113 protein-coding genes and 1 pseudogene (1 of these 114 running past the window's edge) are annotated in these 115,343 nt (G+C 38.6%); 26 read left to right on the top strand and 88 right to left on the bottom strand.

The window, feature by feature from the left end:
- The 3 genes from ACIQXH_RS06470 to ACIQXH_RS06460 all read right to left on the bottom strand — a co-directional run.
- Positions 1–164: the 5' portion of an AAA domain-containing protein gene (locus tag ACIQXH_RS06470; protein WP_403122784.1), read on the bottom strand. The gene continues 2,083 nt to the left of window position 1, outside the view; 164 of the gene's 2,247 nt are visible here — the first part of the coding sequence; the start codon lies at positions 162–164; the stop codon falls past the left edge of the window.
- Positions 165–380: 216 nt separating this feature from the next.
- A complete protein-coding gene (pepF, locus tag ACIQXH_RS06465) occupies positions 381–2,177 on the bottom strand; it encodes an oligoendopeptidase F (RefSeq protein WP_403122781.1) in 1,797 nt (598 codons plus the stop codon).
- A gap of 165 nt (positions 2,178–2,342) precedes the next feature.
- A complete protein-coding gene (locus ACIQXH_RS06460) occupies positions 2,343–3,077 on the bottom strand; it encodes a YqcI/YcgG family protein (protein ID WP_402868614.1) in 735 nt (244 codons plus the stop codon).
- Between the two features lie 240 nt (positions 3,078–3,317).
- Between ACIQXH_RS06460 and ACIQXH_RS06455 the strand changes: the two genes are divergently transcribed.
- Positions 3,318–3,572: an alpha/beta-type small acid-soluble spore protein gene (locus ACIQXH_RS06455; RefSeq protein WP_402868617.1), complete on the top strand. Its 255-nt coding sequence runs from the start codon at positions 3,318–3,320 to the stop codon at positions 3,570–3,572.
- Between the two features lie 196 nt (positions 3,573–3,768).
- Here the strand turns inward: ACIQXH_RS06455 and ACIQXH_RS06450 are convergent, their stop codons facing one another.
- Positions 3,769–4,857 (bottom strand): branched-chain amino acid aminotransferase, encoded by a 1,089-nt coding sequence (locus tag ACIQXH_RS06450; RefSeq protein ID WP_403122778.1) that lies wholly within the window; start codon positions 4,855–4,857, stop codon positions 3,769–3,771.
- Positions 4,858–5,408: 551 nt separating this feature from the next.
- On the opposite strand from ACIQXH_RS06450, the gene ACIQXH_RS06445 reads away from it, so the two are divergent.
- On the top strand, positions 5,409–6,680 hold the full coding sequence (locus ACIQXH_RS06445) for an L-lactate MFS transporter (protein WP_402868621.1): 1,272 nt from the start codon (positions 5,409–5,411) through the stop codon (positions 6,678–6,680).
- A 372-nt stretch (positions 6,681–7,052) separates the two neighbouring features.
- Positions 7,053–7,865, top strand: coding sequence for a formate/nitrite transporter family protein (locus ACIQXH_RS06440; protein ID WP_403122775.1), 813 nt, complete (start codon positions 7,053–7,055; stop codon positions 7,863–7,865).
- 119 nt (positions 7,866–7,984) lie between these two features.
- Here ACIQXH_RS06440 and ACIQXH_RS06435 read toward each other — a convergent pair whose 3' ends face one another.
- Together ACIQXH_RS06435 and ACIQXH_RS06430 are read right to left on the bottom strand one after the other, a co-directional pair.
- Positions 7,985–8,470 (bottom strand): HIT family protein, encoded by a 486-nt coding sequence (locus ACIQXH_RS06435; protein WP_403122772.1) that lies wholly within the window; start codon positions 8,468–8,470, stop codon positions 7,985–7,987.
- Positions 8,471–8,538: 68 nt separating this feature from the next.
- A pseudogene (locus ACIQXH_RS06430) lies at positions 8,539–8,745 on the bottom strand (IS1595 family transposase); the annotation flags it as partial.
- A gap of 277 nt (positions 8,746–9,022) precedes the next feature.
- Between ACIQXH_RS06430 and ACIQXH_RS06425 the strand changes: the two are divergent.
- A complete protein-coding gene (locus ACIQXH_RS06425) occupies positions 9,023–10,099 on the top strand; it encodes an AI-2E family transporter (protein ID WP_403122769.1) in 1,077 nt (358 codons plus the stop codon).
- Between the two features lie 93 nt (positions 10,100–10,192).
- Here ACIQXH_RS06425 and ACIQXH_RS06420 read toward each other — a convergent pair whose 3' ends face one another.
- The 14 genes from ACIQXH_RS06420 to yknW all read right to left on the bottom strand — a co-directional run bounded on the left by ACIQXH_RS06420 (position 10,193) and on the right by yknW (position 21,017).
- Entirely contained in the window at positions 10,193–10,651 is a 459-nt protein-coding gene (locus tag ACIQXH_RS06420) for a YueI family protein (protein ID WP_403122767.1), read from the bottom strand.
- A 563-nt stretch (positions 10,652–11,214) separates the two neighbouring features.
- Positions 11,215–11,337 carry a hypothetical protein gene (locus tag ACIQXH_RS06415; RefSeq protein ID WP_402868629.1) on the bottom strand — a complete coding sequence of 41 codons (123 nt, stop codon included), beginning with the start codon at positions 11,335–11,337 and terminating at the stop codon, positions 11,215–11,217.
- 114 nt (positions 11,338–11,451) lie between these two features.
- Complete coding sequence (locus ACIQXH_RS06410; protein ID WP_402868631.1) at positions 11,452–11,874, bottom strand: nucleoside 2-deoxyribosyltransferase; 423 nt, start codon at positions 11,872–11,874, stop codon at positions 11,452–11,454.
- Positions 11,875–12,346: 472 nt separating this feature from the next.
- A complete protein-coding gene (locus tag ACIQXH_RS06405) occupies positions 12,347–12,697 on the bottom strand; it encodes a hypothetical protein (protein WP_402988520.1) in 351 nt (116 codons plus the stop codon).
- A gap of 123 nt (positions 12,698–12,820) precedes the next feature.
- On the bottom strand, positions 12,821–13,087 hold the full coding sequence (locus ACIQXH_RS06400; RefSeq protein ID WP_402868635.1) for a DUF4190 domain-containing protein: 267 nt from the start codon (positions 13,085–13,087) through the stop codon (positions 12,821–12,823).
- A 141-nt stretch (positions 13,088–13,228) separates the two neighbouring features.
- A complete protein-coding gene (locus ACIQXH_RS06395; protein WP_402868637.1) occupies positions 13,229–13,879 on the bottom strand; it encodes an amino acid ABC transporter permease in 651 nt (216 codons plus the stop codon).
- Positions 13,880–13,893: 14 nt separating this feature from the next.
- The gene (locus ACIQXH_RS06390) at positions 13,894–14,532 is read right to left on the bottom strand and encodes an amino acid ABC transporter permease (protein ID WP_402958753.1); all 639 of its coding nucleotides are present in this window, start codon (positions 14,530–14,532) and stop codon (positions 13,894–13,896) included.
- A gap of 122 nt (positions 14,533–14,654) precedes the next feature.
- On the bottom strand, positions 14,655–15,482 hold the full coding sequence (locus ACIQXH_RS06385; protein WP_402868641.1) for a transporter substrate-binding domain-containing protein: 828 nt from the start codon (positions 15,480–15,482) through the stop codon (positions 14,655–14,657).
- 22 nt (positions 15,483–15,504) lie between these two features.
- Positions 15,505–16,233 (bottom strand): amino acid ABC transporter ATP-binding protein, encoded by a 729-nt coding sequence (locus ACIQXH_RS06380; protein WP_402868643.1) that lies wholly within the window; start codon positions 16,231–16,233, stop codon positions 15,505–15,507.
- A gap of 460 nt (positions 16,234–16,693) precedes the next feature.
- Complete coding sequence (locus ACIQXH_RS06375; RefSeq protein WP_402869851.1) at positions 16,694–17,104, bottom strand: hypothetical protein; 411 nt, start codon at positions 17,102–17,104, stop codon at positions 16,694–16,696.
- Between the two features lie 238 nt (positions 17,105–17,342).
- A complete protein-coding gene (locus tag ACIQXH_RS06370) occupies positions 17,343–18,536 on the bottom strand; it encodes an ABC transporter permease (protein WP_402868645.1) in 1,194 nt (397 codons plus the stop codon).
- Positions 18,536–19,225: an ABC transporter ATP-binding protein gene (locus ACIQXH_RS06365; RefSeq protein ID WP_402868646.1), complete on the bottom strand. Its 690-nt coding sequence runs from the start codon at positions 19,223–19,225 to the stop codon at positions 18,536–18,538. The genes ACIQXH_RS06370 and ACIQXH_RS06365 overlap by 1 nt, the downstream gene beginning before the upstream one ends.
- Entirely contained in the window at positions 19,222–20,343 is a 1,122-nt protein-coding gene (locus ACIQXH_RS06360) for an efflux RND transporter periplasmic adaptor subunit (RefSeq protein WP_403122764.1), read from the bottom strand. Before ACIQXH_RS06360 ends, ACIQXH_RS06365 begins: the two co-directional genes overlap by 4 nt.
- Positions 20,343–21,017: a YknW family membrane protein gene (gene yknW / locus ACIQXH_RS06355; protein ID WP_402868649.1), complete on the bottom strand. Its 675-nt coding sequence runs from the start codon at positions 21,015–21,017 to the stop codon at positions 20,343–20,345. The genes ACIQXH_RS06360 and yknW overlap by 1 nt, the downstream gene beginning before the upstream one ends.
- Positions 21,018–21,356: 339 nt before the next feature.
- On the opposite strand from yknW, the gene ACIQXH_RS06350 reads away from it, so the two are divergent.
- The 3 genes from ACIQXH_RS06350 to ACIQXH_RS06340 all read left to right on the top strand — a co-directional run bounded on the left by ACIQXH_RS06350 (position 21,357) and on the right by ACIQXH_RS06340 (position 24,821).
- Entirely contained in the window at positions 21,357–21,824 is a 468-nt protein-coding gene (locus tag ACIQXH_RS06350) for a nucleoside deaminase (protein ID WP_402958745.1), read from the top strand.
- 35 nt (positions 21,825–21,859) lie between these two features.
- Positions 21,860–23,623 carry an adenine deaminase gene (ade, locus tag ACIQXH_RS06345; protein WP_403122761.1) on the top strand — a complete coding sequence of 588 codons (1,764 nt, stop codon included), beginning with the start codon at positions 21,860–21,862 and terminating at the stop codon, positions 23,621–23,623.
- Positions 23,624–23,759: 136 nt separating this feature from the next.
- Entirely contained in the window at positions 23,760–24,821 is a 1,062-nt protein-coding gene (locus ACIQXH_RS06340) for a lactonase family protein (RefSeq protein ID WP_402869853.1), read from the top strand.
- Between the two features lie 159 nt (positions 24,822–24,980).
- Here the strand turns inward: ACIQXH_RS06340 and ACIQXH_RS06335 are convergent, their stop codons facing one another.
- The 3 genes from ACIQXH_RS06335 to ACIQXH_RS06325 all read right to left on the bottom strand — a co-directional run bounded on the left by ACIQXH_RS06335 (position 24,981) and on the right by ACIQXH_RS06325 (position 28,139).
- Positions 24,981–25,778, bottom strand: coding sequence for an endonuclease I family protein (locus tag ACIQXH_RS06335; protein ID WP_403122760.1), 798 nt, complete (start codon positions 25,776–25,778; stop codon positions 24,981–24,983).
- A gap of 91 nt (positions 25,779–25,869) precedes the next feature.
- Positions 25,870–26,484, bottom strand: a complete 615-nt coding sequence (locus tag ACIQXH_RS06330; protein WP_402868655.1) for an NUDIX hydrolase — start codon at positions 26,482–26,484, stop codon at positions 25,870–25,872.
- Positions 26,485–26,798: 314 nt separating this feature from the next.
- Complete coding sequence (locus ACIQXH_RS06325; RefSeq protein WP_403122756.1) at positions 26,799–28,139, bottom strand: aspartate aminotransferase family protein; 1,341 nt, start codon at positions 28,137–28,139, stop codon at positions 26,799–26,801.
- A gap of 393 nt (positions 28,140–28,532) precedes the next feature.
- Here ACIQXH_RS06325 and ACIQXH_RS06320 point away from each other — a divergent pair, with 393 nt between their 5' ends.
- Entirely contained in the window at positions 28,533–29,498 is a 966-nt protein-coding gene (locus ACIQXH_RS06320; RefSeq protein ID WP_403122754.1) for a D-2-hydroxyacid dehydrogenase, read from the top strand.
- Positions 29,499–29,678: 180 nt separating this feature from the next.
- Complete coding sequence (locus tag ACIQXH_RS06315) at positions 29,679–29,879, top strand: cold-shock protein (protein WP_071349777.1); 201 nt, start codon at positions 29,679–29,681, stop codon at positions 29,877–29,879.
- A gap of 218 nt (positions 29,880–30,097) precedes the next feature.
- Here the strand turns inward: ACIQXH_RS06315 and ACIQXH_RS06310 are convergent, their stop codons facing one another.
- From ACIQXH_RS06310 to ACIQXH_RS06275, 8 genes are all read right to left on the bottom strand, one after another.
- Positions 30,098–30,928 carry an enoyl-CoA hydratase-related protein gene (locus ACIQXH_RS06310; RefSeq protein WP_402868662.1) on the bottom strand — a complete coding sequence of 277 codons (831 nt, stop codon included), beginning with the start codon at positions 30,926–30,928 and terminating at the stop codon, positions 30,098–30,100.
- Positions 30,929–31,127: 199 nt separating this feature from the next.
- Positions 31,128–32,120, bottom strand: coding sequence for an ABC transporter ATP-binding protein (locus ACIQXH_RS06305; RefSeq protein ID WP_402868663.1), 993 nt, complete (start codon positions 32,118–32,120; stop codon positions 31,128–31,130).
- Positions 32,121–32,132: 12 nt separating this feature from the next.
- Positions 32,133–33,143 carry an ABC transporter ATP-binding protein gene (locus ACIQXH_RS06300; RefSeq protein ID WP_402868665.1) on the bottom strand — a complete coding sequence of 337 codons (1,011 nt, stop codon included), beginning with the start codon at positions 33,141–33,143 and terminating at the stop codon, positions 32,133–32,135.
- Between the two features lie 48 nt (positions 33,144–33,191).
- Positions 33,192–34,121, bottom strand: coding sequence for an ABC transporter permease (locus ACIQXH_RS06295; RefSeq protein ID WP_402868667.1), 930 nt, complete (start codon positions 34,119–34,121; stop codon positions 33,192–33,194).
- Positions 34,121–35,050 carry an ABC transporter permease gene (locus ACIQXH_RS06290; RefSeq protein ID WP_402869855.1) on the bottom strand — a complete coding sequence of 310 codons (930 nt, stop codon included), beginning with the start codon at positions 35,048–35,050 and terminating at the stop codon, positions 34,121–34,123. Before ACIQXH_RS06290 ends, ACIQXH_RS06295 begins: the two co-directional genes overlap by 1 nt.
- Positions 35,051–35,169: 119 nt before the next feature.
- Positions 35,170–36,804 carry a peptide ABC transporter substrate-binding protein gene (locus ACIQXH_RS06285; RefSeq protein WP_402868668.1) on the bottom strand — a complete coding sequence of 545 codons (1,635 nt, stop codon included), beginning with the start codon at positions 36,802–36,804 and terminating at the stop codon, positions 35,170–35,172.
- Between the two features lie 531 nt (positions 36,805–37,335).
- Complete coding sequence (locus ACIQXH_RS06280; RefSeq protein ID WP_402868670.1) at positions 37,336–37,917, bottom strand: GNAT family N-acetyltransferase; 582 nt, start codon at positions 37,915–37,917, stop codon at positions 37,336–37,338.
- Positions 37,918–37,980: 63 nt separating this feature from the next.
- Entirely contained in the window at positions 37,981–39,216 is a 1,236-nt protein-coding gene (locus tag ACIQXH_RS06275; RefSeq protein ID WP_403122751.1) for an NAD(P)/FAD-dependent oxidoreductase, read from the bottom strand.
- 344 nt (positions 39,217–39,560) lie between these two features.
- On the opposite strand from ACIQXH_RS06275, the gene ACIQXH_RS06270 reads away from it, so the two are divergent.
- Positions 39,561–40,187: a CAP domain-containing protein gene (locus ACIQXH_RS06270; protein ID WP_402958731.1), complete on the top strand. Its 627-nt coding sequence runs from the start codon at positions 39,561–39,563 to the stop codon at positions 40,185–40,187.
- Positions 40,188–40,388: 201 nt separating this feature from the next.
- A complete protein-coding gene (locus ACIQXH_RS06265; RefSeq protein ID WP_402868676.1) occupies positions 40,389–40,988 on the top strand; it encodes an exonuclease domain-containing protein in 600 nt (199 codons plus the stop codon).
- A gap of 176 nt (positions 40,989–41,164) precedes the next feature.
- Here ACIQXH_RS06265 and ACIQXH_RS06260 read toward each other — a convergent pair whose 3' ends face one another.
- The 11 genes from ACIQXH_RS06260 to ACIQXH_RS06210 form a co-directional block, all read right to left on the bottom strand.
- Positions 41,165–43,555 (bottom strand): YhgE/Pip family protein, encoded by a 2,391-nt coding sequence (locus ACIQXH_RS06260; protein WP_402868678.1) that lies wholly within the window; start codon positions 43,553–43,555, stop codon positions 41,165–41,167.
- 319 nt (positions 43,556–43,874) lie between these two features.
- Positions 43,875–44,873 (bottom strand): NAD(P)H-dependent flavin oxidoreductase, encoded by a 999-nt coding sequence (locus ACIQXH_RS06255; RefSeq protein ID WP_403122749.1) that lies wholly within the window; start codon positions 44,871–44,873, stop codon positions 43,875–43,877.
- Between the two features lie 158 nt (positions 44,874–45,031).
- Positions 45,032–45,772 (bottom strand): Cof-type HAD-IIB family hydrolase, encoded by a 741-nt coding sequence (locus ACIQXH_RS06250; RefSeq protein WP_402868682.1) that lies wholly within the window; start codon positions 45,770–45,772, stop codon positions 45,032–45,034.
- Between the two features lie 119 nt (positions 45,773–45,891).
- Positions 45,892–46,887, bottom strand: coding sequence for a cation diffusion facilitator family transporter (locus tag ACIQXH_RS06245; RefSeq protein WP_403122746.1), 996 nt, complete (start codon positions 46,885–46,887; stop codon positions 45,892–45,894).
- A 200-nt stretch (positions 46,888–47,087) separates the two neighbouring features.
- The gene (locus tag ACIQXH_RS06240; protein WP_403122743.1) at positions 47,088–47,858 is read right to left on the bottom strand and encodes a hypothetical protein; all 771 of its coding nucleotides are present in this window, start codon (positions 47,856–47,858) and stop codon (positions 47,088–47,090) included.
- 178 nt (positions 47,859–48,036) lie between these two features.
- On the bottom strand, positions 48,037–49,296 hold the full coding sequence (locus tag ACIQXH_RS06235) for a glycoside hydrolase family 18 protein (protein ID WP_403122741.1): 1,260 nt from the start codon (positions 49,294–49,296) through the stop codon (positions 48,037–48,039).
- 327 nt (positions 49,297–49,623) lie between these two features.
- Complete coding sequence (locus ACIQXH_RS06230; protein WP_402958719.1) at positions 49,624–50,373, bottom strand: (S)-benzoin forming benzil reductase; 750 nt, start codon at positions 50,371–50,373, stop codon at positions 49,624–49,626.
- A gap of 46 nt (positions 50,374–50,419) precedes the next feature.
- The gene (gene cls / locus ACIQXH_RS06225) at positions 50,420–51,877 is read right to left on the bottom strand and encodes a cardiolipin synthase (RefSeq protein WP_402868691.1); all 1,458 of its coding nucleotides are present in this window, start codon (positions 51,875–51,877) and stop codon (positions 50,420–50,422) included.
- A gap of 248 nt (positions 51,878–52,125) precedes the next feature.
- A complete protein-coding gene (locus ACIQXH_RS06220) occupies positions 52,126–52,389 on the bottom strand; it encodes a metal-sensitive transcriptional regulator (RefSeq protein ID WP_402868692.1) in 264 nt (87 codons plus the stop codon).
- A 136-nt stretch (positions 52,390–52,525) separates the two neighbouring features.
- Positions 52,526–52,972 carry an SRPBCC family protein gene (locus tag ACIQXH_RS06215; RefSeq protein WP_402868694.1) on the bottom strand — a complete coding sequence of 149 codons (447 nt, stop codon included), beginning with the start codon at positions 52,970–52,972 and terminating at the stop codon, positions 52,526–52,528.
- Between the two features lie 207 nt (positions 52,973–53,179).
- On the bottom strand, positions 53,180–53,788 hold the full coding sequence (locus ACIQXH_RS06210; RefSeq protein ID WP_402868696.1) for a flavin reductase family protein: 609 nt from the start codon (positions 53,786–53,788) through the stop codon (positions 53,180–53,182).
- A 576-nt stretch (positions 53,789–54,364) separates the two neighbouring features.
- On the opposite strand from ACIQXH_RS06210, the gene ACIQXH_RS06205 reads away from it, so the two are divergent.
- On the top strand, positions 54,365–54,964 hold the full coding sequence (locus ACIQXH_RS06205) for a nitroreductase family protein (RefSeq protein ID WP_402958717.1): 600 nt from the start codon (positions 54,365–54,367) through the stop codon (positions 54,962–54,964).
- A gap of 162 nt (positions 54,965–55,126) precedes the next feature.
- Here the strand turns inward: ACIQXH_RS06205 and ACIQXH_RS06200 are convergent, their stop codons facing one another.
- Genes ACIQXH_RS06200 through ACIQXH_RS06190 form a run of 3 tightly spaced genes read right to left on the bottom strand, consistent with a single transcriptional unit; the run spans position 55,127 to position 57,424 of the window.
- Complete coding sequence (locus ACIQXH_RS06200) at positions 55,127–56,188, bottom strand: alpha/beta fold hydrolase (RefSeq protein ID WP_402958715.1); 1,062 nt, start codon at positions 56,186–56,188, stop codon at positions 55,127–55,129.
- 2 nt (positions 56,189–56,190) lie between these two features.
- Complete coding sequence (locus tag ACIQXH_RS06195; RefSeq protein WP_402868701.1) at positions 56,191–56,625, bottom strand: hypothetical protein; 435 nt, start codon at positions 56,623–56,625, stop codon at positions 56,191–56,193.
- Between the two features lie 22 nt (positions 56,626–56,647).
- A complete protein-coding gene (locus ACIQXH_RS06190) occupies positions 56,648–57,424 on the bottom strand; it encodes an SDR family oxidoreductase (RefSeq protein WP_402868703.1) in 777 nt (258 codons plus the stop codon).
- 203 nt (positions 57,425–57,627) lie between these two features.
- Between ACIQXH_RS06190 and ACIQXH_RS06185 the strand changes: the two genes are divergently transcribed.
- Positions 57,628–58,080, top strand: coding sequence for an OsmC family protein (locus ACIQXH_RS06185; protein WP_402868705.1), 453 nt, complete (start codon positions 57,628–57,630; stop codon positions 58,078–58,080).
- 46 nt (positions 58,081–58,126) lie between these two features.
- Here the strand turns inward: ACIQXH_RS06185 and ACIQXH_RS06180 are convergent, their stop codons facing one another.
- The 6 genes from ACIQXH_RS06180 to ACIQXH_RS06155 all read right to left on the bottom strand — a co-directional run bounded on the left by ACIQXH_RS06180 (position 58,127) and on the right by ACIQXH_RS06155 (position 61,433).
- The gene (locus ACIQXH_RS06180; protein ID WP_403122736.1) at positions 58,127–58,378 is read right to left on the bottom strand and encodes a YkuS family protein; all 252 of its coding nucleotides are present in this window, start codon (positions 58,376–58,378) and stop codon (positions 58,127–58,129) included.
- 108 nt (positions 58,379–58,486) lie between these two features.
- Positions 58,487–58,648, bottom strand: coding sequence for a hypothetical protein (locus ACIQXH_RS06175; RefSeq protein ID WP_402868711.1), 162 nt, complete (start codon positions 58,646–58,648; stop codon positions 58,487–58,489).
- A 99-nt stretch (positions 58,649–58,747) separates the two neighbouring features.
- Complete coding sequence (locus ACIQXH_RS06170; protein ID WP_402868713.1) at positions 58,748–59,686, bottom strand: magnesium transporter CorA family protein; 939 nt, start codon at positions 59,684–59,686, stop codon at positions 58,748–58,750.
- Between the two features lie 19 nt (positions 59,687–59,705).
- On the bottom strand, positions 59,706–59,831 hold the full coding sequence (locus ACIQXH_RS06165; RefSeq protein ID WP_402868715.1) for a hypothetical protein: 126 nt from the start codon (positions 59,829–59,831) through the stop codon (positions 59,706–59,708).
- Positions 59,832–60,023: 192 nt separating this feature from the next.
- Positions 60,024–60,290, bottom strand: a complete 267-nt coding sequence (locus tag ACIQXH_RS06160) for a hypothetical protein (protein WP_402988456.1) — start codon at positions 60,288–60,290, stop codon at positions 60,024–60,026.
- Between the two features lie 60 nt (positions 60,291–60,350).
- Positions 60,351–61,433 (bottom strand): nitric oxide synthase oxygenase, encoded by a 1,083-nt coding sequence (locus tag ACIQXH_RS06155; RefSeq protein ID WP_402958711.1) that lies wholly within the window; start codon positions 61,431–61,433, stop codon positions 60,351–60,353.
- 266 nt (positions 61,434–61,699) lie between these two features.
- On the opposite strand from ACIQXH_RS06155, the gene catR reads away from it, so the two are divergent.
- Positions 61,700–62,023, top strand: coding sequence for a catDE operon transcriptional regulator CatR (gene catR, locus ACIQXH_RS06150; protein WP_402868720.1), 324 nt, complete (start codon positions 61,700–61,702; stop codon positions 62,021–62,023).
- 132 nt (positions 62,024–62,155) lie between these two features.
- On the top strand, positions 62,156–63,070 hold the full coding sequence (locus ACIQXH_RS06145; protein ID WP_403122732.1) for an NAD(P)/FAD-dependent oxidoreductase: 915 nt from the start codon (positions 62,156–62,158) through the stop codon (positions 63,068–63,070).
- Between the two features lie 90 nt (positions 63,071–63,160).
- Here ACIQXH_RS06145 and ACIQXH_RS06140 read toward each other — a convergent pair whose 3' ends face one another.
- Positions 63,161–63,307 (bottom strand): lmo0937 family membrane protein, encoded by a 147-nt coding sequence (locus ACIQXH_RS06140; RefSeq protein ID WP_402868724.1) that lies wholly within the window; start codon positions 63,305–63,307, stop codon positions 63,161–63,163.
- A 258-nt stretch (positions 63,308–63,565) separates the two neighbouring features.
- On the opposite strand from ACIQXH_RS06140, the gene ACIQXH_RS06135 reads away from it, so the two are divergent.
- Both ACIQXH_RS06135 and ACIQXH_RS06130 read left to right on the top strand, forming a co-directional pair.
- Positions 63,566–63,892, top strand: coding sequence for a DUF2680 domain-containing protein (locus ACIQXH_RS06135; RefSeq protein ID WP_402958705.1), 327 nt, complete (start codon positions 63,566–63,568; stop codon positions 63,890–63,892).
- Positions 63,893–64,079: 187 nt separating this feature from the next.
- Positions 64,080–66,056, top strand: coding sequence for a S9 family peptidase (locus ACIQXH_RS06130; RefSeq protein WP_403122729.1), 1,977 nt, complete (start codon positions 64,080–64,082; stop codon positions 66,054–66,056).
- Positions 66,057–66,104: 48 nt separating this feature from the next.
- Here the strand turns inward: ACIQXH_RS06130 and ACIQXH_RS06125 are convergent, their stop codons facing one another.
- The 7 genes from ACIQXH_RS06125 to ACIQXH_RS06095 form a co-directional block, all read right to left on the bottom strand.
- Positions 66,105–66,536 carry a CBS domain-containing protein gene (locus ACIQXH_RS06125; RefSeq protein ID WP_402988437.1) on the bottom strand — a complete coding sequence of 144 codons (432 nt, stop codon included), beginning with the start codon at positions 66,534–66,536 and terminating at the stop codon, positions 66,105–66,107.
- Positions 66,537–66,591: 55 nt separating this feature from the next.
- Positions 66,592–67,428, bottom strand: coding sequence for an MBL fold metallo-hydrolase (locus tag ACIQXH_RS06120; protein ID WP_403122726.1), 837 nt, complete (start codon positions 67,426–67,428; stop codon positions 66,592–66,594).
- Between the two features lie 101 nt (positions 67,429–67,529).
- Positions 67,530–68,510: an ABC transporter permease gene (locus ACIQXH_RS06115; protein ID WP_403122723.1), complete on the bottom strand. Its 981-nt coding sequence runs from the start codon at positions 68,508–68,510 to the stop codon at positions 67,530–67,532.
- Complete coding sequence (locus tag ACIQXH_RS06110; protein ID WP_403122721.1) at positions 68,503–69,417, bottom strand: ABC transporter ATP-binding protein; 915 nt, start codon at positions 69,415–69,417, stop codon at positions 68,503–68,505. Before ACIQXH_RS06110 ends, ACIQXH_RS06115 begins: the two co-directional genes overlap by 8 nt.
- Positions 69,414–70,211: an SGNH/GDSL hydrolase family protein gene (locus ACIQXH_RS06105; RefSeq protein WP_403122718.1), complete on the bottom strand. Its 798-nt coding sequence runs from the start codon at positions 70,209–70,211 to the stop codon at positions 69,414–69,416. The genes ACIQXH_RS06110 and ACIQXH_RS06105 overlap by 4 nt, the downstream gene beginning before the upstream one ends.
- Before the next feature lie 261 nt (positions 70,212–70,472).
- Complete coding sequence (locus ACIQXH_RS06100) at positions 70,473–71,648, bottom strand: MFS transporter (RefSeq protein WP_402868739.1); 1,176 nt, start codon at positions 71,646–71,648, stop codon at positions 70,473–70,475.
- A 42-nt stretch (positions 71,649–71,690) separates the two neighbouring features.
- Positions 71,691–73,877, bottom strand: a complete 2,187-nt coding sequence (locus ACIQXH_RS06095; protein ID WP_403122715.1) for a PAS domain S-box protein — start codon at positions 73,875–73,877, stop codon at positions 71,691–71,693.
- A gap of 357 nt (positions 73,878–74,234) precedes the next feature.
- Here ACIQXH_RS06095 and ACIQXH_RS06090 point away from each other — a divergent pair, with 357 nt between their 5' ends.
- On the top strand, positions 74,235–75,143 hold the full coding sequence (locus tag ACIQXH_RS06090; protein ID WP_402868742.1) for a YitT family protein: 909 nt from the start codon (positions 74,235–74,237) through the stop codon (positions 75,141–75,143).
- A gap of 90 nt (positions 75,144–75,233) precedes the next feature.
- Here ACIQXH_RS06090 and ACIQXH_RS06085 read toward each other — a convergent pair whose 3' ends face one another.
- From ACIQXH_RS06085 to ACIQXH_RS06070, 4 genes are all read right to left on the bottom strand, one after another.
- Positions 75,234–75,428: a cold-shock protein gene (locus tag ACIQXH_RS06085; RefSeq protein ID WP_402868744.1), complete on the bottom strand. Its 195-nt coding sequence runs from the start codon at positions 75,426–75,428 to the stop codon at positions 75,234–75,236.
- Between the two features lie 819 nt (positions 75,429–76,247).
- Positions 76,248–76,454: a cold-inducible protein YdjO-related protein gene (locus ACIQXH_RS06080; RefSeq protein WP_402868746.1), complete on the bottom strand. Its 207-nt coding sequence runs from the start codon at positions 76,452–76,454 to the stop codon at positions 76,248–76,250.
- A 133-nt stretch (positions 76,455–76,587) separates the two neighbouring features.
- Positions 76,588–78,708: a DNA helicase RecQ gene (gene recQ / locus ACIQXH_RS06075; RefSeq protein ID WP_403122712.1), complete on the bottom strand. Its 2,121-nt coding sequence runs from the start codon at positions 78,706–78,708 to the stop codon at positions 76,588–76,590.
- A 134-nt stretch (positions 78,709–78,842) separates the two neighbouring features.
- Positions 78,843–79,649 (bottom strand): LysM peptidoglycan-binding and 3D domain-containing protein, encoded by an 807-nt coding sequence (locus ACIQXH_RS06070; protein ID WP_402868749.1) that lies wholly within the window; start codon positions 79,647–79,649, stop codon positions 78,843–78,845.
- Between the two features lie 257 nt (positions 79,650–79,906).
- Here ACIQXH_RS06070 and ACIQXH_RS06065 point away from each other — a divergent pair, with 257 nt between their 5' ends.
- Genes ACIQXH_RS06065 through cotJC form a run of 3 tightly spaced genes read left to right on the top strand, consistent with a single transcriptional unit; the run spans position 79,907 to position 80,991 of the window.
- Positions 79,907–80,140 carry a spore coat associated protein CotJA gene (locus ACIQXH_RS06065; RefSeq protein WP_402868751.1) on the top strand — a complete coding sequence of 78 codons (234 nt, stop codon included), beginning with the start codon at positions 79,907–79,909 and terminating at the stop codon, positions 80,138–80,140.
- 2 nt (positions 80,141–80,142) lie between these two features.
- Positions 80,143–80,409, top strand: a complete 267-nt coding sequence (locus ACIQXH_RS06060; RefSeq protein WP_402868753.1) for a spore coat protein CotJB — start codon at positions 80,143–80,145, stop codon at positions 80,407–80,409.
- A gap of 12 nt (positions 80,410–80,421) precedes the next feature.
- Positions 80,422–80,991: a spore coat protein CotJC gene (cotJC, locus tag ACIQXH_RS06055; protein WP_402868755.1), complete on the top strand. Its 570-nt coding sequence runs from the start codon at positions 80,422–80,424 to the stop codon at positions 80,989–80,991.
- A 48-nt stretch (positions 80,992–81,039) separates the two neighbouring features.
- On the opposite strand, the gene ACIQXH_RS06050 is transcribed toward cotJC, so the two are convergent.
- From ACIQXH_RS06050 to ACIQXH_RS06035, 4 genes are all read right to left on the bottom strand, one after another.
- A complete protein-coding gene (locus ACIQXH_RS06050; protein WP_402958689.1) occupies positions 81,040–81,912 on the bottom strand; it encodes a CvfB family protein in 873 nt (290 codons plus the stop codon).
- 123 nt (positions 81,913–82,035) lie between these two features.
- Positions 82,036–84,930, bottom strand: coding sequence for an ATP-binding protein (locus ACIQXH_RS06045; RefSeq protein WP_403122709.1), 2,895 nt, complete (start codon positions 84,928–84,930; stop codon positions 82,036–82,038).
- The gene (locus ACIQXH_RS06040) at positions 84,905–85,288 is read right to left on the bottom strand and encodes a response regulator transcription factor (protein ID WP_402868760.1); all 384 of its coding nucleotides are present in this window, start codon (positions 85,286–85,288) and stop codon (positions 84,905–84,907) included. The genes ACIQXH_RS06045 and ACIQXH_RS06040 overlap by 26 nt, the downstream gene beginning before the upstream one ends.
- 129 nt (positions 85,289–85,417) lie before the next feature.
- On the bottom strand, positions 85,418–86,869 hold the full coding sequence (locus ACIQXH_RS06035) for a GGDEF domain-containing response regulator (RefSeq protein ID WP_403122706.1): 1,452 nt from the start codon (positions 86,867–86,869) through the stop codon (positions 85,418–85,420).
- A gap of 495 nt (positions 86,870–87,364) precedes the next feature.
- On the opposite strand from ACIQXH_RS06035, the gene ACIQXH_RS06030 reads away from it, so the two are divergent.
- Positions 87,365–88,558 (top strand): alanyl-tRNA editing protein, encoded by a 1,194-nt coding sequence (locus ACIQXH_RS06030; RefSeq protein ID WP_403122703.1) that lies wholly within the window; start codon positions 87,365–87,367, stop codon positions 88,556–88,558.
- An 80-nt stretch (positions 88,559–88,638) separates the two neighbouring features.
- On the opposite strand, the gene ACIQXH_RS06025 is transcribed toward ACIQXH_RS06030, so the two are convergent.
- Together ACIQXH_RS06025 and ACIQXH_RS06020 are read right to left on the bottom strand one after the other, a co-directional pair.
- The gene (locus ACIQXH_RS06025) at positions 88,639–89,052 is read right to left on the bottom strand and encodes a hypothetical protein (protein WP_403122700.1); all 414 of its coding nucleotides are present in this window, start codon (positions 89,050–89,052) and stop codon (positions 88,639–88,641) included.
- Positions 89,053–89,130: 78 nt separating this feature from the next.
- Positions 89,131–89,322 carry a hypothetical protein gene (locus tag ACIQXH_RS06020; protein WP_402958677.1) on the bottom strand — a complete coding sequence of 64 codons (192 nt, stop codon included), beginning with the start codon at positions 89,320–89,322 and terminating at the stop codon, positions 89,131–89,133.
- Between the two features lie 141 nt (positions 89,323–89,463).
- On the opposite strand from ACIQXH_RS06020, the gene ACIQXH_RS06015 reads away from it, so the two are divergent.
- A complete protein-coding gene (locus ACIQXH_RS06015; protein ID WP_403122698.1) occupies positions 89,464–89,985 on the top strand; it encodes a GNAT family N-acetyltransferase in 522 nt (173 codons plus the stop codon).
- Between the two features lie 53 nt (positions 89,986–90,038).
- Here ACIQXH_RS06015 and ACIQXH_RS06010 read toward each other — a convergent pair whose 3' ends face one another.
- Positions 90,039–92,282 carry a HelD family protein gene (locus ACIQXH_RS06010; RefSeq protein ID WP_403122696.1) on the bottom strand — a complete coding sequence of 748 codons (2,244 nt, stop codon included), beginning with the start codon at positions 92,280–92,282 and terminating at the stop codon, positions 90,039–90,041.
- Positions 92,283–92,795: 513 nt separating this feature from the next.
- Here ACIQXH_RS06010 and ACIQXH_RS06005 point away from each other — a divergent pair.
- Positions 92,796–94,415: an ABC-F family ATP-binding cassette domain-containing protein gene (locus ACIQXH_RS06005; RefSeq protein ID WP_402958671.1), complete on the top strand. Its 1,620-nt coding sequence runs from the start codon at positions 92,796–92,798 to the stop codon at positions 94,413–94,415.
- A gap of 121 nt (positions 94,416–94,536) precedes the next feature.
- Here the strand turns inward: ACIQXH_RS06005 and mnmH are convergent, their stop codons facing one another.
- Together mnmH and selD are read right to left on the bottom strand one after the other, a co-directional pair.
- The gene (gene mnmH / locus ACIQXH_RS06000) at positions 94,537–95,574 is read right to left on the bottom strand and encodes a tRNA 2-selenouridine(34) synthase MnmH (protein WP_403122693.1); all 1,038 of its coding nucleotides are present in this window, start codon (positions 95,572–95,574) and stop codon (positions 94,537–94,539) included.
- 114 nt (positions 95,575–95,688) lie between these two features.
- On the bottom strand, positions 95,689–96,738 hold the full coding sequence (selD, locus tag ACIQXH_RS05995; protein ID WP_403122690.1) for a selenide, water dikinase SelD: 1,050 nt from the start codon (positions 96,736–96,738) through the stop codon (positions 95,689–95,691).
- 167 nt (positions 96,739–96,905) lie between these two features.
- Here selD and ACIQXH_RS05990 point away from each other — a divergent pair, with 167 nt between their 5' ends.
- Positions 96,906–97,964 carry a permease gene (locus tag ACIQXH_RS05990; protein WP_402868779.1) on the top strand — a complete coding sequence of 353 codons (1,059 nt, stop codon included), beginning with the start codon at positions 96,906–96,908 and terminating at the stop codon, positions 97,962–97,964.
- 282 nt (positions 97,965–98,246) lie between these two features.
- Here ACIQXH_RS05990 and ACIQXH_RS05985 read toward each other — a convergent pair whose 3' ends face one another.
- Complete coding sequence (locus tag ACIQXH_RS05985; RefSeq protein ID WP_402868781.1) at positions 98,247–98,828, bottom strand: hypothetical protein; 582 nt, start codon at positions 98,826–98,828, stop codon at positions 98,247–98,249.
- 193 nt (positions 98,829–99,021) lie between these two features.
- Between ACIQXH_RS05985 and ACIQXH_RS05980 the strand changes: the two genes are divergently transcribed.
- Positions 99,022–99,282, top strand: a complete 261-nt coding sequence (locus tag ACIQXH_RS05980) for a hypothetical protein (RefSeq protein WP_403122687.1) — start codon at positions 99,022–99,024, stop codon at positions 99,280–99,282.
- Positions 99,283–99,722: 440 nt separating this feature from the next.
- Here the strand turns inward: ACIQXH_RS05980 and ACIQXH_RS05975 are convergent, their stop codons facing one another.
- The 15 genes from ACIQXH_RS05975 to ACIQXH_RS05905 all read right to left on the bottom strand — a co-directional run.
- Positions 99,723–100,586, bottom strand: coding sequence for a 3-hydroxyacyl-CoA dehydrogenase family protein (locus ACIQXH_RS05975; protein ID WP_403122685.1), 864 nt, complete (start codon positions 100,584–100,586; stop codon positions 99,723–99,725).
- Between the two features lie 176 nt (positions 100,587–100,762).
- The gene (locus ACIQXH_RS05970; RefSeq protein ID WP_403122682.1) at positions 100,763–101,914 is read right to left on the bottom strand and encodes a thiolase family protein; all 1,152 of its coding nucleotides are present in this window, start codon (positions 101,912–101,914) and stop codon (positions 100,763–100,765) included.
- Positions 101,915–101,979: 65 nt separating this feature from the next.
- Entirely contained in the window at positions 101,980–103,128 is a 1,149-nt protein-coding gene (locus ACIQXH_RS05965; RefSeq protein WP_403122679.1) for an acyl-CoA dehydrogenase family protein, read from the bottom strand.
- Positions 103,129–103,188: 60 nt separating this feature from the next.
- Positions 103,189–104,229 (bottom strand): phosphotransferase family protein, encoded by a 1,041-nt coding sequence (locus tag ACIQXH_RS05960; protein ID WP_403122677.1) that lies wholly within the window; start codon positions 104,227–104,229, stop codon positions 103,189–103,191.
- On the bottom strand, positions 104,207–105,418 hold the full coding sequence (locus ACIQXH_RS05955; protein WP_402868792.1) for an acyl-CoA dehydrogenase family protein: 1,212 nt from the start codon (positions 105,416–105,418) through the stop codon (positions 104,207–104,209). The genes ACIQXH_RS05960 and ACIQXH_RS05955 overlap by 23 nt, the downstream gene beginning before the upstream one ends.
- Before the next feature lie 83 nt (positions 105,419–105,501).
- Positions 105,502–106,260: an SDR family NAD(P)-dependent oxidoreductase gene (locus ACIQXH_RS05950; protein ID WP_402868793.1), complete on the bottom strand. Its 759-nt coding sequence runs from the start codon at positions 106,258–106,260 to the stop codon at positions 105,502–105,504.
- A gap of 104 nt (positions 106,261–106,364) precedes the next feature.
- Entirely contained in the window at positions 106,365–107,153 is a 789-nt protein-coding gene (locus tag ACIQXH_RS05945; RefSeq protein WP_402868794.1) for an enoyl-CoA hydratase/isomerase family protein, read from the bottom strand.
- 199 nt (positions 107,154–107,352) lie between these two features.
- Positions 107,353–108,546, bottom strand: coding sequence for an acyl-CoA dehydrogenase family protein (locus ACIQXH_RS05940; RefSeq protein ID WP_402868796.1), 1,194 nt, complete (start codon positions 108,544–108,546; stop codon positions 107,353–107,355).
- A 14-nt stretch (positions 108,547–108,560) separates the two neighbouring features.
- Entirely contained in the window at positions 108,561–109,700 is a 1,140-nt protein-coding gene (locus tag ACIQXH_RS05935; RefSeq protein ID WP_402868797.1) for a thiolase family protein, read from the bottom strand.
- 16 nt (positions 109,701–109,716) lie between these two features.
- The gene (locus tag ACIQXH_RS05930) at positions 109,717–110,127 is read right to left on the bottom strand and encodes a Zn-ribbon domain-containing OB-fold protein (RefSeq protein WP_402868798.1); all 411 of its coding nucleotides are present in this window, start codon (positions 110,125–110,127) and stop codon (positions 109,717–109,719) included.
- A gap of 279 nt (positions 110,128–110,406) precedes the next feature.
- A complete protein-coding gene (locus tag ACIQXH_RS05925) occupies positions 110,407–111,117 on the bottom strand; it encodes a hypothetical protein (RefSeq protein ID WP_403122674.1) in 711 nt (236 codons plus the stop codon).
- A 24-nt stretch (positions 111,118–111,141) separates the two neighbouring features.
- Positions 111,142–111,933 carry an alpha/beta fold hydrolase gene (locus ACIQXH_RS05920; RefSeq protein ID WP_403122671.1) on the bottom strand — a complete coding sequence of 264 codons (792 nt, stop codon included), beginning with the start codon at positions 111,931–111,933 and terminating at the stop codon, positions 111,142–111,144.
- A 378-nt stretch (positions 111,934–112,311) separates the two neighbouring features.
- Positions 112,312–113,829 carry a class I adenylate-forming enzyme family protein gene (locus ACIQXH_RS05915; RefSeq protein ID WP_403122669.1) on the bottom strand — a complete coding sequence of 506 codons (1,518 nt, stop codon included), beginning with the start codon at positions 113,827–113,829 and terminating at the stop codon, positions 112,312–112,314.
- 11 nt (positions 113,830–113,840) lie between these two features.
- A complete protein-coding gene (locus ACIQXH_RS05910; RefSeq protein ID WP_402868805.1) occupies positions 113,841–114,989 on the bottom strand; it encodes an SDR family oxidoreductase in 1,149 nt (382 codons plus the stop codon).
- 17 nt (positions 114,990–115,006) lie between these two features.
- The coding region (locus ACIQXH_RS05905; protein ID WP_403122666.1) for an enoyl-CoA hydratase/isomerase family protein at positions 115,007–115,343 on the bottom strand (337 nt) is incomplete at its 5' end.

The raw sequence follows: 115,343 nt of genomic DNA, 5'->3' as shown, positions 1-115,343 counted from the left end.
TTCACTGAAGAGCCCGTTTCGAAGAAATAGGTGAATGAGCCATCACTTGAAAGGAGATGGCCATTTGAAACTAAATATTTTGTACTTCCGTATTTCTTTAGATGCAGAATTTCAAGTTGAAGGGCCTGTTGCCATTCTTTTATATAATTTACCGTTGAATTCATTGTTCACGTTCCCTCACAATTTATGCTAATGAATGAAAAAGAAAGCTATACTAAAATACTTTTGTGAGTAAAATTCGACCACAAAAAAGTGTATACTCTCTCAACATACGGAATAAGACCCAATCAATGAAGATTGGGCCTCTCTTTTGCCAATAATCTTACTATAGCATCTTTTCATTCATCGTACCATGGGCTGTTTTGGAAGAAATGGGTACATTAGCCCTCGTTCAGCTCGGCAAATTGTTCAACCAAATCACTGAAAATTTTCATCGCATTTTCAATCGGTTCCGGTTTGGTTAAATCCACTCCGGTTTTCTTAAGCAATTCTAAAGGAAAATCCGAGCTGCCGCTTTTCAAGAACGTTAAATAGCTTTCAAGGGTCTCTTTGTCTCCAGAAAGGATTTTATCCGCAATGGTGATGGCAGATACATAGCCCGTAGCATACTTGTAGACGTAAAATGGACGATAGAAATGAGGGATGCGTGACCAACCATATTTCACTTCCTCATTGAAGATGATCTCCGGACCATTATACGTGCGAAAAATCTCTTCATAAGCTGTATTCAAAACCTCTACATTAAGAGGTTCATCATTTTCCGCCTTTTCATGGACGATCTTTTCAAATTCAGCAAACATGACTTGCGTGAAGAAGGTTCCTTTAAAGCTATCAATAAAATGATTGAGCAAATGCTTCTTCTTTTGAAGGTCCTCGGTCGTTTTAAGTAAATGACGTATCAGTAAAATCTCATTTACGGTTGAAGCTACCTCCGCAACAAAAATGGAATAACCAGCTGTGATTTTTGGTTGATATTTTGAGCTGAAGTACGAATGCATGCCATGCCCGGACTCATGAGCTAGTGTAAACACACTGTCAAGATCGTCACGGTGATTCAGCAGTATGAAGGGATGCACACCGTAAAGTCCCAAGTTATAGGCTCCAGACCGTTTTCCCGGTGTTTCCCTTACATCATAATAGCGGTTTTCCTTAAAGCTTTTTAGGATTTCCACATATTCCTCACCTAATGGCTTCAACGCATCGATCATTAATGCAAATCCATCATCATAGGTAATGTCTTCTTTAGTGCCTTCAACAAGTGGCACGCTTAAGTCATATGCACGCAATTCATCCACACCCAATACCTTTTTGCGCAAAGCGATATATTTATGCATGGGTTCGATATTTTCTTTTGTGGACGTGATCAGATTATCGTACACTTCTTTTGGCACTTTGTCCCCGAATAGGGATTTCTCTAAAGCGGATGGATAGTTCCGAAGCTTCGATAAGTTGACATTATTTCTTATTGCCGTTGAAAGAGTGGAAGCTATTGTATTTTTTAATTGTAGATAAGGTTGGTAATAAGCCAAATAGGCCTCTTTCCGCTTTTCCCTGTCATCATCTTCTATTAATTTTGAATACATTCCGCGGGTCAACTCTACTTTTTGACCTTTTTCATCTGTCACTTCACCGAATTTAATATCCGCATTGTTAATCATCCCGAAAGTTTTTTGCGGAGCTGAAAATGCTTCACCTATTTGGGAAAGTACTTCTTCCTGTTCCTTCGATAACACATGGGCTTTATAACGGAATGAATCAAGTAAATCTTCCTCAAAGTATTTTAATCCCTCTACTTCTGCTATGTATCTTTTAAGTGTTTTTTCATCTAAGCTTAGTAAGAATGGCATAAAGAAGGCAGATGCACTGCTAATCTTTCTGCCTAACTGACCTGCTCGGTCAAGTAGTGCCTGAGATGAGGTGACACGGGTATCCAAATCCGCTTGGAGCATGGCAAACACATAGAGTTTATTATAGGTATATCCGATTTCTTCACTTAAATGTAAGTAATCAAACAACTCTTGAGCTGTATGAATATGACCATCAAAAGCCTTTAATGTATCAGTTACAGTAAGGACTTCTTGAAAATCCTTCTCCCAATCATCCTGGTTTTTATAAATATCAGTAAGATTCCACGTTTCTTCCTGTTTTACTTCTTCACGTGTCTTGAATGTTTTCATGATAACACTCCCTTTCATATCCCTTATCCTCTTATTATAAGCGACTTTCCGGAAAACCTGCACAGAAATGCATGGTTGAGGATTTTTTTTATTGTTATTTGGATTAAATCTCACTATCCATTTCAAGAAGCAGATAATGAAAAAACGAGAGCATCTTGCCCTCGTTTACTTGGAATCTTTATGATGAAACGGACATTTCCCAAGGATTGGTTCGCTATCATCACCTATGAAGAATTGTTTCCATTCATTGTGGTTGACATCTCCATAATGACTGATGTCTGGATGCGTGGGCAGGTTATCCCACTTTTCGACTCGTTCCCTTACCTTTTCACGTGACATGATTCCTCCCTTTTCCGTTCCTTCTAACCCTTCAAATATCATTCGAGGTTGAAATCCTAAGACGAGGCTATTACCTAAATCACGCGTTTTACGCTGTTTATATGCCGGTGCATTTCCAAAAATAAAGATGGGTTCCCCTGCAAAATGAAAGTCCCACAGATAATGTTCAGGATCCTTTGGCTTCTCTATCGGCCAAGGTGTATGATCATGGGCATGTAAATATTGAAGGATATCCCAAAATCGCTTACGATATAATTCCAAGTCACCTTCTTCTTTTTCCGGCTCCATGAAAACAAAAAGACCATGCCTAATATATGGAGGCTCCTGAAATAATTGCAGAAATTTTTCTACAGCCTTTGGGAGATTGGACCAATCTTCCTGAGTGATATATGCATAACGCAGTTCACCTTTATTTTCTGCCTTCATGCCAAAATAACAAGGAAAAGTCTTGTCTGTTACCGTATCATGGAAAGTTTGATATTCTTTAATCACCCATTGTGGTACTCTTTTTGGGTTCGTCATGTCTTCTTTCGTTAATAAACAAGAATTCGCAGTCAGCATTTCACTACTCCTCACAAATATTATTTATATTTATGTACCCGTTGCCTAAAAAGTAAAACGTCCGAGGTGACTGCAATTATTGACATTCCACGTTAAAATTTCCCTTTACCTTTCCTTTTGTTCGTTATTTGAAATGACAAATAGAAGAGTTCATATGAAAATTTTTCAATCGATCATTAGCATGAGCATATGATGTTTTTTTTACCTTTTGGACAGGCTAAAATAAAGGGGTGATAATCGGTGTCAAGAAGAAATAAAATCCTAGTAGAAGAAGCCCGAGCAGACCTTAATCAACTAAAAGCCAAAGTTGCTGGATCAAGAACCCATGAGGAGGCGAAATTTGAAGCTGCCAATGAAGTCGGCATTCCTTTAAAAAAAGGGTATAATGGCCAAATGACAGCAAAGCAAGCTGGTAAAATTGGCGGTCATTTGGGAGGTAATATGGTTAAGTCACTTGTTGAAATGGCCAAAGAAAACCTAAAAGTCCAAAAGTAATGTTATATAAAGTGGGGCTCCTCATTCCAGAATAAACATATCTTCCCCATTCTTAACTAAACTATATTGAACATGGTATCCTGTTATTCCAAAATTTTAAAAAGGGGTCTGGAAATAAATCATTCCAAACCCCTTTTGATGAAGGCAAAATGTTTTTTCCTAACATTCCGACTCATTTCTGTATAACTTCAAAATCTTAGAGAGTAACTTTTTCTTCAACTTTCGTAGTCCAACCCAATTCATCTTGAATTTTACCTGTTTGAATTCCAGTTAGCGTTTCATATAGTTTTTTGGATAGTTCACCCGTTTCACCATTTTGAACGACCATTTCTTCACCATTCCATAGGAATTCACCTATAGGAGAAATGACGGCTGCAGTTCCAGTACCGAATGCTTCTTCTAATTGACCTGATTTATAGGCATCATAGACATCCTGCATGGAAATTCGCTTTTCACTCACTGGAAGGTTCCAATGTTTTAACAATTCAATGATGGAATCGCGAGTGATGCCCGGAAGAATGCTACCATTTAAAGCTGGAGTAATAATTTCTCCATTGATTTTAAAGAAAACATTCATGCTTCCCACTTCTTCGATATATTTCTTCTCCACTCCATCAAGCCATAGAACTTGAGAATAACCAAGCTTTTCGGAAACCTCCTGAGCTTTAAGGCTCGAAGCATAGTTTCCTCCGGTTTTAGCTTCTCCAGTACCTCCATTCACTGCACGCGTAAAGGATGACTCAACCGCTATTTTCACTGGGTGAATACCTTCTTTATAATAAGAACCTACCGGCGACATAATGATGATGAATTTGTAACGGTCTGATGGAGAAACTCCTAAATAAGGTTCCGTCGCAATAATGAAAGGACGTATATATAATGATGTACCCTCTACTCTAGGAATCCAGTCGTTATCAATACTAATTAACGTTTTTAACGCCTTCAATGCATAGTCGACATCTACATGAGGGATACATAAACGATCATTTGAATTATTTAAGCGTTGGAAATTCTTTTCCGGACGGAATAAGATAACTTCGTCTTCATCTGTTACATATGCTTTTAATCCTTCGAATACAGATTGTCCATAATGAAATATCATTGATGAAGGCTCTAATTCGAGCGGTTGATAAGGAACAATTCTTGGATCATGCCACCCTTGCCCTTGTGTATAGTCCATAATAAACATATGATCGGTAAATGTTTTACCGAACTCCAGCTGTTCAGCCTTTGGCTTTTCTTTCTTCGTTGTACTAAGCGTGATTTGCATGTCTTGTTCCTTCATTACCAAAACCCCTTGTTGAATATTTTTACAAGATTTCACTTCCATAAAACCTATCTTAATTAGTTTACTCCTATAAGGTTTCATAGTTCAAGCCCTTATAACTAAATTTTCCGAATTTTTTAAATAAAATTTCGTTTTCATCTAATTTTTTCGTCATTTAGAGGAAAATCCATTCTATTATGTAAGTTATTTGGTCATATCATTCCCTCCCATGCTATCGTTTATTGAATATTTATATGTTTTCAGCTAGCAAATTATCCAGTTTAATTGATTATTATCTCCTATCCCTACATATTAATTAAAAAAATTCTTTTCTCTCAAAATTTAATGGTGTGTATGTTTCTTCTATAAACTCTTTTACAAAAACACTCCCTTAATTAAGGCTTACTGTCATTTAATCTCATTTTTATTAAAAAAATTTAATTTAGTAGTTTACTAGTAAATAATAATCTTATATACTAAGGCAACGAGATAGATAAAATGCATATAACTTAACGAACCATAGATAAAACGCATGAATCTTTCTCATAACTGTGAAAAGGGGTACCAACATGACAAAAAACAGATGGTTAATCGCTTTATCAGCTATCGCTATCCACCTTTCTATAGGAGGGGCATATGCTTATAGTGTTTACAAAAAGCCCATAGTAGAAGCAATGGGCTGGTCAGAGACTGAAGTTACTTTAGCGTTTACTATAATGATGGCACTTGCAGGGACCTCTGCAGCTTTCTTTGGAAAGTTCGTAGAAAAAAATGGGCCAAGGAAGTCAGCCATGGTTGCCGCGGTACTATTTGGTTTAGGTCAAGCCGGATCTGGCGTGGCGATTATGATTGATTCGCTTCCACTTTACCTCCTTACCTATGGGTTTTTAAGCGGACTAGGAATGGGTATCGGTTACATATCACCAGTTTCGACCCTTGTTAAATGGTTCCCTGACAGAAGAGGACTTGCAACTGGGATGGCAGTGCTCGGTTTCGGTGCAGGTGCACTTATTACGGCGCCTGTTGCAGCTAGCCTTATGCAGTCTGTAGGAATATCTACTACCTATTATATTTTAGGCGCTGGATACTTCATCCTAATGTTTTTAGGTGCTTCTTATATTGCACCGCCCAAAGCAGGTTGGATTCCAGAAGGCATGAAACAAGACATCGAATCAGGAAAAAAGGAATTGAAAAAAGATTTAAGACAATCTACCGCGAAGGAAGCGGTTAGAACAAAACACTTTTGGATGTTATGGTTCATGAAATTGATCAACACTAGTGCAGGAATCATGATGATATCAGTAGCTTCTCCCATGGCTCAGGATGTAGTCGGGCTTTCAGTTGCTGGGGCGGCTACCCTAGTTGGTATCATGGGGATTTTCAATGGTGGTGGAAGACTTGGCTGGGCAGCCGCTTCCGATTATATCGGTCGTCCTAATGTTTTCGTCATTTTCTTCATCATCCAAATTGCGGCATTCCTATTACTTCCGACCACTACCAACTCCTTATTATTCCAAGGTCTGATTTTACTCGTTGTTAGTTGTTATGGAGGAGGGTTCTCTAACCTCCCTGCATTTGCCGGTGATTTATTCGGAACGAAAGAAATCGGTGCAATCCATGGTTACCTTTTAACAACTTGGTCTCTTGGTGGAGTTTGTGGACCTATGTTGGTAACTTATATCAGAGAAAGTACAAATAGCTACATTCCTGTGTTTTACGTTTTCGCAGTCTTGATTACGATTGCATTCGTCATCTCCATATGGCTTCGTTTAGATATCAAGAAAATGAGAAACGCACAGGAACAACAAGGATTCAAGGCTACAGTGGAAAAGATCTCCTGACATGAGCCTTGATTCATCAACTGAATAAGCTAAAAAAGGCATTATCGAAGCAGGCCCTTTGGGTAACATGCTTCTGATAATGCCTTTTTATCTGCCTGAGGATTACATCCTTTACCAAGGCACACTATGCATCTGGTTATTTTTTCATTATTTTATTTTTTCAATATATTTATTAATTTTTCTCAAAACCCCAAAAAGCCCATTAAAATCTATCTTTTTTTTAAAAAAAATAAAAAAATGTTATTTTGTTATAGAAAAATCTAAATAGAAGTGTATAATAACTGATGGTATTGTTTATATGGTAAGTAAGTCCTTGCCTCTTAACTACTAAAAAATAAAAAATAGAGAAAGTATTTTTCAAGGGGGAGCAAAATGAGTTATAACAACCCGCAACAAATGGCGCAAATTGCAATCAATGCAGGGAAAAAGAAAGCCACGTTGCCACTAAGAAGCATTTTAATTTTAGGATTCCTTGGAGGCGCGTTTATTGCCTTAGGTTTTCTATTTTACATCCGCGTTACGGCCGGATTACCGCCAGAATGGGGTACACTGAATAATCTTATAGGCGGATTAGTTTTCCCGCTAGGATTAATCCTTACGGTCGTTGCAGGCGCAGAATTGCTAACAGGAAACATGATGGCAGTCTCCATGGCAGCACTAGCTAAAAAGGTCACTGTTAAACAATTGACGATTAACTGGATTTTAATTGCCGTTACAAACCTAATAGGCTCCGTCTTTGTAGCATACGTATTCGGACACCTTCTTGGTTTGACCGAAACAGGGGTTTTCCTGGATAAAACCATTGCAGCTGCCAACTCAAAGGTTGATGCAAGTTTTATTGAATCTTTCATTTCTGCAATAGGATGTAACTGGCTTGTAGCATTGGCTATTTGGATGAGCTATAGCGCAGAAGACACTACTGGTAAAATTGTTGGTTTGTTCTTACCAATTACAGCCTTCATCGCTATTGGATTCCAACACGTTGTAGCCAATATGTTCATCATTCCAGCTGGTATTTTCGCAGGTGCACTTACTTGGGGAGATTATATCATGAATTTCATTCCGGTATTTCTAGGTAACGCTGTCGGTGGGGGAATATTGGTAGGATGTCTTTACTTCGGTGCTTTTGGACGTTCTGAAAAACAACCCGCAAAAGAAGTACAAAATTTGAAAAAGTCATCATAAGGTTCGGATTAGATCTCCATTTTACATGGAGGTCTTTTTTTATATAGGCTTTGTTAAAGTTTAAGTTAAATTTTGATTTTAAAGAAGTAGAACTTCTTAAAAACGGAAGTTCTATTAAATTATTTATTTAGTTCTTCGGTAAGAAAGTTGATGGCTTCCATAACTTCTTCAACATTTTCCTTGTCATTCATTTCATTTCTAGCGTGAAGTAATACTGGTCGAACTGACTCAACTGAACGCCCGAATTCATACATCCATTCATATCTCGGAACCATCCAAGTATGAAAATGATGGGTGGTGTCCTCATTGTAAAAATAATAGACATATTCAATTCCTAAAACGTCTCTTTGTGCTTTTCTTATCCTTGCTAAAATGTTTATATAGTCTAATCTTTCAGACTCGGTTAAATCATCTAGACATTCGATGTGTCTTTTAGAAGCTAAAATTATTAGCCCTCTAATTGGATATGCGACATCTTGATGGGCGTGAAAGAGCTCTGTTTCAATGATCACGCCGCCATCTGGTTCAACTACTCCACTTGTTAATGCACAACTAAGACACTCAACTTCTACCGTTCCTCCATTAGATAAGGTGATTTTTCTCAAGTGTTTTCCCCCGAGCAAAAAATATTTTACTTATTCCAGATATAACTCCATTTGGTTAAATATATAGTTTATATCTCGAACTCAGATAACCCAATTGTACTATATATATTTCTTTATTTGGAATTAAATTCCCCTTAACTAGTATATCTTTCATTGTGACTTCTTCTTTGAGGATGGATACTTTCTAATAAGTGTAACCAAGCGAGGTAATTATTTAGACATTTGGTTGCTACACCGTTAAATCGCTGTATCCATCCTTTAAGGCTGCGGTGGTAGGCACAACCGATGCTTTTCTGCTGGATTACGTTTTTGGATGAATTTAAGGATTTCAGTTGCTCTCATAGTTGTCTCCATTCATATTTGATAATTCCATCATAGAACATTTAAAGTGAATATCAGACCTTTAACAGAGCCTTTATATAAAATATTGAAGAATTTGTCCATTCATTTCTACTCTATCGAAAACCACTGAAAATGGCATAAAAGTTTAGTATAGCGTCATTCAAGGGAAATAGTGATAGTAAAAGTAGATGTAGAAGGGGGAATTCAATTGTGTGGATAAACAAACCTTTTTTTAAATATGCAACAGGGATTATTTTAACCATACTTATCATTGTATTACTTGGTAAGATAGAATATGTTTTTAGACCCATTCAAAATATCATTGCGGCCGTATTTTTCCCCATCCTATTAGCTGGATTGTTATATTACATAATAAGGCCGGTTGTTCAGTTTCTAAGCAAATTCATTCCTAAAACTTTGAGTATTTCCTTAGTTTTTCTGATAATATTTAGTGCAATTGGTTATGGCAGTTACTTTGGAAGCCCAGTTCTCGTTGATCAATTCCAAAAATTATCGGATCAATTCCCAGGTAAAGTCAAGGAACTTTCTGAACAATCCGAAGATGTCGAACATGTGATAGAGAAAAATGATTTTGGCATGGTAAATATAAAAACCCTTAAAGAGAACTCCGTAACCTATTTTAAGAATTTTTCAGATAAGATCATGGTAAATATCAACACCATTTTCACTACAGTAACAAGTGTTCTAACTGTTATAGTCATAACCCCGTTCATTTTATTTTATTTTCTGAAAGATGGCGAAAAATTAAGGCCGTTCTTATTAAAGTTTATTCCAAAAGAAGTGGAGGCAGAGGGAAACACTATATTAAAAGACGTCGATAAGACTCTATCGACCTATATTATCGGCCAATTCATCGTATCAATCGTAATTGGGGTCTTATTATATATCGGATACCTCATCATTGGACTCGATTATGCATTAGTATTTGCCCTTATAGCTATGGTATTTACGATTGTACCCTTCCTAGGCCCACTGATAAGTGTACTTCCAGCTATTTTCATCGCTTTGCAAACAGATGTTGGTTTGGCGATAAAAGTCACCGTTGTCTTTATAGTGGTTCAGCAAATCGAAGGTCACCTGATTACTCCAAACATTATGGGAAAGAGACTTAACATTCACCCATTAACGATTATCTTGCTGCTCCTCGTTGCCAGTTCAATATATGGATTCATCGGTATGTTAATTGCAATTCCTGTTTACTCAGTCCTAAAAACGACCATCGGTAACTTTAGGAAGTTTTATAGATTGAGAAAGAAACGAACATAAATATATATGTTCTAAGAAGTGAGGGCCCATTATTGGTCCCTCTTTCTGAGGTTTTTTTCCATACACTATTCCCATACCTTCGCTAGATTGCTCTTATCGTGATTTCTTTAGTACTTTTTTTACATATCTCTTAATCCTTGCTTTCAAACTATTCTTCTTAACAGTTTTAGGTTTACTCTTTTCTTTCTCTTTCTCAATATAAATATTCCCTTTATCAATAGCATTTTTTTCGGCCAATACCAGACCTAAATCGGAATTGTATTCCTTATTTAAAACAATCTTGTACGGAATCTTATATTGATTAGATAATTTAATGTATTTCCCTAAGTACTGATAATCCATTTGACCATTCAGAAGTAAATTAGCCCGTGGATATTGTTTCATCCTATTTTCTATTTCTGGATATATATTGTTTTCAAAGACTTGTGATTTTGTTAATACGATAATGACTCTTTCCCGTAACGTCCCAAGAAACTCCCTGCGTTCACCCGGCTTGATTTCTTTTGTTCCATAAATTCCTTGTTCGAGGTAATCCTCCACTTTGCGAGACAAGCACTTTTCACCTCCTACATTCCTTCTTCATTATATGTCATTTGCCCTCTTACGGTGCCCAATTTCCTGTATGCTTCTAAATAAGTATGTATAAAAAACATGAAATTTAACCTCCATTCTTAAAGAGGCGTTAGAACTATGTAGAACTTTAAGAACAAAGAACTGTGAGGGATAAAAACTCTTAGCAGTGATAAACTAAAAATCCAATGACTAGTAGAATGATACATTTTTATACATTTAGACACTTTTCCCCAACTAAATTTATGAATTTCATGTTATAATTTACAAATAAACAGATGTTGATTTAAGCATGATCACACACTACATATAAGGAGGAAATACAGATGTATGATGGACTTCTCTTAACGATTATTGAATCAGTTTTTGTTGTCGGAACTATCTCCATGTTTGTTATTTTAGGATTTGTAAAGGGCCGCGTTTTTTAATTTCCACTACTATTCATTCTATTCTCACATGCCTGATTACTTACTCTTGTAATATTGGTAATCAGGTTAAACTTATTTACAAAAGAAAAAAGCATATCCATTGCGGCATGCTTTTCTTTACCAATTATCCGTCTTATCTAATAACTTATCAATGTCAAATGTATAGAGATGAACTGGAATTGATTCTTCGGCCATTTCTTCAGTAGCTAGTAATAACTTATCAATGTCTATAGTAGCCAAATAAACTTCCTCCCTTTTTTAGTAACCTATACCCGATATTTTTATATACTAAACATTACGTTTTGATTTTTATTTTTTTGGGGGTATATTCAACTGTTTATACAAAAGACATTATTAAGAATTCATAGGACTTGGATCATCTTGTTCTGCTGGGGCAAGTGATTGAATTAATTTCACCAACTTATATAAAGTCCCGCTGCAGATGATGGCACCAGGGATATTATGGAATATTGATTTTTTGTTAATATGATAATTCTCTTTTTCAGGCGAATACACAACTATTTTTTTATTTAAAGAAAGGGCATATCCTAGTTCATAAAGGTTTCCCTTTCCCGCAGTAAGAAAGATTAACATAAAATCCGCTTCATCTATTCCTTCCTTTTCATAATCCCCTAAACTATTAGTGGTTTCTTTATTACCATTCTTGTCAAAAAGATTCCACTCATTTACACATGAGAACCCCTTTGCATTCAATTTCTTTATTAATGATTTAACTTGCTTTATATTTTTTTCATCCGATGCTATATAATACTTCACTAATACACCTCCATATTATTGATACTTTTTACCTATATTATCTACACTATACATATTCGTTATAAAGAACTCAATATCCTTTCAAAAATAAAAATAATTGTTTCTATTCTCTATATAAATCGGCTAGTATCAATAACACCATTGATGCATCAAGTTAATATGACAAAACTAAGCTATAATTTCTTGGTCTCCCAGTGGAAATGAATACTTTTCTACCTAAGAATGATTAAACGAAGTAATTACCATTTTTCAATAAATTCGAAGAAAGACAGGCATGATAGCCTATTTAAATAACCCCTCATACATCTTATTCCTAAATGCTCGCCATTTGAAACCGTTAAAGTGCGAAGCTCTACTACCCTTTCGGAGGTACGTTCAAAAAGAACCTCTGCCATTCAAAATGAATTGTCATTATACTTTCCATAACCGTAGATTAAATACAGAAATCCCTTTTTCACACAGAAAAAAAGCCTTATCCTCTTCGTAGGGTAAGACTTTGTCTTTCTTTTTCATAAGTAATATGTTCAATTTCAATGCGAAATGGGTCAGCCTCGCAAATATTAATTCCTCGATCTACATTCACTTTTTCCATTTTAGTTGCATCAGGGATTAGTTTCTTTGAATGGATAAAATGTTCGACCATCGAACACAATAGTTCTTGAGCACAAGCTAGAGCGTCGCCCCTATCTCTTCCGCTAACGGAAGATGTGAAACCCTTTCTCTTAAAATCAGGAAAACACACTTGAATTGAAAATGAATCCATGATTAAAGGGTGCTTTTCATAATAAAAAACAGCAGGATACTTAAATATCTGATTGGACAAAAACAACATCCCCCCTTAATATTTAGTTCATGTCAATCATAACATATTTTCCCAAAATAATCCTTATGAAGTATTTCCTTTATCTTCATATTTTCAAATTAGATAAGTAGAATTATCGCTATTTTATGAAGGAATAGAAAATAAGAGGATAATAAGGACTATGATCATATTAAAAATGATCCCCATAATACTGCATACTTTTCCTGCTGTCGCCAAATTGATACCAGGCTCTCCCGAATGTACAATTTCTTTTGTACCATTTGAAGCAAAAATCAGACCTATTATCCCTAATATAACTCCGATAAAGGGAATGAGAAGGGATAGAATTCCTAGGATTAAAGAGGCTAGTGCTTTGCTATTGGTACGCTTAATTTCAGACAGCTTTTTCACCTTCTTTCCTCTTCATATATATACGATTTTGAAATGCATATGATTCAAATTATCGCTCATTACGAGTCCCCTCCTATGGAATAGAAAGAAAAAATAGCTGAGATATGATAAAAACTCCGACTCAAATATGAGTCGGAGGATTTAAGTACGTTTTAATTCTAGTCTCCTGGCCACTAAAGATAAGCTAAAATTAACGGCAAAATACATTAGGGCTACTAAAATTAAAATTGGAATCAAGAAATTTTGACCTTGCCCATAGATGATTTGCCCTTGATGGGTCAATTCTGGCAAAGAAATCACTACCGCTAATGAGGTGTCTTTCAATAGAGAGATGAATTGGCTCACTAGAGGTGGGACCATTCGGCGTAGTGCCTGTGGAAGTATGATATGTATCAAAGCTTGCACATAACTTAAACCAGATGAACGAGCTGCCTCCATTTGTCCTTTATCAACTGATTTCAACCCACTTCGTATTACTTCGGATATCATGGCTGATTCAAAAACGGTCAAAGCAACAATCGCAGCTGGAATAATTTCCAACTTAATTCCTACTTCAGGCAACGCTAAATATGTAAAAAGAATGATTAACAACAATGGTAAATTACGGATGGTTTCAACGCCGACAGCTAAAATTTGTGATACAACTGGTATCTTTGCATAACGTAAAATGCCGACTAGTCCCCCGATGATAAAACTTAAAATGATAGATACAAAAGCCACCTGAATCGTTACCCAAAAACCTTCTAATAAAAACTTTAAATGATCTGGTGTGTATGCTCCTAAAAAATCCATGTCTTATACCTCCCTTAATTACTCTTAGCTAGACGTTTTTCTAAATAACCAACGCCAAGGCTTAAAGGAATGGTAAGAATTAAATAAAACGCTGCTACGAAAATGTAAACATCGAACACTACAAAGGTTCTTGAGGATATTAAATCACCGTGATACATAAGATCTAATCCAGCAACGACTGCTAAAATGGAAGAATTTTTAACGAGATTGATGAATTGGTTCCCAAGAGGGGGAATGACAATTTTCACGGCTTGTGGCAAGATGATGAATCTCATCGCCTGTCCATATGTCAGTCCTGAAGAACGGGCTGCTTCCATTTGTCCTTTCGATACCGAAAGAATGCCGGCTCTAATGGCTTCCGCAATAAATGATGATGTGTATATAGTCAAGGCTAACGTACCTGCATATAACCCACTTAATTTCAGGCCAAGGAAAAAGAAAAATGTGATGATCAATAAGGGTATATTCCGTATGAACTCCACATATGCGGTCCCAAGCCAATTCAGAGGCTTAATCGGAGCGATTCTCATGATAGCAATAAGCACACCAAGGATTAAGCTTGATACTAAAGCAATTAAACTAGATATGATTGTATTTTTAAAACCCATTAAATACATATCTAAATTCTCTGTCAAAATGGAGAAATCAAGCAAGACATCCACTCTCCTCTAACTAATCAGGATGAGCAAATTGCTCATCCTGACAGATCCAAATATTATTCTTTTAGTAGATAAGTAAAAATCCAATTTCTTCTTACCACATGTAAATGAATACGTTATTGCTTAATCCACTTATCATGAATTTCATCATATTTCCCGGAGTCTTTAATTGATTTAAGAGCTTTGTTCAATTCATCTACAAATTTTTCATTTCCTTTTTTAACTGCAATTCCATATGGCTCATCCGTAAATGTGCCGCCAACAAGTTCGTAATTTGGATCTTCATCAGCCATACCATAAAGTATGGAATCATCTGTCGTCAATGCATCACCTTGACCTGATTTAAGTGCTGCGAATGCTTCCGAATAATTTTCGAATTCCAAAACATTTGCTTCGGGAGCTTTTTCGCGGATATTTATGGCTGAGGTAGAGCCTTTTACAGCCAATACCTTTTTACCTTTTAAATTATCAATACCTTTGATGTCACTTCCTTTTTTAACAAGTAATGATTGTCCAGCATCGAAATAGACATCAGTAAAGTCAACTTCTTTTTTACGTTCTTCCGTAATGGTCATAGTCGCAACAATCGCATCGATATCCCCATTGTTCAATAAAGGCATTCTTGTTTTAGACGTTACTTCTTTGAATAATACTTTTTCTTCATCACCAAGGATCTCCGCTGCAAGTGCTTTCGCAATGTCGATGTCAAATCCTTCTACCTCTTTTGTATTTGGGTTTTTCAATCCAAACAGACGCGTATCATTCTTTACCCCGAATACGATTTTATCGTTATCCTTAATTTGAGTTAGAATATCTTTATCTTTGTTCCCGCTTCCACCATCTTTACCTTCATCAGAATCCTTTTCCCCGCCACAACCTGCTAATAGTATGACAGCCAGTACTGAAAGCAATGATAATTGTAACCATCTCTTTTTCTTCAACATGTAAATCCCCCCTATTTTTTATTTAATGATTTAATATACGGCTGAGAAATAGACGCGCCCTCTCTTCGTGAGGGTTTTCGTAAAAATCAGCCGGTATTGCCTCCTCCAAAATCCTGCCCTCATCCATGAATACGATTCGGTCCGCCACTTCACGGGCAAATCCCATTTCGTGTGTGACCACGACCATCGTCATTCCTTCTAGAGCAAGCTTTTTCATCACATCAAGTACCTCGCCGATCATTTCTGGATCCAAGGCTGAGGTAGGTTCATCAAACAACATGATTTCTGGTCCCATTGCCAGTCCTCTGGCAATGGCAACACGTTGCTGCTGTCCACCGGAAAGCTGTGAAGGATAAGAATTCGCCTTATCCGAGATCCCGACTTTTTCCAAATACTTTTGGGCAATTTTTTCCGCTTGCGCATTCGTTTGTCCTAAAACCTTCTTAGGTGCCAACATAATATTTTCCAATACGGTTTTATGAGGGTAAAGATGAAAATGTTGGAAAACCATACCGATGTTTTGGCGCAACTTATTAATGTCTGTTTTTTTATCCGCAACATTCATCTCATTGATGGACAGCGAACCTTCCGATATGGTTTCTAAGCGATTAATACAACGAAGAAGCGTACTTTTTCCTGATCCAGATGGACCGATTACTACGACCACTTCTCCCTTATTAATTGTTAGATTAATATCTTTCAATACATGAAAATCACCAAAATACTTATTAACCTGATCAAAAACTATCATAACTAATCCTCCCTAGCCTGCAACATTTTTCAAAAAAAAACAAAAATAGTCCAAATAATCTGAATTAAAATGCGAAAAATGCAATAATTTTGATACCGGCCATCTTAGTTTACTTCATTCTATACCTATGTATAATTTTCTTAAGAGAGAACTCTTCTGAAAGTTATATCAAACTATTAATTCTAAAAAAATTCATTTACTATAACACTTTTTATTATATCCAATTCTTCATATAATTTCCATAAAAACTTATATTTGTTATTTTTTCTACCTTATTCATTTTTAATAAAGTCGAATTTTATCATATTTCGTACAGAACAACACGTTATTAGACTAAATGAAGGAGTGCTGCTCTAAATAGATCTTTTTCTAGTAAAGTAATGGAAAAAGAAGAGGCAGAAATAATAAATCGTTTCTGCCTCTCCTTTTTATACCCCTTCAGACTCCTTGTTCTCACCATTTATTCCTTTATAATAGAATCCTCAAATGGTGCTGAAAATAAACCCTTTGGACCTAGCATATCTGTTTCTGACTCTCGCTCATCACCTTTAACTTCATAAGAACCCGCAGGAAAGAAATCAAATAATTCACTATCCTTATGTAATTCCAGAAAGTACTCAGAAAGCTCATCCATAAGTTGCTGATATTCTTCGTGTTCGATGATTTCACCGGACTCATCAATTCGAAAATTCATATTAATCGCATCCTGTAGCCGTGCATGGTTCGAAGCTGCAATATATAAATCTACGTCTCCACATTCCATACATAACAATTCTCCTTCTTCCCTTGCCTCTTCATAAGAATTTCGAACCATTTGCTTAAGAATACTATCTATTTCATTAAGGTTATCTAGTTGTCGTATAGTCTTCATCACACAATCTCCCCCAAAATCTTAAAAATATTTTCGATTTATTACGTTTTATCTACTGCAAGGAAAATAGAACTAAAACTATGTTACTACCTTCAATTACAAAATGTTTTGTTGTTTTTTCAATTCATGTGCAACACGGAGATTAGCCTACCGGTATAATTGTATACCATAATAATAGCATGATAGGAGAAAAGAAGAAAAAAAACCTGTACTCAAGTACGTACAAGTTTCGAGATGCTTATTCATATCGCAAGGATTCAATCGGATTCATTTTGGAAGCCTTATTCGCCGGTAAAATTCCGAAAACAATGCCTATTGTCATGGAAAAGGCTACACCGCCAAGGACAACCTGCCAAGAAATAAGAGAGGGAAGCCCCGCAAAAAGAGAAATTAGCGTGACAACGATCCACCCTAAAACGATGCCCAACAATCCACCAATCAGTGTTAAGATGATCGATTCAATTAAAAATTGAGTTAGTATCTGTCTCCTTGTGGCTCCTAGCGCCAAACGAATGCCAATCTCTCTAGTCCGTTCCGTAACGGATACAAGCATGATATTCATTACACCAATCCCCCCCACGACGAGCGAAATGCCTGCAACAGAACCGATTATCAAAGTCATGATCCTGGTAATTTGACCAATTGCCGAAGCGATTTCTTCCATATTTATAACTTGATATGATTCCCCTGCATTGTGAATAGAATTAAGTTTGGCAGAGGCTTTTTTACCGATAGTGTTCAATTGATCAGTATTTTCTGCCTGCAACAGAATAGAGGTCACATCATTTTTACTGAAGACCGTTTTCCATGTATTAGATGGCATATACAATTGCACTGTATCAAAAGCAAGGAGCCCTGTTGATTTTTCCATTACTCCAATAATTTCAACGGGTTGCGTTCCAATCCGAATGACTTGTCCAATTGGTGATTTCCCATCAAATAAATCCTCTTGCATCGTATGGCTTGCAATGGCAACTCGCGCTCCACCCAAAAAGTCAGCAGAAGTGAAATTTCTTCCACTGGCCACATTAAGTCTATTTAAATCCAGAAAGGCATCATTTATGCCTACCACAGAACTATCGATGGATTCCTGTTTGTGGCTAACTTTTGTAAACTCTGAACTTGAAGCAACCACCCGTTTAACACCGTTAAGATTTTCAAGTATTCGGATATCTTCCTGATTAAAAGCAGCTTCATAGATAATATTCGGATTCGACTGCATTTCTTCCTCTGAGGGCTGATAAAATAATTCAACCGTATTACCCGGACCTACAATTTCCGATTTCAGCATCGCTTCCCCACCTTGCCCTATTGCAACTACGATAATGACAGCGGCTACTCCAATTATGATGCCCAACATCGTTAACATAGAACGCAATTTATGAGCTTTTAGAGAACTCAAAGCCATCGTGACATTTTCGAATACACTCATTAATCCTCCCCTCTTTCTATGAGGGTAGCAGGAAGAATTTCACCGTCGCGTACAAATATGGTCCTAGAAGCGTATTCGGCAATTTCGGCTTCATGTGTTACCACAACAATTGTGACTCCCTCTTCATTCAACTTCCTGAATTGTTCCATTATCGCCACACTTGTGATTGAATCTAGTGCACCAGTTGGTTCATCCGCTAAAATTAATTGGGGTTGTGTGACAATGGAGCGTGCAATAGCAACACGCTGTTTTTGCCCTCCAGAAAGAGCATTCGGTAGATGACTCATTCGGTCTTCAAGTCCCACCTTCTTTAATGCTTCTTCTGAACGGAATTGACGTTCTTTTTTTGAAACGCCGGCATAAATCATCGGTAACTCAACATTCTTCCAAGCAACTAGTCTTGGTAATAATTGAAATTGTTGAAAAACGAATCCTATGGAAGTATTTCGGACCCTAGCCAATTCGTCTTCTGAATAACCAGAGATATTTTGACCCGAAAGCCAATACTCTCCAGTTGTTGCTTGATCTAAACATCCGATTATATTCATCAATGTGGACTTTCCCGAGCCTGAAGGTCCCATAATCGCAACGAACTCTCCATTTTCAATGTAGACATTCACGTTTTTCAACACATGGACATCCTCTTTACCTAATTGATACGTTTTTGTTATTCCTTTTAACTCGATCATTCAACCGTCACTTCCATTCCTTCTTCAATCTTTTCCGAAGGATTGATAACAACTCGGTCATTTTTGTTTATGCCTTTGATTACTTCGATTTTTTCTCTGGAAATGATACCAGGCTTTATTTCCTTCCTTTTTACGAATTTCCCGTCCACCATATAGACGAACATACGGTCACCCTCATCGATAATCGCATCCATTGGGAGTACAAGTGCCTTCTTTTTATCTGTTTCAATTTCCATGAAAAGCTGAAAACCAGGCTTTAAAACATCCGTTTCACTTATTAGTTTAGCCGTTACAGGATATTGGACAGCCTGGGAATTCCCTTGACTGAGATCTGTTTTCTGAGGAAGGGAATGTATATTCACAATTTCTCCTTTCCACTTCTCATCCTCAACGGCATCAGAACTAAAACTCACACTTTGCCCTTTCTTTATTTTCAATGTGTCGTATTCAGAAAGAACTCCTGAAACTAGCAAGTTACCAAGATTGCCGATTTGGATAAGAGGTTCAGCCGTACCTGTTACAGCTAAGGACTCTACCTGTTTACTTACGGTGAGCACGACACCATCCACCTTACTCTCCACTTTCAGATCCCGTATCTGTTCATTCAACTGTTTTTCCTTCAAAAGCACCTGTTTCAACTCAATATCTGCTAATTTTGTATCCGTATCAATTTGATCGAATTCTGGTTTTAATTGTTCTTCTGCTCTATCATCCCCAACTTGTTTACTTAGTTGTTTTTCCTTTTCTTCAAGTTGTTCCTTCTGCCTTTTTAACTGATTGATTTTCAAATAAGCAGATTCTTTTGATAGGTTGTTTTGTTCTAATTCAGATTCTAACTGAGGATTTTCATAAGTCAGCAGAAGATCACCTTTTTTCACTTTCTGACCTTCTTTGACTTCAACCTTTTTAAGTTCTCCCTTTTCTGTGGAGAAATAAACCGTCTGTTGATTTTCCATCGCTACACTACCTGGAATCATGATGGTGGAAGAAATATCCTCCATTTTGGGAACTATCACCGAGACCGATGGTCCTTTAGCCAAAACCTGCCGGTAAACGCTAACAGTGACCATTATTACAATGAGTAGACTGACTCCTATAATGATCCATATCTTTTTCATTACATGCCACTAATTCCCGAGAATAAACTACCGATGAACGCCATACCTATTTGAAATAGGAAAAAAATAATAGCTATCGTCACAGCTACTCCCTTAGAGAGGTTCGCCACTTTATTTAGACCAATGGCCATCAAAACAGTGGCCCAGATGGTAAAGACCTCAAAGACTCCCAAAATCTTAGAATCCGAGTTCAGTAAACCTGCCAAACTCGTAACATACACTTCAGGATTTCCACCAATCAGCAAACGTATAAGTCCGTTTAAAAAAAGTCCTATAGCTGTGATTAAATAAATAAACGTCTTCATTGAAAATATTTGTTTAAAACTCACTTCTGAATTTGCGATTTTAGCCACTGCTAGCAAAACAGCACTGGAAATTAGAACCGATATCACTGGTGAAAGAACACCGGTAATAACCATGGTAACCAAAGTAACCATCTTAACAATTTCAACTTGCCCTGAAGGAACTTCTTCCCCAATTAATTCATTGATGTCTAATGATAGACTTAAAAAATATGTACCAATTAAAAAAAGTAAAGTGATCAATAGCATTGGAACCCAAATCTTTGGCTTGCTTTTGATTCTTTCGAATTGTTCCACAGGACTTGTAATCATTCCAAACAAAGAAGGACCCTTTATCTGCTCCTGATTTAAATCTCCCAACCTTTTTTCCATATAAAAACACCTCTTCCTTAAATTCACTTACACTTATTCTACGAACAAATTTTCATTAAGTTTCAAAAAAGTATAAATGTAAACGGGGATGGACAACTTTTTAAAAAACTACAATGGAGAAGTTGATGAATTCACGATTTTACCGAGATGACTCGCAATACATAATCCTTTTTACCTCCCTTATTATTTCTTCCATAATAAATTTCTCAAGAATGAATCATTTAAAAAATTATTTTCAAAAATGCGTTCAACGATTTCCTAAATATGTTATATTATATATAAATTTCATGTTATGTAATATAACACAGCTTTTAAATATAAGTCGAAGGGGTGTTTTAGATGAATATAAAATTCATGGAAATGGCAGTGCAACTGGCTACTGAAAATGTGAAGAAACAAAACGGTGGTCCTTTCGGAGCCGTGATCGTAAAAGATGGGGTCATTATAGGAAGAGGCTGCAATAATGTCACTACGGCGCTTGACCCCACTGCACATGCTGAAATCCAAGCTATTCGCGATGCTTGTAAAAACCTGAACAGCTTTCAGCTTACAGATTGTGAAATCTATACTAGTTGTGAGCCGTGCCCGATGTGTATTGGTGCTCTTTATTGGGCACGACCTAAAGCAATCTATTATTCTTGTACAAAACAAGATGCAGCTCAAATCGGGTTTGATGACGATTTTATTTATCAAGAGCTTGCGATCCCAATGGAAAACCGCTCCATCGCCATGCATCGTATAGATTTCACCGACCATGATTTACCATTCCGGACATGGGAATCTCAAGCAGTTAAAGTGGAATACTGACAATAAGCCTAAGTCCAGATGAGGAGGAGGTCTCTTTGAAATCACACTTAATGAAAAAGAGAATGGACGTTGCAGCAGGTAGAATACCTGCTGATTACGTCATTAAAAATGGGAAAATCATTGATGTATTCAATGGGGAAATTTATACTGGCGACGTTGCTATAGTAGATGGTTATATTGCAGGTATTGGGAATTACGAGGGAATCTCTGAAATAAATGCCGCAGGTAAATACGTATCACCTACATTTATAGACGGACATGTTCATATTGAATCATCCATGGTACGGCCTTCTGAACTGGCCAAAGTTCTACTTTTACATGGAGTAACTTGCGTCGTGGCGGACCCACACGAGATCGCCAATGTATCAGGAAGGAAAGGGATACAATATATGATTGAACAATCGGATCACCTCCCTTTCGACTTTTACTTTATGATGCCATCTTGTGTTCCGGCAACTGACTTCGAGGATGCGGGCGCTGTTTTAAAAAGTGAAGACTTATATTCTTTTTACAAAAATCCGCGGGTGCTTGGTTTAGCTGAAGTGATGAACTTCCCAGCCGTATCCAATGCAGATGATGATATGATTCAAAAAATCATCGATGTATACAAGAATGAAAAAAAGATTGATGGTCACGCTGCCGGACTTACTGAACAGCAACTCAATGTATATATGGCTGCCGGTATCCAAACCGATCACGAATGCACCACCGCAAAGGAAGCCAGAGACCGACTACGGAAAGGAATGTATCTTATGCTTCGGGAGGGAACTGTAGCAAAAGACTTACGAAATCTGCTCCCTGCCGTTACTGAACAAAATTCCCGCCGTTGTTTATTCGTCACCGATGACCGCCACCTAGATGATCTTGTAACTGAAGGTAGCATTGACCACAATGTCAGAATTGCCATAGAAGAAGGAATCCCCGCTCTGACCGCGATTCAGATGGCAACAATAAATGCCGCCGAATGCTTCGGGTTAAGAGAACATGGTGCCATTGCACCTGGATATAAAGCCGACTTTCTATTATTCGAAGATCTCCAATCCATCCAAATTCAATCCGTTTTTAAAGATGGCAAACTAGTTTCTAAAGATGGCCAGTTAGTGAACTTCCCTGAAGCCCCGAAAAACAAGTTGGAGGAAGAATTAACACAGACGGTACACCTTCAAGATTTGTCAGATATAGATTTTCATATAACGTTACACAATGCCCTTGCCAACCTTATTGAAATCATACCGAACAGTCTAGTTACAAAACATATAATCGAACCGGTCGCTCTCAATCAAAATGGCCTATTTCAATTTTCCCCCTCCATGGATCACGTAAAGCTTGCTGTTATAGAACGGCATCAAAAGACAAAAAAAATCGGCCTTGGAATCGTCAAGGGTCTTGGCCTACAATCAGGTGCAATCGCCACAACGGTTTCCCATGACTCGCACAACTTAATTATCGCTGGTACGAATGACCAGGATATGCTGGTAGCTGCTGAGGAAATAAAAAGAATGCAGGGAGGATTAGTCATTATTCAAGATGGTAAAACTCTTGCCTCCCTACCTCTTCCGATTGCTGGACTAATGAGTACAGGGACGTATGCGGAAGTTTTACACAACTTAAAGGAAATGAATCACGCGTTATTGAAGATTGGTGCCAACAGACACTTTAATCCATTCCTGACGCTTGCTTTTTTAGCGCTTCCCGTTATACCTGAAATTAAATTAACAACACAAGGCTTATTTTTAGTTTCATCATTTCAACATATATCAAACCAAGCCAGTACATTTAAAAAAATCGAAACCATATAAAATCTTCAGTAAACGAGTACCTTTTTCTGTTTCAGCAAAATTTTATTGTTAATTAAGATTCAACTCCATTAAATTCGGGGAAAGATATATGAGTTCATCGTATGTTAAAATAAACTCATTATCTTTCTAGGAGGGAATCAATATGGAAAATCCGAAACAAACCTTTACCGGATACATCGGTACTTATACGAAAGGAGACAGTAAAGGCATTTATCGTTTCACACTTGATAGTAACGAAGGGAAGATTACAACGCCCGTCCTTGCTGCTGAATTAAAGGATCCTACTTATGTAACGATTAGTGAAGACAAACAACATTTGTACGCCATCTTAAAAGAGGCCGGTAGCGGCGGTGTTGCTGCATACTCTATTGATGAAGGATCAGGTGATCTTACTTACTTAGGTAAGGAGCTAACTCCTAATGGATCCTATTGCCACATTAGTATCGATAGCAAAAAAAATGTTTTGGTCACAGCCAATTACGGAGATGGGATTATCGAAGCTTACAAACTTAACCCCGACGCAACACCTGCTTCAGTATCATCCACGATACGCCATACCGGAATGGGACCTAACAAAGAGCGTCAGGAAAAGGCACATGCACATTATGCAGGCTTTTCACCTGATGAAAAATACATTGCCGTCGTTGATCTTGGAATCGATCAAATAAACACATATGGAATACATAATGGAGTATTGGAAAAAGTTAATAGTTTGGCAGTCACCCCTGGAAGCGGGCCAAGACACCTAACCTTCCACCCTAATGGAAAAATCGCTTATGTTATGACAGAACTTGCACCTGAAGTCATTGTATTGGCGTACGATTCCCAAAATGGAAGTTTTTCAGAATTGCAAACCATCCGGACAGTCCCAGAAAATTTCCGTGAAAACAATCAAGGAAGTGCGATCCACATATCTGCGGATGGGGAGTTCGTTTATGCAGCAAATCGTGGGCATGATAGCATCGCTGTCTTCCAAACCGATAAAAAAACCGGAAAACTAACCTTGGTTGAATTAGTTTCAACAGAAGGACACTGGCCACGTGACTTCGCCCTTGATCCTAGTGGGAAGTTCCTTGTTGCCTCTAATGAGGAATCAGGGACCTTGACGTTGTTTTCTCGAAATGATATAAATGGTAAATTAACGTTACTTCAAAAAGATATCCAAGTTCCATTCCCAGTTTGCGTGAAGTTTCTTTAAACCCTTTTCATACCATATAAAAAATAAAAGGATTGAGGCAGTGGAAGCTGCTCAATCCTTTTTGAGTTCATTGTCCTGTAGGCTTCTTTCAATATAACATTCAAGAGAGACCCTAACATCAAGTCCATACATATTTTAGTTCGTAAAACAAACGTCTTTTTAAGTCCACTCACCTGCCATTTCGGGGAAATCGATAAATGGGTTGCGATTCCCTTGTACTTCGAATATGGCCTGATTACGATGTTTTTCATATAAGTTAACCGGAAAACGATGATGCCAGTCCAATAATAGATTGATATCGATATTCTCTTGATCAATAATCCCTTCATATCGCAGTAAAAAATACAAAGTGGCCCTCGCTACGATTCCTTTTCCATATTCAGGCTCAAATTTTCCTTTTTCAGCTTTGCCACATCCGGCTTTTATCCCTCGTACTTGAGGTTCTGGGGAATAGTCCACAAAGTCATGATAAGGGGAATTCCCGCGGCTACTATTACAAGTTGGCTCACAGGCAAATAAATGATGTAAGTCCCCTTTCATCGGTTCTTTTTTACTAAACCATGATTGTGGAACGACATGTTCACAATTAAGAGACATACTATTAACCTCAAAGGATTGACTTCCTTTCGTTAACAGTTCAAGAACTCGAATATCTGCTTCTATGACTTCGACAGGATCCATACCTTTACCGGAATACAAGCTTTTCAGCTTTCCATCTTCCTGAAGATCAACCCATGGATATAAAAAACGATGGGGTGAGTAACTCGGCTGGTTTACATGAGAACTTCTTAACAAGGAGTTTAAGTGTTCCCTAGTCCAGGGACCGCAAAGATAATAAATTTCCCGACTTTTCAAATCTTTTATTTCATCATAGTACTCATGGCTCACTTTATATTTTTTAAGCTCTGCTATAGATTGTTCTCGTTCAATTTCCAATCGTCTCATCGTGTATCTCATCCCTCATCCCCCTCTTCATCAAAAACCGTTTTTTTACCATATATATAGTTTATTTGGATTTACTGACAAAGAAAAGGTGCTTTAGAAGGGTCTAACGTAGAATTTTAATAAAGTGGGTAAGTATGGTTGCCGTCATTCCCCAAATGACACGGCCTTCATATTGGTAGAAATATTCTTTCGTCTGTCTTGGTTGCCATTTATAATTCTCTCCACCAACAACTAAATCGTGTGGAAAGTTTTCTAATGGCTCGACTTTAAAATTCACATGATATATCTCTGGGGGCTTTTCCATGAAAAACGAAAGTGGAACAGTAAAGACCGTTTCGACTTCAGATGGGTTGGGTGCCAATGGTTGATCACCTCGGATAAATCCCACATATGGGTACACAATCATCCCAAAAGGGGATACAAGATAATCGATTGGAAATACATTATATATATCCTCTTTTGCCACACCTAGTTCTTCGTACGTTTCACGAAGGGCAGCCGTCTGCTCATCCATATCAAGATGATCAATTCTTCCACCAGGAAAACAAATATCCCCCGGTTGCCTTCTCAATTGATGTGAGCGCTCTTCAAACAGGACGTGTATGCCATCCTCCTTTTCGATAAGCGGTACTAAAACTGCATATTTTGCAAAGTCCCCACTGCCTAAAATAACAGGCGTATGTAAAGTTAATTTTTTCGTTATTTCTTCATTGTTCATGAACCACACCTCTTCTGAGAGTTAATCATTTTTCTAGTTCTTGTCTACATACTTTTATTATGTACCAAAAAGACCATTTTTTTAAACCAAAAAAGTTGATAGCCCCTTCCATTCAAATGAAGTGCTATCAAACTATCAATTTAATAAAGAAAAATGGCCTGTATCTCTTTACTTTACAAGAGAGCTAACTTAACGCTAAGCACCCTTAAACAAAATATTTTTTATAGTATATCATTTCCAATGGCTAATAAACAAAAAGAAAGAACAGAATGAGATATCTTCTGTTCCGCCTTAATACATTTCCGTTTCTATCTTTAAAACTCAGCTAAAGTTCGCTTTAAGGTTGTTACGATGAAAGAATAATCCTCTTCGGTGATACTTAACGGGGGTGCTAGTGTCAATACATTATTAAAACCTGCTACCGTATCGCCATTTTTTCCGATGATCAATCCATTTTCCTTGCAAGAAGCAATAATTTTATTGATTTTGGATAATTCAATCGGTTTTTTCGTTTGCTTATCTTCTACAAGTTCAATTCCGACTAACAAGCCTTTACCACGTACGTCACCAACATTAGGGTGGGATTTCATTTCATCTAAATCCTGCAAAAGGCGAAGGCCTAGTTCTTTCGAGCGTTCAATCAAATTTTCTTTTTCATAGATTTCCATATTTTTTAAGGCGAGTGCGCAAGAAGCAGGATTACCACCGAATGTATTTACATGCCGAAAACGGTCATAATCTTCTGTACCTACATATGCCTCATATATTTCCCGTTTGACAGCCGTTGCGGATAAAGGAAGATAGGCACTTGTAATCCCTTTTGCCATCGTAATGATATCCGGCTGTACATCATAATTCATAAAACCGAACTTCTTACCCGTACGACCAAAACCACAAATCACCTCATCTGAAATCAGCAAAACGCCATTTTTATCGCAAATATCTTTAACCTTCTTCATATACCCCTCTGGAGGCATAAGAATACCTCCACCTGTAATGATTGGTTCCATAATAACTGCAGCAACAGTTTCACTCAATTCCCATGTGATGGCACGTTCAATTTCAGAGGCGCTTTTCTCTCCACTTTCGTCCTCTGGATTTCGATATGAATCAGGAGGCGCCACATGAAGAAAACCTGGAGCAAGCGGTTCGTATTTATATTTTCTCTGTGCCTGACCTGTTGCTGCCAACGCCCCCATTGTATTCCCATGATAGGACCTGTAACGAGAAATGAATTTATAACGGCCATGTTCCCCTTTTTGCTGATGATACTGCCTTGCAATCTTAAATGCTGCTTCATTCGCTTCTGAACCACTGTTGGAAAAGAAAATTACATAATCACCGCCGAGCCAATCATTCAATTTTTCTGCCAGTTTAATAGCTGGAATATGACTATTCGTTAAAGGAGAATAGGGAAGTTCCTTTAACTGTTCATAAGCTGCTTCAGCAAGTTCTTCCCTTCCATATCCTACATTGACACACCATAAACCAGACATTCCATCCAGATAACGATTTCCATCAATATCAGTAATCCAAGCCCCTTTACCTTTTTCAACTACCATCGTTCCTGGATTTGGTCCAGCACCTTTCATATTATGCCAAATATACTTTTCGTCCATTTGTTGTATATCCTTCAATTCTTTTTTAACTTGCATAATCCTCTGCACCCCTTTCTATTCTATAAAGAAAGGTCGAACCTGATATGTTTCGACCCCTATTTCGTATGAGTATTTAGCCATAAATCGCTTTTTTCTTTACGGTTGCTGGATCCCACTTTTTCATTCTTGACCTCTGATTCCATCCGAAAGATATTTCTTGTTTTCATTATATTTTTTAAACGGATTTTTTACATTAGACGTTTTGTATAGTAAACGATTGAATATTTAAACATTTTGTTCGCCGTGATAAACCATCATGGTGAATATCAAAGTTTTTATCTCCTCTTCAAATTTCCCTCACATATAAATAGCCTATAAAAGGCACTATCATTGTATTCCCAAAGAAGTTTACGTATAATTCAGAAAAGTGAATTAGATGGGAGGATTTAAATGAATAAGCGGAAAATCATTATAAGCCAGGACTTGAATGAACAGTTGCTGAATCAAATTAAAGAGTTGATTCCGGAGTGGAATATTATAATAGGGAGAAATCCAGCGATATGGAAGAATCATATTCATGAAGCTGAAATAATTGCAGGTTGGAAAGCAGAAATGAAGCAACCCATTATACAAGGGGAAGGAAAAAATTTAAAATGGGTACAGACATGGAGTGCAGGAGTAAATGCTTTGCCACTGGATATCCTTGAAAAAGATCATGTTCAGATTACGACGGCAAATGGAGTTCATGCCTACCCTATTTCTGAAACTATTTTCGGCTTACTCCTTGCTTTCACTAGAAAAATTGATACGTATGTTAAACAACAACAGAAAAAAAACTGGCATCACGCTCATATGAAACAGGAAATTCACAATAAGACTATCGGAATCATAGGGGTTGGGAAAATTGGTAAAGAAACGGCGAAGATTGCCAAAGCCTTCGGGATGACGGTCATCGGAGTTCGCCAGTCAGGTAGGCCAGAAGAATTCGTGGATGAAATGTTCAAACAGGACCAATTACAAGATGTTCTTCCTAAATGTGATTACGTAATCGTCACTTTACCTCTAACCTCTAAAACAAGGAATATGTTCGGCACAGATGAGTTCAACTCGATGAAGTCCTCTGCTTTCTTCATTAATGTTGGTCGTGGCCCAATCGTAATTGAAACCGAATTGATACAAGCCCTTGACGCTCATCAGATTGCCGGTGCGGGGCTTGATGTATTTGAAACTGAACCACTTCCAGAAACTAGCCGATTATGGGAGATGGATAATGTCATCATGACTCCACACACTTCAGGAAATACTGAATTTTGCGATCAACGTCTAATTGAAGAAATCTTTATACCGAATTTAAAGAACTTCCTTTCTGGTGAAAGCCCTGAAATCAATTTATTAAATTATAAAAAAGGTTATTGACGGGATTTACCATGTAAATAAAAGGATCAATACTATATCCATTGCAAAATCCGACAGTATCTGTTATTCTTAAAAAGAATTATTTTTGTTCTTGAAGATTGATAAGTGAAACACTTTCCTTCTGAAAATTGAGCAAGGGTAGTAACACAATGTGTGGATTCACACTAGGAGGCAACAAAAATGGAACAAGGTAAAGTAAAATGGTTTAACGCAGAAAAAGGATTCGGCTTCATCGAACGCGAAAACGGAGACGATGTATTCGTACATTTCTCAGCTATTCAAAGCGAAGGCTTCAAATCATTAGACGAAGGTCAATCAGTTACTTTTGAAGTTGAGCAAGGTCAACGTGGACCCCAAGCTACTAACGTTCAAAAAGCATAATAATATCCATCATATATAATGGACTCTACTCGTAGAGTCCATTTTTGTTGTTGTTTTTTATAGAAATCAAAAAAACCCCATCAAATTGATGGGGTACACGAAACAAGTTTAGTAAATGGTAACCAAAGTATAACACACTAAGAACGGAAACCCTAATTATTCCGAAAAGTACAATAACAAGCCTGTTTACTTCATTATATTATCGAAATTGCTCCTATTCATTCGACACCCCATGGATAGAACGGTGGCATATCCGTACTGCTCTTCATCGTAAATTTTGCTTTCCGATTTTCCAGATAAGCTCCAATCCCTTCTTGTGCATCCGCTTGCTTCCCAGTCCAATGGAGCATCTTAGATTCAATTTTATGTGATTCATGTGGATGATTGGCCCCCAGCATCGTCCACATTAGTTGCCTAGATAATGTAACAGAAATAGAAGAGGTATTTACCGCTATCTCATTGGCAATTTTCATGGCTGTAGCCATCAACTGATCAGGCTCGACAACTTCGTTTACTAATCTTGCTTCATACGCTTCTCGTGCGGAAATCATTCTACCGGTAAACACCCATTCAGTTGCCTTACCCATGCCCACGAGTCTTGGCAGGAACCATCCACTACAGGCCTCCATTGTAATTCCCCGCTTTGCAAAATCAAAGCTCATTTCCGCATCAGATGAAGCAAGCCGGATATCCATCGGTAAAGTCATAGTGATTCCAATCCCGATAGCAGAACCATTAATTGCGGCAATAATTGGTTTTTTCATATCAAATATTCGTAATGACAAGACCCCACCAGCATCTCGATATTCCACTAAAGGAGTATGGTCCATAAATGTTTCCACGCCTTTTTCCAAATCCATACCAGAACAATACCCTTTTCCGGCACCGGTCATTATAATCGCCCGTACTTCATCATTTTCATCCGCTTTATCAAAGACTTGAATCAGCTCTTGACACATTTTTTCATTAAAAGCATTCATTCTTTCAGGGCGATTGAGTGTAATTATCATAACATGATCAACAATTTCAGCTTTTATTGTAGAATACACTTTTATTCCTCCTTATCTCACAGAGCATAAAGACACCGAATAATATTTTTACATATAATAACATTTTATATGTTTGATTTCCCAAAAGATAGAATTAAGTATAAGAGTCCTTAATCTTTTCTGTCTATTTAGTTGAGATTCATCCCTTGGATGTAAAAAAGACCAGTTGCACAAAGGCCAACCGGTCTTGCTATTTGATTCACCAGTATAAATGGCAAGCAACGAAGTGCCCTGGCTTTTGTTCTTTCCATTCTGGTATGGCACTGGAACACACTTCCATGGCTTTTGGGCAACGTGTACGGAATACACACCCACTCGGTGGATTGATTGGACTAGGTACATCACCTTTCAAAACAATCCGCTCCCTTTTAACTGTAGGATCCGGAATAGGTACAGCAGATAGTAGCGCTTGAGTATAAGGATGTAGCGGGTCTTTAGTAAGAGAATCACTATCCGAAAGTTCCATCATCCTACCTAAGTACATAACTAAAATACGGTCTGAGATATACTTTACCATTGATAAATCGTGTGCGATGAATAAATAGGTCAACCCCATCTCCTTCTGCAATTCTTTGAGTAAATTTACTACTTGGGCTTGGATGGATACATCAAGAGCTGATATGGGTTCATCACACACAATGAATTTTGGATTTAGCGCTAACGCCCTTGCAATCCCGATTCGCTGACGTTGTCCGCCACTGAATTCATGTGGGAACCGACTGATATGTTCAGGATTTAGTCCAACCAGCTTTAGCAAGTCTTCTACTCTCTTCTTTTTTTCTTTACCTTTTAAAATCCCATGAATGGCAAGAGGTTCTCCTATTAGTTCCTCTACTTTCATACGAGGGTTTAGCGATGCATACGGATCTTGGAAAATCATTTGGATTTCTCGACGGACTTTCGACATTTCCCCCTGTTTATAATCAAAAATATTTTTCCCTTGAAAAAGGACTTCTCCATCTGTCGGCTCATATAGTCTTGTGATTGTACGTCCTGCCGTGGATTTACCACAGCCGCTCTCCCCAACAAGACCAACAGTCTCCCCCTCAAATATCGTAAGGTCCAGTCCATCAACAGCTTTCAACGAATCGGAACCGATAGGAAAATACTTCTTCAAATTTTTTATTTCAACAAGACGAGATCTTTTGCTGAGATCTTTTTCTTTTAATGACTCATTTTTCAGTGAAACCATGACTCTCCTCCTTTATACCGTAGTCGTAGATTGATCTCTTGTTGCTTTTGCCATCGGATGATGAAGCCAGCATGCTGCCGTCTGTCCCACTTCCACCTCTTCAAGTTCCGGGTTATGGTCTTTGCATACTTTCATTGCATATTCACATCTTGGATAAAAGGGGCAGCCCTTTGGTGGATCTAATAAATCGGGAGGAGACCCAATGATTGGAATCAACGGATCCGTTTTTTCCATATCTAGCCTTGGCACGGTTTTGAGAAGACCCTTTGTATAGGGATGCTGTGGATTTGCAAATATCGCTTCTACCGTTCCAGTCTCCACAACCGTGCCCGCATACATTACAATTACGCGATCGCAGGTTTCTGCAACAACACCTAAATCATGTGTTATAAGGATAATAGAAGTATCCATCCTTCGCTGAATATCTTTCATAAGTTCTAAGATTTGTGCTTGAATCGTTACATCCAATGCAGTTGTTGGCTCGTCAGCAATTAATAATTGTGGATCACAGGCCAGGGCTATCGCAATCATTGCCCGCTGACGCATCCCCCCCGAAAACTCATGCGGATATTGTTGCATCCTTTTTTCCGGTTGTGGGATGCCCACCAACTTTAAAGTATCTAAGGCCCTTTCATATGCATCTTTACGAGAGATTTCTTTATGTTTTAAAATAGACTCCATGATTTGAGTGCCTATCTTGGTTGTCGGGTTAAGCGAAGTCATCGGATCTTGAAATATCATACTGATATCATTGCCTCGAATTTTCTGCATTTCCTTTTCATTGGCTTTAACGAGATCTTTTCCATTAAATAGTATCGATCCTTTTTCATACTGCGCCGGTGGTGTTTCCAATAATTTCATTATGGACTTCGCCGTTACGCTTTTTCCGCACCCAGACTCTCCTACAATCCCAATGGCTTCCCCTTTTTCCACCTGGAAGTCCACACCTCGGACAGCCTGCACTTTACCCGCATACGTATGGAAGGTGATGTGCAGATCATTGACCTCTAACAATTTCCCCATTAACGTCCCTCCTATTCTAGTTTCAATATCTTTATGATTAGGACTCTATTATTTTCTAAGCTTTGGATCCAGTGCATCCTGAAGCCCATCACCCACTACATTGAAGGCAAACATCGTCACCGAAATAAGGATGGCTGGGATTAAAAGCTGATAGAAATTACCGACTAAAATACTTCCCAAAGCATCACTTGTAAGGGTACCCCAACTAGCTTGAGGAGCTGGCACACCTAGACCTAAAAAGCTCAACGTCGCCTCGGCAAAAATTGCAGTAGGAACGGTCAATGTTAAATTTACTAAAATAGGTCCCATTGTATTGGGAATCATATGTTTCCTTAATGTCCAATTCGTATTGGCACCAGAGATAGTGGCTGCATGGACATATTCATTTTCCTTTAGCTGTAATACCTGGCCCCGGACCAATCGAGCCATTGGGATCCAGCCTGTGATCGTCATTGCGATGATAATTGGTAATATACCAGGATCTAAAACTACCATCATTAGAATGACCATCAGTAAATATGGAATGGCATAGATGACTTCGGCAAACCGCATCATTAAATTATCCGTGCGCCCACCACGTATAGCTGAAATCCCACCATAAATGACACCGATTATAAAATCGATAAGAGCAGCCATCAATCCTATAAATAAGGATATCCTCGCCCCATACCAGGCTCTCGTAAATAAATCTCTTCCGGCTGTATCCGTACCGAACCAATGTTCAGCGTTTGGTCTAAGATTCTTTTTTGCAAAATCTTGTTCGTAATATGAATATCCATTCATGTAGGGCCCGAAAATAGCCATAAACACTAATAGGACAATAAGAACAAAACCTGCCATGGCCAGCTTATTTTGCTTAAACCTTCGCCATACATCAGACCAAAATGATATGGTTGGCCTTGATATTTTTTCCGCTTCCTTAAAATTATCTTCTGCGGGCGAGAACATTTCTTCGGTTAAATGCACTTTTTCTGCCATTATTTACTCTCCCCCGTCACTTTAATTCTCGGGTCAATCAACGTATAGGCTACATCCACTATGAAAATCAATATGACAAGCACTGCACTATACACTATTGTGGAACCAAGAATAACCGGGTAATCCCGATTGAAGATTCCTTTTACAAACATCTCTCCCATCCCCGGAATTCCAAAAATGCGCTCAATAATGAAACTTCCCGTTACAATGTTGGCCGTCAAAATGCCAAGAATCGTAATGACAGGTAAGATGGCATTTCGAATCGCATGTTTGATAATAATGCTACTTCTTTTCAAGCCTTTGGCCTTAGCGGTCAATATGTAGTCCTGACCCATGACTTCCAGCATGCTCGTCCGCATTAACCTTGCAATAAAGGCCAGTGGCATCATGGACAGGGCGATAGAAGGTAAAATCGTATGTTTCCAAGTCGCCCATGTAGCAACTGGAAACACTTTGAATTCTATAGCGAGATAATTAATCAGCACTGTAGCTAAGATAAAGTTCGGCACTGATATACCAACAATCGCAATGATCATTGATAGATAATCAGGTATTTTATTTCGATATAAGGAAGCCACTACACCTAGAATCAGACCAAAGAAAACGGCAATGGCCAACGCTTGCGCACCTAAATGTAAAGATACTGGGAACCCGTTCACAATATAGTCATTCACGGAAATGGATGAAGATTTTAAGGAAGGACCAAAATCAAACCGAAGCACTTCCAATAAATAATTTCCATATTGGGCTAATAGTGGTTTGTCTAATCCATAATGGGCTTGTAGATTTTCATATACTGCAGGAGGCATTGTCCCTTCTTTAGCAAAAGGATTTCCTGGTATGGAATGCATAATGATAAAAGTGATTGTAATGACCGCCCATAAAGTTATAATTGCCCATTTTAATCGATTCATCGTATATCTCAACATGGTAATCACCTCAATTCTCGTTTTCATAGAAGTTTAAAGCAGAAATGAATTCATGAAATTTTCAACTGAAAAATGGGGTATGTCCGAATAAGGACATACCTCCCATCACTATCGTGCCTTTATTTTTTGTCTGCGTAAATAAAGTTTGGATATTCGTTGATTGGTGCATAAATTCCTGTAACATTCGATTTAACCATGTATGGTTTAGTATAGAAGTAAATCGGGATAATCGGCATTTCATCAATTAATACTTTTTCAGCCTTGTGTAGAATAGGCATGCGATCTTCCGGTTTCAATGCAGTTTTTGATTCCTTAAGATACTTGTCGTATTCCTTGTTAGACCAATCGGCATCATTATAAGCGCCATCAGTCTCCCAAAGCATGAATGTCATTGGATCGACATAATCACCAACCCAGCCAGCACGTGAAATTTGGAAATCTCCCGCTTTTTCACGGTCTAATTTAACCTGGAATTCAGCATTTTCCAATTTGACTTCAACACCTAAATTTTTACGCCACATTTCTTGTACAGCTTCGGCAATTTTCTTATGGGCATCTAATGTGTTAAATAAAATGGAGAAATCAGGCATTTTTTTCATACCCTCTTCTGCAAGGCCCTCTTTTAATAACTTTTTAGCTTCATCTACATTTTCTTCAAAAAGGTTTCCTGTATTTTCCTGGAAATCACCAGTGGCATCAGGAATACCAGGAGGAACGATACCATAGGCTGGCTGTTGGCCACCTTGAGTAACATTATCCGTGATCATTTTACGGTCAATGGCCATGGATAAAGCTTTTCTGACTTTAATATTATTGAATGGTTTCACTTTAGTATTTAAGTTGTAATAGTAAACGGCAAGTTCTGGACCATTTTGGAATTCTTTATCTCCAGAGTTAACCAGCTGGCCTTGTTTGTCCACTGGTAATGGATATGCCAGGTCAAGTTCACCATTCTCATACATTTGCCATGCTGTATTTTCGTCTTCAATTAGAGCGAAATTTACAGCATCCAATTTAACTTGATCTTTATCATAATAATTTTCGTTCTTCTCGATTTTAATGCTCTCTTTATGTTTCCATTCTGTTAATTTGAATGGTCCGTTCGAAACATGCGTCTCTCCCTCTTGAGCCCATTCAGGATTTTCTTCTTGGACTTTTTTATTGATTGGGAAAAATGCATAGAATGATGTTAAGTCCAAGAAATATGGAGTAGGCTCTTCTAATGTAACTTCTAATGTAAGATCATCCGTAGCCTTTACACCAACATCCTCTTCCTTGCCTTTTTTCGCGTTGTACGCTTCTCCCCCTTTAAGATAATAAAGTTGGTAAGCATAGTCAGCCGCAGTGTCAGGATTCAAAGCATATTTCCATGCATATTCAAAGTCATTGGCGGTAATGGGATCTCCATTCGACCACTTTAAACCATCTTTTAATTTAAATGTCAAAGTTTTACCATCTTCACTAGTCTCCCATGATTCTGCAACCGCTGGAACGATTTCGCCTTCCTCGGTCTTCTTAGTCAACCCCTCGAAAGTATGATTCAGAATCCAAGAATCATGAGTTCCTTGTGCTTTAGCAGGATGTAGTGAACCAGGTTCGGATGAGTTATTCAGATTTAACACCTTTGGTTCAGTGGATTTATTTGTGCCTTCCTCTTTTTCATTCGAAGTTTCCTTCGATCCTCCATTACACGCGGCCAGTACCAGTATCATGGCTAAAAACAATGATAGTACTGAAAATTTAGACTTTTTCAAATAATTTCCCCCTCTGTAAGATTTAATTGTGGAGTCACCCAAGCTCAGGCCCCTCCCATTTCTACTCTATCAACTGCCGGCTTATTTCATTCCGGAAATTTTCTGCGAGGATTAGTTAGAAGTTTAGCGTTCATCATTACACTTAGTCAGCAAACCGATTACACTCGTTTTGCCCTTTTCCTCGGAAAACCCAAAAAACAGCAGTTTAATAGCTTAAAACCACCTTCCTTTCAAACCTCGCAAAAGGATAATATTATTATATTCGACCATAATTTGCTAAACCCTTCAAAATATTACAAAATTAAATAATCTATTTTGTACCCCTTATACTACATTTTTAAATATATACGGCTTTAAAAATGGACTAAGTTCCCGGATAATCTGGATTCAAATGGCTGGATGGTTTATGATTCTAACAAAATGATGAATGGATGGAACTTTGGACGTTCATCTATAAATGTTCACATATCAGGCACAAAAAAAGCCCATGATTGGGCATTTTCTCTGATGCACTAAACAAAACTCTCTGTTTTAGTCCCTATAGAAAGCGGGGGGCAATGAGCCAGAATTCAATGCACTATATTCACTATTCAATAACGAAAAGATCCGGACATCTTGAGATTCTTTATTAAAATATAGATAATTTCTAAGCGTTCCTTCTTCCTGAAATCCAACTTTTTTCAATAAGTTAGTCGAAGGCATGTTATGCGGAAAAGCCATCGCGGCAATGCGATGCAACTCAAGTTCATGAAAAGAGAATCTCAATACTTCTCTGACCGCTTCCCACGTATAGTACTTTCGCCGATAATCAGGGTGAACTTCGTAACCTATTTCTGCCCTTTTATTAGACTTATTCAAATGATTTAAACCTACCGTCCCAATGAACCTTCCTGTATCTTTTAAGACCATTCCCCATTGGATTCCTCTTTCATTAATGTATGAGCTTCTAAAAGAATGAATAATCCTCTGTGACTCTTCTAAGCGAAGCAATGTTTCAATGCCCCCATACCGGGTTACCTCTTCCCTTGAAAGGATATCAAACAGACTTTCTGCATGCTGCTTACCTATTTCTATCAAATACAGCCTATCCGTCTCTAATTCAGGAAACTTCATTCCTTTTACCCCCAGTAATCATCCTTTCCTCTATTATTCTATACTCTAGGGCGTGTTTCCTGTTTAACCGACAGTTCCTTTCATAAGAGACCTTTCCTTTAAGTATAGGTTTGAATCGGGATGGCAATTCTTTGTTATCAAATCTCTAATGATTTGTGAGAGAATGACACTATAAACTGTACCATTTCCACCATACCCCATTAAGAAATAGCAGTTAGGGTAATTCGGATAGATCCCAATGGTTGGTAAACCATCATGTGACTCACCAAAGAATGCACCCCAATAATAATCTGCTTGGACCACGCCCTCCAATTCTGGGAATAAACAGACAAGTTGACTCAACAATTCATCCCGCTTATGTATGATTTTTGAATCTCTCTTCTCGGAATAGGTTGTTCTTTCGTCTAATCCACCTATGATGATCCGGTTATCAACCGTTTTCCTTGCATATAAATAAGGCCTTGCCGTTTCCCAAATCATCATTCCTTCATCCCATTTGGCAAGATTCGCAATCTGATTCGTTGCAATGGCATAGGAACTGAGAATCATAGCATTCGGATCATTCACTTCTTCTTGGGCTTCATAGCCTGTGGCAAAAATAACATGATGTGCACGGATAGAATGACCTGTATCGGTGATTAACTCCGTATGATCATCTTTTAAGATTTTTCCATTGATTTTCGTATTGGAAAATATACGCACACCTTGTTGATAAGCCTTTTTCAGTAATAAATGAGCATGCTTATAGGGATTTATTTCGGCGTCATTCCCTGTGACAAGCGCCCCTGCTTTAAAAAAGGAAAAATGTTTTCCTATTTCGTTTTCCGAATAATATTCTACTGGAAAGTTGCGGTTTTGAAGGTTCTGATACTCTTCTTTCAACATAGAAACATCCTCTGGATTAGAAGCATAATACAAACTCTTTCTAATCTTAAAGTCTGAGTCATCAGCTAAGCTTGGGACAACCTTTTTTTCAAGCGTACATATGGCTTCCAAGCAGAGCTGGACATGTCGAGTACCAGCTTCTTCTCCAAAACTATGAATCAGAGAAGTTAAGGATTTATCATTTGAATATTGTAAAAGACCCGTGTTAGCCACCGTACTGCCTGTACTTAAGTCCCTCTTATCTACAAGAACCACATTAAGTCCCGTCTCAGCGAAAAAATAAGCACAATGTGCTCCGGACGAACCAGATCCCACTATGCAAACGTCACACATAATGTCTTCTTCCAATATTGGATATTTCATTTCTTCATGGTAAGTCTCATTCCAATATAACTTTCCGGATTTCAAATCCATCCTTACCTTCACCTTCCTATTAATGTACGATTTGTACTTGTTTTAGTTCTATATCTATACAATAGAGTCTTATAAACTAATCCTTCTTTACCCTTATCATGGTAAAATGCAAACAAAAAAATAATTCTTTCCGAACAAATATTGATGGATATCATACGGAGACAATGGACTAGCTATACCATTACGCCATCCAAATCAAGATAGTATGTACCTACTTTCTTTTTAGATAGAGCTAATTCTTTCATCCTGGTTTTCCCCTTTTCAAAAATTAACCAGTTTGCGTTATCCTAATTTTATAGCATACTAGATTTTCATTACTGAATTTTGTAAAAGGAGGAAGTTCAATGAAGATAATAATTTTACCGTCTGTACTAACTTTATCGCTACTTTTCCCAACTGTGGCTTTAGGGTCCAATTCCTATACAGTGAATAATGGAGATACTTTAACGAAGATTGCTACTGAACATAGTATCAGCCTTTCCGATTTGCTTATGGCGAATCCTATTTTAGATGATCCTAATCAAATTAAAATTGGCCAGGCTATCTCCATACCCACCACCAAAAATGAAACAACCCACGAAAGTAACTCTTCAGTTGAACAACAAGTTCTTGACCTAGTAAATTCTGAACGTTCAAAAGCTGGACTGAAAGACTTGGAATTGGATCAAGAGCTCTCAAATGTTGCAAAAACAAAATCAGGGGATATGCGTGACAATCATTACTTCAGCCATACAAGTCCTACCTATGGTTCCCCTTTCGACATGATGAAGTCCTTTGGTATTGGTTATACATATGCAGGGGAAAATATTGCAGCTGGCCAAACAAGTGCATCTGCAGTGATGAAATCATGGATGAATAGTCCCGGACATAAAGCCAACATTTTGAATGGGAATTATACGCATATTGGAGTTGGATATGTTCAAGGCGGAACCTACAGCCGTTATTGGACGCAGCAATTCATCGGAAAATAAGAAAAAATGCAGCTTATTCGCTGCATTTTTTTCTTTACCCTTTGGCTTTAATAAAAATCCCCCTGAATGTATAGATGGCTCCTTTCATTGTTTGCATCTTTTTTTAAACTTTTATATTATACTAGTCTTTAACGGCTGATATTATACTCCGTTCGCTAAATAAAAAATTTCAGATAGTAGTATACATTGGAGGAAAAGTAATTGTCTAATAGAGTAGGTTTAGTTCTGGATGTTGAGACGACAGGATTGCGACCGGGATCGGATGAAATTATCGAACTCGCTTTAATCCTTTTCACCTATAACAGCGAGACTGGAAATATTTTAAGTCTAATTGAACAAGATTCATTTTTAAGAGAACCACTCTCATATCAAGCAAAACGGAATTACGGTCAAGCATACAGAGTTCATGGAATATCCTATAGTTCTGTAGAGGGGAAAAGTTTTCATGATGAAAAAATCAAATCATATATAAACCGTGCCGATTCCATTTTCGCCCATAACGCCTCCTTTGACCGCAGTTTTCTCTACCAGATGTATCCGGAAATCAATGATCATAAGTGGTTTTGTACAATGCGAAATGTCCCTTGGAAACAATATGGTTTCCTAAATAGTAAACTATTAACCCTGCTTCAAGCCCATGACATCACTAACTTTCAAACACATCGAGCCATGGATGACATTTCATACTTAATGCAATTGTTGCAAAAATCAAATCCATTAGGCCTTCCTTATTTAAAGGATGTTATCGCTAAAAAACCAATGAGAAAATATTCGCCTTCTTCTCAAAAATCTCATGTATAAAAAAAGCAGGAAAATCCCCAGTGAATTTTCCTGCTTTTCCACGTGTATTCCGTTCTGCAAAAAAAGCCAACACTCTTTAAAACGATATAACGAATGAGACTGGCTCACCATATTGTCGTTGTTATCACCTACACCCATTCAAAAAAATAGCGGACTCAGATTGAGTCCGCCTTCCCTTATACCGCTAACTCTTCTTCTTTAGCTAATGCATTTTTTTGCTTTTTGAACCTTAAGCTGTAGTAAACGATAGATAGAATCAAAGCCACTACCAAGAAAATCGCCAAAGTGCCAAGATTATGCCACATGAAACCATAATCGCCTGTGGAGATAACCGCTCTAAAAGCATTAATTGAATAAGTCATCGGTAAGAATGGTGTAAAGTGTTGCAAGAAATTAGGCACCAATTCATTCGGGAAAGTCCCCCCGCTACTAGTCAGCTGAAGAATCAAAATAAGCAAGGCTATAAAACGCCCCGGGTTATCGAAAGCTGCACCTAGGAACTGGATGATCGCCATAAAAGTGAAGCTGGCCATAATGCTAATCATGAAGAATAGCGGGATGCTTGTAACTTCAATTTCTAAGCCTAATATCAATATCGTATCCACCAAAATGGCTTGACCTAGCCCGACTAGAGCCATGACACTATATTTACTGATAAACCAACCGAACCCATTTTTAGGAATGACGGCTGGATCCCTCAACGGGAAAATAATCGTCAATACGATTGCTCCAATAAACAAGCTCAATGAAACCAAATATGGTGCAAAACTTGTACCATAATTCGGTACATTATTTATTGGCATTTTATCGACTTTAACCGGACTTGCAAACATATCATAGACATCATCATCCGCTTTGATGTCACTTGCATCCTCCGCTCCATCTTTCAACTCATCATGTAATTCTTTTGATCCATCCGAGAGTTTGGCAACGCCATCTTCAAGCTTAATGGCTCCATTGGCCAATTCTCCCATTCCATTGGTCAGGCTCGATGATCCGTCTTTCAATTTATCTGTTCCAGCAACCAGACTTTTCGATCCTTCTGAAAGTTGGGAAGTTCCACTAGATAATTGCTTGGAACCATCTTCTAATTGGTCAAGTCCCGTGACCAAATTATTGCTGCCTTCCGTTAATTGACCAAGTCCATTCTGAGCCGTATCTATGCTTTCACCGAATGTCGTTAAACCGGCTACCAATTGTCCCTGTCCACTTTCTAGTTCACTTGCTCCACTAGCCAGTTTTCCTTGTGCTTCGGACAATTGGCTGAAACCATCACTAAGCGCGTCCGTTCCTTTTCCAACTTGACTGGCACCATCGCTAAGACTTGTACTGCCTTTGGAAATTTCAGAAGCACTAGCTGAAAGTTTACCTACTCCCTCGGAAACTCCCTTGCTTCCCTCATTAATTTTAGTCAATGATGTAATAAGACCTTCCAAACGCGCTTTTTCAGCTGGGTCTTCCGAAGCCTGAGATTGTTGTTTCAATCCGGAAATAACTTCATCGAGCCCCGCAGAAACTTGAGCCGCACCTGTTTTTGCTTCACTGGCAGCAGCACTCCAATCGTTCAATGAAGATGAAAGTTGACTTGCACCCGCCGCTACACCATTAGCTCCTTCAGACAGAGTTGGAAGTTTTCCTTCAATCTGATTGAAACCTTCCAAGGATTGTTGCAACCCTGTTGCTAACGTACCCGTTCCTGCTTCAGATTTCTTTGCTCCCTCTAAAAGTTCCGTTTGTCCTGCTTTCATTTGCCCGAAACCAGAACTGAATTGCTGTAATCCTTGGTTTAGCTCTTTTGAGCCACTCGCTGCTGAACCGACACCATTCGAGAAGGTCACCGATTTTTCGGCCAACTTTTCAAGGTTATTTTGGATTTCAACCGATCCTGACTGAACAGAACTAATTCCTTCATCCACTTTCTCTGCGCCTTCTTTGGCAGAGTTAATTCCGGTACCTAGTTCTTTTGTTCCGTCTTTCACACTATCCGTACCATCCTTCAGCTCACCTGCTCCATCGCTAGCATCTTTAAGGCCGCTGGCAACATCTTGCAAACTATCGAACATCGACTCCGCATAAGTTTTCGTAACTGCTGAAGAAACCTCAGCCTTAATTTTTTCGGATGCGGCATCACCAATCTTAGTGGAAATGTAGTTATAGCCTTCATTAGATGTGTAAATCAAATCCAATTTTTCCGGTTCATCATCTTGCAAAGTGGTTGCATTCTTAGAGAAATCCTCTGGAATTTCTATTTTCATATAATAGTCCAGATTTTTCAGTCCTTGATCCGCTTCTTTTTGACTAACAAAATGCCAATCAAAGTCTTTCTTTTCCTTCAACTCTCCCACTAAATCTTTTCCAATGGTGAGTTCCTCTTCATTAAATTCAGCCCCAACGTCATTATTGACAATGGCGACCGGCAGTTGGTCAACCTTTCCGTATGGATCCCAAAATGCCCACAAAAACGTTCCGCTATAAAGAAGGGGAATACTGATGATCCCTATGATTGAGATTAGTATTATAGGATTCTTTATAATCGCCAAAAATTCACCCTTTAACGATTTAAACATGATTTTCAAATCCTCCTCCAAGAAGTACTGACCAATTCATTCATTCGGTCATTATCTGCGAGTAATATACCATTTCTTATGTTATTTTTCAACCTTTTAATCGTTAGAATTCAAAATGATAACGATTTTCCTGAATGTGGTCATGGATAGGATTTTGGGCTTTGCGTTATTCAGCTATCATCAGAATTGTATATAATGCTCGGAAATTATCCATTCCAAATCACTACCAAATTCATGCAATAGGATCATGTCCAATTAAAATAGAGGGCCCAGTATGGACCCTCTACAACTTTCACAAATCAGCTAAAGCGCTTTCAATTCATCTAGATATGATTCCTTTTATTTTTCCGGCCTGTTCGGTTAATCTTCCAAGGGAATCACGATACTCATTTTCGAGTTGCTTGATAATACCAGCTGTTGTATCAATCTGCTTTATGGCGCCGACACCATGACCTGCAGACCAGATATCACGCCATGCTTTAGATTCCGATGATTTTGACATGCTATCAAAATCGACTTTTTCTTTTTTGGCTAATTGCTCTGGATCCAATCCTTCTTTTCTAATACTTGGTTTAAGCATATTGCAGTTAACACCTGAAAATGCATCAGTCAAAATAATATCATCTTGATTAGACTCTACAAGCATTTGACGGTATTGGTCATTCGCCATGCTCTCTTTTGCCACGATAAAACGGGTGCCCATGTAAGCCAAGTCAGCTCCTGCAGCCTGGGCGGCCAATATACTATGACCCGTACTAATTGATCCGGCGAGTAGAATGATTCCATCCCAGAATGTCCTGACACTGTCCACAAAAGCAAAGCTATTTATTTCACCTGTATGTCCTCCTGCACCTGATGCTACAAGGATTAAACCATCCACGCCGGATTCAGCGGCTTTTTTTGCAAAATCCACACTGCTGACATCAGAAAAAACCAGGCCTCCATAGCTATGTACAACATCCACAACATGTCTTGGCGATCCGAGTGAAGTTATGATGATGGGAGGCTGATGCTTTTTGACCAATTCCAATTCTTCCTCTAGGCGACTATAGGATTTATGGACTATCATGTTCATCGCCCACGGCGCGATTTTGCTGTTTGGATCCTTGTCCCTTGCCGAAATGAGTGTATCATTAATATCACCCATCCATTGGTCCAAGACTTCGATAGGCCTTGCATTCGGAGCTGGAAACGAGCCTATTACCCCATTCAAACAACACTCTTTTACTAAATCCGGACCAGAAATTAAAAACATGGGTGCAGATATGACCGGTAAAGAAAGTTGACTCCACCAGTGCTCAGGAATAGATTTGCTCATCATTATAACCTCCCAATGTTAATATATTACCAAAATATTACACTACAAGAGTATCATACTTCTAAAATACAAAATTTTCAAGAAATAATTGTCCATTTTAACGTGTAGAAAAAAACTGCATATGGAAGGCGATTCCACATACAGCATCGTTTTCATTATTAAGAAAGTACCCATTTACGTATCGCTTTTGCCACTCCATCTTCCTGATTGGTCGAGGTCACCCAATCGGATTCTTCCTTAACGATTTGTTGGGCATTCCCCATAGCTACTCCTATTTTTGCTTCTCGAATCATGGCAAGGTCATTTAGACTATCCCCTACTGCCATGACTTGGTCCATAGTAAGATCGAGCATTGAACAAACACGTTCAATTGCCTTTGCCTTATTTACGCCATGAGCATTCACTTCAATATTCGTTGGGCTGGAATTACTGATTTCAAGATTCTCTTTTGTCCTAAGCTCTTCCATAATCAGTTGACGGATGGCATCGTCCTTGGTATCGAATCCAAATTTAAGCCATTGTGATTCATTAATTTTTTCGGGCATCTCAGCCCGGTAGACACGATCACAGCTGGTTGCCCAGAAATGGGTTCCATGCTTTTGGCTTAATTCCCACATCCATTGTACATATTCGCTATCGACAATATGCCTTTCCACCAATTCACCATCGTTATTGTATATTTCACTGCCATTGACCGTTATTAAGTATGATTGAAGTTCCATGGACTTGGCAAAGTCATTACATGTAGCAAAGGATCTTCCCGTACTCAAAATTACATGAACTCCCCGCTGTTCTGCTTCTTTAATCGTACGTCGATTTTCTTCTGAAATCTCCCCTTTTTCATTTAAAAGCGTCCCATCCATATCGAGTGCAACTAATCGTATGTCTATGTTATCCATGAATAAACACCCTTTCTCTTTTCTATGTAGATACCTATAGCATACTGTATCTTGCTGTTCCAAGGAAGAAATCTGATTGTATAGGTAAAAGATCTCATCTTACTTACTCAAAAATTTGCTCATCTCTTCTTTTTCTCTTCCTTCACTTTGGAATGAATCTTTTCCTGCCAATTTGCAACACCGTCATTTTCATCGAACTCTATAATGACATCCGTGACTCCTCTTTCTTTGAAGATTTCTGCAATCAATCTGTCCTTTATCATATCTGCTTCAGCAATCGTTATATGCGCATCCAGCTCAACCTCAAGTTCCACATGAAAGTTTTCCCCTTCTTTAATAACGGCAAGTTTCTGAATATCACGAACTTCTGGATCTTTCATGACCATCGTTCCGATTTTCAGGCGCATATCAACGTCAGCTTCACCTAGTGCACCTGCTGCATTTTCAAGGAATACCCGACCCACTACGTAAAACATTCCGAGTCCAATGAATACAGAAGCTATCCCTTCTGCTTGCCTAAAAGGAGTGAAGTTCGCCAGTAAAATCGCTATGATTGCGAGTAGACCACCACCTGTCGCTACCATATCTTCCATAAACACCAGTTTTGTGGCTGGTTTTGCACGCCTTAAACCCGAAAAGCTTTTAACTATAACCGCAGCAGCCCCCTTTGCTTCGATATTCACTTCTTTAACCACTTCTTTCATTGCTTTAAACAGGACATAGGATTCAAGGACAACCGCTGCGAATAAAACGGTTAAGTTAATGACAATCCCAGTTGATTCAGTAGGATGCAAAATATGATTGAAGCCTTCCTTTATCGTTTCATAAGACATGATCCCAACAATCAATACAGCTCCTAAAAGCACCAGGTTCACCAAACGGCCAAAGCCTTCCGGGAAGCGCTCTGTCGGTGCCTTTTTACTTAAGGCAGAACCAATGAAAACGAAAAACTGATTGGCAGCATCCCCCAAAGAATGGAGTGTTTCGGCGAACATCGCGACATTTCCGGTCATAAAATAGGCAATTCCCTTTAAAATGGCGATGATACTATTAACACAGGCTGCAATAAAAGCTGATTTATTGCCCTGCTTAAGCAATAACATTAATTTTTTCATATCAGGCATACCCTCTTCACTTTTTATGATTTCATAAGTTGTATTATCTCCAAAGCCATTTAAATGAATCATAATAAAAGCAAAACGGGATTGTACTTACAAAGGGCCATCCGACGCCGTATTTTGAATCTTTTATAACACAAAAAATGGTAGTAGACCAAGGGCCTATTACCACTTTTTTAAAAAATATGATTATAGAATCAAGCTTCCGTGCTTTTAACCAGTTTGGATGGGTTGTTCACTTTATAACGAATTTCCTTATTGTATTTCTTCTCTACGACTTTTCCGTCAAATTCTAGAGCGTCGCCTTCTATAAGTTCAGCTTTTTTTAAAGTTTTGCTATAACCACACCATGCATCCCCAATGAGAAGTTCTGGATCCGAGGTAACTTTTACGTTTTCTAATAAGATGACTTCATCCTCTTCACCCGTAAAATGATTCATTTTGACTGTAAACTCTTTGACTGTTGCCGTAAAATGAACTTTTTCAGCAGGTAAGTCCAATTTCGGTTTAGCCGGTTCCTTTTTACTCTTTGACTTTTCCTTTTTTGGTGTAGCTTTCGACGCTTCAGTGCTGCTCTTTCCAGGGTCCTCTGTTCCCTTACCTTTCGCATCCTGTACAACTTCGGTCAAAGACCCTGGAGCAGCAGGACCGCTCAATAATTCTTTCCCAAAATTCGAACTTTGCATTTCCTTTAAATAAGCGGGATGAATACAGCTAAGCCTGCCATTATCAAATTCGACAACAATAGTATCCAGACCATTTCCATATTGTTCATAACCGGCCAACTTTACTTTTGTTTGAAAGCTTCCACTTTTATATAGTAATTCTTTTTTTACTGATCGAGCAGTGAACAGTTTCCACTCTACCCCTTTTGCAATATAATCCTCTTCATCTGAAAAAGAGATATAATCTCCTTTTGGTTCAATATAGTGAACCAGTTCCTTAGTTTCTGCTGGAGTTTCAGCCACAGTCAACACTCCTATTTTTTCTGTATGCTTATATATTAGCAAAGGAATGGCAAGTTGCAAATGAATGGGCATGATTTACTAAAAACTTCTGTCATTACTCTGTATGCTTTGAGTGGTATTACATAAATTATTTCTGTCTCTCATCGTTTCCCTATTCGTATCGAAAAAAACTGTATAACTATTTTATTATCAAAATATTCTCCTGTATATATGCCCAATTTTGTGGAAAACGCAAACCAATATGCCAATAGGTGGTACCAGCCAGTTCATATGCATCAATCACTTGATATTTTGCAGTTATTGAGCGAATATCTTCAAACCAAACGATATGTTCTGATTTTTCTTGTGTATATGAGTAAGTAGGAGAGGCGGCTTTCCTATCAAAGCGAATTTCTGAATTTGTTGCGATTGCTAAGTTTTGGGCATTTTGTGCTGACATCGCGCTCGTCTCATTGCTAGGGACGAGCCAACCATATCCGTACATAGGAATGGCTACCTGTAATTTATTCGTAGGCATCGTAGATATAGCATACTGGATGACCTCAGTCATCCACCAAATAGGGGAAATTGGTTCTGGGGGGCCGGTCGGGTAACCATAATCGATGGTCATTACGGCGACTAAATCGGCAACCTTTCCAATGCCCTTATAATCATGTCCGCCAACAATTCGATTTTCTGGATTATCTTCCGTTTTCGCATGTACATTAACTTGTAAAGTCAGTCCGTTCAATTCCGCTTTTAGCTCTTGTAAAAAAGTCACATATTCCTCCCGTTTACCTGGAGGGACGAATTCCAGGTCCATACTCACTCCGCCATACCCTTTTTCCTTCACGAAATTCATCATACTTGTGATGAGATTTCTACGATAAATGGAACTGGTGAGGACATCACCCGCCAAGTCCGCATCAAAATTCCCGTTCTGAAAATTCCGAATCATCAATAAAGGTGTCACTCCATTTTGTTCACATTTCTCTATAAGGGGTAAATCGTCACCTTCTATATAGGCAAAGCCTGCCTGCGTAAATGAATAGGCTACAATAGCCAGATAGGCTAGCTTATCCCCGTTCTCCTCAAGCATTTCAAACACTGTACCGCTTGAAACTGGAAAAGAAAAGCCCATCGTAATCAATCTTTTCTTATAGGGGGAAGGAACGAGTATTCTTTCCCCTATCTTAAGTATGGCTGATAGACCCGGATTAGCTTTTTTAATGGCTGATACGCTCGTCATATATCTCTTTGCAATCCCTGAAAGCGTGTCATTCTGTTTGATTAGATATGTACGGTTTCTAACTCCTGTCTCGGGGATATATAGGGCTAAACCAGGAACCAGTGCTGTCGTTTCCAGACCATTCAATTCCACTATCCTTGCAGAATCAACCTTGTACTTTTTAGCTATGGCCTCTAAGGTATCTCCTCTTTTGACGACCTGGATTGTCATCTCACCCTCCACTCCTCACAAAAGTAAATGTAAAGTTATACTAGTGTCACTACACTTTTCATTTTGACCTTTATCATTAATGTATTCTATTGATATGGCCTAAATGTGTAATTTCATCTAATTAGTTTTAACAGGGGTATAGCAGGGATGTAGCTTGTACCCATTAGAACGCTGTTATGTAAATAGGAGCTTAGTTTCACACATAGAGGAGAGGCTTTGATTTTTCAACAATTCCATGGATAATCAGGTTCTAAGGAAGGCAAAAGGGACCTTCTATATGGAGGTCCCCCTTTTACCTAGAGCTTATTTGCTACCTATTCATAAAGATCAAAGTAATTGATTGAGTTCGTAAAACTTCCCATTTTCCAACTTATTGACCTCTAACAATTGCAACAGTTTTTCTGCCACGAATTCTGGGCTCCTCAACAGCCCCTTTTCCTTATAGTCATGAAATTTAGTTCTGTCTGAAAAGTCCTTTTCATCAGCAGAACGGATGGTTTCTTGCATTCCTGTATCCATCACCCCTGGTGAAAAAGATATGAGCGTCGTCGGATAAGTTTCTTTCTCCTGTTCTAGTCCAGCTACACGGGTGAACATTTCAAGACCCGCTTTTGTACTACAATAGGCTGCCCAGCCATGATAAGGATTCTTGGCTGCTCCTGATGAAATATTGACCATCACCTTTTTTTGTTTCCATTCCTTTGTACGTTTGATGAATGCATCCGCCAACACAACAGGTGCCATGAAGTTCACACGTAGGCTGAGTTCTATATTTTCTTGTGCTAAATTCCCAACTGTCTTGATTGGATCAATAACACCTGCGTTATTGATAAAATAAACATCACTATCTTCATCCAATTCTGTAAAAATCTTATCGATTAATGGAGCAAGTTGTGAACCGTCGAATAGATCCATATAGATGAAACTAAGCTTCGCTCCGGCCATAACTGCTTTTTCAGCCATTTCAGGATGAGGGGTACGAGAAATTAAGATACAATGATTCCCGTCGCTCAAGCACTGCTCTGCTAGAGCTGCTCCTAGACCTCTTGAGGCCCCTGTAATTATAAAAGTTTTCACCGCAATATCCCGCCTTTTCTAAATGTATTTTATCCGATACACCACATTATAAAATCGGTGATACCAGTCTCGCGATGGACTCCTTAAATCGAATCCACTTAGAACGTTTTTCAAATTCTTCTATGGTTAACGGTTTGGAAACCTCTATATCCCTATAAAAAATCTTCGTCAATTTTTCGGCAATTCCTTCGTCATAAATGAAAGCATTCACTTCAAAATTCAGTTTAAAACTTCGGACATCGATGTTTGCCGTCCCGACCGAAGAAACTTCTTCATCCACGACAATCATTTTTGCATGGATAAAGCCCTTATCATAGATATATACTTTAGCCCCTGCCTTTAATAACTCTCCAACATTATAGAGGGTTGCCCAATATACGAAAAGATGGTCAGGTTTATTGGGAATCATGATATTTACATCAATACCCGATAAACTTGCAATTCGGAGCGCATCCAATAAGCTTGCGTCCGGAATGAAGTAAGGTGTTTGAATAAGAATTGAATGTCTCGCTGAAGAAATTAATTTAATATAGCCATTCTTTATTTGTTCCCATTCCGAATCGGGTCCGCTGGTTACAATTTGCAAATCGGTAGTACCTTGATAAACAGGGGTCGGAAAATAATGCGGTTGATAGGTTATGTCATGATGCTTCGATGCTTGATTCCAATCCAGAATGAAACGGGTTTGGATGGCTTTAACTGCAGGGCCCTTGATTCGAAGGTGTGTATCACGCCAATATCCAAATTTGGGATTCAACCCTAAATATTCATCTCCTACATTAAAGCCGCCAACATAACCGACTTCCCCATCAATAATGACGAGTTTACGATGATTTCGAAAATTCAAGCGTAAATTTATGAATTTCAACTTAGATGGAAAGAACGCTTCCACTCGCCCACCTGCTTGTCTAAACTCCTTAAAAAAGCCTTTTGTCAATTTCCTCGATCCCAATTCATCATATAATAAGCGGACCTTCACTCCTTCATTGGCTTTTCTGGTCAAAGCCTCGATGAACCGCTTGCCCAGAACATCTCTTTGGATAATGTAATATTGAATATGTATATGATTTTCAGCCGCTTCAATATCCTTAAAAAGTTGTTCGAACTTTTCTCTTCCGTCCGTAAAAATATCAACCTGATTATCTTCCGTTAATACGGCATCATTATATCGAAGGTGCATATAGATCAAATCACGATAATGGCTCGATGAATTATTACGATATGGAAAATCGTCTGTGCTAAGGTCAATCATTTGTTTTTTTAGGATTTCCTCAATCCCGATCTTCTTTTTGTCCTCCCACTGAAACAAGTGGGCATGTCTCAAACTCGTCCCGAAAAGGAGATATAAAATAAAACCAACAACGGGAAGGAAATACAAGACTAACAGCCAGGCCCATGTGTTGCTTGCTTCTTTTCTTTCAAAAAATATTACGACCGTGGCAAATAATATATTTAAAATAAGAATGAGACCGAATAATACGGATGTAATTTGCGTTATTTCCATGGCAATTCCCTCACATAATTTTTATCCCTTTAAGAATAACACGCAAATCCTTTTATAACAAAGCGATATCGTGCTCTAACTGGCCAAGATGTAGTTGCATTTCCCGAGATTTCAAATAAAAAATCCAGCTTCCCTATATAAGCGGTGCTGGATCCAATCCATTAATGAAAATTGATGATACCTACGTAATCCTCTACCCATATTATGATTTGCCTCTACCATGTAAAAGTAAGAAGAATCTTTAATCATCAGCGACTTTTCACCAACAAATTAACTGCTTCTTTAACAAGATCATCAGGGTTCTTGTCTCCAGACTCGTTTGCTTCGCGTACACACTCTACAAGATTGGAGCTTACAATTACACCTATCGTCCGATCTATGGCAGATCTTGTAGCAGACAATTGGGTAATTACCTCCCTACAATCCTTATTATCTTCCATCATTTTCAAGATACCCCGTAGTTGACCCTCTATCCGTTTAACACGGTTCTTCATTTGCTTTTCATATTCCATGTGAGGTTTACCTCCTATTTCACTTTACATCCTTTATCTTACCACGTGCTTATTACTATGTTCATCCCTTTTCCCAGAGTTTAAACGTATTTTACATCTTATACCCCATGAGAGATGTTTTAGCCAATGTACCAAATCACCTTTTTTGCAATTGAACCCTTTGAGCAATGGTTTCAGCAAATTCAACCGTCATTTGTGGGACATGGGATTTCATTAATGCGTTGATAATAGGGGCCTTTGCTCCTTTTGCTGTAATATCTAAGCATCCAGTCATCTTTGTTCGCTTCATTTCTACACTTTCAGCCAAAAAGTAACCATATCCATCAAACTTCTCGTTTATTCCCTGAAGATTGAACGTGATCTTATTTGGTACTTGCCATTCCATTATCTCAACTGCCAACTTGATTTTCTTTTTCATTAAACCGAGATCACTCTTAAACTCCCAAATAAGGGTGCGTTCATTTAATAGTTCGTGCTTGATATAGCCTGGCACTAGCGGTGCCCATTGTTCAATATCACTGACAAATGCCCAAACTTTCTCAATAGGTACGGATAAGTCAATACTATGTAATCCTTCTGTCACTGGGGGTCCCCCTTACATATTTTACTACATCATCAAACCCTATGCCTTCCATACATTATTAGAACCACTTTAAATCCAGAATGTCCTTGAAAAAATGAGCCATGCCACCTGAAATGGTTACCTAATTCATAAGAAATCTTCTCTATGAAAAAGGACGATATCTATTGATAGATATCGCCATTTGTCAAATTAAGGGTCGAGGGGGAATCAAGGACGTTGTAGTTCAAATAACTCCCCAAGTTTCGTATAAGTTTGTCCAGCCAAACGAGCTACCGGCTTAAGGCCATTCTGGTCGATTCTTCCTTCATGATAGATGCCTTGGTTGATATGATAGCAGACTACTCTACCTATTAATAAATCACAGCCTGGATCGTCCACTGAACCCGCTAAAGGAATAGCTCGTTCCAATTTACATTCAAAACGCACTTTTGCTTCTTTCAAGCCAGGCACTGCCACTTTATCACTAGCAACAGTGGTAAATTTAGTGAGAGTTAATTCACTCTCTTCAGGTCGGAGCTCTGCCGCCGTTTGGTTAACATCTTCAACAATGTCCTCATCTGTGATATGAACGATGAATTCCCCACTTTTAATCGCATTTCGGGCGGTATCCTTTTGGACTCCTTTTTTTCTTTGAACAGAAACAGAAAGCATGGGAGGATTGGAACTGACTATATTGAAAAAACTAAAAGGTGCTGCATTTATTATGCCAGTTTCTGATTGTGTCGTAATAAGAGCAATGGGTCTTGGAATTATACTCCCCGTCAGAAATTTATAATTTTCCCGCTCACTTAAGCTTTCAGGATTTATTGAAATCATTTTTTATCCCCTCTCAATTATCATTAGTGCTCAGATCAAAGAATAGCCATGATCACTTCCACAAAGAGTGTGAATGGACCACCTCATTGCCAAAGCCTGACTGAATTCCTCTTATATTTTCATACGCTTACTCAGAAATACTTATTTTTATGATTCGTCATCTCTTCTTCGCGAAAGAACATCTCCTATGTACTAGGACCATAGCAAAAGTTGCACCGCAAACTCACCAAATGCCTAGGCGAGCGATTCCGTGTCTCAATTGTAAACACCCCTAGGCTTAATGAATCCCTACGACCATGAAAACTACGCCGAACCTGTAGAATTCGTTGAAACACCGGGCGGTCTCTATGAGGATCGAGTGAAAGCTATCTATAATTCTATTATATAGAAGAAAAACAAAAAGTCAGCCTGCAATTGCAGAATAAGACGGATTTTACTCGCCGCTTATACCCCACTTACCTACCCTCACCAATGCCAAAAGTAAACACCATTGGCCTGAATCCATTAATTTCTTAACATATTCCTACCATTACGAGGCACCATAATTATGTAGTAGATTTAATGGAGGTTAGTAGCATGAAGAAAGATTTTTGGCAGGCAATTGAAGATAGACGGTCCTATTATGGAATCAGCAAAGAAGCGGTTGTCCCAAATAGCAGAATTAAGGAAGTGATCGATCATGCTGTTCAATATTCCCCAACAGCGTTCAATTCTCAAAGTGCAAGAGTAGTCGTTCTAACAGGTGAAAGCCACGATCAGTTTTGGGATATCACCAAAGCAACCCTCCGCAAAATCGTTGATGAAAAAGACTTTAAACAAACAGAAGACAAAATGCTTTCCTTTAAAAATGGATATGGAACTGTACTATTTTATGAAGATCAATCAATAGTGGAACATCTTCAGGAACAATTTAAATCATATGCGGATAAATTCCCTATATGGTCCAATCAATCCTCAGGCATGTTACAATTTGTGGTTTGGACCGCCTTGGAGGGTGAAGGATTTGGAGCCAACCTCCAGCATTACAATCCATTAATTGATGAGGAAGTTACAAAAACATGGGATTTGCCGAGGAAGTGGAAACTAATTGCGCAAATGCCATTCGGAAAACCAACTGCTGAACCAGGGGATAAAGAAATCGTTCCGCTTGATGAGAGAGTGAAATATTTTCCATAAAGAAAGGCTGGTTCATGAGTGAGCCAGCCTCATTTGTTCTAAATTAAAGTTCCGCAAAAAACCTTGAGAATATGACCGATGCAAATCCTAAATATCCCAACACTGACGTAACTTTATATTCGTTATTTTCCTTTATCATGGTATATAACCCCTTCCTCCGTACTATTTTACTTTCTTGATGGGTGATGATCGCGCAGGAAGCCACTCTTTAAGATACTGGGGTAGCTTACCGGCATAGTTGTTGGAAGCATGTCCACTTTGAAGGAGTTTGTAGGTTTTGTCCTTGCTTTTTAGAAGCCTCATTATGGGGGAAATCATTTCCTGTGGTACTAAACGGTCGTTTTCACTTGCAACAACTAGAACGTTTGCATCAATATTCGTGATTTTGGCTTTTTTACCGTTCACTTTCAATTGTCCTTTAACCAGACGGTTATTGATAATAAGGTCATCTGTTAGTTGTTTTGCAACTGCACCAGATAAAGGGACATGACCATTCGTCCACGCGTTGAACCTACGCCAGTTTTGAACATATTGTTCATTATCCGCTTGATTTAGCAAAGATAAATATGGAGAAAAGTAAATAGGTGAAGTGATTAATCGAATGCCATCTTTCACCCCACTGGCAGGTATGACTTTCATGATGTCAAGCACTTCATCAAAATTGGCACTTCCATCCCTCATCGAGGCCTGCCATTGATCGAATACTTGCGAATCACTAAAATCGATGGGTGTCACCGAAAGAATCAGGTTTCTAATTGGCTCATTTGCAATAGCAGCATACATCGTAGCTATCGTCCCACCCAAGCAAAAGCCCATTATGGAAATTTCCGATGCACCTGAGTGAAGAAGCGCACGTCGTACCCCACTCCGGATATATTTTATAATATAATCATCTATCGTCGTATCTCCGTCTTCATAGCCTGGACTACCAAAATCAATCAAATACACTTCGAAGCCTTCGTTAACAAAAGCTTCTATCAAACTATTTCCTGGTCCTAGATCAAGAATTACAGGTGTATTAATCAATGAATAGATGAGAAATACTGGTACTTTATATTTTTTTTTGATCGGCGGATAATACCATAATGTTGATTTGTTCTTGTTCCAAACCCGTACCCTCGGTGTAGTGCCCATTTCCGGCATCGGCTGATTTGGAATATCCAAGAAGTGTTTCCATTTAGGCGTCGCCATAGTTTTACGACCTGATTTATTCATTTCCTTCATGTTCATAAACCTTTTACTTGTACCTTGGCGTTGGATAATAAGGAATCAAAAAGAAAGTCACTGATCTTCTTTTTATCACGTACCTGCCCTGTACTTTCCCTTTTTTTATTTCGTGAACTTCTTCTACTGGATCGTTTTTCCCCTTCAGTGAGATGTAAAAGTAGCTCTTCAACCTTGTCTACTTTTTCCTCAAGTTGAATGACTAATTTGGCTACATTAGCAACATCCTGTTTGGTTGGGTAATTCATGATGATGGACATTCTCTCCGAAGCTTCCTGAAACTTATTTATACGCGGAACCTGTTGCTTTGAATTGTTGCTGATGGATTCAATAAATCTCCTATTATTAATGAACTCACGAATTTTATCATTTAACTCTTGTTCTTTTTGAGTGCCCAAGAGTTTTAACCCTTTATAAAAATCTGTTTTTTTTGGCATTAATGTTTCCCCTCTTCTTTGTTTAGATTGTAGCGGCGATGCCTCCATCAACGATCAGAACATGCCCCACTATATAGTCTGAAGCTTTCGACGCTAAAAGTATTGCCGCTCCTTTTAAATCCTCACCATTACCAAATCGATGTGCCGGAGTTTTTCCAAGAATGTCATAATCGGATTCTTCAAGGATTTTCTTTGTAATCTTAGTTGGAAAAAAGCCTGGTGCTATCGCATTCACCTGAATACCATGTTTAGCTAATTTGACACCAAGATCTTTTGTCAAGGTAATGATAGCTCCCTTGCTAGTGTTATAAGGAATGGTCACCATCAACTCAGGGTGAGTGCCTCCAAGCCCTGATACCGATGCGATATTAATAATTTTCCCAGATTTTTGTGCCATCATGATTTTTGCTACGGCCTGTGAAAACAAGAATGTACCTGTAACATTAACGTTCATTACCTTTTCCCATTTATCCTCGGGAATATCTTCTAACGGACCAGACCATGAGGTCCCGCTATTATTGACAAGAATGTCAATGCTACCGAAATGATCCATTGTTTCTTTTACAACTGAATCAATATCGCTTTTGTTCGTAATATCACATTCAATGGCCAACGCCTTCGTACCCATTGAATGTAAGTATTTACAAGTTTCTTCACATACAGAAAGTTTCCGTGAAGCAATTACAATATTTGCACCTGCCATAGCCAGTGCCAACGCTATTTGTTTTCCGAGACCTCTCCCGCCTCCTGTTACAATAGCCGTTTTATTCGTCAAGTCGAATAGATCCAATGTAGTCAACTCCCCAGCCCCTTCATTATAAAATCATTTCTTTTACAATCTATATTATTATAGAAAAGCCTATACGATATTGTGCTTAAAATAGTCTCATGCCCCAGCCTGTTTGGAATTATCATTTTCAACAGCTTATGGATGGTGCATACTCTACACGAGCAAAATCCTCCAATAAGGTTTAAACTAAAGAAATGTAAGGGGGGAGACTTATGACATTACATCATTTTCATTTACGCGCGAATTGGCCTGGTGGAAGAAATGGCAGTGGTACGATACAGGCAGGTAATCTACAAACGGAAATTAGTGTGCCTCCGGAAATGGATGGTCCGGGGATTGGGACCAACCCAGATGAAATGCTGCTCGGTGCAGCATCTACTTGCTATATTATTACGCTTGCGGCCATGCTTGAAAGAAGCCATATTGAAAAGGCCAGTTTGACGATGGAATCCGAAGCCTTTGTGGATGTTACGAATGGGGTATTCACATACAAGAAAATCATTCATCGACCATCTCTTGTTTTAACTGATGAAGCTACGGATAAGGACTTGGAAAAAGCCCGAAAACTTGTGGATAAATCGGAGGCCTCTTGTATGATATCGCGTGCCATCAAAGGCAACGTGGAAGTAGAGGTAGAACCGGACATTTCCATCGCTCCACGTTAATGTAAAAAGAGTGCCTAACCACGATTCAAGGATAGGCACTCTTTACTTATTGGATGGAGTTCATTTTGTTTTCTACCTGACGGCATACTTCATCAGCCGTTAAACCGTCTGCATCTATAATGGAAGCTTTGATGGAAGTATCGCTGATTCCCATTATGTTCGTTTCCAAACCTGTTACAACACAACAATCCAAGTTCTTCGCATCTGCTTCTTGCTTGATTTCAACTACATCAAAACCTTTATCGCGGAGTGCTTCTTGGATATTCGTTAATGATTCTTCAACACCGATTTTTGACATCTTCACACACCTCCTCTACGTTTAATGATTTCCTTTCCTTGGGCAATTTATGTATGGTCCTTATTTTCCTTAAAGACAGGAAGAGACCTAATATCGGTCTCTCATTCTTCATAAATTTTGTTTAAGGATTTCTTCTTGTATTTGCTCATTTTTTAATGGTTCATCACCATTTGTCCCTGCCTTTGATTTTCCTCCCACAGCTCGCTTCGGTTTCATATCACTAGTCTTTAGATTATTATTGGGAGCTGCCTGTTCATTCCATTCAGTCATCGCATTCACCTCTCTTACGTTTAAAGTTCCCCTTGTTTCGCGAAATCATGAATGCTTTTTCTTCATAACAAAACCGGCTTCACTAGAAAGCCGGTTGTTTTAAAAATATTTCTTTTTCCAAAATATAAAGGCTGTTGTGCCTGCCAGACTGATAGCAATTAATAAAGTGAAGATAAAAGCATATGGGTTATGCTCAAATGGTAGATTCACATTCATTCCATAGAAACTTGCCACCATAGTCGGGAGCGTTAGTATAATCGTAACCGATGTAAGGAACTTCATGGCATTATTGACGTTATTGGATATAATGGATGCGAATGCATCCATCATCCCGCTCAAAATTGATAGGTACACTTCTGCCATTTCAATCGCCTGGCCATTTTCAATGATTACATCCTCTAATAATTCTTTATCTTCTTCATACATTTTCAAGTAATTAAAACGGAGGATTTTGTCGAGAACAACCTTGTTTGACTTCAAGGATGTCGTGAAGTAAACCAGACTTTTTTCCAATGCCAAGAAGGTGTACAGTTCTTTATTTTTCATGGACTGATGCAGTTCTCGTTCGGCTTCATTAGTCATCTTGTTGATTTGCTTAAGATAACGTAAATAATAGGACGAGATTTCAAATAATATCTGCAGGGCAAATCTTGTTTTCTTATTAGAGTAAAAACCTTTGATTTTATTATTTTTAAAATTGGTTAAAATGGGTGAATCTTTGAGAGATACCGTAATGAAACAATCATTCGTAAAAATCATGCCGATTGGTATCGTTTCAAAAATGGGCAAGTCCGCTTCATCCTTTGTCAAATAAGGGAAATCGACGATAATCAGTAAATGATCATCCTCTTTCTCTATACGAGGCCGTTCCTCATCATCTAATGGATCTTTCATGAAGTTAATCGGTACTTGCAAAGTGGAGCAAATATATTGTATTTCATCTTCTGTCGGTGCCACTATGTTCACCCATGAACCTTTCGTCATTTCATCGGTTACGTTCAGCATGCGGCTTTCATTCGTCTTGTATATCTCAATCATTCAAACGACCTCCTCTTTCTTAGAGAAAGCTCAATTTACCATCTTCGAGTAGATACTCATGGAGAATAACAGTCTCGACGTCTAGCATCATATCGGCTTCCTCTTGCTTACTGGGTTCAGGGTCGTCATAAGAACTGATGCCCACTCGTATCACATCCTTTCAATTCCTTTATCTTAATCCTAAATCTTCTAAAGCACAATAAATAATTCCCCAAGCTCTTTTCACAACATATGAAAATGCTGACTAGTTTCTTAAGCGCTATAATTGGTTAACTTTCTAAAAAAATCATTTCATAAAAAAATCGCTTGGGATATTTCCCAAGCGATGGTGTTTCATTTAAGTGTGCTTCACAGTATTATAGTAATTTACGCTATACATAGCGCCTTCATCCACCATTTTATTGTCTTCGTGATCATATGGGTCAGGATGTCCTGCCTTTTCAATTAAGGGATCTACCGATTGTCGTTTATTCCAAAAACTCATTGCCTTCGTTTTTGCACTGGACCATACATTTTTCGCTTTCCCTCGGTTCGTTTTAGATAAAAACGAGACTCCGGCAACTCCGACTCCGAGCAGTACTACATTCTTTGCTAATGCCATCATTACCTTCCTCCTTAACGTTGGATTAATATATATGTACCCTCACCCATTAAATGTAAACATTCATTTAACGTAAGGGGCCTTTTTATAAAAGAAGTTGGGCTTAACGATTTCATTTTGATACGATTTATGAAAAACATGCGTCGTTGCTGGAGAGACAGGTGGAATTAGCCATGTCCAGTCCCCCGTTACATTCCGTTTACATGATGCCTCCCTTTCTTCGAAAAGCTTAAATTGCTTGGCGGCTGTATGATGGTCAACCATACTCACACCAGCTTTTTTAAACGAATATAGAACCGCTTCATTCAGTTCAATCAGTGCCCGATCCTTCCATAATGTGGAATCTCTTCGAATGTCCAATCCCATTCTCTCTCCGATGCTGGGAAGCATATTGTAGCGATCCTCATCCGCAAGGTTTCTAGCCCCAACTTCAGTCCCCATATACCATCCATTAAATGGAGCCGCCGAGTACGAAATACCGCCAATCTCCAGTTTCATTCCGGAAATAATGGGCACAGCATACCACTTAAGGCCCAAGTCCTGGAACCAGGAAAACTCAGGATGGCCAATTGGTACTTCTTTAATGATTTCTTTCGGGATTTCATATACTCTTGGAACTTTTCCGCCTACTTGAATCACGAGTGGCAAGATATCAAACGATCCATACTTCCCCTCCCATCCCAAGGCCTGACACTGTTTGGTGAAAGCTATCGAACTAGAATCCCCAACTATGCCCGTTTCCGTCTCATATCCGGCATATCGTATAAGCTGATGATTCCATATCTCTATCTTATTTTCAATGTCCTGCTGTTTAAAAACGGTGATGATTGGCCTGATATTTCCATCATTCGTTGCCCATTCAATATGCTCAATCAAGGCAGACACAATATCATCCTCACTTTGGAGAGCCCTTTTATCTAGCACCCGCAATGAATCCCAAAACAATCTACCAATACAGCGATTACTATTTCGCCAGGCCAATTTAGCCCCATATTCCAATTCTTCCGGCGTATGTTCATACCTACCCGTATCTTGGATTTCCTTTTTGATTTGACTAATTCTATCCATCGCTTCTTCATCTGTTTTACCCATTTCATCATGATATATCTTGATGAAGGAGATGGCTTCATGTAGTAATTCACTCATCTATCCCACTAATCCTTCCATCTATACTGACCTGAGATACTAATAACGTATCATAGATCTTATCTCTATCTCTAAAAGAATACCTTAAAGAAATAGTATTTCTTTAAAAGATGTGACAATTTCTGGTCAACACGACCCATCAATCTTACTATATGTAAGTAGCTATACTTTTTTATATAACAACCTATACAGTAACTAAATAATATTCAGTAAAGTTGTTACATACGAGGTAAATGCTTTATAATGAATACCAACGGGGTGATATGATGAATAATGTGACACTTTGTCCTCGATTTGAAAAAGGCATGCAAATCTTGAGTAAACGTTGGACAGGATTGATCGTCAATCAATTACTTAATGGACCTCAACGGTTTTGCAATATTGAATCTGCCTTCCCAATCAGTGGCCGAATTCTTTCTGAACGGTTAAAAGACTTGGAATCTGAAGGAATCGTAAAAAGAGATGTTTACCCAGAGACACCTGTCAGGATTGAATATTCTTTAACAGAAAAAGGCGAAGCGCTAGCACCGGTGATTCACGAGATACAGAACTGGGCACAAGAATGGATCAAACCCATAGAGGACCAATAGGCTATCCTATAAAAGAGAGGAACCATATATAGAGGTTTCTCTCTTTTTTATGTCTTACCTTTGTTTATTCGTATATGTTCAGTGGTATATTTTTCTCATAAAGGGTAACTCCTAAAAGCAGGCGGTGAATTTATGAAAAAAGTGGACTGCATCATTATTGGAGGAGGCATCGCCGGTTTACAGGCTGCCATCCAACTCGGAAGATACAATCACAATATAGCGGTGATAGACGCTCAGAAAGGCCGTTCATTGATAGCTAAAGACTATCAAAACATTCTAGGTTGGCCTGAAGGAGTGAGCGGAAAACGGTTAAGGAGCCTAGGGAGACAGCATGCAGAAAAGTTCGGAGTCGAGTTCTTCGACGGTACCGTGACTTCACTCGAGAAAAAAGAGGATCTTTTTATAATGTGCACAGATGATGATATCCATTACGAAGCGAAAACGATTTTTCTTGGGACAGGCGTTACCGATAACATTCCAGCTATAAGGAACCTCTATCCTACTCTTGGTATCTCCACTTATATTTGTCCAGACTGTGATGGGTATGAAATTAAGCATAAACAAACAGTGGTCATTGGCGGGGGAAATACGGGGGCTAACATGGCGCTCACCCTTTTATATTGGTCAAAAGCTATCATCTATGTAAACCATTCAAAAACCAAGATCAATGAAACGTTCAGAAAAAAGCTAGAGGAAAACCAAATACCTGTATTCGAAGAAGAAGTAGAGGAAGTTAAAGTCGATGAATCTCAAAATCTTCAAGCTATCCAATTGGTAAATGGGAAAAGGATAGAAGCAGAAAAAGCTTTTGTAGCATTTAAAGGGAACAAAATAAATAATGCACTTGCCAAACAACTTGGTGTTGATGTAAATGAGACAAATCATATTCATGTGAACCCACGTACGAAAGAAACAAATATTCCGGGAGTATGGGCTGGAGGAGATCTTGCCGCCCATTCCGAGCAAGTAACCATTTCAATGGGGGACGGAACTCAGGCTGCCATTTGGATTCATAAACGCCTGATGGGTGAGCTGCCTCCTGATTAGGGGACAGAAAAAAGTATCGGTACCCTCATTCAAGGAAACCGATACTTTTTTTATAAACTGTGTATTACTATTTAGCGCTACGCTCGACGTCTACCTTCGGCGTATACCTTGAAATACTTTTACCAGGATCAATATGACTGCAATGATAAGCAGGATGTGGATAAAACCCGCCGCAATTTTAAATACCAAACCGAGAATCCATAATAAGATGATGGCACCAATTATCGTCCAAAGCATTGTACTCTCTTCCTTCCTTCATTGCAAACACTTACAGATATCCTTCTAAGCCATTGCCGTAAGCGTGTGCAAATTTAATCTTACATATAAAATACCCCAATCTTCCACTAACAAACCTACTCTTCCGCCAACAAAAATATACATAAATCTGTTAATACTGTAAAAGATAATCATGTAAAGTTCTTGATCAGGATAATTTCCAGATTATATTCATGGGTGGTACCCTTATGGTGAAAAAATTTAAAAGGAGTGTTTTAAATGAAAAAAATAGGTGTAATGGTTGCAATCTTTTCCCTATTACTTTGCATGCCGATCCTTCCTGCTTCAGCTGAGGAAAACCAACAATCCGTTAAGCAGGATAACGTACAATTCACAGAGTCCCAAAAAACAGAATTAGCCACTATCCAAAAAAGGATACTAGCGGACAAAAAGGAGTTAATTGAAAAATATGTGGAATATGGTGCACTTTCTAAAGAAGAGGCAGACAAAATGTACGCACATTTTGAACGACACTACAAAATGATGGAGCAACATGATTTTCAAATCCCTTCCCACCGCCCACATACAAAACACATGCCAAAGTAATGAAATGACTGATTTTTCTTCTATTCCGGCCTATACATAGGACGGAATTTTTTCATCCTAGGCACTTATTCATTCTCGTGCCTGAAAATTCGCTGTGTACTTGTTTCCAAAGTGTAAAATATTTACTAAAGGATTTGGAATTCCCTGTAGCGAATACATAGAGACGAGAAATGAAAGGATGAAGAATATGCACAAAAAAGGAATATCAGCAGAAGACCTATTTCAGATGAAATCTGTAACCGATCCAAAACTTTCACCCGATGGCAGCATGGTCATTTATGTACAAACCACCATCGATGAACGAACGGAAAAATACATCTCCAACTTATATATGTATAGCCTGATCACCACTGAAACAAAACAATGGACATTCGGGAATCACCGTGATACCTCACCAGGCTGGTCACCAGACGGAAAGTACATTAGCTTCTTATCAGACCGTTCTGGAAAAAAACAAGTTCATATCATTCATTCAATCGGTGGGGAGTGCCGACAGCTGACGCATTTCCTCGATGGAGCAACCAATCCCATCTGGTCCCCTTGTTCGAGAAAACTGCTACTATCCACTATGGTACCTGAAAATAAGGCGGTGTTATCCGAAAAAGAAGAAGAAACCTCATGCAAAGATGTACAGCGTTATGATCAGATAAAATACAAATGGGATGACAGAGGATATTTCAATCATCACTATAGTCAACTCGTCTTGGTAGATATAGTAAATGGTGAATTCATATTACTAACGGAAAATCTGACGAACAGTCACCCAAATGCCTGGTCTCCAGATGGATCTCAAATCGCTTATATTAGCGGTGAACCGGGGAAAAGTGATTTGGACCTATTCACAGATATCTACATTATGGATGTCAAGACGAAAATTTCCCGAAAAGTAACTGGCAGCTCTGGATATTACCGTGATCCAAAATGGTCCCCTAATGGTGAATTCCTTTCCTACATTGGCCACAACAAAGAATTTGCCGGTGCAACCTCTTCAAAAATCTGGTTGTACTCTGTTTTGGATGAAACCATACAATGTTTGACGGAAGGTTGGGACGTTGAAATAGGAAGCTCCGCCATCGGTGATTTCCAAATGGGCGCAGTGGATCCTGGCATTCTGTGGACGAATGACAGCCAAGGCTTTTACTTCTTAATAAGTGATTATGGAAATACCGGTGTTTATTATGGATCGATTGAAGGGGCCATGTACCCTTCCCTCCTCGAGCCTCAACATGTATATGGGTTAACAATCAACCCGGATAGCCATCATGCCATCGTAGCCATAAGTACACCTGTTCATCCCGGTGATTTATTTGTTTATAACCTCATGACTGGCGATAAAGAACAGATCAGCTTTGTAAACGATGAATACTTACAGGATAAAACTATAGCTATTGCCGAGCCCATTTCCTTCCGTTCAACAGATGATACCCTCATCCACGGCTGGATCATGAAGCCATGTGAATTTGTGGATAATAAAAAGTATCCCCTCATTTTAGAGATTCATGGTGGGCCTCATGCAATGTATGCGAATAACTATGTTCACGAATTTCAGACTTTGGCGAATGAAGGCTATGTTGTATTGTTCATCAATCCACGCGGAAGTGTTGGATATGGACAGGAGTTCGCTAATGCCAACCGTGGTGATTATGGTGGAATGGATTATGAGGACTTAATGGCTGCTGTAGACTATGTTCTAGATTCCTACTCCTTTATTGACGCTGAAAAGTTAGGTGTAACGGGTGGCTCCTATGGAGGGTTCATGACCAATTGGATTATCGGTCATACAAACCGCTTCAAGGCGGCTGTGACCCAGCGTTGCATTAGCAATTGGATAAGTTTCTATGGAGTCAGTGACATCGGATATTATTTCACCGAATGGGAAATTTCAGGAGATGTCATTAACTCACCAGAAAAATTATGGGAACACTCCCCATTAAAGTATGTAGCAAATGTGCAAACTCCTTTGCTATTACTTCACGGGGAAAAAGACTATCGTTGTCCTATTGAACAGAGTGAACAATTTTTTGTAGCATTGAAAAGGCAAAAAAAAGAAGCGGTGCTTGTTTCCTTCCTAAATGAAAACCATGAAGTATCCCGAAGCGGGTCACCCAAAATGCGTCTTCGTCATATAGTGGAAATCAAGGAATGGTTTAATAAGTACCTTTAAAAACAAAAGAACTCTGCTAGCGTTCCCGCTAGCAGAGTTCTTTTGTTTTTAATGTTGGATCTGATCTCGGTTCTCAGAAATAGAATGTAAAGCGATACCCGCTTCGGAAATTGTCTGGTGGTGAACGGCAAGGTCGCCCAAAGCGATAATACCAACCAATTTTTCCTTTTCTACAATCGGCAGTCTTCTTACTTGTTCACTCGCCATCAAATCCTCTGCTTCTTCCACTGACATATCCGGCGAACCCGTAACAAGGTCTGTGGAGATAATATCGGTGATTTTTGTTGAATTTGGTTTTTTCTCTGCGACAGAACGGGTAACAATGTCCCTATCTGTAATAACACCAATTAAACGATTGTTTTCTAAAACGGGAATAACTCCGACATTACCATCCTTCATTTTTAAAGCTGCTTCGTATACATTATCTTCAGCCGTACAAAAATCCACATCGGATGTCATAATATCTCTTATTTTCGTCATATAATTCCTCCATCTAAATGAGATCTTAATTTATTCGAAAAATAGTGTTTCTTATTTATTCTACGTATTCCCCGTAATCTGGCCTTGCAATAGAATCAAAGTTCCTTGCTAGGTTTGCTAAACCTTTCGTAAGTTCCTCTCCTTCAATCGGATAACCATGACCCGTTATCGCAAGCCTCGGCTTTAAATCAGCTAGGGTTAATACCGATTGTTTGGCTGCATCCCAATCAGTTGTCAAATAGCGTGGAGGACCAGTCAATTCTTTTTCCTGAGTGATGACTTTATAAAGGGAATCTTGTCTGACGTTAACAAAAGCATCACCCGCAATCAAGCTTCGATCGCCTTCTCTAAAAAGGGAAACATGCCCAGCTGAGTGTCCAGGAGTATGGATCCATTTCCAGTCGGGAAGTCCGGGAACACTATGTTCATCCGGCAGGGGCTGAACTTGCTCAGCCAAATCAATTCCCTCGTTTGGAAACAGCCAAGATATCTTCGCGACCAAACCACCTTCCACCGTGGGATCAGGTTCTGGATAATTCTCTTTGCCGGTTAAATAAGGCATTTCATTTATATGTCCATAGACCGGAACCTTCCACACTTTCAATAAATCTACTAGTGCTCCGATATGGTCGAAGTGTCCATGAGTGAGGATAATGGCCTCTGGAGGATGATTCTCACCATAAATCTCTTCAGCTTCTTTCTTGATCATATCTGCTGAACCGGCCATACCCGCATCAATCAGGACCCACTTCTTTTCATCTGGTGACCCTATGAACACGACATTCACAATTTGAATAGGAAAGCAATATAAATCCTTATTCACAAACTGACCTTTCCCACTGGATACTGATGTCATTGGAATGATTTTTTTGTTCAAATTATTATTATCCATAAGCCCCTCCACTTATTTATTTATTAAACGTTGCTTTCATTTAAAAGGATACCCGCCTTTGAATAATAAAAACCGGCCTTGGTGCAACACGCCTTCCTCGATTAAAAAACATCCTTCCGTGTAAATACCGAAAAAGATACAAGCAGGGCAATGGCCCACCAAGCAAGTAGAGTAATCATAGATGATGATAAGGTCATACCCTCGATAGGAGGTGCTGTCCCACTAACATATGAGGTCAACTTTAAATTCACCATAAAGAAATATTTAGCCGATTCCCAAGAAGAAACCATGTTGCTTAAAATGGCTCCGGATATTAGGGAGGCGAGCATGATACCCATCCCTGCAGGTGTACTTCTAACTAGTACTGACAACATGAATGAAAGGGTTCCTACCACTACGGCCACCAGCCAGACTAGGCCCATATCCATCAAAAGGAATTTCCATTGTTGGACCATTCTTACCTGGCTTATATCCACTTCTCCGCCATTTATGCCAAAACCGGTAATGGTCGGCGCATTCCAGCCATGATACCCAAAAACAAGACCTGATAAAAAATAAGCGAGAAGAGCGGTCATCGCCACTATCAAGGAAACAGCCAATAACAAAGTAATATATTTACTCAAAAGTATTTGCCATCGTTTCACAGGCCTAGTGAGCAAGAGTTTAATCGTTCCCTGACTACTTTCCGAGGATACGAGGTCACTGGCTACAATCATGATTAAAAGGGGAATGAATAGGTCTATTGAATTCTCCAAAAACATACGTGTAAAAGTTGCAGCCCCAGGTTCTGAAGGGTTAATGTCGTGGTCTAGATAATATTGCTGCTGTTTTAGGGTGACCTGAAGCTGCTCGCTCCATTCATCCAACATCCTGCTTGAGCTCAATCTGTTCTGAGTATCGATGATTTGCTGTTGAACTGCAGTACGCCAATCATCAGTACCTAACTTCTCTCTTTGCTCCTCCACTTGTTTATATTGTGCGTATGTAAACATCAACACTAGTATACCTACGATAATTCCAATGATGAGCAGCCGTTTCTTTGCCAATAACTTCATCATTTCATTTTGAATCAGGTTACTCAATTCCAGCACCCCCACTTCCGGTTATTTGTAAAAATAACTCCTCCAAGGCTGGAAGTCTACGATTCATTTCAAGTACCTTCACACCCGCAACATTGAGGGCGGCATTCCATTCGGGAGTCCTATGTTCATCAAATTTTGTGACGATATAATCGTGTTCCATCTTTATGTCCGTAAACGCACTAAGGATTTCGCTTCCCTTTTGCAATGGCTCAACACGCCAAATCATCTTTTCCTGAGTCTTTAATAAATGTTCTACCGTATCAGTTTGGATGATTTCACCTTTTGTAATAATGGCCACCCGATCACAAAGAAGTTGTATTTCCCCCAGTAAATGGGAAGATACCAAAACACTCATGCCTTCTTCTTCTGCAAGTTTCCTAATGAACTGGCGCATTTCACGGATTCCTGCGGGATCAAGTCCATTTGTCGGTTCATCCAGGACCAATATTTTAGGTCTGTTTAGCATAGCTTGTGCTATACCAAGCCGCTGCCTCATACCTAACGAGTATGTCTTCACCTTTTCATGAATCCGAGCCTTAAGACCAACTAACTCAATGACTTCATTCATTCTTGATTCATCAACACCCGGTAGCATTCGTGCAAAATGGAGCAGATTGTCCCAACCACTTAAATATGGGTAAAGTTCTGGATTTTCTACTATACAGCCTAAATTCTTCATGGCTTCCGTAAAGTTTTTACGTACATCGTACCCACATATTTCAATGGAACCTGATGTTGGCTTAATTAGGCCAACCAACATTCTGATTGTCGTCGTTTTCCCGGCCCCATTCGGACCTAAAAAGCCGAATACTTCACCCTCTCTTAGCTCAAACTCTATTCCCTTTATGATTTCCCGCTTGCCAATCGTTTTTTTTAGATTCTTCACACTCAGTGTCACATTCCTCATTTTGCTTCCCCTTCCCATTGAATTAAAGGAGAGACCCTATCCGCGATCAAACGATACCCCTCCTTATTGGGGTGAAATCTATCCGAATACAAATACTCATTCACTGATAACTGAAATAAATCAAAAGTCGGTACGAATACGGCATTTTCATAGGTCGCAATCACCTCAGCTGTTTCGTTATTCCAATCCCGAACAATTTTATTTGTATCAAAGTCTTCATCCAATTCGATGAAGGGGTTGTACAAACCGACCATGAATATGGTGGCTGAATCATTTAATTTAGTGATTTCCTTTAAAGTCTCATTCAAATTTTTCAAATAGTCCTTTTGCAATTCACTGGTAACCTCAAGATCATAATCAAATAAGGTCTGACCTTGCTGAAAAAGATCATTCCCGCCGATTGTAATCATGATGACATCCGCTGACTGTATTTGGCGACCTATCTCCGATTGTTTCACCTGTTCAGCCAATTCTTTGGATACTTGCCCCTTTACTCCAAGGTTATGAACAAGGGGTTTGCTATTAAAGCGACTTTTCAAGTCTTCGACCACAAGGCCCACATAGCCTTTCCCTGTCTCATCGCCAGTTCCCCGAGTCAGAGAATCTCCTAAGGCCACTAAGGTGAAATCATCTGGAACATTTTTTTCTATTGATTTTGAATTTGCTTCTTTCAATTCCACTTCAGAGGATTTTTCTCCATAGTAATCGTAAAGTGTCCACCCTACACAAAACAGAAAAAACAGTCCGATAAGCGCTGCGATAATAGTTGTTGCAATAACCCTGACTTGGCTCAATCACATTCATCCTTCCGATGGTTTACTTAATTCCATTAAAACACATTATTTCCAATAATAAAAAGATGTCGACCCCGTTAACTAAACTGTCCGTTCTTTTTTGCATAAACGCATGACAACCATGAGCCGATTCCAGTAGGCTTCCACGGTAAAAACAAGATAACCTACCAACTAGCACCGTATTAAACTCAATGGATTAGCAAACAAAAAAAGACTTATTCACAAATGTGAGCAAGTCCTTTAAAAATTATAAATTCTTTACTATATGGGCTGACCTCCCGTCTTTCCCTCCATTATCATAAGCCATACCGTAAGTATGATACCAAGCACCGAAAGACTTCCAAAAAAGAGATAAACCATGTAAATACCTGATGTATCCATGATCATGCCACCGAAAAATGTACTGAACCAATTACCGAACCCGTTCCCTATCGCAGAATAAAGTGTGACTGCCGTAACGGTTATATGAACTGGTACAACCTCTTTAATATATTGCAGACCTGCTGGAATAAATAATCCAAGTGAAAAACCTTGCATGATAGATGAAATATAAACAATGGCTAAACCAGGTTCCATAAAATAGAGAACCCATCGGACCAGCGAGGCACCCCCTGCCAATAACGTGATTGGCAGCAACCCCCATTTATGAATCCAACTTCCTGCGAGACGTAAGAATGGAATTTCGGACAGCACCGCGAGCAGAAATGCAATGCCGATTCCTGTATAGGTTCCACCCCTAGCCTCCACGAATAGGCCATAATAGACGTTATTCGCCAGGTTGGGACCAAAAATCAGGAATGTTACGGCAAGAAAGACGACAAAACGTTTCATAATAAAAAGTTCCTTTATTCCACTGAAAAGCTTTGCTTTTTTTTGCGGTGACTCCTCGGGTAAATGCAGAGCTAGAAAAGCAGCAAAAAGAAGGCTGATAAAAAATACGTAGAAAATAACGGATGGGCCTATGAAAGTTTCCGATAACCTCCCCATCACAAAAACGGCAACTCCAAAACCAAGCGAACCATATAAACGGATTTTCCCATAATTCGCGTTGATACTCGTCGTATATTGCAAGGTGATGCTATCAGACACAGGGATAAGGGCACTTTGAAAAACTGCCAGTCCCACTGAGATGCATACTAAAAATAGAAAAGGTTCAAATAAAACATATCCTAACCCAAAAATTCCAGCAAATAAGGTAGTCAACGCCAGTATCCTAGTGGGTTTTCCAGTCCAGTCACAAATCAGTCCCCATATAGGTTGAAAAAAAATCATCACCAGTGGTCCAACAGACATGATGAACCCTATTTCAAATCCATTCAGTCCGACCTCATTAGCTAAATAGACACTTAAAAGTGGTGTCAAGCTACCTACCGCAAAAAAAGAAAGAAGATAAAACCCTTTTAATCGTGTTATATGAACCTTTTCAAGTTTATTCACTAAAATATCCCCCATGAAGTCATCTAAATACTATTACAAACACTAGACAGTTAGTCCCAGTTCCCTTTCTTGTCTCTTTCTTTCTTGCAACAACTCCAGAGGGAGGACAATGTTAAATACAGTCCCTTTATCAACTTCACTTTCTACAAACACTCGTCCTTGATGACTTTCAATGATTTTAAAGCTAACCATAAGACCCAGCCCATTCCCGGATTTTTTTGTAGTGAAAAAAGGTTCACCCAATTTTCTTAATTGATGGGGAGGGATTCCTACTCCTGTATCTGTTATAGAAATATGAACCTTCCTTTCCCTTAATTCCATAGTGACCCTGATTTCTCCTCCTTGCGGCATCGCTTCCATTCCATTCTTAATGAAATTCAGAAAAACTTGTTTCAAACGATTTTCATCGCACTGAACATGGATTTCTTCTTGGAAACTAGTAAAGAAGAGTATAATATTTTTCTTCTTCGCATCATACTCAGTTAGCGAGATAACATTCTGTAAAATCGGGACGATATTCTTTGTTTTCAGATTCAAGGACTGTGGTTTTGCCAGATCCAAAAATTCTTCAATAATCTCATTTACCCGGTTGATTTCATCTAAAATGATATCCAAATATTCTTGTCGCTCACTATCCGTTTCATCTAATTGTAAGAATTCCGTATACCCTTTAATCGATGTAAGAGGATTTCTTACTTCATGGGCCACTCCTGCAGCCAGTTGTCCGACAGCTGCCAATTTATCCTGGCGATAAAGCATTTCTTCTGTTTGTTTTCGCTCTGTGATATCATAGCGAATCGCGAGAAATTGATAGGGTCTGCCTTCAACTGTATAAAAAGGGACAATCGTGGTATCCACCCAATAATAACTACCATCTTTCGCTCTGTTTCTAATTTCCCCTTTCCATACTTTGCCCTTATGTATGGTCTTCCACATATTCTCGAAAAACTGACTTGAATGATATCCGGAATTCACCATTTTATGCGTTTGTCCAATTAACTCGTTTCTCGTGTACCCAGAAATTTCAGAGAATTTTTCATTAACCTCGACGATGATTCCTTTATCATCAGTTACGGCCACGATAGACGATTGATTAATGGCATAGTACATATCACCCAATTCTTTAATAGAAACCTTTAAATCCTTCTCAGCCTTTTTCCGACTGGAAATATCAGATCGTATGGATATATATTGATATGGTTTTCCTTTCTTCATAAAGGGCACAATCGTGGTATCCACCCAATAGAGCTCCCCGTTCTTTGCCCGATTACATATCTCACCATGCCATGTCTGTCCATTACTGATCGTTTTCCATAGATTGAAAAAAAACTCTTTAGAATGATAACCCGAGTTAATGATTGAATGATTTCTTCCAATCAGTTCATGCTCTTCATATTGGGATATTTCAATGAATTTTTCGTTAACATAGGTTATGATGCCTTTTGCATCCGTAATAGCCACAATCGAGGATTGATCTAAAGCATAACGGATATCACTCACTTGGTTGTCACTCTTCACCAACCGTCTTGCAACAATTGTGCTCGAGCCAATTAAATTCGCTAGTATGAAAAGCGAAACAAAGCATACGAGATAAAGCATAAAGGGTGTTAATTGAGCGAGTCCTTTCATATTCACCATTTCTGGAGTAAGTGGAAGCCCTCTCAAAAAAAGAAAATGTCCTCCAATAATTGCTCCGCTCATAATGATCGTACTGACTGGTTTTAGGAAGGGTTGACTCCCTTTTGCATTATAAAATAATAGTGAAAATCCGCTTACAAACAACAAAAAAATTATAACTAGCGTACTACCTAACAACCATGGATTAAGTTCCAAGGACTTACTCAATGGATACAGGCCAATTAAATAATTTGATAAAAGAGCCATCGTAAACATAAAGCTACAGAAAACCATTTGCAACATGGAAGGGTTATGGGCAATGGCCAAAAGGCCAATCCCTACAAATATGGCTCCTAATATTAATGAAAGCATGATTAAGGAAAAGCTATAAGCCGTAGTCCTGTCACTCTCATAAGTAAAAACATATACAAAATTCATCGTCCACATAGTCACTCCCATGGAGCAAGTACTTCCCAAATACAAAAGACGTTTATATTTTTCTGCCGAAATATATGTTGTCAGCAAATCCAAGGCGGTATAGCAAGCCATGAATGTCAGGAGTGCTGCAATTATAAATAGGATTGGATTGGATGATACAATTGATTGTTCCATTAACCTTCTCACCTCTATCGTTCTATTATCCTATATTGTAATGTAAATTTCGAATTGCTTAAAGACTTTTATTTCTATTTACCTGTCTTCCTGAGTTATTTAAAGTTATTTTCTGTATATTCAATAAATAAATCTTCGACAACTATGTAAAAAAATAATAGAATGACAAATATTTTTCCTATGTATCGAGTAAAATAAAAAGTGTTTATCAATCGTTCTCCTCCTGAGAACAATGATTACAATTCATGAGTACGTGCAAAACAAACTACGTTCGGAGAGCTTATTTCTTTTTTTAATCCCTTTTATACGTTTATAATTAAATAGAGAATATATATAAAAAGGAGTGGGGGCATGATAATGTCGGACCTAGCAAGCGCAAATACAGCCGAAATTATACAAAAGAAGACGCAGCATAAAAAACTGACGCGTAGGCAAGTTTTACAAAGAGGTCTACTCATAACGATTGGTGCCGTATTAATGGCTGTCGGCCTTGAGATTTTTCTTGTTCCGAATAACGTTATCGATGGAGGCATTACCGGTATTTCCATTATGTTATCTTATATCACCGGCATGAAACTTGGTATCTTTCTTTTTGTTTTAAACCTTCCTTTCTTTTTTATTGGATATAAACAAATCGGAAAAACCTTCGCTTTATCTACCCTATATGGAATATTAATCCTTTCCTTAACTACCACATTGCTTCATCATGTACCAGCTTTCACTCAGGATATTCTCCTTGCTTCAGCTTTTGGAGGCATGATACTTGGAATTGGGGTTGGAATGGTAATTCGGTATGGTGGTTCGTTAGATGGAACTGAAATCCTTGCCATTCTAGCTAGTAAGAAACTTCCTTTCTCTGTTGGTGAGATTGTCATGTTCTTCAATTTATTCATCCTTGGCAGTGCAGGATTTGTTTTTTCCTGGGATCGTGCCATGTATTCGATTCTGGCTTATTTTGTAGCGTATAAAACGATGGATATCGTTATAGCCGGTTTGGATGAATCTAAATTTGTTTGGATTATCAGCGATGAATTTTTGGATATAGGGGATGCAATCATGCATCGCTTAGGACGAGGCGTAACTTATCTAGCTGGAGAAGGCGCCTATTCAGGGGACGATAAAAAAGTTATATTCTGCGTAATAAACCGTCTTGAAGAAGCAAAACTTAAAGATATCGTAAAAAGTTTCGATCCTTCTGCTTTCCTTGCCGTCGGTGATATTGCCGAGGTTCGTGGTGGACGGTTCAAGAAGAAGGACATCCATTAAAAATATCCTTCTTACATTTGCAATATTCAGTTATGGTTATGCAGCAAAAAAAAGCTGAAGGGAAGAATCCCTTCAGCTTTTTTAATGGTATTAATAATTTCTCGGATTATTAATTGCTTGTAGCATTCTTGTACCTTGTTTCATTTTACTACCGCATAATGGGCAAAGGTGCTCATCATTGCTCGTAAAGTTATCCCGAATCCACCCTTTACAATCTTCTGATGTGCATTCCCAAACCTTAGTTTCTTCAGGAATGATTTCTTCCGTATTATTTCTTCTATACATGTATCTCACTCCTTAGATTTAAATTGACTTAGCACAGATTTTTTGTGCCGGTGCCATAAAGATAAAGAAGAATAGCTAGCGATTAATCTAAATAAATGTGAGTATAGCCCATTTACTTATCTAAGATTAGTTACTATACACTCAAGATAAATGAGAACCAATTTTAAATATCTCATTATACATTATAACATATTTCTTCATAAAATATTTAAGTAAAGCTTAGGATACCTACAATTCCAAATCCAAGTATTCACAATCCAGCCTTTGACTACCTCAGAGCTTATAAAGACTGGACTGTATTCAAGAATCATAATCATGATTCTTCCAGCTTGTTCGCTTAGTATAAAGTCGAATCAAGCATGAGAGTAATTTTAGTGCCATAACCTAAAACAATGAAAGCCCTGCCTCTCTCTCATCCATACGGCTCCTAGACCGTGCCTGTGAGAATCAGGTGAAAGCTGATAAGTACATGTTTATTAATTAAACCGTCCGTAATTCCAATTGGGAAAATTAAATCCAAAAGATAAATGGCTACATAGAAGTAAGTTAATGAAGAACAAAATGAATCGAGGAAAATACCTGGTGATTAAAACGTATTTCTTTCTAGTTGTTTTAACTTGTTTCTACTTCATCATAAAAACGATGAAAATTATTATATTAATAAAAATGTATCTTTTAAATTACCCTCTTAGTGTTTTCTAATAACAACACTGAAATTTAATTATAGCACACGTTTCTTATGATGTAAAGAGTAGTTATTATATCTTCATGAAGCCTAATTACATTCCCAAAATAAAAAGAGGTAAGTACTTACCCCTTTTATTTATACGCATTATATTCATTTTCAATTTTCGGAAGTTCTCTAACTTCTTCAATTAATTGACTTCCACACATTGGACAATCATAGTTTACTGAGGCAAAGTCCTTCCTCATCCAGCCATTACAATCCGCTGATCCGCACGCATATACAATAGTATCTTCCATTATGATTTCTGGTTCCTCTGAATTCTTTTTGCCAAAATACATGAGCAACCTCCTTTTTCAAATTACACACCAAGTTTTAAGCCAATGAACTTTTCGGCTGTTTTACTTCTATAGTATACGTATCAAATCAACTTCTTATTTATCCAGCGCTAAAAAATAACCATTATTTGATCAATTAGTTAGCTAATGTGGCTTTTACCATGATCGCTTTTATCTGAAAGTATGAAAAATGATCGGGAAGGGCCTCTTTAAGAGATTTTAGCTTTCCGGAATCAAGTTGTTTAGCAGTTTCCAGTACCAAATCGTACTCTTCTTGATTGAAGAAACCCTCCCATTTGATATCCATTTGTTCTTCCGCACACTTTAATAAATGATTTTCGATGGAAATTGTAGACAGGCCTCTTATCGTTGCAATTTCTTTGATTGACTTTCCTTCTTGATATAAACGATAACTTTCGATATGTGAAGGTCCTGTACTGCTTTTCGTCGTTTCTTTTTTATATATTCTATTCGACTCAATGTCAGGATGTGCTTGTAAATAATTCGAAACTACCTCTAAAAATGTCCTACCAAAACGATCGTATTTTTGTGAGCCCACGCCTTTGACCTCAAGGAAATCTTGTTCTGTCACAGGTAACCTTGTTGCCATATCCTTTAAAGTGGCATCCGAAAAAATAATGAATGGCGGCACATTTTCCGTACTTGCGATGTCTTTTCTTACACGTCGTAATTCTTCAAACAAACCATGATCCACATTAATGCTGGTGACTTGTTTCACTTCTTTGCGTAGCACTTGCTTCTGATTTAGCAGCACTTCCCTACCAGCATTTGTTACTTTAAGAACAGGAAATTGCCCACCTGTCATTTCGATAAATTGCTTGGCGGTCAAAAAATCTATGAAATCGGCAACATCTTTAGCTGACTGATTATTGATAATTCCATATGTCGAGAGCTTATGGAATCCAAATTGTTCTATCTTTTTGTTTTTTGAACCTGTAAGCACTTGACTGATCATCGTCTTGCCGAACCTTTCCCCCATGCGCAACATGCAAGAAAGGACCATTTGCGCCTGAGTTGTCACATCTACGGCATCACGTTTATCCGTACAGTTTTCACAATGTCCGCAATCTTCCGGATTCTCTTCACCAAAGTATCGAAGGATAAATGCCTGTAAACACCCTTCTGTAAAACAATAATCCTTCATCCTATTCAGCTTCTTCAGTTCTTGGGCTTGCCATTCTTGAGAGGGATTGGATTGGTCGATTAAGAAACGCTGAATCTGCATGTCTTGAGGTGAATAAAGCAGAATACATTCACTATCCAATCCATCACGTCCTGCACGACCTGCTTCTTGATAATAACTTTCCATATTCTTCGGCGTTTGGTAATGGATGACATAACGAACGTTTGATTTGTCAATGCCCATACCGAAAGCTGAGGTTGCGATCATTAAAGAAATATCGTCACGAATGAATAGCTCCTGTTGTTCAGATCGATCATGTTCATTCATTCCAGCATGATAACGTCCTGTTTTAATACCCGCTTTGTTGAGCTTGGCATGTAATGAATCGACTTCTTTTCTTGTTGCAGCATATATTATACCGGACTCATTTTTATTCTTCTCAATATAACGCATTAAATATCGACCGCGGTTCTCTTCCTTGACGACGGAAAAAAATAAATTTTCCCTAGCGAATCCTGTGGATACCGTATGGTTTGCAGTAATCCCCAATGACTGACAGATATCTTCTGTTACATGCGGGGTTGCTGTCGCTGTTAAGGCAAGAATGGTTGGAGCTGTCGGCATTTCTTTCAAAAAGGTTTTTATTTTTAAATAACTTGGTCTAAAATCATGACCCCATTGAGAGATGCAGTGAGCTTCGTCTATCGCGACCATCGATATATCCATACTAGCCAGATCCCTCTGAAAAATATGGTTTTCCAATCGTTCCGGTGCAAGGTATACCAGCTTGTACCTTCCCTGCTTAATATCTCTCATCCTATTGGAAGCTTCCGTACCAGATATGGAGCTGTTGAGAAAAGTGGCATCGATGCCGTTTTGTTCGAGGGCATCAACCTGATCTTTCATCAAGGAGATTAACGGGGATATAACGAGTGTGACGCCTGGCAAAAGTAGGGCTGGAATCTGGTAGCAAATTGACTTTCCTCCTCCAGTCGGCATAATTCCAGCTGTGTTTATTCCATCTAAGACTTGCTCGATAATCTTTTCTTGGCCTGTCCTGAATGATTCATAACCAAAATACTGCTGTAAATATTCGCGTGCTTTTTCTATCAAAGTGTGACTCCCCCAATTGACTATTGTTTTAATATCTCTATTGTACTCGTTTTTTTCATACACCAAAAGAATAAAAAATAGACACAGATATTATCTGTGTCCATTCCTTCTTTCATATAGGCAATTGTCAGTTCTTAATTAAGGATTTTTAGATTAACGTTTTTGACGCCCCAGTTTAGAGCATCTTCTTTATTTGGAATGAAAATATCGACCTTATTTCCTTTAATCGCACTACCTGTATCAGCTGCCGTTGCATAACCGTAGCCTTCTACATATACTTTTGTTCCTAGCGGTATGACAGATGGATCAACGGAAATGACTTTTTGATTTGGATTTGCTTTCAAATCCACCCCTGTCGCTGTGACGCCGCTACATCCTTGGCAATCTGCTGTATAGGCTGTTGCCCTTACAGTCATTTCTTTTGCTACATTGTCTTGATTTGATTCATTTTGCGATACATTATTCTCTTTTTCTGTTTTTTCAGGTTGTGTAGGTGCAGTTTTTTGTACTGGTGCAGTCTCTTGTGCTGGTGCAGCTTGCTCTGCCTTATTATCTGGACCTGTACTTGCTGCCTCCACCTTATTTGCCGCTGGTTTAATAACTAGGGCCTGTTTTGGATGAATTGTATCTGTATTTAAATTATTCCATGATTTAAGGTCCTTAATCGAAACATGATATTTATTCGCTATTTTCGATAATGTGTCTCCAGCCTTTACGGTATATTGCTCTTCTTGAGAAATATGTAAAGAGTCTCCCACATATATATAATCTGACGTTAATTGATTCCATGATTTAATATCTTCTACTGAAACTTTATGTGATTGAGATAATCCCCATAGTGTGTCACCATTTTTGACTGTAACTTCCTCAGCTTGAACCGGTATTGTAAATGCTCCTGATATGGCCACCACGGCCGTTAACGATAAAATTGATTTTTTCATATATCGTACCTCCTTGTGAACTCTTTCAAAAGCTATGTTCTAAATACTATCACAGATTGTCCCTATACAAAGAACAAACAGATGAAGAATAGATGTCAAACATCACAGAAAGATAACAAGAGGATAACAAGCCCAAAAATACAAAAATGATTCCAAGTAGAATCTGTCCTACCTTTTGGCCGTTTTTCATTAGGCATATTTTATTAACAACAGCATAATTATTAATGGCTGACCTTATATTGAAAGGAGGAGTTTCCTTGGCAAGTGAAAAGACTTTTACCTTAATCAAGTCCTATAAGCCTTTTCATAGCAAATTCGATCCATGTCCACCAATCGGAAGAAAGTATTACCGTACGCCTCCGAATTTGTATATTAATTTTCAGCCGCCTAACCTAGAACAATTTTCTCCAGAAGAAGCTTTGAGGTATGGTACGCTTTGGAAATTTTTCTACGATTTTTATGATAATCCATATCGTGAAAGGGAGAAATAGTAATGAATAGGAAACTGGATGATGAATATTACCAGTTACTCGGCCAAATACAAGCTGCCGATTTCGTGTTAGTCGAGCTGACTCTGTATTTGGATACACATCCCCATGATCAGCAAGCTTTACAACAATTCAACCAATTTCAACAATACTCAACCAAATTGAAGGCAGCATTTGAACCTAAATACGGCCCATTGTTTCAATTTGGAAACAGTCCAGATGGTGAAAATAAATGGGAATGGGGCCAAGGACCCTGGCCATGGCAGGTTTAAGGAGAGATATCTATGTGGATATATGAGAAAAAGCTACAATATCCAGTAAAGGTTGGTACTTGTAATCCCACACTGGCTAAATATTTAAGAGAACAATATGGAGGCGCTGATGGTGAATTGGCTGCCGCACTACGATACTTAAATCAACGCTATACAATTCCGGAAAAAGTGATCGGATTGCTCACCGACATTGGAACGGAAGAATTTGCCCATTTAGAAATGATTGCAACGATGATTTATAAGCTTACAAAAGACGCCACACCGGAACAAATGCTAGAGGCCGGTCTTGGTGACCACTATGTTAATCACGACAGCGCCCTCTTCTATGAAAATGCAGCAGGAAATCCATGGACGGCTACGTATATTCAAGCAAAGGGCGATCCCATAGCAGATTTATATGAAGATATTGCAGCAGAAGAAAAGGCCAGAGCAACCTATCAATGGTTGATTGACATTTCGGATGATCCGGACATCAACGATTCATTAAGGTTTTTAAGAGAAAGGGAAATTGTTCATTCCATGAGATTTCGTGAAGCGGTGGAGATTTTAAAAGAAGAAAAGGGGAAAAAGAAAATCTTTTAATAAGAACCATAAAAAAGCAGCGGAGAAGTTCATTCCGCTGCTTTTTTATCATTTACGATCAGAAGAGTATGTCCATCCTTCTTCTTGATAAATCTTTCCTTCTTTCATCAATTTACCAAGAGCACGTTTGAAGGCTCCCTTACTTAAACCGAAATGGAACTGGATATCACTAGGCGGAGTCTTATCACCATATGGCATGGCTCCACCGCGATTCATTAAATAAGTATAGATGATATCAGCATCTTCTTCCATTAGATCTTGCTTGAATGGAAATAGAGAAACGTTAAGTGTGCCATCTTCCTTACTGTCGATTACACGCCCCTCAACAAATTCTCCTAGGCGCGGCTCTTCTTTTCTCTCACTTTCATGAATAAAGCAACGATACCCTTCCTCAGAAACAAAGAAGGAACCGACCATCAGCAATCGATATACATTCCCTTTTACGGTAGTATTGCGGACTCCTTTTAATGGAGCTGGAACAGTGATTTCTTGAATGATATCTTCCGTTGTAAGTCTGCCGAATAAACGATCATTCCGATCTGTTTTCAGGCAAATATAGAGACGATCCCCCACTTCCGGCCATAAACGATCGATGTTCGGAAGGTCGTCCAAAGATACAAGAATATCTTTAGAAAGCCCAATATTCACAAAGACGCCTAGCTTCTTTTGTACATTGACGACTTCTGCCCAGCCATATTTGTCAATCTGTATTTCCGGAATATTCATGGTAGCCGTTAACCGTGCCTGTTTATCATGATAGATAAATACTGTAACTTCATCACCAATTTCAAGTTCAGTACCTTCATTCGCTTCATTATGGTGTAGCAAGACATCTTCCGAACCATCAGTCAAGAACCATCCGAAATCAGCCTTACGTTCTACTTGTAACTCTACAGCCAAACCGGCCTGAATTTTTTGCATGTATAAAAATCCTCCTGTAACTTACCTTTACCTACAATTGTACCCAAATATTTATTTTTCCATCATATTTGAATCTATCATTTTTTTATCTTTCTGTACACCTATTCTAACATTTTTATTTTTTCAAAGGCTTCTTTCGGCTTCCCAGGATGGACGTGGGACCATAATCTGGCCTTTTTTTCCATTGCTTAATAACGTATGCATGATCACCTTTGATAATTGACTTGGTTTGTAAGGTTTAACCAAGTATTCCTTTGCCCCAAGCGAAAAACCTTTTTCTTTTTCATCAAGCGCAGTCGATACAAAAATGGGGATGTCCTTTAACTCCGGTCTTCCTTTCAACTCTTTCATGATTGACCACCCATCCATTTCCCCCTCTTCAAGGAGAATGTCAAGGACGATGGCATCCGGAGGCGATTGCTTCAATTTCTGAAGCGCCTTCTTTCCGCTTTTGAAATAACTGACTTGAAAACCGCTGTCAACCAGTTCGTATCTTAATAACTCCGCTAAATTGAAATCGTCTTCAATGACCATGATATCATAGCTCAATTTTTTTGAATGTCCATCATTCGGGGTACGTTCTTCCTTAAGGGTTATCTTAGGGAATGAAAGAGTGAATGTACTTCCACGACCGTACTCTGATTTTACGGATATATGCCCACCATGCGATTTGACGATTTCCTCCACGATGGATAACCCTAAACCCGTTCCTCCTATCCGCCTGCGGTCCGAATTGTCCACACGGTAAAATTTCTGGAACAAATGTTTAAGGGATTCCTGTGGGATTCCCAACCCCTCATCCACGATATCGATGGATAACGTTTCTTTCTTGCTGTACACCCGAATAAGAACTTTCCCTCCATCTGGAGAGTATTTAATTGCATTACTCAATAGATTCATGATAGCTTGTTCGATTTTTGCGCGGTCACCTATAATCACGAGATCATCAGTTTCCGCAAGAAGACGAATATCATGGAGTGATGTGCTAATTTCAAGGTTCTCTATGACCTTTTGCAACAACGGTAGAATCTCAACATATTTCTTCTCATATGTTTGTTTACCCGATTCCATTCGTTGCACATCCAGAAAGTCATTGATTAAAGCGGTGAGCCTCTTCGCCTCATTATAAATAGTCTGTAAATACTTTGTTTGTCTTTCCGGTTTTAACGGTTTATTTAACATTAATTCAGTAAAGCCTAGAACACTCGCAAGCGGGGTACGCAATTCATGACTGACGGTACTGACAAACTCGGACTTCATTTGGTCCACTTCATATTCTTTCGTAATATCACGAAAAACCAAAATGGTACCATAAGCTTCTTCACCATACTTTATGATTTCAAAGTATACCTTGAGAACTTGGTTGTTTTCTTTCTTGTGAAAAGTGAACGTGCGCTCTTCAGAGTCCGCCTCTTCATCCGCTCTTTTTAATGCTTTTTCCAAGGTATCCAAGAAATCTTCTTGGGCAATCCGGCTATCCATTTCACTACTCCATCTTTCCCATGGAGATCCGATGATATGTACTGGTTCCGACCCCGGTTTGAATAGGTCACAAAATTGTTGATTCACTTGAACAATCTTTCTATCTTGGTCTATTAATTGAATGCCTTCCTGTATCGTGCTCAGGATATCCTGATTTAACCGGCGATTATCTTCCGTTTGCTCGTACAGCTTGATTTTATCAAGTGAAGTTGAAATCTGCTTAGCCAATGTTTCACATTCACTCATTTCTTCTTCTGTATAAGCGGACCCATAACGGCTGAAAACCATGATTGCGTCGACCTCTTGCAAAGCCGATAGAACGGGAAGAAATAAATCATAACTGTAATTCGTATTTTCATGGTATCCCTTTTCACTGACATGTTGCTCTCTTTTAACAGTGAATGGCTTTTTTCCTTCTATTAAGCGTTCATTTAACCCAGTATTGATATTCTTTCGGTATTGCTGTACTCCATATTCCGATATGCCGAAAGAAGAATATGCATCTTCATTAATTAGAGTGATCATAGCACGGTCAGCTCCAATCAAACTGCTCATATTACAGACAATACTTTTAAGAACGTCATTTTTATCCAAAGAAGTGGAAATACCATTTATTAGTTCATTTCTTCTAGTCAGTTGTTTCTCATTCTTCGTTATAAGCCCCAACGTTTCTTGTAATTCATTCTGCTGGGCCTGAAGTTCATCTTGCTGAGCAAGCAATTCTTCATTATGAGCCATCAATTCCTGCTCTTTATCCTGAATGCTTGCAATCATCTTTCTAAAGGCAATGGCCAAAACCCCTAATTCATCTCCCCGGCCTTCATCTACTGAAATGATGGCGTCCCTACCAGCTGCAATCTCATTAGCTGCAAATGAGAAATCAGCCAAAGGCTTTCCGATATTCCTAATAATGCTTCTCACGACTTTCTGAAAGACCAATAAGAAAACAAGTACGAATCCGATAAAGGTCCCTTGTAAAATGGACTGTTCTTTTGCCAATGCATTCACATTCTCATCAAGCTTTTCTGAAAGCGCAGACGAATACGACCTTACACTGTCGCGAAAATCCGCAACTTGGGCAGTGATCTCATTTTCTATTTGCTTACCCTTATCCCTACTCCCGTCCATTTCCATATTCGAAAAAACAGGCTTAATGGCATTAAAATAATAATCAGTAAAATTCACGAGATCGGCGTGGACTTTTTCATCGGCTTTTGAACTTGATAGGTCCTTGAAAGTGGAAATATCATGTCGTATCTTATCTTCCCTGCTCCAAACTTTGTCTTTATATGTCTCATTTCCAAATGCAATATAACCTCTAGCATCCAAAAAGACATTATTATATTGCTCGTAAATTTCATCCAACAACAATTCTTTCTCAACAATTCCATTTCTTTTCTGGATATATTCTGCATTCACAGTCTGCAACACATAAAATAAAATCCCTGTACCAACTATGAATAAAATGATACAAGCAGTCATTAGACTCACTACTTGACGAGAAAGACTCTTATTTGAATAACGTTTCAGCTTCATGTAAAATGGCCTCTATTTTCTCTAAAAGCTTCATTGGACTAAAAGGCTTGGCCATGAAATAGTCCGCTCCCGCTTCTAAAATTCTCTCTTGTTCAAATTGCTGGCTTTTCGCTGATAGCATCAGGATTTTCCCTTTATTTTCAATTTCAGTTGATTCGATTTTTTCAATGATTTCTAAACCGGTATAGCCTGGCATCATATAATCCAAGATGATGAGATCATAGCTATTCTTTTCAAGTAATTGAACCGCTTCAATACCATCAGAAGCTTCATCGACTTCGTAATCTTCATCCTCTAATGTATCCACAACAAGCATACGCAAAATTTCTTCGTCTTCAGCTAATAAAATCCGTTTCACTTTTTCATTCTCCTTACGATCAGTACTGCAATAGAAGGATCAATTCGTTTCAAATGCATGTGACTCTTTGAAACCGCAACCCTACTTTCTCTTTTATTTTCCTATCGAATAGAAAAAATGGTCTACTGCTTACATTATTTTTTTTATCAGACGTTCCATTCTTGCCTGAAGATCAGTAATATTAAAAGGTTTTGTGACATAATCATCCGCTCCCAATTTTAATGCTGTAGCAATGTCCCCCGAACTTTTTCTACCGGTTAACATCAAAACGGTAAAAGAATCGGCATTGCTACCCTTTTTCACTTTCTTCAGTACGTCAATGCCATCCATAGTTGGCATTACTCCATCAAGTATCAAAAAATGGGAGATGTTTTCGTTTGCCCTGTTTGAATTCAAAAAAGAATCCCCATCTTCATATACGGCTATATGTAAATCATAAAGAGGAAAATCCATCGACTGCAATATTTTCGTTAAGATCGTTCTAATAATGATATCGTCATCTATCACTGATACATTAAGGTATTTCTTTTTAATGCTAGTTTTTTGAATGCTCTCCACCCGCGCTCGCCCTAAACGCTTTGCTTCATACAAGGAACTATCCGCTTCCTCAAAAGCCTCTTTAGGAGTAATGCTCTCATCATGTACCGTATAAACACCAGCAGAAAAAGAGACAGAAAAATGTCGTTGTTCATAAGTGAAACTTTTGGTAGAGAAAATCTTTATTAATTCTGTTAGTTTATTCCTGGCTTCCTCATTTGCTGTCTGAGGAAATATAATGACAAATTCTTCACCGCCATACCGGCAAATCAAATCGGAACTACGGATATTGTTTTTAATAAATTGGGCAAACTCCAACAAAACGACGTCACCCATCGCATGTCCATATGTATCATTTACTCTTTTAAAGTGATCCAGATCTATGATACTAATCGAAAACAGATTTCCGTTTCGTTTGAAATCCTGAAAATAACGCGGTAGCATATCTTCAAAGAACCTACGATTATATACTTGAGTAAGTTCATCAATTAGGACGGATTGATCGAAAATTTTCTTGCGCTGAATATGTCTTTCTATTTTCACAACAAATTCTTCAATATCTATAGGCTTACTAATGAAATCATCCGCCCCCATTTTATATGCTTTAATTCGTGATTGTTTGTCATTTTGAATGCTAATCATGATTTTAGGGATGAAATATTTTTCATTATGAAAGTGGATATCCTGCAGAACTTGATAACCATCTTTCGTAGGTAATTGAATATCTAGAATTAAGCAATCTGGCTGCATCTCAAAATATTGTTTTGTAGCTTTAACCGGATCAGAACTCGTTATGACCATCCACCCTTTTTCTTCAAGGATGTCCTTTAATAAAATCAGCATCGATATATCGTCATCAATGATTTGAATGAGTGGGGCCTGTGTATCATGGGCTGGCTTCTCTTTTATCTCCACTTCTGCAAAATGCTCATATTCATAGGTATGTTCAATTAAAGCAAATAGTAGATTTTCAAGGTCATCTTGTTTCCATACTCCATCACTGTCTTCATCGAGCTTTCCTAACAGATTTTCGGATATTAACATGAGACCACCTAACTCTATGGTGCCTGCAGTCCCTTTAATAGAATGAAGAAAACGGTGTACCTCATTTGTAGTAACCATCTTCGTTTTATCTAATTCCAACCAATCAGAAAGCTGTTTTTTAATATTTCGATAGAGAGTATTTTTGTATTTTTCCATATTGACTATGTGCAATTCTAATCACTTGACCCTTTCTAACCTACGTAAATAAACATATTGCATAGAAAAAAAGATAGTCGACTTTCACACAAAGCCTGTAAATAGTCGAGCCCCAATTCCATATTTTTATTTTAATTAGGTCTAAAGTATATTCTTTAAGGAATATTTTACATCAAAAGGTTTTTTCTATAAATAGCATAATGACGGTCTCATGAATTTTTTTGAATCTTTGTCATAAAGACTACATATTTTACTGTAACATCCGATAAAGGTTCCTTATTCCATTAATATGGTTGGGGGTGATATAATTTACTGAATAAAGATGGGATAGGGGTTATTATGACAAAGAAACTATATTATGAATCATCCAAGGTATCTGAATGGGACACGAAGGTCCTCGACATTTTTGAAGAAGAAGGCTTTTATTATATTCTGCTCGATGCAACAGCTTTTTACCCTGAGGGTGGAGGTCAACCTGGGGATATTGGTAGCATAGATGGTATACCAGTTCTTGAAATTTCAAAAAATGAAAATGAAGATATCCTTCATAAGGTTGGAAACAGCCCCGCTTCCCTTTTCGTACATTGCAAGCTTGATTGGGAACGCCGTTTCGACCATATGCAGCAGCATAGCGGACAGCATTTACTTTCAGCCGTCTGTAGGGACCTTTTCAACGCGAATACCGTCAGTTTCCATCTTGGCCAAGACATTGTCTCCATTGATATTGATACACCTTCCTGGACTGATGTCCAAACAGTTGAAACGGAACGGATCGCCAATCAGTATATCTATGAGAATCGTAAGTTACATACATACTTTGTATCTGAAGATCAATTGAAGACCATACCCGTAGTCAAAATGCCTACGGTGACAGAAAACATTCGAATTGTAGAAATCGAGGGGATTGAATTTAATCCTTGTGGTGGAACGCACGTGGAACAAACCGGAGAAATAGGAATTATTAAAATCCTCAAAACGGAAAAACAGAAAGAAAGTACACGTCTCTATTTTAAATGTGGCTTAAGGGCGTTAAACGACTATACCGACAGCTTGACCTTACTTTCTACGTTATCATACAAATTTAATATAGGTCGTATAGATATCCTTAATAGGGTGGAAAGATTGGAAAACGAGCACGACAAGCTATCAATGGCTTATGAAAAGCTCAAACTGAAAAACATGGAGTTTCTCGCTTCATCGTTGTTGGCAAATATAGAAGATGGGTCGTTGATCGCTCATGTTTTTGAAGACCATACATTGAAGGATCTACAACTGCTCTCTTCAGCTATACATCGGAAAGAAAGCTCACTTCTCCTATTTATAACGTTACAGGAACAAAAGGCTCTGCTTTCACACGATGGCACCATCTCCATTCATTGTGGACAATTCTTTAGGGAATGGCTTTCTTCACACAATGGTAAAGGTGGGGGCAAAGAAAAATCGGCTCAAGCGGGGTTTTCTTCGCGGGAAGATATGATGGCATTTTATACATTTGCCGTTAATAAGCTAGGTAACACTCATGGAAATACCTGATAACAAATTATTTAAATGGAGAATTTGAGTTAATGAAAGGGAGAGGAATAAATGAGGTTCCTCTCCCTTTCATGTTTTCTTCATTTATCAATTTTCAAATGTTCCAGACCATTCTCTTCTATATACAGATGGTATTTCTCTTCAAGTTCAAGTACTCGTAAAAACGCTTCCTCTTGGCTGAAATTTTTGAGCTTCGATTCCTTCACAAACTCGTTTCTTGCCATGTGATAGGCAAGCTTATCCAGGAAAACGCCATCTTCATACTCATTAATTACTTCTTGGATTTTTTCTTCAAGCTCACGACTCACATCGTAAATCCCATACTCTTCTATATATTCAATTCCTTTCACGCCAAAATCCTTCGCATAGGAATTCAAATACTGCTCTAGCTCACTGAATTCTTCATTTTTTTCCATATCAGATGCTATCCAATATCCATACTGCACCAATTTAATTAATGTATTATATTGGTTGTTCGTAAAATTAATTTTCATCACTGACTCCTTTAAAGTATTTCTATCTCCAAAAAAAGAATAAACCGTATCGGATCAAATGTCCAATACGGTTAAAAATCAATCAGCTATTTCTGTCACCGAGAAGTATGCAGCCTTTTCAGTGTCTACCACATAATGTGTATCGCCTTTAACTAAATTATAAAAGCGGTGCTTCTGGATATTTGAAATGATTTGTGTACTGTCATCCCCATCGACCTCATGCTCAATCTCTTTACCACCTGGAAAATAAAAACCAACTTTCAATTTCATCTTTCTCAACCTTCCCTTCATCTCGTTGAATGACTCTTTTATTTCTTTTCCTTTATAAGAAACTTTTAAACATAAATCTGAAGTTTAATCTCATCTGTCATGATATTCTATGGGAAACTACTAAATGGAAGGTGATTTCACATGCAAATCAGAAAGGCTACAGAAAACGATATAACTGGGATAGCACACGTTCATATAAAAAGTTGGCAATCCACTTACAAAGGAATTCTCCCAGAGTCATATCTGAACTCTTTAAATTTAGAAGCCAGGAAAAAAAATTGGTCAAGAAATCTAAAGATGCTTCATAGTGCAACATATATAGCTGAAAATGGTGATGGAAAGATCGTAGGCTTTGCAGCAGGTGGCCCAGAACAAACGAATCATCTTCATATCCAAGGTGAGGTATACGCCATTTATCTGTTAAAAGAGTACCAACGGCAAGAAATCGGAAGAAAACTAATGAAAGCAGTGGTAGATGAACTTGTACAAAAGCAACATGGTAATTTAATTATATGGGCGTTAAGGGACAATCCTTCGAGGGGTTTTTACGAAGCACTTGGCGGCCGCATAATCAGCGAAAAAACGGTTAAAATGGCCGGAATCGAGTTAGCCGAAGTTGGTTACGGCTGGGAGAATATTCAAGATATCCTAGTGAAATTATAATAGGCATGACAAAATAGGAGGCAAAGACGTCTATCGGCCTCCTATCTTATCCATCAAGCTAAAAGAAAATCTTCTTTTTCATTCCCAAAAAAGTAAAGGCGATGTAAAGGTCTTGTCATGGTGACATAAAGCAATTTCAAATCAAGTTCATTCTCCCGAAGAAATGTCTCTTCCAGAGATAAGGCCACGACAACATCGAATTCAAGACCTTTGGATTGATAGGATGGGATTATCATCGTTTTATGCTTCGGAATCATACCCTCTTCATTAATTAAATGAAAATCATTGGACAGCTTACTCAATTTTTCATTCGCGAGCACGCAATCTTTCATCGTTTTGGCGATGATGGCAAATGTATGATACCCTTCCTCCTTTAACTTTTCGATAAGATCAATCAATTGCCCCTCCCAATTGCTTTTGATGGATATGAATTCAGGTTCGTTTCCATGACGGACCACAGGCTCGACCTCAGGGAAATCATAAGGTAACATTTTTAGAATCCGATTGGCCTGCCCCATGATTTCAATGGTCGTCCGGTAGCTTTTTTGCAGTTCTGTATAAGTCGCTCTAGGAAAAATGGAACGATGAACATCTTCCCATGTTTGAAGTCCCCTATACGAATGAATGCCCTGGGCAAGGTCTCCAACAAGTGTGAACATATCCGTGTCAAAGGCTGTCTTCAATGCTTGCAATTGCATAAAACTATAATCCTGGGCTTCATCTATGACAACGTTTTTGGCTTTATGGTCTTTATTAACACCAAAAATTAATTCCTGTAAATATAACAAGGCACCTAAATCCTCGATTTCGTAGCTTTTTTCATGAAACAATTTTTGGTTATATTCACATAACGTACGTGCATCCTCGAAGCTTAGTTTACCGTTGCTGTAGAAGGCAAGACGTTCAGGATCCTGATATAACTCCTGATAATACTGTAGCAAGCCTTTGTTTGTGAATGGCTTAAAATAAGCTTTAACTGACGTACGAATCGCTTTTTTCATCCGTTCGGTCCGTTCTATCATTTTGTCATGGCACTTTGTGACAAATTCCTTCCGCTTTACCGGATCAATGTTCCTGGCGAAGGCTTTATCAATTTTCGTTTGATAAAAATCAGCAACTCGATCCAACATTTTTTTCTTTTTCAATTTCACTTCATTTTGTAAGATGTCCTTTAACTTATCAAGGCGTCCATAAAGTGGCAGGTACCAATAATCTTCTTCTAATAATCTAATAAACTTCTTGGCAGAATATAACCGGTAATTATCACAATAAAAATCTTCCACTGGGTGAAAGCTCCGGAAGATATCTTTTATATATCCGTCCAAAATCAATTTAAATAAAGGAGATCCTTTTAAACCCGATATCCAGATTGCCACTTTCGTTTCGTCATTATTTTCCTCCAATATACGCATCAACTTATCATCATGTATTAGATTTAAAGGCCGCCCAATTGCCACCTGGACGTATTCAGCAAATGTGAACTGTTTGACTTTATCGACTCCCAGTTCCGGCAAAGCTTCGGATATGTAGTCGATGAATACTCGGCTTGGGGCAAGGATCATTAACTGCCGTGGATCAAATAAATCTTTGTAATGGTAAATGAAATAAGAAATCCGGTGTAAGGCAATAGTCGTTTTACCACTACCAGCCGCCCCTTGTACGATAATGGGTTTATTTAAATCGGCACGAATGATTTTATTTTGTTCTTCCTGAATCGTCGTGATGATGTCTGTCAAGCGATTGCTTGAGCTTTTTGAAAGGGATTCCTGCAACAATTCATCGGTCGTAGTCAAATCAATGTCTCTGACCTCTTCCAACTCGCCATCCTCAATCATCAGTTGCCGCTTTAACGTGATATTCCCGCTGAATGTTTCTCCCTCCGCTTGATAATTCACTTCTCCAATTCGACCCTCATAATATAGATTGGCAATGGGCGAACGCCAATCGACGATAATCTGTTCTTGGCTTTCACGTTGATACAAAGATGTTTTACCGAAATATAGAATTTCTCCTTGAGTATTGTCATGCCGGACAAAGTCTACTCTTGCAAAGTATGGTTTGTTCTTTGCTATTTTCAAACTATCCAATTCAGACTGAGACATTTCAAAGAAATTGGCGGTAGTCAGTAACTGGGAGTATAAACCTGACTCCGACCAATCCGCATCACCAAAAGCCTCTTGCATATTCTTCTGGAATTGATCCTTATTGCTCTCTGAAGTTTTGATCACTACATCAATGTACCTTTTTGTAAAATCCAACCGCTCACGTTCTTTTTCGAAATCGGGATGTCGTATCATTCTGATCCTTCCCCTCTACATGTTAGAACATGTGAAATTAAACCATGCCCTCGGAAATGGACATACATATTATCAAAGAAAAAGGCAATTGACAATTACATTCAACCTTTTTATTTATCTCAGACGGGTTTTTTTAAAATCTTTTTTAATGCAGTGAATCCAGTTTACGTTATATTTCGAATGAAAAACTATATATTCCAGAAAAGAATCTATTAGAATTAAATATTAGGAAATATCTTGTTATATTTATATCGGAGATATGATAGTTACGGCTATCTAGATGGGCTGACGGGAGCAAATATTTCTTTATTAAGCTAAAAGAACTAGTACCAAGTCTCCACATCACTCACATAAAGGATTAGAGTAGTTTTCTTATAAGAACGGTGTATAGAGCAAATTGCCAAATTATCATGCATATATCACTTTTCCCTTATGTTAACCTAAAATGTTTTTTATTGACCCCTCTTTCATGTTATAATTTTAAAGATATTGTCATTGGAGGAATGTAAATAAATGATTACAGTAAATAACGTTGGTTTGCGCTACGGCGATCGTAAACTGTTTGAAGATGTTAATATAAAATTCACGCCTGGTAACTGTTATGGATTGATTGGGGCAAATGGTGCCGGTAAATCCACATTCTTAAAAATTCTTTCCGGAGAAATTGAAGCACAATCCGGTGATGTGCATATGGGACCTGGCGAACGCCTGGCCGTTTTGAAACAAGATCATTTTGCTTTTGAAGAAGAAGAGGTCCTTAAAGTTGTCATCATGGGCCATGAAAGACTATATGAAGTCATGCAAGAAAAAGATGCAATCTATATGAAAGAAAACTTCACTGATGAAGACGGTATGAAAGCCGCCGAACTTGAAGGTGAATTCGCAGAACTTAACGGATGGGAAGCTGAACCTGAAGCATCCATCCTTTTAAAAGGTCTTGGCATCTCTGAAGACCTTCATACAAAGAAAATGGCTGAATTAACTGGTGGCGACAAAGTGAAAGTATTGCTTGCACAAGCCCTGTTTGGCAAGCCTGACGTTCTTTTACTTGATGAGCCTACCAACCACTTGGACATAAAAGCAATTAGATGGCTGGAAGAATTCTTGATTGGTTTTGAAAATACCGTTATCGTCGTTTCCCATGACCGTTACTTCCTTAATAAGGTATGTACACATATTGCGGATTTGGATTTCGGTAAGATCAAAATTTACATCGGTAACTATGACTTCTGGTATGAATCAAGCCAACTAGCTCTTAAATTGACACAAGATGCCAATAAGAAAAAAGAAGAAAAAATTAAAGAACTTCAAAATTTCATTGCACGATTCAGTGCCAATGCTTCTAAATCCAGTCAAGCCACTTCACGTAAAAAATTATTGGATAAAATAAGTCTAGATGATATTCAACCATCATCCCGCCGTTATCCTTATGTAGGTTTTTCACCAGAGCGTGAAATTGGGAACGACCTCCTACGTGTAGATGGAATCACAAAGACCATTGATGGTGTGACCGTGTTGAATAACGTAAGCTTCATCATGAACAAAGAAGATAAAATTGCATTTGTCGGTAGAGATGAAATTGCTAAAACGACCATGTTCAAAATCCTTGCTGGAGAAATGGAACCAGATAGCGGTACTTACAAATGGGGTGTTACCACTTCACAAGCGTATTTCCCGAAAGACAACTCTGAATTCTTCGAAGGTGTCGATTTGACACTTGTTGATTGGTTGCGTCAGTACTCTCCTAATGATCAAAGTGAAAGCTTCCTGCGCGGTTTCCTAGGCAGAATGCTATTCTCCGGTGATGAAGTGACGAAAAAAGCCAGCGTACTATCAGGTGGAGAAAAAGTCCGCTGCATGCTTTCTAAAATGATGCTAAGTGGTTCAAATGTATTAATGCTTGATGAACCGACCAACCATCTTGATTTAGAATCTATCACAGCCTTGAATAATGGATTGATCAATTTCAAAGGAGCTATGATTTTCTCTTCTCATGATCACCAGTTCATTGAAACAGTTGCAAACCGTATAATCGAACTTACACCTAAAGGAACTATCGATAAGCAAATTAGCTATGATGAGTACCTTGAAGATAGCAAATTACAAAAGCAAATCGCTGACATGTATAAATAATAGAATATCAAAAAAAGCACACCTTTTTTAGGGTGTGCTTTTTTGCATTATAAAACGAATTAGGATTCAGGTAACCGATTAATTATTGATGGGAAAAGGAAAACCCAAACAGCACTACTGCTTATCCATGCTTTACACGTAACCGTTCACGAATGATCTCAATTGCTTCATCCACATTTTTAGCCTGGATTGTGATTTTTCGATCATCGGGAAAATGGTCGGCAGTATGTTGATACATAGGGTCATAGTAGTATTCAAGTAATAGTGCGACTGCCGACGAATAGTTACCGGATTTCAAATCATTTTCTATTTGAGCAGCAATGGGAGTATGAATTCGTCTTTTAATCCTTAAAAAGGCTTCTAGACACTCCTGTTCGTGTTCCCAAGGTTGATAGTCCTCTAAAATATGAAGAACTCTTTCTTCTATGGGTAAATCGATGAATACCTGTATTCCTTGTTCCTTTTTTGCTAAAACGGAATCGGGAATTATGACTTTACCAATCCTTTTACTTTCTCCTTCAATAAGAACAAAAGGTGATTGCTGAACTTTTTGGATGCTCTCGAAAAGTAATGAATCGAACTTTTTTTGATTATTCGGTTCCAGACCAATCTGGCCAAAAACAGACCCTCTATGATTTGCCATACCTTCAAAATCTAAAATAGGGTATCCATCTTCCCTAAGTCGATGCAGAATTGTCGTTTTTCCTGTTCCGGTAAATCCGTTCAATACATAGGCTTCGGGTTTCATGTCCAGTGTTTCTAAGTGATCTACCACCCAGTTACGATAGTTACGATACCCTCCATCCAATCGAAGGGCTTTAATTCCCATTAAGGATAGGACAGTGGCAGTGGTCCTGCTTCGCATACCCCCACGCCAACAAAAAACAGCTTTTTTGCCTTCTATCTTAGCAAAATCCTTTATAAACTGCGGTAATTTTACTGAAATAATTTCTAGACCTCGTTCTTTAGCAGCCTGGGCACTCACTTGTTTATACAGCGTTCCAACCTCTGCTCTTTCTGCATCATCAAAAAACGGTATATTTAAACTGCCAGGAATGGTGGCATCTTTATATTCAGATGGGGAACGTACATCAATTACCTTGAGTTCTTTCTTATCCTTTAAATCGAGCAATTCATCAACTGAAATATCTTGGAACACAATGTTTCCACCTTTCTGGATCTGTAAGAAAAACTTGAATATCTTCAAGCGTTGAGAAATGAGAATGGAAGAAATCAGCTTTCGTCGATTTCTTCCAAGCAAATTTTTCGTTAATTATATGACAACAATGTGTCCTGGATTCTCTTCGGTTACTTCACCAATTATCGCGGCTTCCACTCCTGCATCTAGTAAATCGGATAATAATGCATCTGCTTCTACACCTGCTACGGAAATCAAAAGTCCTCCAGATGTTACGGCATCACATAATATCCATTGATCTATCTGATCCATTGTTTCTGGGAAAGTGACATCACCTTGAAGATGGGCAAAGTTATTTTTTGTTCCCCCCGGCACGGCACCGGTTTCAGCTAGCTCTTTAACCCTCGGCAATATCGGCACTTGGGCATGATGGATACGTAGGCCGGTATTACTTCCTTTTGACATTTCTGAAGCATGTCCTAATAGACCAAAACCAGTAACGTCCGTACACGCATGGACATCATAGGATTCCATCGTTTCTGAAGCTATTTTATTTAACGTGGACATTACTTTTGTAACGTGGGTGATTTCTTCCTCTGTAAGAAGGTCCCTTTTAATCGATGTCGTTAAAATGCCCACACCAATAGGTTTAGTCAAAATAAGTTTATCCCCTGGTTTTGCCCCTGCATTTGTACGGACCTTGTCAGGATGAACAAGTCCCGTCACGGCAAGACCGAATTTTGGCTCATTGTCATCGATTGAATGTCCCCCGACAAGAGTGGCACCTGCTTCTTTTAACTTATCTCCTGCACCTCGTAAGATATCAGTCAAGACTTGTTTGTCCAATTTGGAAATTGGGAAGGCAACAATATTTAGCGCAGTTAGCGGTTTCCCCCCCATTGCGTAAATATCACTGATGGCATTGGCTGCCGCAACTTGTCCGAATGAATATGGATCATCAACGATGGGTGTGAAGAAATCAACGGTTTGTACAATCGCCAATTCATCATTTAAACGATAAACACCAGCATCATCACTTGTATCTAAACCAACTAATAAATTCGGGTTAGGAAGAGTAGGTGGTAAACCACGTAAAACCTGAGCCAAGTCTGCTGGGCCGATTTTACAACCACAACCTCCTTTTGAGGATAATGAAGTAAGCTTAACACTATTTGAATTTGTCATAATTAAATCAACCTTTCTTTTCGTCTTAATTATTATAAAACACATAGTCAATAAAAGCATAATTCAGGCTTAAATTTGTGAAATTTACTATTTCACTAAAATAAATTAGAGATTAGTGGTATAATATATTGTCTTTTGAAATTTTTTTATTTTATTGGGAGGTAACCATGTCACAGCTAAGACCTACTCTACATGAACAACACTCGTCAAATACTAAAGCTTTGTGGTTTATCGTTTCATTTTTAGTAATCGCTATTGTAGGATTACTTTATATAAAATGGTGGCCCTATTATCAAAAAGGGATGCTAGCAGCCGATACACATTCCATTGGAACATCTATTTTGGGAGATCAGTCAAGCGCCACCCTATCATGGAAATCTGCCTGGGATTATGCACAGGTTTATTTCTCGTCCGTATGGAAAGCGGCCATACTAGGAATCCTGCTCGGCTCTTTGGTACAAGTCTTATTACCAACACAATGGCTTCTTAAATGGCTCGGGAAAACATCGTTCGGCAGCACATTCATCGGAGGGCTAGCTTCGGTCCCTGGTATGATGTGTACTTGTTGTTCAGCCCCAGTGGCGGTTGGACTACGTAAAAAAAATGTCTCGGTTGGTGCAGCTTTAGCATTTTGGATTGGAAATCCAACCATCAATCCTGCGACGCTTGTCTTTATGACATTTGTTTTATCATGGAAGTTCACCTTGATTCGCCTATTTTTCGGACTGATTTTAACTTTCGGAATCAGCTATTTAGCTAATCGCTTTGTTAAAGACAAACAACCGGTTGATATAGACCAGATAATAACGGACACTGAACCTACCGGAAACTTCCTTTCTAGATGGTTAAAAAGTTTAGGAAGTATGGTTCTTTATATTGTTCCTGCATATGTTTTATCTGTATTGCTTATAGGGGCTGCGCGTGTTTGGCTATTCCCTCAAGTAGAATCATCTACAAACGGTCTAATCGCCATTGTCATCTTTGCAATAGCCGGTATGCTTTTCGTTATACCTACTGCTGCTGAAATTCCAATTATACAAACGTTTATGTCTTTAGGACTTGGTGGAGGACCTGCTGCTGCCTTGCTACTAACACTACCAGCAATCAGTCTACCATCTTTAATACTTGTCGCTAAGTCATTCCCTAAAAGGGTCCTATTGTTTGTCGTGGCCTCTGTAGTGATTCTTGGAGTTATAAGTGGATTGGTAGGAATGGTCCTCTTATAAGCATGATTTTAATCGTTATTAAGTATAGGTTTTGGTAAAAGCAAAGAACGGAATGGATTAGCTTAGGGCTAGTTCAATCCGTTCTTTTTTTACATCTCTTCTGTATGAACATTATCCCCATCTGACAACCCTCTAAACGTGAAAAGACTTGGACGATATAAGATCTGTCATAATCTAGAGGACTATCACTTAAGTTACCTTTTCGTTTGCCCCACTTCAAAAAAACCCACAGAGAGAATGAAACTCTCTGTGGGTTCTCTTAAAAACAGGCCGACTTCTCAATTACTTTTCTTTTATTTCCTGGAGTTCAAACCTTATGGTCTTTTTATTAGAAGAATCAACAGATTCCTTTAAAATCTGACCTACACCCTTTGCATAATAGGTAAGATTGTATTCATCTGAACCATTTTCAGTCGTTCTAACCTTTACGACGTTATTAAAGGTTCCTGCTGGAGTTGTAACCGTTTCATCAACAGATTCAATGTTGAAAGTAAAAGGCTTGACATCCCACTTTTTGCCCACCTCTACCGGGTAAGCCAGTAGTTTATCGTCACCGTAAAATAAGCCATACTTGTTTTCCTTCTCTAAATAAGTATCCGCTCCATACCATGTATCATACCCTTTAGATGTTCCAATAAAGCTTAGTTCAAATTTAATATCTTTCTTTTTCTTTGCATTGTATTCCTGGACTATATATACTTTTTCCGTATCTTTCAGATAACTTGAATCTTTAGAAATTACAGTCGTATCAGCAGCTTCTTCAGAATTATTATCCGAGTTAAAAACTACCTTAGACACAAAAAACATCAATATAACAATAATAATGAGTGAAAGTGCAATTATGAGTTTTACTGGTTTTTTCAACGGTATCTTCCTTTACTCTAACTTTTTATTTTTTAAATCTTTTCAATCTTACCATATAAATATGATAGTGATAAAGTAAATACCATTTCTGTTTATTATTCCAGTATATATCATGTCATCTAATCATTTATTCCATTATCTTTGAATAGCTAAAAGGATATAAAGGTATATTGTTTTAAAGGAGTGAATACAGGTGGAATTAAATTTAGTAAAGCAAATTTTTGAAGATACAGGCTTTCATTCATTATATGATAAATTCAGCTATCAAATTTATGTAACAGGATTATTCGACCTAGTAGATCAACAATCCATTATTGAAGAATTTCTGGATTCGTATGATTTCAATGAAAATCATACACTCCTTTTTGATGATTTCTCTTATTTCTTTAGAAGTTTTCAATACTCCCTTCAAAAGGCTGAGTATTGTTCTATTCTACAACCTGAATGGGATTAACAGTCCTACTTTAATGAAAAAAGTACCAAAGATGTACTGACGAGTTATGTATTCGACCATTAATTATCTAGTGTGAATACGGTATTGGACCAAACCCTTGCTAGCTAACCTTTTTTAGATACAGCCTTTTTCCTGAAATAATCATAGGGATATTCATTAAGTTCTTCATTCTCTATTCAGTGATCAAAATAATTATTCAAAAAGTGAAATAAGCCAAGGCATCTTTGGGAAAGTGCTTGGCCTATTTTGGTATCGAATTTTCAAGTGAAAATAATTGTATTCCCTATAGAACTTATTGAACTTTAGAGGTATATCCATTCGCCCTCTTTATAAACGTTACAACGACTCGCCAAGGATCATTAGCTTTTCTTGGGGTGACGGCATATCCTTTTGTTCAACCGACTGATGAACTCATGGGTTGTTAATGGATTATACTGCTACTAACTATAAGTATAGAAACCTTTTCCTGTTTTCCTTCCATATTCTCCATTAAGATATTTTTCTTTGATGACCCTTTGCGGCTTTTTTGATTCGTCGCCAGTTTCTTCATATAGGATTTGTCTGATATAATAATTCACATCAATTCCGGTTAAATCAAGCAAAGCAAACGGACCTATCGGGTGATTAAGCGCTTTCTTACAAGCAAGATCAATTTCCTCTACAGTCGCTACATCATTTTCTAGTAAATAAATTGCTTCATCAATTAATGCACCCAAAATTCTATTAGCGACAAATCCGGAAATTTCCTTTTTTAATAAAATTGGAGTCTTGTTGATTTGTTTTACAAACTCAACCGCAGTGGCCGCTGTTTCGTTTGACGTATGGAGCCCCTTTACAACCTCCACCAATTCCATTACTAGCACAGGATTAAAGAAATGAAGATTACATACCTTGTGTGGACGCTTTGTCGCATCCGCTAGTTTCGAACTTACAATCGTCGAGCTATTCGTCGCGATAATCACATCCTCTGAAACCAATTTGTCTACTTCGGAAAATAATTGCCGTTTTACTTCCAAATTTTCCACAATGGCTTCAATCACAAATTCTGTATCGTTTAGTGCTTCTTCTAAAGACGTTACAAAATGCAGTCTTGAAAAAGCTTCTTCCACTTCTTGAGAAGATAATTTACCTTTGAGTATTCTTTTTTTCATATGACCATTCAATGATTCTTCTGCTTTTCTTAGGCTTTCTTCACTAATATCTCTTAAATAAACATCTATACCAGCAAGGGCTGAAACCATCGCAATTTGTGATCCCATAGCACCTGATCCAATGACAGTAAGGCGATTGATTATTTTTTTCAAAAACTCACTCCTCTTGTTCTTTGATTTTATGATTAACAATGCGTGAAAGTTGTACGTTGTTTATAAAATGCTTTGACACATTTTCTATCCTTCTTCAAGTGGAAGTATTTATCCCTTCCGTTTAGAGACTTTTTGAGTCTCATTTAAACCTATAGATTACCTGCATGAGTTAAATGTTAGTAGATTCTTTCTATAATAGTTCCATTAGCCATCCCACCACCTTCACAGATAGCTTGAAGTCCAAATCTACCACCAGTTCTTTCGAGTTCATGCATCATCGAAACCATAAGACGAGCACCTGTAGCACCAAGAGGATGACCTAAAGCGATTGCGCCACCATTTGGATTCAATTTTCTAGGGTCTGCTTCCATTTCTTCTAACCAACACATTGGAACAGACGCAAATGCTTCATTCACTTCATATACATCCATATCTTCAATCGTTAGTCCTGCTTTATTTAATACTTGTTTAGAGGCGTCAATAGGTCCCGTCAGCATTAAGATAGGATCAGAACCAATCACTGCACGGGCAGCGATTCGGAACCTAGGTTTAAGCCCTAATTCCTCCGCCTTCTCCTTAGACATAAGTAGTAATGCTGCAGCCCCGTCACTCATTTGACTTGAGTTGCCTGCATGAATTTTTCCATCCTCCGCAAATGCTGGCTTAAGGGTTCCCAGTTTTTCAATGGTTGATCCTTCACGAGGACCCTCATCTTGTTTAACCTTGATGACTGTTCCGTCTTCAAGTTTGACCTGTAGTGGCATTATCTCCCTCTCAAACTTTCCTTCTCTTTGGGCGTTCAATGCTCGATTATGACTTTCTAAAGAAAATTCATCTAACTGTTTCCGGGTAAATCCCCATTTGTCAGCAATCTTTTCCGCAGATAACCCCTGGTGGATCATGTCGAAGCGAGAAGTCAGCATCTCACTCCAATCGGTATTATTCCGCGATGATCCCATTGGGACACGAGTCATACTTTCCACACCGCCAGCGATCACAATATCCATATCCCCACTCATAATTGCTTGCGCCGCAAAATGGATAGCCTGTTGACCAGATCCACACTGGCGGTCAATTGTTGTCCCTGGTACCTGAATTGGAAAGCCTGCCATTAAGGCAGATATTCGGGCAATGTTATATGTTTGTTCTTCTATTTGGGTTACACAACCCAATATGACATCTTCTACGAGACTAGTGCTTATGCCCGCACGTACTACTACTTCGTTTAAAACATGAGCAGCTAATTCGTCCGGACGAATAGAACTGAGAACCCCTTTTCGTTTTCCAACAGGAGTCCGAACTCCCTCTATAATGACCACTTCACGCATATACATTCCTCCTAGTATGGATACTTAATAACTTTTATATGAAACTATTACTTTATTATTTTTTGTTACTCCAATACTTTAGATGAGACATTTTCAATAATTGTTTCCGATTTAAGATGGTTTACTCTTGCTATTCGAATCTCCTTATACCACCTTTCTATTGGCAAGTCACCAGCAAAACCAGCACCTCCATGAATTTGTAAGACATCATCCACAATTTTTGAAGCAGTTTCTGTAGCCTGAAGTTTCGCAGTTTGAGCAATTAGCTCCCAATCCTCTTCATTCTTATCGATTCTTTTTGCAGCATCTTGCACTATTAATCTAGCCGATTGCAACGAGATATACGCTTTCCCGAGCATATTTCGAATTGTTGGAAATTCAGCAAGCGGTTTTCCTCTCGTAATCCTCTTTTTCGCGAATTCTTTCCCATATTCAATAGCTTGAACGGAAACACCTAAGCATTTTGCGGCAAGTAAAACTTGTGATTCGGCTAACCACTGTTTTATAAATCTCGTTCCATCACCTATCGCACCAATACGTTGATTGTCATAAATTCGTGTTTGATTAAAAATAATAGAGTGTGCAGAATGTACATCAATTAAAGTCATTTCTTTCCTTTCCAATTGGTCAACAGAATCTAATAGAAAAAGAGTTGGTTTAAGCTCTCCACTTTCAAGTTGACAATTTACAAGGATAACACCAAAACCCGATGTATCTAGGTTTTGTATATAGGACTTTTCACCAGTGATGATCCAACTGTCTTGATCTCGAATAGCTGAAGTGGTTAATTTGGTTAAATCATTATCTTCAGCTTCCTCCCAAACGGCGATAAAACAGCCTTTTTCAGTTTTCATGGCAGGCTTTACAAAATAGTCCCGCTGTTTGTTCGTACACTCAGTTAAAAAACTTGGAAATGCCCCTCCGAACACATCTGCAGCTGGATGGTAAAGACCAAATGGGTGCTTGGAAGCTTCCTCTACTAATTTCGTTCTATCAAGTAAGGATATCTCCGCGCCGCCCCATTCCTCATTTGTACCGATTCCATCTAAACCATAATCATCAACTACTTGTTTTAAACGTTTAACGATTTCATTCGACAACTCTTTTCTATCTCTTTTGAATGACTTCTCAGCATCTTCTGCATACTCGCATAAAATGGATGATAAAATTTCTTTTACATTTTCTAACTCCGGTTTCAATAACTCGTTAGCCAAGGTCATTCCACCCCCATCATAATTTGAATTATTTTCTTAACTAATGGATACAGAAGAGTCTCAGCGAAGAATTTCTTTTCTCTGCGCCTTAGTGGCTTGTTCTAATAAATTCTTGATGCCTATATGCAATTTTCCAAACCGCTTATCTTTTGCCTCCCCGATTTTCCAACGATAATAGATTTGCTGAAGAATCACGGCAATTTTGTAAAAGGCGAAAGTCAAATAATAGTCAATATGTGTGATATCACGACCGCTTTTTTCACCATAAAGTTCTAATATTTCTCTTCTGGTAAAAAATCCAGGATTCATTGTAACGGATGATAACCCTGTCACTTTATCATCGGGTTCGGTCCAATAGGCAAGTGTCGTACCTAAGTCGGTTAGTGGGTCACCAATCGTACTTAACTCCCAATCAAAAACACCAATTACCTCTCCCGGGTCATAAGCTGCAAACATCATATTATTCAATTTAAAATCGTTATGAACAATGGTTGGCGAAAGAGAAGGTGGTATATTATCAAGAAGCCAATTTTCCAAAGAGCTGACAGCAGGAATATCATTTGTTTTCGCTTGGTGGAACCGCTTGATCCACCCATTCACCTGTCGACCTAAATAGCCATCTGGATAACCGATGGTATCTAACCCAGCAGTTTTATAATTAACAGCATGCAATTTGACTAGTGTATCAACTAAAGCTTTTGATGCACGTTGTCCTACGTTTTCCTTATTTTCATATTCATTTGGGATAGTTTCATCAAACACACACCCCTCTTTTTTCTCCATCACATAAAAGTGGCGTTCCATAATATTTGGGTCCGCACAGTATAAATATGGCTTTGGTGCAAGCGGGAAAGCACGATTCAATTTTTCAAGTATTTCGAACTCTCTTTTCATATCATGGGCCTTGGGAGGAATGGGACCAAATGGTGGCCTTCTCAAAACTCCTTGCCAGTCCCCAATAGAAATAAGGTAAGTTAAGTTCGAATATCCTGCTGAGAATTGGTTTACCTCAAGGGGGGAAGAACTTAGCCCTTGTATTTCTTGACGGAGATACTCCTCGACAATGGACCAATTAATCTCATTGACTTGTAGTTTGCTCATATAGTTTCTCCTTTGATTGGTAATTCTTTAATACCTGTCGAGCAACCACCATTCGGTGTACCTCATCCGCTCCATCATAAATTCGAGCGGCTCTTGCTTCTCTATATAACCCTTCTAGTGGTGTATTTGGCGTCAATCCCAACATTCCTAGATTTTGAATAGCTCGGTCGATGACATTATTTAAGACTTGAGCGCCATATAACTTAGCAAGTGAAACTTCTTTCCTTGCTTGGTCCCCTTGGTCCATTTTCCAGGCAGCTTGTAGTGTTAGTAATCTGGAAGCCTGAATTTCTGCTTCTGAATCTGCAAGATCGTTTTGAATAATTTGCGAATCTGCCAGTGTTTGAGCCCCATCTTTTTTCGTTAAAGAATAGGCTATCATTTCATTCAAGGACCGTCGTGCTACACCTAGCCAGCGCATGCAGTGGGTAATCCTCCCAGGACCTAATCGAAGCTGAGCTAGTTTGAATCCATCTCCTCGTTTCCCCAGCAAATTATTCTCTGAAATTCGGCAATTATGAAACCGAACTTCACAATGTCCTCCTATATAATGATCTCCCATGACAGGAACTTCACGCACAATCTCAAAGCCTGGTGTCCCAGTATCTACAAGGAACAAGCTCGTGCGATGATGAGGCTCGGCTTCCGGGTCTGTTACGACCATCACAATGGCAAAAGCAGCTCCCTCTGCACCAGTGGTAAACCACTTATGGGCATTGATGATCCACTCGTTTCCATCTTTTATTGCTGTTCCTTGGAGTGTTCTTGGGTCAGAACCTGATACTTCCGGCTCCGTCATAGCAAAACAGGAACGAACTTCATAATCTGCCAGTGGCTTTAAATATTTTTGTTTTTGTTCCTCAGTCGCTGCATGAACTAAAATCTCGCCGTTACCAGCGTCAGGAGCCATTGAACCAAAAACATATGGGCCGATAGGACTTTGACCAATCACTTCTGACAACAATCCTAATGAGACAAAACCCATTCCCATTCCACCTACATCCTTTGGTAGATGTCCAGCCCACAAACCATTTTCCTTCACAATTTGTTGTAATGGCTTTAAAATTTCCTGAGGTAATCCACGATGCGGGATCATATATTTTTCATTTGGAAAAACATAATTGTGCATAATTTCGGTTGCTTTATCTACCATTGCTTTTTGCGCTCCATTTGGGGTAAAGTCAAACAAGATTATCCCTCCTTTTGTTTTTTTCTTCATTTATTTCATATCATGATAAGGAAACATTGCCTTCCCCAAAGAGAATACAATACTTATTGAGCTAACCATCCACCATCTATATAAATCGTTTGCCCTGTGATAAAACTGCTAGCCTCCGAAGCTAACAAAATGACAGCACCGGTTATTTCTTCTGGTTCTCCTAATCGATTCATCGGAGTCTTCCCAATCAATTTTGCTCGGATTTTTGGATTGCTTAACTCTTGTCTATTCAACTCTGTTTCAATGTAGGCAGGTCCAATCGCATTCACTTGGATGCCATGTCTTACCCATTCAAGCGCCAACGACCTTGTTAAATTAATTACTGCAGCTTTACTTGCCGTATAAGGAGCTATCCCATAATCACCGACAGCACCTGCTACAGAGGCAAGGTTGATAATTTTTCCATATCCTTGCTCTTTCATTACCTTCCCCGCAGATTGGCAACAGAAAAACAGTGATTTTACATTTAAGTCCATTACCTTATCCCAATCATTCTCGGAGATATCGAAGGCCAACTGTGTATGGGAGATTCCTGCATTATTAACTAGAATATCGATTTTTCCGAAGTGTCTAACTACTGTTCCCATCATTTCTTTGGTTGCTGAGATATCCCGAAGGTCCGTCGGAATACTGATTACCGCTCTTCCATACTCTTTCACTTCGGCAACTACTTCTTTATTTTTTTCTTCATTCCGGCCGACGATCACAATATCTGCACCAGCTTCCGCTAGCGCTAACGAAATCGCTTTTCCTAATCCGCGGTTGCCTCCAGTCACTATTGCCACTTTATTCTCTAAGTTAAATCTTCTCACTGATTCACATCCTTTTTTATTATTAACTAGAAGTGAATTTCCCTCCTTTACAAACAACGAGGCTAGATCAGTAATCTAAGTAACAAAAGAAAAAATTTTACACCTTATTGGTAAGAACCCGTAAAATTAGGTTTTGTTTTGTCAATGAAAGCACGAACCCCTTCTTGATGATCCTGTGTATTAAATACAATCCCTTGGACCATAGCTTCTTCATTGAGAATATCCTCCAATGAAGATTCCATACTGTGATTTAACATTGTTTTGGTTAACCCAATGGCAATAGGCGGATTAGCGACAAATGAATTCGCTAAGTCGGTGCAAAAATTCAACAGATTATCTTCCTCAACAACTTCTAGGCATATGCCATAATCTTTCGCTTCGCTTGCGGAAAGAATTCTATCTGAGAACGCAAGCTCCTTTGCTCTTGCCATCCCAACAATTCTTGGTAAATGATAGAGTGCCCCTAGATCAGGAACTAGGCCAACTTTATTAAAATTCAATCCAAATTTGGCCTTAGACGAGGCAATCACAATATCACATGCGATTGCAATACTGAAGCCCGCTCCGATAGCAAATCCATTAACCGCCGCTATTACGGGTTTTTCCATATTAACCAATTCCTTTAGAAAGGAACTATGCTTTTGCATATATTTTCTCCCGCTGGCTGCAGAAGTCACTTTTGAAAACCCTTTTATATCACCACCAGCACAAAAGGACCTCCCATTTCCTGTTAAAATAACAGCACGAATAGAAGAATCATTTTTTATAGAATTGAAGAAATGGTTCAACTTCTCAATGATTGCACCTGAAAGGGCATTTAGAGAATTAGGTTCATTCAGAGTTATTGTGGCTATCCCATTATTTACTTGCATTATGACCGCCTCATTTTCCATTGTAGTGCTCCCTCCCGGAAAGTTGTTTTAATCATGATAGGGATATATATTTAGAAGTAAAGGAATTTTGTAGTTTGATAGAAAAGGACCCTGACGGTCGCTATTGGTCAAGCAACCGTCAATGAAATCAACAACAAATAACGCTCATCTGAATTTTTTATACTAATATAAATTTGGTCGTTATCAGTGATATTAGCCCTTAGAGGCCCATTCGCTTTGCAATGATGGTTTTCATAATTTCATTTGTACCGGCATAAATGGTAGTTGCTTGAACATCTCTAAACCGTCTAGCAATTTCATATTCTTCCATAAATCCATAACCACCATGTAATTGCATACAGGTAGTAGCAACTCTTTTTGTCATCTCGGTAATCCACCACTTTGCCATTGAAACTTGGGTAATGACATCTTTTTTCTCCATATGATTAACGATTAAATCATCTACAAAGGTTCTTGCAATAACAATCTCGGTTGCCATTTCGGCTATTTTAAACTGTGTATTTTGCAGTTTACTAATTGCTTTTCCAAAAGCCTCCCTCTGTTTAACATAATCAATCGTGACTTCAAGCATTTTTTCTGCTGTAGCCACACTCCCAACAGCAACTAATAACCTCTCTTGTTGAAGTTTTTCCATTAAGTAATAAAATCCTTTACCTTCTTCTCCTAATAGATTTTCAGCTGGCACACGAGCGTCATCAAAGATGAGTTCAGATGTATCCGAAGAGTGTTGGCCAACCTTTTCTAACTGGCGTCCTTTAGAAAAGCCAGGCGTATTGCTCTCCACTACAATAAGACTTACTCCTTTATGTGCAGGTGTAGCCATATGATCCGTTTTACAGGCAACCACAAATAAATTTCCTACAATGCCGCTTGTAATAAACGTTTTTTCACCATTTAAAATATAGTAATCACCTTCTCTAACCGCTGTAGTCTTTAAACTTGCAACATCAGAACCTCCGCCTGGTTCAGTCATTGCAATTCCAGTAATGATATCGCCTGTAATACATCTAGGAATCCAACGTTGCTTTTGTTCTTCAGTTCCAAATGTATTTATATACGGGACTACAATGTCATTATGATTATTGATTCCCACTAACCCGCCACCGACTCTTTCCAACTCTTCATTGATAATTACCGAATATCCAAAGTCTGCATTAGCCCCGCCATACTTTTCATCCGCCCATGGACAAAGAAAACCTTGTTCCCCCATCTTTTTCCAGAAGGAAAGCGAGACCTTTTTTTCTTTCTCCCACTGTTCAAAGTATGGTACTGCTTCTTTTTCTAAAAACTTCTTTAAAGCACGTCTGAATATTTCATGATTTTCACTCAGATAGCTCTTACTTATTCTTCCTCCCGCTCGACTATTTTTAGATGCTGTTTTAGAATCAATCATTTTTACTTTTCCCCCTATCTTTTTAAGATGGTGACACAGGAGTTCCCTCCTGCCCCTTCGCTATGACATAATGCAACCTTCGCTCCTTCTACTTGATTAGCACCCGCTTCTCCTCTTAGTTGCCAAGTAACCTCAGCAATTTGTCCAAGAGAAGATGCCCCAACAGGTTCACCCCTGGAAAGAATTCCACCACTAACATTTATAGGAATCCTGCCTCCGATGGAAGTCTCGCCAACCTGAGCTCTCGGCCCTCCCTCTCCTATCGGACAAAAACCTAATCTTTCGGAATAGATAATCTCAGAACCTGCATCCACATCTTGTATTTCCGCTACATCAATTTCTTCAGGACTAATTCCTGCCATCTCATAAGCTGCGTGAGCTGCTCGTTCAGCAAGTGTTGGATAAGACGTGTGGACAGGTGCGGAAACAGCCGGTACGAACATATCCCCTCTTCGTCTCGTTTCCAAAACGGAAGCAGCAATAGTGACATAGTTCTTTGTAAACTTTTGGGCCGTTTTCTTCTTACAAATGATAGCAGCTGCTGCACCATCATTTGGAGCACACAACATGTAAAGTGTTAAGGGATCTGAGACCATTCGTGCATTAAGTATCTCTTCAATCGACAGTTCTTTTCTAAACATCGCATAGGGGTTATGAACTGCATACTTATGACTTTTCGAAGTAATATAAGCTAATTGTTCTTTTTTCGTTCCATATTCCACCATGTGTTCATGAATACTTGTCGCGAAATAAATGGGATTTGCTCCCAACCCCGTAGCTTCCTGCCAATAATCATATCCAGCACCATGTAAAAATCCCCTTGGGCTTTTTTCAAACCCAACTGCCAGGACTATATCGTAAACCCCTGATTCGACTGCTTGGCACGCAAGACGTAAAGCAGAAGCACCGCTCGCACATGCATTTTCTACATTCACAATAGGGATACCTGGAAGACCTAATCTTTCTAGTACGTTATGGCCTGATGCGGAAATCTCATACACATTTGCAGAGAAAGCCGCTTGGATATCTTTCATGGTCATATTAGCATCTGCTAAAGCACGTTTTGCAGCTATTGAACCTAAATCCCTGTAACTCTTATCATTAAATCGGCCAAACTCATGCATTCCTACTCCAGCAATCACAACCTCATCCAATAGAAACCCTCCTTCCCTATGGAACTGGTTTATACTTAAACGTTATAAATTCTTGGCCTTCTTCCACAAATGCCAAATCAAAAATGATTTCAACTTCCATCCCTGCTTCTAAGTGGTCAATTGTCTTTTCTGTAGTTAGGCCCATTATTCTGATTCCTTCTTGAAATTCAACGACACCAATTGTATATGGAACTTCCCCTTTGTATCCTGGTGTAGGGGAATAAATCCCAGTAAAACTTTTCAATTTCCCCCGAGAATGTAAAATAAATTCTTCCATTGTTTCTGTACAGCATTCTGGGCAGTAAATCTGTTTTGGAAAGGCCATTTCTCCACATTCAGAGCATTTTGAAACAACCAGACCATATGGTTCTTTTATAGAATTAAAGAGCCCGGGCTGTACTGGAAGTTTCTCTTTCGCTTTTTCCAATGTTAACCCTCCCACGAAAAACGGTATTATAATTACGTTTTTCCCTTAATTATTTGCATCAGGTTTTCATCTTGAATATTAAAAGCTGAATCAACTTTCATGTTTTGATAATCGAATAGGTATTCTAATTTGTAAATAAACAGAATTTGGATATGGTGAATCCTTAAAGATTCACCTTTTATATGATCCCAGTGTTATTCGAACTTTAGAAATTCAATGTACAATTAATTAATGTAACTTATCATCTACCACTTTATTTTTCTTTCCCAAAGTGGTCGCTTATAATGGCATCCTCTTATATAATACTGCTTGGGCTGTACTGATAAAGTCTCTTCCACCTCTCCAAGCTTCCACTAGTGATGCTTGCTGTACTTCCGGATTAAATTGGTCTTGAACGGAGCACAGCAAAATCCTCCTAGGGCCTTTGAGTTGTTGTACGCCTCCTTGTACTTTAGGAGAGGACTGATCGGTTCCAATTAGACGGCAAGCCTTTATAGACTCGTTTTCCTTTAATATGGGGAACAATTGGTCATTGTACCAATGATCCAATTTCTCCTCTCCATATTCTTCCGGATCAAAGAATAGTGCCCACACATTTTGAGCTGTACGGTCCGTATCATTCAACCAAGTATCAGTAAGAGGTTTATAGGTTCCCCCCATTATACTAGTAATGTAAGTAAGCATTCTTTTTGTCCATTCAGGCCGCATTCCTGGACCTGTAGATGTTCGGTTAATATGATAAGCCTCGGACTCTAACACTTTTTCATCATAAAGCTCATAGAAACTCAAATATCGTGGGGCAGGAAACCTAGGATTTAAAGGTGATAGAGAAGAAGATTCTACCTGTTCATATCGATTTCCGCTTATAAAACCTGGCACTTGCACTAGTGAAGACAGATGCTCCAGATTATACCATTCGTTCCACTCTGCAGTTATTTCCGGCTGACACTCTAATGCCCACAATAACATTGCTTGTCCTTTATCAAACATTCGTGTCACCACTCTTTCAAGAAATCAGATATATATTCTTGAGTTAAAAAATTTTATCATATAGTTTGCGAGTTTTTCAGAAGCTTGAATTTGCGGGAAGTGTCCAGCTTCTTCCATAATAGTAGGTTTGACAGGTGGGTTTAAGAGTTGACCAACCTCACCAACAACCTCAGGTGTGAAGGATGGATCGAGCATACCCCCAATTACGACAGCACGTGAGCGAATGCTCTTTATCCGTTCGGTCAATATTGTACCTGCTCTAGCAATTGCACGGGAGCAAACTGCATAATGATAAGGATTATTACTTGTAAATATATTTCTGTAATCCGCAACAATTTCGGGAAAGCGTTCTCTGAAAGAGGACGGAAAGGAACTTTCCAGGCTATAGTTTACTACTGCCTCCATCCCTTCCTTTTCTACCTGATTTGCACGATTAAACACATAATCAGAGACCCCCTGACTAATGTGCGGTCCAATCGCAATCAGCATGACAGAAGAGATGCGCTCTGGAAAATTTGCAGCAAGATAGGCAGCAACAACCGCTCCATACGCTACCCCAGCTAAATTGATGGTCTCTATCTTTAAGTCATCTAATAAATCAATTAGACTTCGAGCCACATCATCTAGGCTCATGACTGAATTGACAAGGGGGCTTTCGCCAGCACCTGGCAGGTCAACGATTATTCTCCTGAAGTTATTTTCAAGATATGGATCAATCCACTGCCAAGAAGAACGGCTCCCGCCTAGTTCATGTAAAAGCAGAATTTCTGATGCACCTTCTGGTCCTTTTAAGTCATATTTTATATTCGAAACCAAAACAATTTCATTCCTTCCAAATCAGGTTATTAAAACAGGTACAAAAACTTCATGTTATGTTCCTCTAGCATTCGATAGCTATACTAGATTAAGATAAAGGAAGTTTTCGATGGCAACACTAATAGATCGTAACCTGTGCAGCAGCTGCTAACACTTTATCGAAAATGGAACTAACTTGTCCAAAAGACCATTATTTTAATTGTTTATTAAAATTGGTCAGAAATTCACTTCTACTTTTGAACATTAAAAGCAATATCCACACTACCCATCTGTTTACGTATTGCATCTACCGATTAACACATCCTACTTTTTCAGGAAATACCAGTTACAGATAGGTAAAAGAATCTTATGAGCAAATCTAATTATTTTTCGATAGATTTAAGCATGAGTTTGATCTTCTTTTAAGACAATCTCCCTCACCCGGTTTTTATCCACTTTACCAAAATCGGTTTTTGGGAGAGATGGTACAATAAATAAAAACTCTGGCCACTTAGCTTTAGAAATCCCAATTTCTTTTAAACAGGAACATATGTCATCTAAGATTAACTCATGATTAGCTCGGACCGATACAACAGCACAGATTCGTTCACCTAGCAGTTTATCTGGACGACTAACAACAGCTGCTTCAACAATTGCCGGATGTGTCATCAAGGCCGTTTCTACTTCTGCTGCATCAATTTTAAATCCCCCACGAATAATTTGGTCCTTAATTCTTCCTACAACCCTAATGAATCCTTCCTCATCACGAATGATTAAATCACCCGTTAAAAAAGCATCGTCTGACGTTCGCTTATTTTGTTCTGCACCTAGTCCTGGCAAGTAGCCCTTAAAGAGAGATGGACCTCGGACACCTGCCTCTCCAATTTCACCTCGTGGCAGACTTTTCCCTTCACTGTCATACGCTTCCAAATGAGTTCCTGGAAATGGTACGCCATCATAAATGAGTTTACGCTCTTCGGAATCAGTTAAACGGATTGATGCATGTCCTAAGCATTCAGACATTCCATACATGCGGAGTACTTGAATACCTAGTAAATTGTTTGCATTGATGACGATATCTACGGAATTAGGACTACCACCTACTGATAAGGCTCTCATCGAAGGAAGATGACGGGTCCATTGTCCTGAGTGGACTGCCTCCATCATTAGAAGAAGATGGGTTGGTACACACATCCCCCAAGCACTTTTATGCAAATCCATTAGTTCAAGTGCCTTAAGTGGATTCCATTCTCCCATAAGAATTAAAGGATGTCCCATAGACAGCGCGATGTGAACGTTAAATGTCCATCCGGCAGCAGAGGTGAGAGGCGAAATAGCCATGATTGGCTCACCCTGCCTTAAACCAACAATGCTTGAACAAAACTTACTTGCATAATTAAGTGAACTAGCAGTATGTGGCACTGCTTTGGGAACACCCGTAGTTCCTGAAGTAAAGCCGATTAAAACCGTTTCCTCTTCCGAAGTTGACTCTACAATCGGAGATGGCTGTACATACAGGTACATATGTTTCAACCCAACTAACTCGACAGCAGCTATTTCTTTCCTTTGGCTAAGATAAGCAGTTGGACGTAGTCGTTCGAGAATTAATTGGCGTTCTTTGTTAGCAAGCTTGTAATTAACCGGACAGATGATTGCTCCTAATTTGGAAAGTGTAAGTCCAATAACAACTGTATCAACTGATGTATGCGAATCAAAAAGAACTCTGTGACCAGCCCCAATGCCCGCTTGTAACAGCTGATCCGCTAAAACTATTACATTACGGTAAATGTCAATTCGCTTTATCGGACTTTCCCCATCAAATACCGCTACTGATTCTGGGTCCATTTCAAACCACCTGGCGAACTGTTTCCAGAGGCTTTCTGTCCCCCATGTTATATCACCGATTTCATTAATCAAAAGGACCCCTCCTATCCAATCGTCTGTCCACCATCAACAACAAGTGTTTGACCTGTCATAAAGCTGGAAGCCTCTGATGCAAGGAAGGCAATAGCTCCTGAAATTTCTTCTGATCTTCCAAAACGACCCATAGGTATACGGTTACGTAACCAGGATTGTCGTTGTTCATCAATTTCTTCCGTGAAACCTGAGTCGATGGATCCTGGTGCAAGGCTGTTAACTCTAATTCCATAATGCGCCCAGCTTACAGCCAAGTCCTGGGTTAGCTTTATCACAGCAGCTTTTGACGTTGTATAAGGAACAACCTCACCGGCTTCCGGCGGGAAGGACATTAGCCCTCCCGAAGAAGTAATATTAATGATGGTTCCTCCGCCATTTTTAATCATATGTTTTGCAGCTGATTGACAGCATAGGAAAGTTCCGGTTAGGTTTACATCAATCACTTTAGTCCAGCCATTTAGAGGAATCTCTTCTGGCGGACCCGACCAAAACGTTCCTGCACTATTAATTAGAATATCTATGGTGCCAAAGCGGTTTATAGTTTCCGTTACTGTGTTTTCTACTTCTTGTTGATTGGTAATGTCACAACGGAGACCAATCGCCTCTACATTGTAAGTTTTGGTTATTTCCTCTGCCAAACTAACGCATAGAGATTCCTTACGAGCAGCTAAGGCAACATTACAGCCTAATTCTGCAAGTGTTTTAGCCATAGTACTAGCTAATACCCCGTGCCCCCCCATTATCAACGCTGTTTTCCCGCGTAAATCAAACGTATCGAGAACAAATCGAGAGCTACGGGAAGCTGCTCTAGGTGGTTGTGTAGCTGTACCAATTTCTTCAGCCAATAAATCCACCTCATCCATAATCAATGCAATTCGCTTCCCTCCCATTGATGCTGTATCCTCAACTGCAGCTACCCACTCAGGTGATATCAACATTCGATTTAAGGCTTCCCGATCCTTAAAATAAAGTTGCGCAAGTCCGTCCCATTCCGGTTCCCCATTACGTTGATCGAAATCTTTTTCTACCTTTCCATGAGTGTAAGCTAACACCCCTGGTAATTTCTTAGCCATATCTGCATGAGGACCACGCCACCATTCCAAGAAACGTTCCTTTTCCCAATCACTCGGACGTCGTGCTAAGACAACAAATTTAATCATTTTTTTCCTCCTAACTCTTACAATCCAGTCCACACCGGTTTCTTTTTGTTCAGGAACGCTTGAACTCCTTCTTTTGCATCCTCACTTTGATGCACAACATTACAAGCAAGATGTTCTAGCACCATCAATGTATCGGTATCCGCATCTAAACCGCGGTTTGCTGACATTTTCGTAATCCACATAACGAATGGGCTTTTGTCAGTTAAATCACCTAAGAAGTTTTCTACCACTTGATCTAGTTCTTCTTTAGGAGCGGATGCGTTCGCAAGTCCCCATTCGGCACATTGAACACCGCTTAGCAATTTCCCTGTTAACATTAATTCTTTCGCTCTTCTCATGCCAACATATCTTGGT

The organism is Peribacillus sp. NPDC097225 (assembly GCF_044761955.1).
Taxonomy (GTDB): Bacteria; Bacillota; Bacilli; order Bacillales; family DSM-1321; genus Peribacillus.
Note: the sequence above shows the minus strand (reverse complement) of the source record. Positions and strands in the feature narration are given on the sequence as shown.

What these genes read in the sequence shown, in the direction of transcription:
- pepF (WP_403122781.1), bottom strand. Translation starts at nt 2,177, where the DNA reads ATGAAAACATTCAAGACACGTGAAGAAGTAAAACAGGAAGAAACGTGG.
- ACIQXH_RS06460 (WP_402868614.1), bottom strand. Translation starts at nt 3,077, where the DNA reads ATGCTGACTGCGAATTCTTGTTTATTAACGAAAGAAGACATGACGAAC.
- ACIQXH_RS06450 (WP_403122778.1), bottom strand. Translation starts at nt 4,857, where the DNA reads ATGAAGGAACAAGACATGCAAATCACGCTTAGTACAACGAAGAAAGAA.
- ACIQXH_RS06445 (WP_402868621.1), top strand. Translation starts at nt 5,409, where the DNA reads ATGACAAAAAACAGATGGTTAATCGCTTTATCAGCTATCGCTATCCAC.
- ACIQXH_RS06440 (WP_403122775.1), top strand. Translation starts at nt 7,053, where the DNA reads ATGAGTTATAACAACCCGCAACAAATGGCGCAAATTGCAATCAATGCA.
- ACIQXH_RS06395 (WP_402868637.1), bottom strand. Translation starts at nt 13,879, where the DNA reads ATGGATTTTTTAGGAGCATACACACCAGATCATTTAAAGTTTTTATTA.
- ACIQXH_RS06385 (WP_402868641.1), bottom strand. Translation starts at nt 15,482, where the DNA reads ATGTTGAAGAAAAAGAGATGGTTACAATTATCATTGCTTTCAGTACTG.
- ACIQXH_RS06380 (WP_402868643.1), bottom strand. Translation starts at nt 16,233, where the DNA reads ATGATAGTTTTTGATCAGGTTAATAAGTATTTTGGTGATTTTCATGTA.
- ACIQXH_RS06375 (WP_402869851.1), bottom strand. Translation starts at nt 17,104, where the DNA reads ATGAAGACTATACGACAACTAGATAACCTTAATGAAATAGATAGTATT.
- ACIQXH_RS06370 (WP_402868645.1), bottom strand. Translation starts at nt 18,536, where the DNA reads ATGAGTGTATTCGAAAATGTCACGATGGCTTTGAGTTCTCTAAAAGCT.
- ACIQXH_RS06365 (WP_402868646.1), bottom strand. Translation starts at nt 19,225, where the DNA reads ATGATCGAGTTAAAAGGAATAACAAAAACGTATCAATTAGGTAAAGAG.
- ACIQXH_RS06360 (WP_403122764.1), bottom strand. Translation starts at nt 20,343, where the DNA reads ATGAAAAAGATATGGATCATTATAGGAGTCAGTCTACTCATTGTAATA.
- yknW (WP_402868649.1), bottom strand. Translation starts at nt 21,017, where the DNA reads ATGGAAAAAAGGTTGGGAGATTTAAATCAGGAGCAGATAAAGGGTCCT.
- ACIQXH_RS06350 (WP_402958745.1), top strand. Translation starts at nt 21,357, where the DNA reads ATGAATATAAAATTCATGGAAATGGCAGTGCAACTGGCTACTGAAAAT.
- ACIQXH_RS06335 (WP_403122760.1), bottom strand. Translation starts at nt 25,778, where the DNA reads ATGAGATACACGATGAGACGATTGGAAATTGAACGAGAACAATCTATA.
- ACIQXH_RS06330 (WP_402868655.1), bottom strand. Translation starts at nt 26,484, where the DNA reads ATGAACAATGAAGAAATAACGAAAAAATTAACTTTACATACGCCTGTT.
- ACIQXH_RS06325 (WP_403122756.1), bottom strand. Translation starts at nt 28,139, where the DNA reads ATGCAAGTTAAAAAAGAATTGAAGGATATACAACAAATGGACGAAAAG.
- ACIQXH_RS06320 (WP_403122754.1), top strand. Translation starts at nt 28,533, where the DNA reads ATGAATAAGCGGAAAATCATTATAAGCCAGGACTTGAATGAACAGTTG.
- ACIQXH_RS06315 (WP_071349777.1), top strand. Translation starts at nt 29,679, where the DNA reads ATGGAACAAGGTAAAGTAAAATGGTTTAACGCAGAAAAAGGATTCGGC.
- ACIQXH_RS06305 (WP_402868663.1), bottom strand. Translation starts at nt 32,120, where the DNA reads ATGGTTTCACTGAAAAATGAGTCATTAAAAGAAAAAGATCTCAGCAAA.
- ACIQXH_RS06300 (WP_402868665.1), bottom strand. Translation starts at nt 33,143, where the DNA reads ATGGGGAAATTGTTAGAGGTCAATGATCTGCACATCACCTTCCATACG.
- ACIQXH_RS06295 (WP_402868667.1), bottom strand. Translation starts at nt 34,121, where the DNA reads ATGGCAGAAAAAGTGCATTTAACCGAAGAAATGTTCTCGCCCGCAGAA.
- ACIQXH_RS06290 (WP_402869855.1), bottom strand. Translation starts at nt 35,050, where the DNA reads ATGTTGAGATATACGATGAATCGATTAAAATGGGCAATTATAACTTTA.
- ACIQXH_RS06280 (WP_402868670.1), bottom strand. Translation starts at nt 37,917, where the DNA reads ATGAAGTTTCCTGAATTAGAGACGGATAGGCTGTATTTGATAGAAATA.
- ACIQXH_RS06275 (WP_403122751.1), bottom strand. Translation starts at nt 39,216, where the DNA reads ATGGATTTGAAATCCGGAAAGTTATATTGGAATGAGACTTACCATGAA.
- ACIQXH_RS06270 (WP_402958731.1), top strand. Translation starts at nt 39,561, where the DNA reads ATGAAGATAATAATTTTACCGTCTGTACTAACTTTATCGCTACTTTTC.
- ACIQXH_RS06260 (WP_402868678.1), bottom strand. Translation starts at nt 43,555, where the DNA reads ATGTTTAAATCGTTAAAGGGTGAATTTTTGGCGATTATAAAGAATCCT.
- ACIQXH_RS06255 (WP_403122749.1), bottom strand. Translation starts at nt 44,873, where the DNA reads ATGAGCAAATCTATTCCTGAGCACTGGTGGAGTCAACTTTCTTTACCG.
- ACIQXH_RS06250 (WP_402868682.1), bottom strand. Translation starts at nt 45,772, where the DNA reads ATGGATAACATAGACATACGATTAGTTGCACTCGATATGGATGGGACG.
- ACIQXH_RS06245 (WP_403122746.1), bottom strand. Translation starts at nt 46,887, where the DNA reads ATGAAAAAATTAATGTTATTGCTTAAGCAGGGCAATAAATCAGCTTTT.
- ACIQXH_RS06235 (WP_403122741.1), bottom strand. Translation starts at nt 49,296, where the DNA reads ATGACAATCCAGGTCGTCAAAAGAGGAGATACCTTAGAGGCCATAGCT.
- cls (WP_402868691.1), bottom strand. Translation starts at nt 51,877, where the DNA reads ATGGAAATAACGCAAATTACATCCGTATTATTCGGTCTCATTCTTATT.
- ACIQXH_RS06220 (WP_402868692.1), bottom strand. Translation starts at nt 52,389, where the DNA reads ATGGAATATGAAAAGCAAATGAAGAACCGTGTTAAACGGATAGAGGGT.
- ACIQXH_RS06210 (WP_402868696.1), bottom strand. Translation starts at nt 53,788, where the DNA reads ATGATTTCAATAAATCCTGAAAGCTTAAGTGAGCGGGAAAATTATAAA.
- ACIQXH_RS06205 (WP_402958717.1), top strand. Translation starts at nt 54,365, where the DNA reads ATGAAGAAAGATTTTTGGCAGGCAATTGAAGATAGACGGTCCTATTAT.
- ACIQXH_RS06200 (WP_402958715.1), bottom strand. Translation starts at nt 56,188, where the DNA reads ATGAAGGAAATGAATAAATCAGGTCGTAAAACTATGGCGACGCCTAAA.
- ACIQXH_RS06195 (WP_402868701.1), bottom strand. Translation starts at nt 56,625, where the DNA reads ATGCCAAAAAAAACAGATTTTTATAAAGGGTTAAAACTCTTGGGCACT.
- ACIQXH_RS06185 (WP_402868705.1), top strand. Translation starts at nt 57,628, where the DNA reads ATGACATTACATCATTTTCATTTACGCGCGAATTGGCCTGGTGGAAGA.
- ACIQXH_RS06180 (WP_403122736.1), bottom strand. Translation starts at nt 58,378, where the DNA reads ATGTCAAAAATCGGTGTTGAAGAATCATTAACGAATATCCAAGAAGCA.
- ACIQXH_RS06175 (WP_402868711.1), bottom strand. Translation starts at nt 58,648, where the DNA reads ATGACTGAATGGAATGAACAGGCAGCTCCCAATAATAATCTAAAGACT.
- ACIQXH_RS06170 (WP_402868713.1), bottom strand. Translation starts at nt 59,686, where the DNA reads ATGATTGAGATATACAAGACGAATGAAAGCCGCATGCTGAACGTAACC.
- ACIQXH_RS06160 (WP_402988456.1), bottom strand. Translation starts at nt 60,290, where the DNA reads ATGATGGCATTAGCAAAGAATGTAGTACTGCTCGGAGTCGGAGTTGCC.
- ACIQXH_RS06155 (WP_402958711.1), bottom strand. Translation starts at nt 61,433, where the DNA reads ATGAGTGAATTACTACATGAAGCCATCTCCTTCATCAAGATATATCAT.
- catR (WP_402868720.1), top strand. Translation starts at nt 61,700, where the DNA reads ATGAATAATGTGACACTTTGTCCTCGATTTGAAAAAGGCATGCAAATC.
- ACIQXH_RS06145 (WP_403122732.1), top strand. Translation starts at nt 62,156, where the DNA reads ATGAAAAAAGTGGACTGCATCATTATTGGAGGAGGCATCGCCGGTTTA.
- ACIQXH_RS06140 (WP_402868724.1), bottom strand. Translation starts at nt 63,307, where the DNA reads ATGCTTTGGACGATAATTGGTGCCATCATCTTATTATGGATTCTCGGT.
- ACIQXH_RS06135 (WP_402958705.1), top strand. Translation starts at nt 63,566, where the DNA reads ATGAAAAAAATAGGTGTAATGGTTGCAATCTTTTCCCTATTACTTTGC.
- ACIQXH_RS06130 (WP_403122729.1), top strand. Translation starts at nt 64,080, where the DNA reads ATGCACAAAAAAGGAATATCAGCAGAAGACCTATTTCAGATGAAATCT.
- ACIQXH_RS06125 (WP_402988437.1), bottom strand. Translation starts at nt 66,536, where the DNA reads ATGACGAAAATAAGAGATATTATGACATCCGATGTGGATTTTTGTACG.
- ACIQXH_RS06120 (WP_403122726.1), bottom strand. Translation starts at nt 67,428, where the DNA reads ATGGATAATAATAATTTGAACAAAAAAATCATTCCAATGACATCAGTA.
- ACIQXH_RS06110 (WP_403122721.1), bottom strand. Translation starts at nt 69,417, where the DNA reads ATGAGGAATGTGACACTGAGTGTGAAGAATCTAAAAAAAACGATTGGC.
- ACIQXH_RS06095 (WP_403122715.1), bottom strand. Translation starts at nt 73,877, where the DNA reads ATGGAACAATCAATTGTATCATCCAATCCAATCCTATTTATAATTGCA.
- ACIQXH_RS06090 (WP_402868742.1), top strand. Translation starts at nt 74,235, where the DNA reads ATGTCGGACCTAGCAAGCGCAAATACAGCCGAAATTATACAAAAGAAG.
- ACIQXH_RS06085 (WP_402868744.1), bottom strand. Translation starts at nt 75,428, where the DNA reads ATGTATAGAAGAAATAATACGGAAGAAATCATTCCTGAAGAAACTAAG.
- ACIQXH_RS06080 (WP_402868746.1), bottom strand. Translation starts at nt 76,454, where the DNA reads ATGTATTTTGGCAAAAAGAATTCAGAGGAACCAGAAATCATAATGGAA.
- ACIQXH_RS06070 (WP_402868749.1), bottom strand. Translation starts at nt 79,649, where the DNA reads ATGAAAAAATCAATTTTATCGTTAACGGCCGTGGTGGCCATATCAGGA.
- ACIQXH_RS06060 (WP_402868753.1), top strand. Translation starts at nt 80,143, where the DNA reads ATGAATAGGAAACTGGATGATGAATATTACCAGTTACTCGGCCAAATA.
- cotJC (WP_402868755.1), top strand. Translation starts at nt 80,422, where the DNA reads ATGTGGATATATGAGAAAAAGCTACAATATCCAGTAAAGGTTGGTACT.
- ACIQXH_RS06050 (WP_402958689.1), bottom strand. Translation starts at nt 81,912, where the DNA reads ATGCAAAAAATTCAGGCCGGTTTGGCTGTAGAGTTACAAGTAGAACGT.
- ACIQXH_RS06045 (WP_403122709.1), bottom strand. Translation starts at nt 84,930, where the DNA reads ATGAAGCTGAAACGTTATTCAAATAAGAGTCTTTCTCGTCAAGTAGTG.
- ACIQXH_RS06035 (WP_403122706.1), bottom strand. Translation starts at nt 86,869, where the DNA reads ATGTTAATATCCGAAAATCTGTTAGGAAAGCTCGATGAAGACAGTGAT.
- ACIQXH_RS06030 (WP_403122703.1), top strand. Translation starts at nt 87,365, where the DNA reads ATGACAAAGAAACTATATTATGAATCATCCAAGGTATCTGAATGGGAC.
- ACIQXH_RS06025 (WP_403122700.1), bottom strand. Translation starts at nt 89,052, where the DNA reads ATGAAAATTAATTTTACGAACAACCAATATAATACATTAATTAAATTG.
- ACIQXH_RS06020 (WP_402958677.1), bottom strand. Translation starts at nt 89,322, where the DNA reads ATGAAATTGAAAGTTGGTTTTTATTTTCCAGGTGGTAAAGAGATTGAG.
- ACIQXH_RS06015 (WP_403122698.1), top strand. Translation starts at nt 89,464, where the DNA reads ATGCAAATCAGAAAGGCTACAGAAAACGATATAACTGGGATAGCACAC.
- ACIQXH_RS06010 (WP_403122696.1), bottom strand. Translation starts at nt 92,282, where the DNA reads ATGATACGACATCCCGATTTCGAAAAAGAACGTGAGCGGTTGGATTTT.
- ACIQXH_RS06005 (WP_402958671.1), top strand. Translation starts at nt 92,796, where the DNA reads ATGATTACAGTAAATAACGTTGGTTTGCGCTACGGCGATCGTAAACTG.
- selD (WP_403122690.1), bottom strand. Translation starts at nt 96,738, where the DNA reads ATGACAAATTCAAATAGTGTTAAGCTTACTTCATTATCCTCAAAAGGA.
- ACIQXH_RS05990 (WP_402868779.1), top strand. Translation starts at nt 96,906, where the DNA reads ATGTCACAGCTAAGACCTACTCTACATGAACAACACTCGTCAAATACT.
- ACIQXH_RS05970 (WP_403122682.1), bottom strand. Translation starts at nt 101,914, where the DNA reads ATGCGTGAAGTGGTCATTATAGAGGGAGTTCGGACTCCTGTTGGAAAA.
- ACIQXH_RS05960 (WP_403122677.1), bottom strand. Translation starts at nt 104,229, where the DNA reads ATGAGCAAACTACAAGTCAATGAGATTAATTGGTCCATTGTCGAGGAG.
- ACIQXH_RS05945 (WP_402868794.1), bottom strand. Translation starts at nt 107,153, where the DNA reads ATGGAAAATGAGGCGGTCATAATGCAAGTAAATAATGGGATAGCCACA.
- ACIQXH_RS05940 (WP_402868796.1), bottom strand. Translation starts at nt 108,546, where the DNA reads ATGATTGATTCTAAAACAGCATCTAAAAATAGTCGAGCGGGAGGAAGA.
- ACIQXH_RS05925 (WP_403122674.1), bottom strand. Translation starts at nt 111,117, where the DNA reads ATGTTTGATAAAGGACAAGCAATGTTATTGTGGGCATTAGAGTGTCAG.
- ACIQXH_RS05910 (WP_402868805.1), bottom strand. Translation starts at nt 114,989, where the DNA reads ATGATTAAATTTGTTGTCTTAGCACGACGTCCGAGTGATTGGGAAAAG.